This window comes from Mucilaginibacter aquatilis (assembly GCF_009755275.1).
Classification (GTDB): Bacteria; Bacteroidota; Bacteroidia; order Sphingobacteriales; family Sphingobacteriaceae; genus Mucilaginibacter; species Mucilaginibacter aquatilis.
Genome location: NZ_WQLA01000001.1, coordinates 1 through 115,343 on the forward strand (window position 1 = coordinate 1; position 115,343 = coordinate 115,343).

Consider the following 115,343-nt stretch of genomic DNA (forward strand, 5'->3'; position numbering starts at 1 on the left):
GGTCAGGGGGAAAGGGTGTGCGTTGTTGTGTGTGTAAATTTGTTGTTGTTTGATAAGTATTAGGCAACTGCTGTACCAGCAGCCGCTGAAAACAGCAAACGAAGCAAAAACAGCCCTCAAATACACAAAAACACACTTTTTGCATCGTGCCAAAAACACAAAGTAAGCCAAACAGCGGTTAACTTGTGGTTAAGTTTTCCCAACTTTACTCAGCTGGTGGGGAATTGCGTTTCCCAACTAATGTGACGCTGACTTGAGCCCTATAACTGAGCCAATGAGCGTGACTAGAAAGAATATGCGCCAAAAATTGACAGGCTCTTTAAAAACCATTATGCCAACCAAAACGGTACCTACAGCACCAATACCCGTCCAAACGGCATATGCGGTACCTATAGGGAGGGTTTGTATAGCCTTCATAAGTAACGACATGCTAAGCAGCAATGTAATGCCAAAAGCAGCATACCATACATACACATCATTACCCGATGCATCCTTGGCTTTCCCGAGGCAAAAGGCAAAAACTGCTTCCATTATACCTGCAATAACTAGTAGTATCCAATTCATGCAGGCAAAAATCTGCATAAATACATCAAGCAAATTTTACATATGTTAAAAAATGCATCAACGGCCAGCACGGATGCGGCTGAGGCTAACCTGACTTATACCTAAATAGGATGCTATGTAACCCAGCGGCACCCGTTGAACTAATTGCCTGTTGTGTTTCAACAATTCGTCATAACGTTGCGCAGCACTTAAAAACTGCATGCTAATAAGGCGTTGTTCAGTTCGTAAATACTCTAACTCAACAAATTTACGCCCCCAGTTGGCAATGTGAATATCTTCATCATACAACATCTTAAGCTTACGGCTATCTATTTTATACAAAGTACAATCTTCCAGTAAGTCAATATTCTCGTAACTAGGCTCATGATTTATATATGTTTTTATAGATATAGCGGTATCACCTTCAGTGCCAAACCAAAAGGTTACTTCACTATCGCCCCTGTAAGTGTAAGCCCGCACAATGCCTTGCTTAATAAAAAACAGGTTATGGTTTGGTCGCTCTTTGTTGATGAGTAAAAACCCTTTAGGCAGCGTAACTTCTTCGGCAATCAGGTTTAGTTTTGAAAGCGATTGTTGCGGTAAAGGATAGATGCTGTTTATAATTTGACTTAGCTCCAAAATATGTTTATGCTAATTACAGAGGCAAAATTACTTTACAAAATATAATAAATAAAAAAAGCCTCCCAGTTTTAATGGAAGGCTTTAAAAGAATACGCTATTGATATCAATTGTATACTTTAACCATAAACACATAGCTTTCCAGCTTTTTAATTTGCTGGGTACGGCTTAAACCAGCCAAAGCACTTTTAGCAGCTTTATTAGGTTTTAATGCAATTACATTTTGTGTAGAATCAGTTGACACGTTTTGCGCTGCCTTAAATATATATGATGATTTTACAGCAAATGCAGCACTCTCGGTACGGGTTTGCTTACCACTTATAATACCTATAACGTTGCCTTTGGTATCTAACAGCGGACCGCCACTAATACCGGCATATACAGGCAATGAAACCTGGTAAGCTGCCGTATCACCTTCTAAGCCCGTAGCCGAACTTATATAGCCTTTAGCATAATATGGATCGTCGCGCGGGAAACCTAAGGTAATTACCTCCTCACCTACATCAAGCTTGGTACGCTTGAAATTGTATGGTAGCTTATCTAAACCAGTAAATTCTTTATCATCAATTTTGATAATTGCGATATCACGGGTTGGCTCGGTGTATATCAATTTGGCATGGTATGATTCACCCAAAGCATTCTGAACATATAATGAATCGGCATTGTTAACCACGTGAAATGCAGTGACAATATATCCGCTTTGTGTAAGCGCAAATCCTGATCCGCCTGTTGTGCCCGGATTGGTTACACGATGGCCGGGTTTTAGGCTGTTTAATAATGCCTGGTTAGTGCGTTGCGCATTCTCAGCGGTACGGCGTACGCTCTCAATTTTACGGCTAAGTGCAGTGTAATTAGATGCAGTTGTTTTATTAAACCTGCCGGTGAAATACAACGTACTCAAAATAGCAAACACCGCAATTGAAGCAGCTACAGATATTTTGGAGTGATGATTACGCCACAACCTTACAATAAGGGTTGGATGCACGGTGAGCTCCTGCACAAGTGTATCAACATCTATTTCCTGATGAATTGCATTTAAACGCTTCTCCAACTCAACGCGCTCGCCATACTGCTTAATTAAACCGGTGAAATGGGCATGCTCAGTAATGCGGCTGTCAACAGCTGCATTTTCTTTCCTAAGCGCTTCAAAACGCTCCTTTTCCTCGTTGCTCAAGTCACCTGCAAGGTAGCGTTCAATTAGTTCGGTTAATTGTAAATCACTCATGGCTCTGTACTTATTGATCACGTTGCTCCTGCTGAAAAAACAATTTTTTCAAGCGTTGCAAACACTTATATTTTTGAGTTTTGGCATTATCGGCATTGGTATAACCAAAGCGCTCACAAATCTCCTGCATGGAAAGGTCATGAATATAAAAGTCTTCAATAATGGTTTTACAAGGCTCACCCAATTGCTTAAGCGCTCCTTCCATCTTAGTAAACTGTATATCACGTTCTGAATGCAAATCAGCTTCATCTTCTACCGGCAAGTGGTCCTGAAAATCTTTTACATCTCCGCCGTACCTGCTCATCTGACTTAATCTTTTAAGCCACAGCTTACGGCAAACTGAGTATAAAAATGTTTTCAGTTTACTGCTCAACTCAAAGTTTCCGCTTTTAACCTTATTATAAAGAACTATAATGGCCTCCTGGTAAACGTCTTTAGCGTCATCAGCAGTTCCGTTGTTATTTATGATAAGTTGCAACACCATCGGAAAATATGCTACGTAAACACGTTTAAGTATATTTTCGGAGTTATTCAGTATCCCGAATACTACCTCGCTGTCTGTTGGTGCCGAACTATTCAATGCTTTACTCACTATTAATACAATTTATGCGAAAATGTAACCCATTATTCAGATAAAAAAATTTAAAACAAATAAGTTACCCCGCCACTTTCATGTAAGCAATCATTTGTAATCGCAAACAAAATCAAATATGAAAAACGTAATCAAAGCAGTAATGCTCATGTGCCTTTTAGGCAGCCTTGCCTCATGTTACGGTGGTTCGCCTGATGGCAAAACCGATTCTGTAGCCAACCATGATAACCACGAAGCTGGTGGCGCCACTACAGTTGATACTTTACCTAAAACGATTGATACTGCAAAAGCTGATTCAGCCAGATAAAATTCCTATTTTAATTGGTATAGCTCATTGATGCACTTATAGCATCAACAAATCAAATCAATAACTAACACAAACATTATATTAATCACAATGAAAAAACAAATTATGTTAGCGCTTTGCACACTGGCTACCGCCGGATTGTTAACGGCTTGCAACAGTAACGCTAAAAATGACAACCAGGATTCGCTAATGGTTGATTCATCATCTCAAACCAGTGTTGATACTACCTACAAAGTTGACACTGCGCAAACTGATACCGCAATGACCAACAGCACCGGCATGACACCTGCAACCGCCGATACGGTTTCAAAAACAGTTACAAAAAAGACTGTTGTAAAAAAATCAGTTACACAAAAGCAATAATTTTTAGCTGATTTTCAATCAGTTGTAATCTTTTTTAATTTTTTTTCAAAGTAGCGGGTTACCTTTTGCCTATTACAGGTATTAAAGAGAAACTATTAATCACTTATTAAAAGAAATTAAAATGAAAAACGCATTCAAATTTGGCTTTTTAGCTCTTGCTATCTCTGTTTCTATGGTTGCTTGTAAAGGTAACGGTTCTGGTTCAGCTTCTGATTCAGCTGCTACCGATTCAGCTGCTATGGTTGATTCAGCTGCTACTAAAGTTGATACTGCTGCTGTTGTTGATTCAGCTGCTTCTGATTCACTTAAAGCTGATACTACTCACAAAATGTAATATCTGCTTAAAAGCAAATAAAAAAACCTCACGGCTGTCCGTGAGGTTTTTTTATTTCATAACATTTCTAGCACATAAAAAAGCCGCTATGTTTTACGCGTAATGCGTTACATAGCGGCTTGATATTTTTTTGAGATGCTTACTTTTTGGTAGAATCGGCTTTTGCGGCAGTATCTGCGGCTGCAACCGGTGCAGCAGTTGTGGTTGGTGCTGCCATTGATTTGCGCGCACTCGGCGTACCTTTAGGCATAGTTATACCGCCAGACCCTGTATAATCAAGCAAGCTTGCACCGCCAATTGAAGTTTCGGTTTTAGACGTATCGCGGTTTGATGGTACATCGTGGTTATTGATTACCGAATCGGCACCACCTGTACTTCCTGCACCGCTGCTGCATGATTGTAAAGCCGAAACGCTTCCGGCAAGCATCAAAAGTAAAATAGCTTTTTTCATTAATATGCTTATTGATGATATGTAAACAGCTAAAAAGCTGCTGGTTGTTTTCCGAGGGCCAATATACGAATAAGGCGTTGTTGATAAAGCCTTAAATTTAAACTTAAAACAAAAGGCCGTGCCTTAACAATGGCACGACCTCAATTGAGATTAAACAAGTATCTTATGACTCGGCACGTGCTGCATCACGCAGTGCCTTTACCTGGTCGTGAGCCGCTTTAAGCCTGATCTCCTGCTCGGTAAGCATATCAATGATGTAAGCCGGTAGGTTTTCATCATTAAGTGCGGTACGATAAGCCTTTTGAGCTGCATCTTCGCCATACTCGCACTCTTCCAAAACCGATTTTACGCTATGACCAGTGAAAAATGCTTTAACACTCATCCATCCCCGGTAAATATCACCTGCTGATGAGGTAGTATTTTCGATGTCTTTGGCATAGGTTTGCACCTCTGTTGCCAATGCCAGTTTATACTGATGGCTGTCTGCTATGTAGCTGGTAAAAAGCTGGCGCAGTTCGCTCTCCTCTTCAGGCGTGTCTTTAATAGCGCGCTCATAGCCCGCAATTCTATCATTATGAATTTTGACCAAATCGTTCAAAATTTCTACCGTTTGCTCTGTATATTCCATTACGTTTATAGATTAGTTTATAACATTTAGTGTAAAATCATTTAAAAGATTACAGAATTAACCTCTGCCTCTGAAAGATGAAACTATCCACCAAATAATACCAATTACTAAAAGAACGCCAATAATACCAACGTAAGCGCCCGCTTTAAATATACCTGCTATTGCATCGCAACTGCTTAAAGTAAGCACCAAAGCTGTTAGCGTTAATAAACTTAATTTTTTCATAGTGAATGTTTTTAAATGTAGATGCTTATAAAATAATAAACCCGCAACTTTTGTTTGCGGGTTTATTATTTTATAGATATTTAACCTGATTGAATTACTTTTTAAATGCCGATTTTAACTGACCGGCGGCATAGCCCATCGCATCCTTAGCTTCGGGCACTAACGCACCCATTCCAAAAAATTCGTGCGTTACGCCATTATAAACTTTTCTATCAACGGTAACCCCCGCATCTTTTAGCTTCTTTTCAAGCATTTCACCGTCACTGGCTAATGGGTCAAGCTCGGCATTGATGATGGTAAAAGCGGGCAAACCTTTTAGGTTGGCAGCTACCAGGTTTAAACGCGGATCCTTAGCTTCGCTCATGGTGTTAGTATACTGTTTGGTAAACCACATCATCATTGGCTTATCCAACGGCTTTGCATCGGCATACTTTGTATAAGACTGGCTATTCATGTCTGCACTAGCAATTGGATACACACTCAATACGTGTACCGGAGCCTGAACGCCTTTATCACGCGCCATAATAGCCATGTTTGCTGCCAGGTTACCACCTGCGCTTTCACCTGCAACCGCAATCATTTTAGGGTCGCCTTTTATTGAAGCAGCATTTTTAACTACCCATTGATAAGCGTCAAACGAGTCAGTATGCGCTGTAGGAAATTTGTGCTCGGGTGCTAAACGGTAAGCAACCGAAACAACAACAGCTCCAACCTGATCGGCCAGTGCTTTTGCTGATGCATCGTAAACATCAAGGTTCGCAATTACATAGCCTCCACCATGGTAATACACAATAACGGGGAACGGACCGTTACCTCCTTGAGGTGTATAAATACGTGCATGCACGCTACCGCCTTTAACAGGAATTTCCTTGCCCATGGTATCAACCTTCATTACGGGCATGGCAATTTTATTTTCCTGCATTAAGGCCATGACTGCATCAGTTGGAGTATGGTTTTTACGCGCTTCAACCGCAGTTAATTGCGGAATAGGTTTGTCGCCGTAGCTTTGCAGTTTTTCCAGCACAGCTTGCATCTGCGGCTGAATATCAGGCGCCCAAGATGGTTTTGCACCGGTTGGCTTTACATTGTCAACCGAACCGGTGGCCATGCTGTCGGTCTTGGTCTCAGTGGTTACCACCGTACTGTCTGTTTGCGTGCTGTTACCCGTGGGGTTGCTGCACGAGGCAAAGCTTGTTGCAGCAAGAATGGCTAAAGCCGCCAAACTATTGCACTTTTGTTTTTTAATGTTGTTCACTAAAGATTTCATAAGTAAATAATAGATATTTACTTATTTAACTAATCTTTGAACTATTTGTTGATGATCTTAGCTTAAAATCAACTTATAATGCAAACACAATAGTTTTAAAACGCTTGTTTAATTTTCTCGGCAACGCTTTTCAAGCTTACAGCATCTTTTTGCTGTTTACCATCCAGCAATTTAATCACCGCTGATGAAATAACGCCACCTGTGAAATAATATAGCACTGATAGTAATTGAGTTTGCTTAGTTCGGTTACTATGCTTTTCATTAAGGCCTAACGGTTTAGGTAAAAATACAGCCCCTAACCCGGCAGCAAGACCCAAGGCCGATCCTTTCAGCCATGTTTTTTTATCACCTAAGCCTGCAACACTATAGTAAATTGTATTGCTAACAATATCTCCGCTAAGGGTAAGATAATATAGCTGATCACCCTCTGGTGGTTTAACACCGGCTTTATCAAATAACTTAGTTAACGATTCCATCCCCAGCAAATCCATGCGAGGAGCTTCTTCATCTTTTTTCTTAATTACCTGATGTAAAACGGTAACGGCGCAAGCACCTGCCAAACCACCAATTAATGCGTGTAATACTTTCATGAGGAGTATTTTATTTAACTGTAGAATAAACAAAACGCAGTTTTTGTTCGGTTCACACACTATAATTTTTAATATTGCGCAAACATCAATCCGTTTGCATGCACATTATTTCGGTTCAAAATATTACAGTTAAATATTTGCAGCATGTTTTGTTGCAAAATTTGAGCATTACTATTGAAGAAGGACAGCACTGGCTCATAACCGGCCAAAGCGGCTCGGGCAAAACGGTTATTTTGAATGTGCTGGCTGGTTTAATGAAGCCGTTTGCCGGAGTTATTGCTTTAAAGGAAGGACTTGGCAGTAAGAATATAACACTGGTTACCTCTCGCCATCATTTCAAAGACAAAACCAACACCAGTACCAATATGTACTATCAGCAACGTTATAACTCGTCAGACGCTGACCAGGCTTTAACCGTAGCACAACACCTGGAAAGCAAACAACCCGACAATATTGAAAATGGTTATTGGACCATTGACAAAGTTACTGACCTGCTATCATTGCAACCGCTGCTTAGTAAAGAACTTATTAAGCTTTCAAATGGAGAAACAAAACGGCTGCGACTGGCTGCGGCACTCCTTTCGCAACCACAGGTGCTTTTGTTAGATGATCCACTGTCGGGCCTTGATCAGCAAACACAATCGCGTTTCAACACAATTTTAGGAGCTTTAACAGATTCAGGCATAACAGTAATTATGTCGGGGAGTGGGCATGAAATTCCGGATGTTATTACGCACGTTGCCGTTTTAAAAGCGGGAACTATAGTTAACAGCCTACCCGCTCATGAATATAGCCCTTCAAAGGAGTATCAGGATAATAATCCCGACATAACTGCTTTATCATCACTTGTAAAAGAGTTTCCCCTGTCTCAACATAACTGGATTGTCAACATGAACTATGTTCATGTAAAGTACGATGAGCATGTTATTTTAAATAACATTAACTGGCAAGTTAAGCCTGGCGATCATTGGGCGTTGTTTGGACATAATGGTGCCGGAAAGTCAACGCTATTAAGTTTGATAAACGGCGATAACCCACAGGCTTATGCTAACAACATTATTTTATTTGACAAAAAACGCGGCACAGGTGAAAGCATATGGGATATAAAAAAGAAAACCGGCTTTGTATCGCCAGAGCTTTACCAGTACTTCCCTACAGATCAAACCGCCTTACAGGTTATCGAATCGGGATATTATGACACACAAGGGCTATTCAGGCCATCAAGTGCAAGTAAACGAAATAAGGCTATGGAATGGTTGGAGGCATTACATATTGAGCAATACGCCACTCAGCTGCTAAAACATATACCTGCCAGCGCGCAACGCCTGTGCCTGCTGGCCCGTGCGCTTATAAAAATGCCCGACTTGTTAATTTTAGATGAGCCATGCCAAGGGCTTGATAAGCAACAGCGTATTCATTTCAATCAGCTAATTGATGTAATAATGGCTAACACCGGCACTACCCTTATTTACGTTACGCATTATGCTAATGAGCTGCCCACCTGTATTAACAAAATACTGGCCTTAAAAAATGGTGAGATTGTGGATGCAGCTATGGTATAAAGGGTTACATTAAGGCATGAAACAACTAATTCATCTTTTTCTGCTATTAAATATTTACGGACCGGTATCAGCCCAGTCATTTGCTATTATTAATGATACCGATGATTTTGTAATTGTACGTGAAAATCCCAATGTTAAATCAAAAGTAAGAGGTAAGCTACACATTAATGAAATATTCAGTTATGATGCCAGTTCAAAAGCAGAATGGGTTGAAATTTACCGGGAAGATAGTAGAAACACAGGACTTGAAGGTTATATACAGAAAAGCGAGTTATTGCCTCTGAGCTTGTTCAAAAGTACAACGAGTCATTCGATCACAAATAATAGTGTAACTGTTATGAGCGGGAGCATGACACTTAAGCTTACATCAAAACCTTTCAATGCTAAAAATCACAAATTAAAGTTTGAAAATCCTTATCCCCAATGCAAAAATTGTATACTTATCTTAAGTAAAATTGACAATAGGTTTTTGTGGGGCACAGATGGTGGAGCTCCCAAAAAAGCTGTTAAATCGTTAAATATGACTTTCAAAGGCTTACTGGTAAGTATTCCAACAAGCGCATTTAGTGACCTTTATGAACCAGTTTTGAATAGTATACAAGTTTTTCAAAACAAGAAGACAATATATATTCAAATGGATAACGGCGACGGAGCAGGTGGATATACAGTAATTTGGGTTATTAAAAATGGCCACTATATAAAAAGGTACCTTGATGATAGCCATGCTTAATAAGTATCACTCATCAAAGTGTCAAATCTTACCCTAACAATAGCTTAACCAAGCAATCAACTACGTATCTTTGTACATGAATACTGCCGATTTGTTGCAACGCGCGCTCCGGTTCGATTTTTTGAGCAAGGACGAAGGCGTTTATCTGTATCATAATGCAACCACTCCAGAATTGATGTACGTGGCTAATGAGCTGCGGAAAATTCAGGTTCCACATGGCAAAGTTACCTGGCAAATTGATCGTAATGTTAATACTACTAACGTTTGTATAGCAAACTGTAAGTTTTGCAATTTCTTTCGTCGTCCGGGTCATGAGGATAGCTACATTACGGATATTGACACTTATAAAATCAAAATTGAGGAAACGTTCCGATACGGTGGCGATCAGCTCTTATTACAGGGCGGACATCACCCCGACTTAGGTTTGAAATTCTATACTGATCTTTTTAAAGAGCTTAAGGAGCTATACCCTGCTTTAAAACTGCATTCATTAGGTCCGCCCGAGATTGCACACGTATCGAAGTTAGAAGGACTAAGCCATATTGAGGTGCTTACTGCCATGAAAGCAGCAGGGCTCGACTCCCTTCCGGGTGCAGGAGCCGAAATTTTGAACGACCGCGTACGCAGGCTGATATCTAAAGGTAAATGTGGTGGAAAGGAATGGCTGGGTGTTATGCGTGCGGCGCACAAAATCAACTTGCCAACATCGGCAACTATGATGTTTGGGCATGTTGAAACCATTGATGAGCGTTTCGAACATTTAGTTTGGATAAGAGAAGTACAATCTGAAAAGCCTGAAGGTAATTATGGTTTTACGGCATTTATTCCGTGGCCATTTCAGGATGACGGAACGCTTTTACGTAAGGTTCGTGGCATAACCAACACGGTAACCGGCGATGAATATTTACGTATGATTGCTTTGAGCCGCATAATGCTACCAAATGTAAAAAACATACAGGCATCGTGGCTTACCGTTGGTAAACAGGTTGCACAATTATGCCTACATGCAGGTGCCAATGACTTTGGCTCAATTATGATTGAAGAGAATGTGGTATCGGCAGCAGGCGCACCGCACCGTTTCACCGCGCAGGGTATACAAAACTCGATACGCGAAGCAGGTTTTGAACCTCAGTTACGTAATCAGAAATATGAATGGCGAGAAATGCCTGAACAGTTGGAAGAGCAGGTAATTAACTACTAATATTTCCGCTCTGATACATAAAACAAAAAGCAGCTCAATGAGCTGCTTTTTGTTTTTACACTATTTGAGCTTACTTAACAAAGTTAGTTAAAATGGCTAGTGTATCATTAGTTGACAATATTTCGTCAAATGCCTCTGTGGCTGCTTTAGCACCAGCAATACCTGATAATTCGGCACCTGCTTGAGCTGTGGTAGCTTCGTTAGCATAAATTGGGTTAGTTGCAGCAGTTGCGGCAGCTGTAACGGTAATACCACTTGCTGTAGTACCATCACCTGTTACCCATGAACGGAAGTTTGCAGGCGCACCGGCACGTGTTGCACGTAAACGACGGATATAAGCAGCGTGACGTGCTTCAACCGAGTGAATATTTAATGCTGCGGTAAGTACTACCTGGTTACCTTTTAAGAAACCAGCCTGGCCTTTGTAAGCACGTACACCGGTATCTTCAAATGCTTGAGATACTGCTAAGAAAATATCGTAGTTAGTAAATACTGCACTAAACGGACCAGCACCCGGTACGCCTTTAGCAGCACCTGAATAGTCATAGCTGGTTGAGAAAGTACCTGCAGGGATAGCTGCAGTGCTGCGTGCCTTGTTAGCGGCCGATTCATTAGCTGAGGTTAATACGCTTCTTAAGAAAGTAACGTGGTTGTTTTCATCAGCCTGAATTAATTTGATAGCGTTTAAATCATTGGTTGGAATAGCCAATGTGCCTGCAGTTGCACGAGCAACGGCTGTATTGTAAAACGTAGCCTCAACTAATTCAGCAGTAAGTGCAAAGTTAAGCACATCATTTACCGATGAAGTAGCAGTTTGACCGTAAGCTTTTTTGAATAAGGTACCGAAAGCAAATGGCAATGCAGCCACTGCTACCTTTGAGCCAAAGCTGGTAATGTTTTTTATAGCAGCGCGGCGCGGACTGATTCTGTCGGCAAACTCCGGATCAGCTGCTTGAATATCGTTGAATAAATTAAGAATATCCATGTTGTGTTTTTCTAAAATAAGGTAAACAATTATGCGCCTAATCCCGGAGCTGATATTTTAAATCCTTGCAAGAAGGCGTTAGCCTGAGGAATTACCTGTGCAGGAGTTTGTGATTTTTCTAAACCGGTATTCATGTCCAAAATGGTTGAATCGGCAAAGTTCAAGCCCAGTAAATTGCGGATTAAAGCTGCGTGGCGAGCCTCTACCGATACAATTTTACCTGCTAATACCAAGTAATCAACAGTTTGTATCATGTAACCTACGCCATTGTAGGCTGCTACACCTAAATCTTCGAATGTTTTAGCAGCGCCTAACACGTTTGCACGGTCAGAGAAATTGATCGCAGAAAAATTCGGGGTTAGTTCAGGGATAGCGTTGCTACCTAATGCTTTTTTGAAAAACTCACGGTGAATAACCTCATGATCACGAATTTCGGTAAGTAGGGCGCGCTCATCAGCACTGATACCGTTGTACGGATTTGAAATAACCTGAGTGTAGAATGCTGCTTCGAGCTGCTCTAAGGCATAGGCATAGTTTAAAACTGCCAAATCGCCCGAACCAATATCTACCGGTTGAAAATCAGTACCATCATTTTTTTTACAAGATGAAATGCTGGTCATCAATCCCGCCGCTACCGCACTGGCACCGGCAAACCTTAAAAAGGACCGCCGGGCCATACCTTGCCCAGCAAGAAAACTTTCTTGTGTTGTTGTTTTCATAAGGAAATACGTTAATTATTAGATTAGTTATAGTACAAGATACGCGGTACAAAGTTTTACAGTTTTCTAACAATTCAAATATTTCTCACAACCACAGTGTTTTACCTATATTTGATGCGATGTTAATTGAACAAAACGTTGAGGCACTGATATTTGCCTCCGAGCAAGGAATACGTGTTGAGGAAATAATTTTTTGTCTTCAGGCCGCTTTAAATACCGAGGTTGATGAAGCCGTAATAGCCAAAGCAATTGAGGCTATTAAAAGAAAGTATGATGATGAACTGCTTGCCATTGAGTTAGTGAAAATTAATAGTGGCTATCAGTTTTTAACCAAAAAGAGTTACCACCAAGTAATAAGCCAGCTCCAGTTACAACGTTCAAAAAAGAAGCTGAGCCAGGCAGCGCTCGAAACGCTGGCTATTATTGCATACAAACAACCCGTAACCAAATTAGAGGTTGAACAAATACGAGGTGTTAACTGCGACTACTCTATACAAAAGCTGCTGGAGAAAGAACTGATCAGCATTACCGGAAAAGCCGATACCGTTGGCAAACCGTTGCTATATGGAACCAGTAACTTGTTTGCCGATTATATGGGAATTAACAGCATTAGCGACCTGCCTTTGCTCACCGAAACAACTAATGCTACAAATAGCATTGGAAATGAGCAGGAATAAATTTTTGTTGCCTTTTTGCCGAATTTGAATTTTAATTATTTTTGAATCATAAACTATTGCAAAACGCTATCTTCAAATATCGTTTAGGAACAAAAAATTAACATAACAACATTCACTATGCAAACGCCAACACTAACTGCAGGCAAACGCGTTTCCCCTAAAAACGACTTTGCCAAAAAAGCGGCCAACGAGCCGGCTGAGCAAAAGAAATTTGATGACGACGAAGATTTTGATGACGACTTTGATGATGAATCATTAAACGACCTGGACTATGATGGTGCAGGCAGTTATGATGACGAAGACGACGATTTTTAATCAATAACAAGCAATCAAAATATTGTCAGCATCCGGCTCAAAAAAAGAGCCGGATGCTTTTGTTTTAAGCCCTATCTTTGTTAAATGACCGTTACCCAAGTTACCGATAAACGCACCCGCCAGGCGTTTTTAGATACCGCCCGTAAAATTTATGAAAACGACACCAATTTCATTTGCCCACTGGACGATGACATTGAGGCTGTTTTCGCTGCTCAAAAGAATCCGTTTTTTGGGTTTGGTGAGGCCATTAGATGGGTATTAACCGATAGTAATAACAATTTAATTGGCCGGGTTGCAGCATTCATTAATGAAAAGAAGGCATACAATTATGAGCAGCCTACCGGTGGCATGGGCTTTTTTGAGTGTATTGATGATGAAAAGGCTGCCTTTTTACTATTTGACACCGCTAAGGCATGGTTACAGCAACATGGCATGCAGGCTATGGACGGCCCTATTAACTTTGGTGAAAACGATATGTTTTGGGGTTTGCTTATTGAAGGCTTTGTACCGCAATCATACGGCATGAACTATAACCCTCCTTATTACAAAAATTTTTTTGATGCTTACGGTTTTAAAACGCAGTACGAGCAAATAACTAATCACATTGATGCACATAAACCTTTCCCGGAGCGTTTTACCAAAATAGCCAACTGGGTTGCCCAAAAGCCCGGATACAGATTTGAACACTTAAGATCATCAGAGATTGAAAGCTTTGCCAGTCATTTTATGGAAGTTTACAACGATGCCTGGAAAGACTTCGAAAACTTTGTTCCTATTAAACGAGACACTATTTTGGAAACCTTCCGTAAGATGAAGATGATCATGGATGAAAATCTTATTTGGTTTGCTTACGTAGACGATGAACCCGCAGCTTTTGTGGTAGTGCTACCCGATGCCAACCAAATGATTAAAGGCTTTAATGGTAAGCTTACGTTATTAAATAAAGTACGCTTTTTGTACAATAAATGGAAAGGTGTTAACCGCATGCGGGCCATTGTAATGGGTACCAAAACCAAGTATCAAAAACACGGACTGGAATCGGCCATGTTTGTTAAGCTGAAAGAATATGTGTTACCACTGAAACAATACGACGAGATGGAGCTATCATGGGTTGGAGATTTTAACGACAAAATGCTGGCACTGCATGAGGCAATGGGCGGTGTATTTGGTAAAAAACACGCCACCATGCGTTGTATATTTTAAACTTGAACTCCGCTGGAACGACTTCAAATTAATATCACTTAAAATTACGGTAACAAAGCCTAAACCTGTTTTCAAACAACTCTACGCTACCGTAACAAAGGGAAAGCGCATCTGCTGAGTTTTTACCGTTATTAAGCTGGTTTAAAAGATATTTAATGTATTGCGGGTTAGTTTTTATGATGTAATATACTATAGCGTAAGCTATACTGTATTGCACGGATGCCTTCTCTTTTTGAAGCCAGCTTTCGTCATTTGCCTCACTTAAGTACCGGGGAATGCTCAGTTTGCCTTCGTTAAGCAAGTTTCGTGCTTCAATTAAACGTGAGCGCTGCGGATCAATGTATACCCGTTTTCTATCGTCAAGATATAAGCCTTCAAAAAAAGTCGACATTCCCTCGTTAATCCACCTGGGTACGCCGTAAAAGTTATAATAATGCATAAAAAAGTGGCTGGCTTCATGTACAATTACGTTTTGATAATCTTCGCCTTTGTATATATAGCACTCACGTGTAACCGGCGAATAAAAACCGGTTTTTGTGAATTTTGCCTGCTGCCTGTCGCGCTCTTTTAAAAAGTCGTTACGCGAACCGTACAAGTTAATAACAACAGGCAATGAATCCGGAATAACCTGATCAAACAGCCCGTTATAAACAAATGCTTCGTAACGTATTAAATTACTTAACATGGCTGTATCATCAGCCGAAGTTTTTCTTCCTACCTGATTAATCACAACCCGCTGTCCGCTTACGCTGGCAGTTAAAAAAAGGCATAAAAAAACAGCCGGAAAAAATCTTGACATATTTTACCGGCTGTTACGTATAAATTTGAGTTTTTTAGGCTGTTGCCTTGCTTTGTCTGAGCTCCTCAAACAATTCAATAACCTTTTTCTGTAAATCAATTACCTCCGTCTCCCTGTCCATCAATTTCTTGTTTACATTTTCAAGTTCGTTCAAGTACTTTTGCTCATATTCGGCATCATTGAATGTAAGTAGCTGTACTACAGACATTTCAAACAAATTAGCTATTTGCTCTAATCTTGATAAGTTGATGTCTGTTATACCCGTTTCAATTTTTGAAAATGCAGGTATCGAAATATCGAGCCTTTTGGCTACATCTTCCTGACTCCAACCTTTTTGATGTCTCAACAGTCTAATTTTTTTGCCCAGTGTTTTCATTTTTTAAATTTAGGGATGAGGGATTTCGCAATAGTTAATAAAGTTAAAATAAAATTTTAGATATTAAAAATCAATTATTTAATTAAAATATCTGATGATAATTGGTTTAAATTTAGTCCGCCAAAGTTACCCGAACTCATGAGTAAAAGATTTTTTTCGGCAAGTTCTGTCTGCTCTAAATAACGCTGTAATTCCTGCGGCTGGTCAAAAAACAGCAGGTCAGTGTTATCAAAAGCATCTTTCACTACCTTTGCATCATAAGGCTCCATTTTCTTTTGTACAAAGGTTTGAGCGTCTATAAATACTATAGCCTCGTCGGCCTCGTCCATGCAACCGGCATATTCTTTCAAAAAGTCTTTATTAAGACTGCTAAATGTATGAAGTTCCATACATGCTACCAGTTTTCTGAAGGGAAACTGTTGCTTTACAGCTCTTATAGTTGCCTTTAATTTTGATGGGGAGTGAGCGAAATCTTTGTAGATGTTGGTTACTTCGTTTTTTCCAAGCAATTCCAATCTTCGTGCGGCGCCTTTGAAAGTAACCATGCTGCTGTAAAAATCAGCGGCATCAATTCCTAAAACTTCACAAACGGAGCGGGCCGCTTCCATATTGAGCAAATTGTGTTCTCCGAAAACCAGTAACGGATAAGTTTGCCCATTATACACTACCGAAGTTATACCGTTTTGAACCTCAAATTCAGGCAGCTTATACGCTGTTTTTGTTACTGTTGATTGATTAGCGCTCACTACATCGTTAAGCACTTCATCATTACTAGCATAAAACACAACGCCACCATTTTCAATGGTATTTATAAAAACATCAAACTGCCGGGTGTAATCTTCAAACGTTGGGAAAACGTTGATATGATCCCAGGCAATGCCACTTATAACACCAATATTTGCTTTATATAAATGAAATTTAGGCCTGCGGTCAATGGGCGATGATAGGTATTCATCACCCTCAATTACAATTAGCGGTGCATCGCTTAATTGAACCATGGTATCAAAGCCCTCAAGCTGAGCCCCTACCAGATAATCAAAGTTTTTACCTGCTGCCTGCAATGCGTGCAGTATCATAGATGTGATAGTGGTTTTACCGTGGCTACCACCAATTACCACCCTTAACTTGTTAACCGATTGCTCGTAAACATATTCGGGGTACGAAAAAATCCTGATTCCTTTTTGCTGTGCTTCAATCAATTCGGGATTATCTGCACGGGCATGCATACCTAAAATTACAGCATCTAAATCAGCTGTAATTTTTTCAGGGTACCAGCCATTTTTTTCGGGCAGCAAACCATATTTCGCAAGGCGCGAAATTGATGGCTCGAACAAAACATCGTCCGACCCGGTAACCTTAAAACCTTTTTTATGTAATGCAATAGCCAGGTTGTGCATTGCGCTGCCACCTATGGCTATAAAATGTACCTTCATGTAAATGTTTGGCTATTAAGCAAAGCACTGCAAATTAACGTAAAAACAGCGTAGGCCGCAAACATTTTATAATATCGTTAATAAGTTTAACTTAAATTCATAGTAATGTTTCAACAAAAAGCCCTTTGTAACACTATTGTCACAGTTTTTTGGTTTTATGTATGCCGAAAATAATTTTTATACATTTGTACTGTAATAATAAAAATTACAGTTATGAACGGACGCTTTCAGATAGCCGTACACATATTAACACTATTACATGCCGCAAAAAATGAGCTGCTGTCATCAGATTATATTGCAGGCAGTGTAAATGCAAACGCTGTGCTGATACGTAAGGAGCTAAGTAACTTGCGTGGCGCTGGGCTGGTTTCCAGCAAGGAGGGTAAAGCTGGTGGTTACTACCTTAATAAAGATGCCCATCAAATAACTATGGCCGATATTTATAATGTAGCCATGCAAAACCCAATTTTGGGCAAAGCGCGTAATCAACCAAATCCTAAATGTCCTATTGGACAGAAAATTGGCGGACATTTAAACAAATTAGATGCAGATATTACACTCACTATTAATAACAAATTAGCAAAGCAAACACTTGCAGACTTTTATAAACAATTTGATCAGTAAATTTTTTCAACACAAACTGTAACATTTTTAATTACAATATCATGAAAATCGCAATCATTGGAGCAACGGGCTTTGTAGGCCCTAAAGTAGTGACTGAAGCCCTTAACCGCGGACACGAAGTTATAGCCATAGCCCGCCAACCTGAAAAGCTTGAAGTAGAGAATGAAAAACTCATTAAGCAATCGGCAGATATATTTGACACTGACATACTTGCTAACTTATTAGTGGGATACGATGCTGTGATTAGTACATTTAATGCCGGCTGGAGCAATCCAAACCTTTATGATGATTTTCTGAAAGGATCAAGATCAATACAACAAGCTACTAAAAAGGCTGGAATTAAGAGATATCTTTTTGTAGGTGGTGCCGGAAGCCTTGAAATTGAGTCTGGCGTACAATTGGTTGATACGCCACAGTTTCCGGCTGAATACAAAGCCGGAGCAACTGCAGCCCGCGACTATTTGGCTGAACTACGTACCGAAAATGAATTAGACTGGACTTTTTTAAGCCCTGCAATTAACTTGCACCCAGGCACCCGTACCGGCGTGTTCCGTTTAGGTACCGAGCAACCCGTGTTTAACGCCGAAGGTAAAAGCGAAATTTCGGCCGAAGACTTAGCCGTGGCATTAGTTAACGAAGTAGAGAAAAATGAATTTGTAAAAGCTAGATTCACCCTGGGCTATTAAGCTTGATCACGCTATTGCACAAAATCTCCTTACATAAGTAAAAACAAAGGCTGGCAAATTTTACATCTGCCAGCCTTTGTTTTAAGTTTTGTGGTGTTTTAAGATAATAAGAATGCTTATTTAAAGCTAAGCCTTTACAAACTTTGCTGCAACCCAATGATTAGCACTTACTTTATGGCTTTCGTAGCTTAAACCAACCTTAGCAGCTTCTTCTTTGATAATTGCCAGATCGGGAGTTTCGTAAAATCCACTGAAGTAAACGTGTCCACCCGCTTTTAAGACCTCAGCGTAACGATCCATTTGATCTATCAAAATGTTACGGTTAATGTTTGCCAGTATGAGGTCAAACTCCTCATCAGGTATTTCTTCTTTGGAGCCGCAAAGCACATGTACGCCTTTTATATTGTTAAGGGCAGCATTTTCGATAGTGCTTTTGTAACAAAGCATATCATAATCAATTGCCGTTAAACTGCCTGAGCCCAGCATGCCCGCCAGTATAGCTAATATACCGGTACCACAACCCATATCAAGCACCTTTTTGCCTTCAACCCGGTTATCCAACATGGTTTCCATCATGAGGCAGGTAGTATCATGGTGGCCTGTGCCGAACGCCATTTTAGGATCGATAACTATTTCATACGGAAACTCAGGCTTAGCTTCATGAAATGTTGCCCTCACGCGTATTTTATCGCCAAGCTCAATGGGCTTAAAATTGCTTTCCCAAACCTCATTCCAGTTGCGCTGCGGTATAAGGTTTACCTCGTATGAAAAACTAACCATATCGCTGTAATATCCCAGGCGCTCATCAACCTCGGCCTTGTCAAAATCATCAGACGGTATATAGGCTTTAAACCCCAGGTCAGTTTCTTCGAAGGTATCAAAGCCTAATGATGCAAGCTCATCAATCAATAAATCCTGATGATGGCTTTCTGCCTCAAGGATGGTAAATATCAGCTCGTAGTAGTTCATATAATGAGTATCTGATATCAAGTAGTTAGTATCAAGAGTTCTGCATTACAAGTGACGCAAAAATCTGGATACTTGATACTAACTACTCAATACTGGTTATTAATTAAACACTTTAACAATGTCTAAAAAGTCGCGCGATTTTAATGAAGCGCCGCCTATAAGGCCGCCGTCAATATCTGGCTGGGCAAAAAGTTCAGGAGCGTTTTTAGGGTTTGCGCTGCCACCGTATAAAATGGTGGTGTCATCTGCCACTTGCTGGCCATATTTGGCAGTAATTTCGGCACGAATAAACGCGTGAATTTCTTGCGCCTGGTCTGAAGTTGCAGTTTTACCGGTACCAATAGCCCAAACAGGTTCATAGGCAATTACTACCTGTCCAAACTGCTCTGCACTTAAATGGTAAAGGCCTTCCGCCAGTTGAGTTTTAATAACATCAAAATGCTTTTCAGCCTCGCGCTCTTCTAAAGTTTCGCCAATACAAAAAATTGGCTTCAGGCCGTTTGCTAATACTGTATCGGTTTTCTTAGCTAACAACTCGTTGTTTTCGCCAAAATATTGACGACGCTCTGAGTGCCCTAAAATAACATAAGCCGCACCTGTTGATTTGATCATTTTAGCCGATGTTTCGCCCGTAAAAGCTCCCGACTCGTTTTGATGTGCGTTTTGTGCGCCAATAGCAACTTTATCATACCCTTTGGCTAACTGTGCCAGGCTATGTAAGTGAATAAACGGAGAGCAAACTACCGCTTGCTGCTGGCCGGTTACTTCATCTTTTACCATGTTTACAATTTCAGAGAAAAGGGCTAAGCCTTCGTTGTAATCCATGTTCATTTTCCAGTTACCTGCAACTATTTTTTTTCTCATAGTATTAAAATCTTCTGTATGGTTGGGTTAAATTAAAAACATCTTGTAGTAATTGCTTGTCGGTATCATCAAGCTTTTTATCGCGGCGGGCATAAACACGTTCTATGGTTTCAAACATCTTATCTGGTTGATAAACCTCAAATCCCAGTGAACCACCCCATGAAAAATCGGGGACAAAATTATCCGGGTATCCACCTCCAAAAACATTGGCGCTCACACCAACTACTGTACCGGTATTGAACATGGTGTTTATGCCACATTTGGCATGATCAGCCATAATTAATCCGCAAAACTGAAGTCCGGTTTTACGATAATGTCCAGTATTATAGTCCCACAGCTTTACCTCGCCATAGTTGTTTTTGAGGTTAGAGTTATTGGAGTCGGCACCAAAATTGCACCACTGCCCCACTACCGAGTTGCCTAAAAAGCCATCATGTCCTTTTGATGAGTAGCCCCATAACACGGAGTTATTTATTTCGCCTCCAACGCGGCATTTAGGCCCAACGGTGGTGGCACCGTAAATTTTCGCACCCATTTTAATTTGCGAATCATGGCATAGGGCAAATGCACCACGTATGTTCACACCTTCCCATACCTCGCTGTTGGCACCTAAATAAATAGGTCCGCGGTGTGTATTAAAGGTCGAACACTCGGCATTGACGCCATCCTCGGCAAAAAAATCTTCTCCAATGATGGTGTTGGTTGAACTAAGTGTAGCACTGCTCCTGCCTTTGGTTAGCAGTGCAAAGTCTCGCCGAAGTTCAATGTCATTCTTTTGAAAAATATCTTCGGGGTGACGTACAGCTATCAAGGCTCGCTCATGCTGATGCTGCCGGTCAAACTTTTGATTGATATTGAACCTCAGCGCATCGGCCTCATTTAAGCGTACGGCTATAAGCGTTTCCCGATAATATAAGGCCTCCCCTGTCTGCAATTTTTCTATTGCCTCGAGCAAATACTCATCCGGACAAACCGAACCATTGATGAATAAATTATCGCCGGCTATTTCAATGGGGTATTTACCATGCAAGTAGGGTTGCGTATGGTATGAAAAAGTAGTATGCAAATGCTTAGCCCATTTTTGAGCTATGGTGAGTATGCCTATGCGCAAATCGGCTACCGGCCGGGTGAAGGTTAATGGCCTTAGCGTTAGATGGGCATTATCGTCAAACAATATAATAGGCATGGGCCAAAAATAAAAAAGTCTCCCAATGTATTAGGAGACTTTTGAATATTTTATCGTGCTGCTGATTACTTTTTAGCGTAACGGCTGCGGAATTTATCGATACGGCCCGCGGTATCAACCAGTTTCATTTTACCGGTATAGAACGGGTGTGAAGTGTGCGAAATCTCTAATTTCACTAACGGATATTCGTTACCGTCTTCCCATTTAATGGTCTCACGGGTATCAATACATGATTTAGTGATAAAAGAATATTCGTTAGACATATCTTTGAAAACCACTAATCTATAGTTTGATGGATGCAGGTCTTTTTTCATCTTGTTTTACTTTCCTTTCAAAAGAGGTGCAAATATAGCAAAATATTATATTGGTGTAAATAGAGAACTTAATTTATTTTCAACATTTTGCATATAAGCAAACTGCTTCTCTTTCACCCTTATACTCATCATTACTTGCAACTTTAACGCTAAACGCAAACTAGTTGTAAATACAATTTAATATGGGTTTAACGTTAACGAATATAATTTCCAGTGAATGCAAATATATAAAATTGATGCATCGGTCGTTATTGAAACTATAATGGCTTATATATAATTATGTGAGTATCTTATTGCAAAAACATGACGTACTCTACCCGCTTAGTGTATTATTAAAATAAAAGTTTGTATATCTTTGTAAAGATAATTTCAACGGAATATGAATCTTCCCATATATTTAGATAACAACGCAACCACACCTACTGACCCAAGAGTAGTGGAGGCTATGATACCTTACTTTACTCAGAAATTTGGTAACGCGGCCAGCCGTAATCACCATTTTGGCTGGGTTGCTGAAGAGGGTGTGGATTATGCGCGCGAGCAGGTGGCCAAATTAATTGGAGCCAGCGAAAAAGAGATCATTTTTACATCAGGCGCAACCGAGTCAGACAACCTGGCTATTAAAGGTGTGTTTGAAATGTATAAAGATAAAGGTAACCACATTATAACTGCGGTTACTGAGCATAAGGCTGTTTTAGATGCCTGCAAGCACGTTGAAAAACTTGGTGGCAAGGTTACTTATCTTCCCGTTAAAGAAGACGGTTTGGTTGACTTAGCTGAACTAGAAGCTGCCATGACTCCTGAAACCATACTGGTATCAATTATGTATGGTAACAACGAGATTGGCGTTATTCAGCCGGTTAGGCAAATTGCCGACATTGCTCACAAGCACGGTGCTTTGTTCATGACTGATGCTACTCAGGCTGTAGGTAAAATTCCGGTTGATGTAAACCGTGATGGCATTGACCTTTTGGCTTTATCGGCTCATAAAATGTACGGCCCTAAAGGTGTTGGTGCATTATACGTTCGCCGTAAAGGACCACGTGTTAAAGTTACTGCCCAAATGGACGGTGGCGGCCATGAGCGCGGTATGCGTTCAGGTACACTTAACGTTCCGGGCATTGTTGGTTTAGGCAAGGCATGTGAAATTGCTTACAACGAAATGGAAAGCGAAGCTATCCGTTTATCAGCATTGCGCGATAAATTGCAATCGGCTTTAACCGTTTTAGAAGAAAGCTACGTTAACGGAAACGTTGAACACCGCTTACCACACGTTGCTAATATCTCTTTCAAATATGTTGAGGGCGAAGGTTTGATGATGGCTATGAAAGATTTGGCGGTATCATCAGGTTCAGCTTGTACTTCGGCATCTTTGGAGCCATCTTATGTGCTTAAAAGCTTAGGACTGTCTGACGATCTGGCACACTCTTCTATTCGTTTTGGCTTAGGCCGTTTTACTACCGAAGAAGAAGTTGACTACGCTATTGAGGTAACTAAAAAGGCTGTTACTCACCTGCGCGACCTTTCTCCGCTATGGGAAATGTTCAAAGAGGGTATCGACCTTAACTCAATTGAGTGGGCAGAACATTAATAGTTAATTTCAGGATTCGGATGTTAGATTTCGGATTTTGAGGTTGGCACAAGTTTAGATGTAAAATAAAAACCGGCGTAAGGGAAATTTAAACCGGCTACTGATAACAGATAATAAAAAATAAAGCTATGGCTTATTCAGATAAAGTAATTGACCATTACACCAACCCACGTAACGTGGGTACTTTAGATAAAAGCAGCCACAAAGTTGGTACCGGCTTAGTTGGTGCCCCTGAGTGTGGTGACGTAATGCGCCTGCAAATTGAGGTTGATGATAACAACGTTATCACTGATGCTAAATTCAAAACATTTGGTTGTGGTTCGGCTATCGCTTCATCATCTTTAGCCACCGAGTGGTTAAAAGGTAAATCAATTGATGATGCAATGGCTATCGACAATATGGATATTGTTGAAGAGCTTGCTTTACCACCAGTGAAAATTCACTGTTCGGTTTTAGCAGAGGATGCGATTAAAGCTGCCATTAACGATTACCGCGTCAAAAACGGCCTGGCTCCTATTGAGCTTGAAAAATCGCACCATTAATATTACAGAGGCAAGAACCAAGAAACAAGAGCCAAGAATATGTTGTGTTGGCTTTAGAAAAGTGACTTGGCTCCTGGCTCTAACATCTTGACTCTATAATTATGGTTACCGTAACAGATAAAGCAAAAGATAAGATTGATCACCTGATGCAGGATGCTAATCTCGATTCGTCGTATTTTTTACGCGTGTCGGTTCAGGGTGGCGGTTGCTCGGGCTTATCTTATAACATGGATTTTGATAACGAGGAGAAAAAAGGCGACCAGTTTTTTGAAGATAAAGGATTACGCATTGCGCTGGATATGAAATCATTTTTATACCTGGCCGGTACCGAACTTGACTTTTCAGACGGGTTAAATGGTAAAGGTTTTAATTTTATAAACCCTAATGCCAGCCGCACCTGCGGTTGCGGCGAAAGCTTCTCGGTATAGTTTCATTTTATTTCTTTCAAATATTAAAAAGGCGCTTTCAAGCGCCTTTTTTGTTACTTGTTAAACACACTTGTCACTAAAACACTAAGCTGCTTTTTTGTATTTATTACTAAATACTTAAGTTTGTTTAACCACTATACCAATAAAACTTAATGAATCAGGTTCAAAAGCCACAAACCGTACCTCAGCTTCTTCGCCACATTGTTGAACATATTCATCCCGATACCCATCCGTTTTTAACAGATAAAGTAAATAAGCAATGGGTAAACATATCATACCGTGAGGCCATTGAAAAGATTGACGCAATAACAGCCTGGTTATTACATGTTGGCGTATGCAAAGGTGACCGTATAGGCTTGGTTATAGAAAACGGGCCCGACTATATTTATTACGATCAGGCTTTGCAGCAACTTGGTGCTATTAACACCTCAATATATCCTACCCTTACCGAAGCCGAAACAGAATACATCATAAATGATTCCGGCTTAAAAACATTGCTGGTGGGCAATCCCTTTTTGCTGCGTAAAGTGCTTAAGGTAGCTAACAACTGCGCATCACTTGAGCGTATTATACCTGCTTTTGAAGATTATGAAAAACACACCGGTAACATTGTTTTAAATGCCGGAGTAATAAGCTTGCAGGATGTAGTAAACGAAGGATTAACCCTTGTAGAACAATACCGTGGTACCATAAACAGTTGCCGTGAAGCCATACTCCCTTCTGATTTATCATGCTTGATATATACATCGGGTACAACTGGGACGCCTAAAGGTGTGATGCTGATGCATAGCAACTTTGTACAAACGGTTTGGGCAGGTTTAGAGCAAATATCAAACGTTAATAAAGATGATTGCTTCCTCTCGTTTTTGCCGTTATCGCACGTTTTTGAACGTGCGGCTACCTATTATATATGTATGGGTGCCGGAGCGCGCATTGCATTTGCCGAGAGTTTGGATTTATTGGCCCGCAATATGGCCGAGGTAAAACCAACCATTATGAACTGCGTACCTCGCCTGCTTGAACGTATACATGATAAGGCCATGAAGAATGGCGCCGATGCCGGCGGCATGAAAACTAAAATATTTAATTGGGCATTTGCCATCGGTCAAAAACATCGTGAAGTGCGTGAAAGCGGTAAAAAACCAGGCATCATTCTTCGCAATCAACATAAACTGGCCGAAAAGCTGGTATTCAGAAAAATTAAGGAGAAAACCGGCGGTCGTTTAAAATTCCTTATTTCGGGCGGTGGTGCATTGCCTAAAAATGTGGGTGAATTTTTTGGCAACATTGGCTTACCCGTGTTAGAGGGATACGGCCTCACGGAAACTACCGGCCCGGTATGTGTTACTGAATTTCAGCGCCAGGTTTATGGCACCGCCGGGCGTATACTGCCAGGCTCAGAAGTTGGCATACAGGATATTGAAACCAAGAAAATACATACTGTACAAACACACAACTCGTGTGATGCAAACTTTACCTCTCCCGAGGGCGAGATAATTATCAGAGGTGTGGCGGTGATGAAAGGATACTGGAATAAAGCCGAAGAAACAAGCCTTGCAATTGATAAAGACGGCTGGTTTCATAGCGGAGATATTGGCCGCTTCTATAAAGGCTATCTGCAAATCACCGACCGGCTTAAAAATATGCTGGTAAACGCTTATGGCAAAAACATATATCCAACACCTGTTGAAAACGCTTACCTGAAAAGCCTTAAAATTGAGCAGATATTTTTAGTTGGCGATCGTAGGGAATATGTAACCGCCATTATTATACCCCCTAAAGAATTGCTACAGGAAACTTTTAATTTGAGCGAAGATTGGTTTAAAAACCCTGAAATATTTGTAGATAACAAAGAGATTATTGACTGGCTTAAGCAAGACATACGCAAGCTAAGCAATGGCCTTGCTAAGTTTGAACGCATAAAAAACTTTAAGGTTAAACGCAATCCATTCAGTATGGAGGATGGTGAAATTACCGTAACCATGAAAGCTAAACGTAAGGTAATTGAAAAAAAATACGCCGAAGCTATTGAGGAAATGTACGCGCAGGAAATAGATGCTGATTAAACAGTTCACGTTATGCATTAACCTTGCAATACTTCACAAAATAATTTTAGATGAACGGACAAAACCGAAAAGACATATACCCCGGGTTACTGGTTGATATTATATTGAAAAAAGATCAGCGTAGCGGCGAGCTTACACGTGGAGTGGTAAAGAATTTACTCACCAGTGCCGCCTACCATTCGCGCGGTATTAAAGTAAGGCTTGAAGACGGGCAAATTGGCAGGGTTGCTTACATTGTTGACGAAGAAGATTAAAGATTCATCTTATCAAGCTTATTATTGACTAACAAAGGCCTCTTAAATGAAAGATCTAATATTGAAAGTTTAAATATAAATCCTTATAAATCTGACACTTTAAATTTAAAAGAAAAAAATATTTTAACCATTGGTAGCGTTTATACTAAATCTTACGTAAGGTTTAGTATAGTTCATTTTTAAATTTAAAACGATGAAAAACATTACACAAATGGTTAGTGGAAAGATGAAGATTGCAGGGGTATTGTTTGTACTGGCCACAGCATTCAGCTCATGCTTAAAAGACAATAACGATGATGTAGTAACACAGCCATCAGCTCTTATTTCAGTTGTAAACGCTTCGCCCGATTCACAACCTTTAGATTTTTACCTTGATCAAAACCGTGTTAATAATTCGACAGGTATTGTATATGGCAGTGGATTGGATTACCGAAATGCAGTTACTGGTAAACGTACCGCAAGCTTTAATATATCGGGCACAAGCAATAAAATTAAGTCAGATACCATGACTTTGGTTGCCAACAGGGCCTATACCTTGTATTTAACCAACCTTGTTGCCAATCCTGAGTATTTATTACTTAAAGACACTATTAATCGTCCTACAGCAGGCTCGGCGCTGGTTAGGTTTGTGCATGTTAGCGCTAATACACCAAACGTTGATTTGGTTACCAGCACAGGTACTAACATAGCAGTTAACAAGGCATATAAAACGGCATCGGGCTTTACCAGCATTAATGCCGGTAAATATACTATGCAGGTACGCCAGGCAGGAACAGCAACGGTGTTAGCTACCATTACCGACAAAGATTTGGTTGCCGGAGCGGTTTATACAATTTGGCTGCAAGGTGTTAACAGTGCAACTGATGATGTTAAAAAGCTTACTGCAAAAACTCAGGTAAATGCTTATTTTCAATAAATAAATTACAGATTTTAAAGACGGCCTCAAAGCAACTTTGCTTTGGGGCTTTTTTGTATGATAGAATTCGGAATGAACCAAGTGCGTGCTGTGAACGCTTATCATTCAACTACTCGCTAAAAAAGCTTATCTTTGCCGCTCTAAAAAATACCGTTTTTTATTATGAGTATTGCAGCTTTATCTGAGCAGGAAGTATTACGCCGCGAATCGTTACAACAATTGCGCGCGTTAGGAATTGACCCTTACCCTGCCGAAGCCTACCCTGTTAACGCCTGGGCAAATGACATTAGCGAAAACTTTAATGCCAATCCCGATAAATATAAGGAGGTAACCATAGCAGGCCGTATTATGACGCGCCGCATAATGGGTAGTGCCAGCTTTGCCGAGTTGCAGGATTCAACCGGCCGTATACAGGTTTACATTAAGCGTGATGATATATGCGCCGGCGAAGACAAAACACTGTACAATACCGTATTTAAAAAACTGTTGGATATTGGCGATTACATTGGCGTTAAAGGCTACGTGTTTTTAACACAAACAGGTGAAATTTCGGTGCATGTACAGGAAATGACCGTTTTGGCTAAATCATTAAAACCGTTACCTGTTGTTAAGCGCGATGATGAAGGGAATATATACGATGGCTTTACCGATCCGGAATTAAGATACCGCCAGCGTTATGTTGACTTAACGGTTAACCCCGAGTATAAGCAAATATTCATCAACCGCTCAAAAGTAATCAGCACTATGCGTAATTACTTTAGCGAGCAAGGCTGGATGGAGGTTGAAACGCCTATACTGCAGTCTATACACGGTGGTGCAGCAGCCCGTCCGTTCAATACACACCACAATACGCTTGATATGCCGCTTTACCTGCGCATTGCCAACGAGTTGTATTTAAAACGCTTAATTGTTGCAGGATTTGATGGTGTGTTTGAGTTTGGCAAAATGTTTCGTAACGAGGGCATGGACCGCACTCACAACCCTGAGTATACCGCTATGGAAATATATGTAGCCTACAAAGACTATATATGGATGATGGCCATGGTTGAAGAGTGCTTAGAACGCGTAGCTGTTGCTGTGCATGGTTCGCCGGTGGTAAAAGTTGGTGAACACGAAATCAATTTTGCCGGTCCGTACGAGAAGCTGTCGATGTATGATTCAATTTTGAAATATACCGACATCGATGTATCACAAATGGACGAAGCGCAACTGCGCCAAACCTGTCGCGATTTAGCCATTGAAGTTGATGGCACCATGGGTAAGGGCAAATTAATTGATGAAATATTCAGCGCCAAGGTAGAGGCCAACTTGATACAGCCAACCTATATAACCGACTACCCTATTGAAATGACTCCGCTTGCTAAAAAGCACCGCACCAAGGAAGGGTTGGTTGAGCGTTTTGAGCTGTTTGTTTTAGGCAAAGAAATAGGTAATGCTTACAGCGAGTTGAATGATCCGCTTGATCAGCGTGAGCGTTTTGAGGAACAGCTATTACTGGCTGGCCGTGGCGATGAAGAGGCTATGGCTATGGACGAGGACTTCCTGCGCTCATTAGAGTATGGCATGCCACCAACATCGGGCTTGGGTATAGGTGTTGACCGTTTGGTAATGCTCATGACCAACCAAACCACCATACAGGAAGTATTATTCTTCCCACAAATGCGTCCCGAAAAGAAGGCCAAGGTAGTTACCATCGACGATTTTGTAAACATTGGCATACCTGCCGAATGGGTTCCGGTAATAAACAAGATGGGTTTCAATACAGTTGAAGATTTAAAAGCAGCCAACCCTAATAAAGTATTTAATGATTTGGGCGGCATGCGTAAAAAGCTAAAGCTGGATTTGCCTATCCCAACAAAAGAAAGTGTAATGGCTTGGTTTGAATAGTATTTAGGTCATTATTTACATAAACAGTAAAACAAATGCCATTGTGTGTCGTTTTAATAAGACCACAATGGCATTTTGCGTTAAATCTCTTAACCAAAATTTAAAACACAAATAATTTCTGGTTTACAATTGAACTTTACTTTTATGAAAATTGATAATATAAATATGAACTCAACGCTCGAAATTACAGATCGCGAATTTTTGATCAAGCTTGATCGTACGAAGTTCAATGTATCTTTCGTAAGGTCGTTACTTAAAATGGTAGAATTCTCTAATCCATCTGAGGATGATTTTATGGTGACCGATCGCCATATTCAGCCAAGCGCTAATCGCAATTCAGAGCCCGGATACTTTGGAACTTTAGACGAGAAATAAAAAAAGGCTTGAATTTTCATTCAAGCCTTTTTCAGTATTCAAACTCTTTTCTTAAAAGTTTCTGTAACCGCCGCGCTGAACTTGTTGTTTATCCATCTGCGCCATTTGTCCTTTCATCATCTTTATCTGATCGGCCAGTAATTTATTCTTATCGTCTTTTGAAGCTTCAGACAGGTACTGCTGTGCCTCACGTTTATTACGTTTCATCATGGCTATACCAGCTAGCTGTAATTTCGCTAACGCAGTATTGTGTGACATAGTCATACCAAGAGATAAAGCCTTCTTAAAATATTTTTCAGACTTCAAAGGAGCCTTGCGCGACTCAATCAACCCAATAAGCATATTATAATACCCGTGCTGGGCTTTAAATAACTCCTTCTCGTAGTTTTTAATTTTAAGCAGCCATTTTTCTGCCTCGTCTGCATTCTCTTTTCTTAAATAAAATTGGGCAACCAGCATGTTTTCATTAAAGAAGTAGGTTACTAATACCAAACCTCCTAAAATAAATAACAATATACCCCAGCCCCAAAAACCAAATGCACATAAGGTAACGCCCGCACCCATAATAACACAGGCTATAATTAACCTAACAATATTCGACATCGTTTGTATTTTGTAATAATGTGCAAATATCCGTTTATTTATACGTTTAAGCAATTAACAGCACAAATATTTATATGGCAATAGATTTGGAACCTTCGTGGCTTAAAGTACTGCATAATGAGTTTGAAAAAGACTATATGCGCAAGCTTAAAGATTTTTTGAAACACGAAAAGGAAGCTGGCCACAAGGTTTATCCTAAGGGTAGTGACATTTTCAACGCGTTTAACCACACCACATTTGATAACTTAAAAGTTGTTATACTTGGGCAGGATCCTTATCATGGCCCTAACCAGGCTATGGGTTTATCATTTGCCGTTCATCGTGGCATACCTGTACCGCGCTCTTTAAACAATATTTACAAAGAATTACAAACCGATGTACCCGGCTTTACCATACCTCAACATGGTGATTTAACTAAATGGGCCGACCAAGGCGTGCTGCTACTTAATGCTACGCTTACGGTGCAGGCGGGCATTGCAGGTTCCCATCAAAAAAAGGGATGGGAGATATTTACAGATACAGTAATCCGCAAAATATCTGACGAAAAAGAAGGAATTGTTTTTTTGCTATGGGGACGCTTTGCACAAGCAAAAGCTGAACTTATTGACGAAAGCAAACACCACATTTTAAAAGCAGCGCACCCTTCACCCTTTTCAGCTGATAACGGCTTCTTCGGTTGTCATCATTTCAGTAAAACCAACGAAATCTTAAAAAAAGAAGGAAAGAAAGAAATTGACTGGCAAGTTTAAGTAAGAAGTAAGAGCTAAGAGCCAGGAAACAAGACGCAATCTGCCTAACAATAAAGCCAGGCCTCTTGGTTCCTGGCTCTTATTTCTTGTATCTATAATTTAATATTCCAACGGCACTGTTGGCTCTTTTTTACTGGTTGACATAATCATCATGGTTTGAAAGGTTTTTACAACAGGTATACGGCTTATCTTATCCATAATGAGCTGCTCATAAAGCTTAATGTCACGAACGTAAACTTTCAATAAAAAATCACATTGCCCGGTTACATGGTGACACTCTGTTATTTCCTTTATCTTTTGTATCTCCTGTAAAAACACATCAATGGTATTGCTTTTATGAAAATCAAGCGATACCTGTATGAAAGTTTTTATTCCCAGTCCTAACTTTTCCTCGTCTACCAGGGCATGGTAACTTTTAATGTATTCGGCGTTTTCCAGTTTACGAACACGCTCTAATGTTGGTGCAGGCGACAGGCCAATCTCGTTTGACAACTGCAGGTTGGTAATCCTTCCATTCTCCTGAAGGATTTTAAGTATTTGAAGATCAATCTTATCTAATTCGGCACCCATGGGTTACAATTATATGCTCACAAAGGCACAAAATAAAATTTTTTATTGACAAAGAAAAACAAAAGTTAATTCTACAAGTTATTTTTTTTAGACTTGTCTAAATTAATTATTAGGTTTGTGTAAATGCACTCATTCACAGAGGAAAACTACTTAAAAGCAATTTTTCATTTGTTGCTCAAGACGCAAAGTGCCACAACAAATGAAATTGCGGCGGCCACCGGCACAAAAGCAGCATCAGTAACTGATATGCTTAAAAAACTAGCCGAAAAAAAGCTGATTAATTATGCCCGCTACCAAGGCGTAACACTTACTGATAGTGGCGAGCGTATAGCCGTTGGCATTGTACGCAAACACCGCCTTTGGGAACATTTTTTGGTTGATAAACTTAAATTTAAATGGGATGAGGTGCATGAGATGGCCGAAGAACTTGAACATATCTCCTCAACCGAATTGATTAATCGCCTTGATGAGTTTATGGGGCGTCCACAATTTGATCCGCATGGCGACCCAATACCTGATTGCAATGGACGTATGAACAACCAGCATTTACAATCAGCACTGCATCTTAAAAAAGATCAAACCGGAAAAATAGCCGCGGTAGCAGATCACTCTCCTGCCTTTCTGCAATATCTTGAAAAAACACAACTAACTATCGGTCAAACCATAACCGTTACCGAATTGACCGATTATGATATGGCTTTAGTATTAAACAATTCACAAAACGAATTTAACATTAGCCGCGAAGTGGCTAAAAATTTACTGATACTGGTATGAGCACACAGCGCGAATCATTAAGTAACGTACACGGTACTGTAGATACTCAGGGTAAAACGGGCTGGCGTAAAATAGCTGCATTTATTGGTCCGGCGTATTTAATCAGCGTGGGCTACATGGACCCCGGTAACTGGGCTACAGATTTACAAGCAGGCAGCCAGTTTGGCTATAAGCTGGTATGGGTGCTGCTGATGTCAAACATGATTGCGTTACTGCTCCAATCGTTAAGTGCCCGCTTAGGCATTGTACGCGGCCTTGATATTGCACAGGCATCAAAAAACACCTACCCTCCTTTTGTAAACTTTTGTCTTTATGTACTTGCGCAAATTTCAATCATAGCATGCGACCTTGCCGAAATTATTGGCATGGCCATAGGTTTGCAGCTGCTCTTTGGCTTGCCTTTAATATGGGGCGTATCAATAACCATGTTAGATACGTTGCTGCTTTTATTCCTTTTAAATAAGGGAATGCGCCGGCTTGAAGGCTTTATTGTATCACTGATATTCATTGTCGGGGTATCATTCTTTATAGAAATGATTATTGTTGAACCCGATTTGCCTGAACTGGCTAAAGGGTTTGTTCCATCGACGTTAAATCATGATGCCTTATATATAGCAATTGGCATTATAGGCGCAACGGTAATGCCGCATAATTTATACCTGCACTCCTCACTTGTGCAAACCCGAAAAATAGACCGCAGCGATGCGGGCATACGCAGTGCCCTTAAATTTAATCTTTGGGACACTACCATTGCACTAAACCTTGCCTTTTTGGTAAATGCAGCAATTTTAATTTTGGCCGCCAGCGCTTTCTTCCGCAATGGCTATCATGAAGTTGCCGAAATTGAAGATGCATACAAGCTGCTCACTAACATATTTGGCAACATGGCTCCTAAACTTTTTGCCATTGCCTTGATAGCCGCAGGCCAAAGTTCTACTATTACCGGTACCCTTGCCGGACAAATAATAATGGAGGGACACCTTAACCTCCGCATTGCGCCATGGCTTCGACGTTTGCTTACACGTATGCTCGCAATAGTACCGGCGTACCTCACACTGCTTTATGCCGGCGAAAACGGTTTAGGCCGCTTGCTGGTATTAAGCCAGGTTGTGCTTAGTCTTCAGTTAGGCTTTGCAGTTATACCGCTTATCCATTTTACGTCTGACAAACGGTCGATGGGTAATTTTGCTATAAAGCCATACGTAAAAGTTTTGGCCTGGCTTATTGCGGCTGTTATTGTGGGCTTAAATGCCCGCCTGGTTATTGAAGAAATCAGCAAATGGACTACAGCTAACCCAGATTCGGCCTATCTTATACATTACATTGTAACACCGCTGGCTATTGCCATAGGCTTATTGCTCGTTTATGTATTTGTAAAGCCCTTCATCAGCAAACCGCAGCGCGATGTTGTGGTTCCGCATGGTATTGCGTCGGCCATTCAAAATATTGACAGTATTCACTACAACCATATTGGAGTGGCAATAGATTTTTCAATGAACGATGAAGCATCTATTAAACATGCCATAATGCAGGGTGGCAAACAGGCAACTTATACGCTTATACATGTTGTAGAAACTGCCGGCGCCCGCTACCATGGCAAGCAGGTAATGGATTTTGAAACGCAGAGCGACCATGACAACATGGAGCAGTATGTTAAGGCGTTGCAGGCACTTGGATACAAATCAGTTGCCAGCATAGGTTACGGTAGCCGGGCTAACGCCATTGCCGGAGTAGTTAACAATGAAAAAATAGACTTTTTGGTGATGGGTTCGCACGGGCACAAAGCTGTTAAAGATTTAATTTATGGCACTACTGTTGATACGGTAAGGCACCTGGTGAACATACCCGTGCTGGTTGTTAAACAGGCCAAAAAATAATTTGCATATTTGCAGGCTACATTGCCATGAGTGAACAACTTTACATTAAAAATAAGAAAGCATATTTTGAGTATCATATACTTGATGAATACACAGCCGGTATAAAACTGCTGGGTACCGAAATTAAGTCGATAAGGGAAGGAAAAGCTAATTTAAATGACGCCTTTTGCACTTTCATTAATGAGCAGCTTTATGTGCGCAACTTGCACATTTCGGAGTACTCACATGGTTCATTTTATAACCACGAGGCCAAACGCGACCGTGTACTACTGCTAACAAAAAAAGAACTGAAAAAGCTTAAGACCCGTTCAGAAGAGAAGGGCCTTACCATTGTACCGCTGGCCATGTTTGTTAGCGAGCGAGGCTTTGCTAAACTAAAAATAGCGCTTGCACAAGGCAAGAAAACTTTTGATAAGCGGGAAACAATGAAAGAACGCGATACAAAAATTGAACTGAGCAGGGTAATGAAAAGGTAGTTGCTAACAGCCACTATTTTCAGTTGTCGAGCAGAAGTTCTACAACGTAACGCCCAAAATTATCTTACCATGCTTTATCGCCTACCAAAGGCACAAACCTAAAGGTATCTAACACCACCTTTTCGTAGTCATTATCGCCCACTTTAAGTATGGTAACCATTTTTTGTTCTTGCTCATTCCCTACGGGGATGACTAACAGCCCTCCTAAGTTCAACTGTCTAAGCAAAATTTCGGGCACAGTGGGTGCACCGGCGGTTACAATAATTTTATCGTATGGTGCATGTGCTTCAATCCCTTTTGAGCCATCGCCTAAAAAGAAATGCGGCCGATATCCCATGTAAGGCAGTACCTGTATAGTGCGTTCATAAAGTTTTTCCTGGCGTTCAATAGTAAACACCTCGGCGCCAAGCTCCATTAATATGCAGGTTTGGTAACCGCACCCAGTACCAATTTCAAGCACTTTTTGTCCTTTATGAATATGGAGGAGTTCTGATTGATAAGCTACTGTATATGGCTGTGATATAGTTTGACCCTCACCAATAGGGAAAGCTATATCCTTATAAGCCTGCAGCCAAAAAGTTTCATCAAAAAAGAAATGACGCGGAACTTTGCCTATAGCCTGAAGTACCTGCTCATCTTCAATACCTTTTTTCTTGAGTACTTCAACCAGCCTTTTGCGGGCACCTTTCTCGCGGTAATTATCAATAAACTTGTACGCCATTTGCACTACAAATTTAAGCTAATCGGCGGTTTATCGGTTGTAGTTTTTCAATCTTAAACGCCTGTTGCGCTTAATTAATTGGTAAATAGCCAAGTATTTTACCACATCCTTACCGGCGAGCTTGCCGTGTAACGGTTATTTAACAAAATACCCAGCACAATTTCATGTGTACCATTACTAACAGTGCGCAAATTTGAACTTGTAAAATCATAGGAGTAACCTAAATTGATAACCGAGCTTATATTCACCCCGGCCATTGCCGATTTTGAATCATTATGTCGATATGCCACACCAACCCAAAGCTTATTGCTGAAAGCCAATTTACAGTTAACATCGTAATTAAGCGGAGCAGCATCTATCAATTTAAATAATACCGACGGCATGAGCGTTACGTCATCAGCCACAAAAAGCTTTACACCGCCCGTAAAAAAGTAATGTGGTACGGTTTTACCCTGGTTATAGGCCGACTTGTTGCCAAATGTTATAGTTTGCTTAATAAGCTGCTGAACCGATGCACCGGCGTAAAAATTGCCTGAGTAAGCCCATATGCCCAGGCTTAAATCAGGGCGCCACTGACTGGTATTACCATTGTAAATTGCCGGATCATCGGGGTTTTGCAGTCGCACTTCGTTTACATCAAGCGCTATACGGTTTGCCCCAACCGAAACTCCGGCAGCCAGGTTAAGCCGCCCTGTAATGCCTATATGATAGGCATAAGTGCCGCTAACAATTGTTTGGGTTAAGGGCCCTGCCCTGTCACTTATAACCGTTGCACCTACGCCATGATGCGCCGGAGCAGAAATATAGTCGCGGTTTGCCTGTCGCCCTAAAGGGTTTGATGTTGCGGCGGACATGCTGGTAGCATCATTATAAATAAAGTTTTGGCCTAAAGAGGCATTTATTGATAAATAGCTGGTAACAGGAGCTCCATTTAGTCCGGTCCATTGGCTTCGGTAACCTGCCTTAAAATCAGTATAATTTTCAATGCCCGATAACGCCGGATTAAGCAAATACTGGTTAAATACATACTGCGTATATTGTGGTTTTTGTTGGGCAAGTAGTGTTGTGCAACAAAGCCAGAACGTGAATGAGGTAAGAATTTTTTTCATTTTACTTACCTGATAATGGTTAAAGGCCCTGATTGCGCCGGTTTGCCGTTTTTTAAATCAATCAAATAATAATAAGTACCGGCAGGCAGGTCGGCACCGCGGTAACGCCCATCCCAGGGAATGGGATAACCTATTGAATTAAACACCTTTTCGCCGTTACGGTTAAATACTTCTACAGTAGCTTTAGGATAATCACTCATAAATGGTATCATCCAGGTATCATTGCGCCCATCGCCGTTGGGTGTAAATGTGTTGTAAGCAATTGGTTGCTGCAGTACCTTCACAGTAAATATAGCGGAGGCTGTGCATCCGTCCTCAGATTCAACGGTGAGCATGTAATTCGTATCGGTACTGGGTGATGCGGTAGGACTATCGGCGTTGTAATTGCTTAAGCCCTGCTTGGGCGTCCAGGTGTATTTTATGCGCGCCCGATTGAGCGATAGCACCTGTGGCTGCAAGGTCACACCCTCTCCCTCACGAACTGTATAATTACGTTTACCGTTAATTACTGGTGTTGGATTTACCACTACCGTAATATCATCCTCATAAACGCAACCTGTGCTGTTTAAAGTAAATACATAGTGAATGGTATGTGTACCGGGGCTTGCTTTTTTAGGGTCAAATAAACCACTTGACGCGTTGGTTATACCGGCACCGGTAAAGGCAGGCGTACCCAAACCAGTAAAGGCACCCTCGTTGGTTTCAAGATTAAAAGCCGTTGCTTCCTGGCAAGTGATGTAGTTTTTTTTGGCAATGGTTACCACCGGGTTTGCCTTAATCTTAACATCATCTAAAAAGATATCCTGGCAGTCGGTTGAGCTCCCTGTGTATACTACAATCCTTATCTTATAATCTTTGGTTACGGTTGATAGTCCGTAATTGTGCTTGAACAGCTTATCGGCAGGAATGGTGTTGCTTGCAGCGTCGTAGGTTATAAAATCATTAGGATGATTGATGTAATCATAATGCACATCATAACGTATAATGCTACCGCCTGATACATATGATTGATTTTCGATGACAAGCGTTTCGCTGCTGCAAATTTCCTTATTAGCAATGTTAAATATTGCCTTAGGCCTTATACCATTCAGTGTAAATTGTTTGGGCTCGGTTACGTTTACACAGCCATCTTTTGAGGCTACCTTGAGTTTTACCATGTAAACGCCGGGTGCACTGTATTGATGCAGGCCATCTTTGGTAAAGGTTTTAGCTGATCCATCGCCAAAATCCCACTCATAGGTAAACAGGCTTTCGCTACCATCAGCAATAGTTGTTTTGTTTTCAAACTTAACCATATCAAGCTGGCAGGCATCAGGCAGTACAAAATCAACCACCGGTGAGGGGTTAATTTTTATCACCTTTGAGAAAACTTCACTAGCGCATCCGGTAACTGAGGTTACAATTAATTTTACGGTATATAGGCCCGCAGCAGTGTAGGTATGAGATGAGCTTTGTGCAGTTGAAAAATTGGGGTTGGACGTGGTACTGTTCACATCTCCGAAATCCCAGGCCCATTGAATAATTTTTCCGTCAGCCGATGTGGACTTGTCCTGAAAAGTAACTGCCTGCATTTGACAGTTTGGAAGCACTGCCTCAAACTTAGCCTGCGGCAAAGCATTAATGTGAACTTTGCCCTCCTTTACGTCAGAGTTGCATCCGTTTTCGTTTACAGTGATGAGTGTAACCTTATAATCGCCCGGCACGGTGTAGGTATGCGACGGATTTTGCTCGATTGATATATTGGGGTTTGTACTTGAACTGTGCGGATCGCCAAAATTCCATAACCAGGCTGTTATCAAACTACCTTTAGCGTCTGTTGAGTCAACAAATTGTGTAGTAGAACCAAGGCAGTTATTGGTTGATGTACCAAATTTAGCTTCGGGGTAATCAGCTATGTTATAATTGAATTCAATATCGCGTGTTGGCCCGCACCCGCTTGTTGAGCCTTGATTAGGTATAGTAGCAATTATGCCGTAGTAACCCGCGGTTTTCTTTAAGATGCCGTTATAGCGGTAAACGTATAATGTGGTACCGTCGGCAGCAAGGCGTGTTGCGGCATATTGGGGCGATTGATTGGTAACCGTTGCGCCATCGCTAAAGCGCCACGTGATGAAACTTAATGATTGAAACGGCACCACCAACTGAACGCTGTAATTTACGTTTGCGCAGCCATTAGCTAATGATGAAGCAGATACTCCCGGCACTCCAAGATCGATGTACTCATTTAAATTTTGCAGGTTGATACCCGCTGCATAGCCGTAAGATTCGGCCGAGCCAAAGCCATAGGCAATTGCATTGAACGTGCTACCGGCCGACAAGCTATGTTTTCCAAAGCCAACGTTTATTTGTGCATAACTATACGTGGCATCATTAGGCATGGCACTAAAACCGGCATAAGCCTGTCCATCAATTTTAAAAGTTGATACGGCGTTGGTTGGAATTACAACATTAATAAAGCTTTTATTTGGTCTTATGGCTGCCTCGCTCGGAGAATACACTGTGACCTGCCTTAAGCCCTGCTCAATAGGCGGGAGAAAGATCATTTCGGGATCACCTATATCGTTATTGTTTGATGAGCAGTTTATTGTTTCGTTTTGTGATGGGGTGTATTGTACTAATTGTATGGGTTTATCAGCCTTTATAACAACAGGAGTTTGTGTTTTAAATTCGTAATAGCCGTTGGCCGGTGTTGGAATGGGTGCTCCATCTTTGGTTGCTTTTGTACCAGGATCGCTGAATATAACCCTGAAAATATCGTAGTTACGTTCTTTAAGGGGAACAGCGTAGTAATTTTTGCCCCAGGTTTCTGTAGGATATACTTGCTGAAAAAGATTATCAGATGTAGCACTGATGTTACCTGTATTGAGGTTTCCGTTACAACCAATGCCAATCTTGCTGCTGCCCGAAAACACCACGATTTTTTTGCACAATGTTGTACCCGATGAAACTGAGCGTATAGAAGTCCCTGTTAAATCGCTGCTTGACAGGCCTTGATAAACCTCTCCTTTATTTAGCAGCACCTGAAATTTAACCCCTGCCGGCCGGCCGCTTATTAACGCTGCTTTAGGAGTAATTTCAACTGTTGTTGCATCTTCGGTAGCGATTACGTTAAATGCCGAATAAGATGGCTTAATCTCCTCAGAATTATTACCTCCTGAGATATTGGAGTTTGATACCTGGGTATAATTAATAGAAAAATACTCCTTACCCATGCTGTTCACCGGCAACAACAACGTTGCCCCCGATACACTTCCTCTGTATATATGTGCAAACGCTGATATAGGATAGCCTGAGACAATGTGAATACCTTTGCGTAACGTGCTATCATTGGTGCTCTCTACCAAAAAAGCGCTTGCAGGTATAGCAATAGTTTGCGGCTCATTGGCAGTAAGGGTAAAATTAATTGGTGCAAAAGAGTTATCGGCAATGCTGACGATACCTGATGTGTTTATGGTTGATACCAGATACAGGTTCATCCGGCTGGGCCTGTCTCCTGTGGCGCCATCAACATGATCCATCCATGCTGTATAAAATTCCGTTCCTTTATTGCTTTGAGCAAACGCAGTTAAGCAACTGCACAGGCACGCGCAAAAAAACAGCCATAAACAAACACGCTTTTTCAAAATCAATAGCTTATAATTGGTTGGCTTTACCTAAAAAGGGATGGTTAGGAAAAGCACTGCTTAAAAATACATAAAATATTAAGCTGCAAAAATTTAGTTTGTTTTGTAAGCCCGTATGTTATCATAATACCAAACATAAATTTTAACTTATTTTAGTTACTTTATCATTTCACACTGCTTAAAACAAGCCAATTATTTTTTATTATTTTGCAGGCATGAACCAACCCGACCAACCTAAACGTGAGGCTGCCCTGGGCTTTATTTTCATAACACTGCTTATTGACATAACCGGCTTTGGCATTGTTATACCTGTGTTTCCAAAGCTTATTGAAAAGCTAATACACGGCAACTTAAGTGATGCGGCAGTTTACGGCGGCTGGCTAACATTTGCCTATTCGGTTATGCAATTTTTATTTGCACCCGTACTTGGCAACTTGAGCGACAAATATGGCCGGCGCCCGGTGTTGTTGGGTTCCTTGCTCGGTTTTGGTATCGACTATACTTTCCTGGCCTTTGCACCAAATATTTGGTGGTTGTTTGTTGGCCGTGTTATTGCCGGCATAACAGGCGCCAGCTTTACAACAGCATCAGCCTATATTGCAGATGTAAGCACACCTGAAAAACGCGCACAAAACTTTGGTATGATAGGCGCAGCTTTTGGCTTAGGCTTTATTATAGGCCCGGTATTAGGCGGCATTTTAGGAAATTACAGCACTAAATTGCCTTTTTTGGCCGCTGCAGGCCTTGCTTTGCTAAACGCAGCTTACGGTTACTTTATACTACCTGAGTCTTTGGCAAAAGAACACCGCAGGCCTTTTGAGTGGAAACGTGCAAACCCTGTGGGTTCGTTGATGCAATTAAAAAAGTATCCTGCCATAAGCGGTCTTATAGGATCACTGATATTAATATATATTGCTGCGCATGCAGTACAAAGCACATGGTCATACTTTACTATGGAACGCTTTAAGTGGAGCGAGGCGTTGGTGGGTTATTCACTTGGTTTTGTTGGCTTATTATCAGGGCTTGTACAGGGCTTGCTGATACGTGTGACCATACCTAAACTTGGTCAAAAGAAAAGTATTGTAATTGGCTTAACCCTTTACAGCATCGGACTCTTCTTGTTCTCGTTTGCCAACCAAAGCTGGATGATGTATGCCATTTTGGTTCCATATTGCCTTGGTGGTATAGCAGGCCCTGCCCTGCAAGGACTTATCAGCGGACATGTACCTCCCAACGAGCAAGGCGAACTACAAGGCGGCTTGACCAGCTTAATGAGTGTTACCTCTATTATAGGCCCGCCGTTGATGACAACGCTGTTTGCGTACTTTACCAATAAGAATTCGCCTATAGTTTTCCCGGGGGCACCATTTTTAATGGGTGCAGTACTTATGCTGGCAAGTACCATTTTAGCGGTACGTAGCTTCAAAAAATCAAGGGTAGTTGCTGCTGCTGATATGGCAAAGACAGATTCAAACAATTTTCATTAAATCGCTTTTTAAAAGTGATACACTAATAACATGACCAACGATAGCCAAACCAAACGCCCCGCGGCACTTGGTTTTATATTTATAACCGTACTGATCGATACGCTTGGTCTTGGTGTTATAATTCCTGTTTTACCCGAGTTACTTGAAACCCTTGGCCATTATGATGTAAGCCAGGCATCGCAAATAAACGGTTACCTAACGTTTGTTTATGCGCTCATGCAATTTCTATTTTCATCGGTATTAGGCAACCTGAGCGACCGGTATGGCCGCAGGCCTGTATTGCTCATATCAATGGTTGGCTTTGGTATTGATTATGCCTTTATGGCTTTTGCTCCTACAGTTTTTTGGCTTTTTGTTGGGCGCATAATAGCTGGTATTGCGGGTGCAAGCAGCACTACCGCTACAGCTTACATTGCCGATGTTAGTACGGGCGATAACCGTGCTGCTAACTTTGGTATTATTGGTGCGGCAACCGGTCTTGGCTTTATTTTGGGTATTGCCTTGGGAGGATATCTTGGAGAAGTTGGCCTGAAAATACCTTTTATGGCAGCTGCCGGCATGGCTTTGCTTAATGCATTGTACGGCTACTTTGTACTACCCGAATCGCTATCGGCGGAAAACCGGCGTGCGTTTAACTGGAAACAGGCTAATCCAATAAGCACCTTAAAAAAATTAGGCACCTATCCGGGTGTGTCAGGATTAATCAGCGCCTTCTTTTTAGTGTACATTGCCTCCAAGGCTGTGGAAAGCGTACTGGCCTTTTTCCTTGTTGAGAAGTTTGACTGGAGTAAAAGCGCAATAAGCAGTTTGGGTATTTTTATTGGTGTTTTACTGATAGCTATACAAGGAGGCCTGATAAGAATTGTGATACCAAAGCTGGGCCAGCAAAAAAGCATCATCGCTGGCTTGTTATTTTATGCTTTAGGGTTAATACTTATTGCTTTATTTTCGAGCAAGGGTTGGTTAATGTACGTGTATATGATACCGTACTGCCTGGGTGGAATATCCGGACCGGCTTTGCAGGGCTTTATTACAAGCCAGCTACAGCCTAATGAACAGGGCGAATTGCAAGGCGGACTAAACGGACTGGTAAGCATTACAACCGTTATAGGGCCTTTACTTATGAGCACACTATTCGCTCACTTCACTAACCCTAAAACATCATCCATTTATTTTCCGGGTGCACCCTATTTACTAGGGGCTATCCTGATGTTGATAAGCGTAGTAATAGCCGTTAGAAGCTTCAAGAAAGCATAGCCAATTACCCTTAATAATCAAAGCCTACGTTTCTAAAATTGCAATATCATTCCGCCTGCTGCGGGTAAGTTCAATCTTACCCCTTCCCCTATTTCTACGGTGTGTAACTTTTGATCTGTTAGTAAATCGGTAAACGTTACAGGGCCCATGCAGCCAATTTCACCTAATAGGTCGAATGGCAAATTGACCCTTACGCTTTGCTCGTGCCGATTAAAGTTTACTGCTACTAAAATACGCTCGTTGCCAGTGTAACGTAGGTAGAAATAAACCTTGTCGCTGAAACCTTCGTTATGTTCGTTTGCCATCATCAGTTCGTAAAACTTGCCCTGGCTTATGGCTTCATAATTGGTGCATAGGTTTAATAACCTGCTATAAAAGTTTCGTAGCTGCTTTTGACTTTCGCTTAACAACGCCCCATCGTACTTACCATTATTAAGCCACTTTTGATGCTCAGGAACGCCCCAGTAATCAAATATGGTTGTACGGCCATCATCTCCGCTAAATCCGCTTGCTCCTGTAGCAGGTTCACCAACTTCCTGCCCAAAGTAAACCATTACAGGTCCGCAATTTAAGGTTGCAGTTATAATCATGCCCGGAATGGCTAACAGGGCATCGCCTGCAAAATAAGGCGATGCTATACGCTGCTCGTCATGATTTTCCATAAAACGTAGCATGCGTTCATCAAAGCCGCGGCAATCATTATTCCAAACGGCGTTAATTTGCCAACTACTACCGCCTTGTTCGTTACGTACCAAACGCTTAATTGCATCATACAGCCCCACCTTATCGTACAGGTAATCAAACTGACCATTAAACAGGTAGTTACCATACTGATGGGTTTGATATGCCTCGCCAATGAAAATCAAATCAGGATATTTTGCTTTAAGCTGCGGTATTAGCCATGCCCAGAACTCCATAGGGACATACTCAACCATATCACACCTGAAACCATCTATTCCTTTGCCTGCCCAATAGCTTAAAATGTGCAGCATTTTGTGCCATAGCGGCGGAACGGGCTCAAAATGCATGTGGTATCCGCCATTGAAATCAACCCCGTAATTGAGCTTTATTGTTTCAAACCAGTTATTAATAGACGGGCTGGCCGTGAACACATCGTCGCCGGTTCCTTTTGCCGGATACTCATCAAAACGCCCATCCTTTAACTGACTTTGAAGTTCCGGACCACCAGGCTCATAACCTTGAGGTACTGTAAAGGCTTGGCCCGGGATGTAATAGAAGTCATTGACAGGATTAAATGCTTGCGACGTATCATCGTCCGCACCAAAATCACGTACGTCATCGGGTTTTACATCTGATTGATATGTTCGCGCCACATGATTTGGAACAAAATCAATAAGCACCTTCAAGTTGGCGGCGTGAGTACGGTTTATCAACTCCTCAAACTCAACCATCCTTTTACTTACATCAACAGCAAGATCGGGTGCTACGTCATAGTAATCTTTAATAGCATATGGCGACCCAGCACGTCCCTTTACCACATCCGGGTCGTCAGGTTTAATTCCATAGGCTGAGTAGTCGGTCATGGTTGCATGTTCAATTGCCCCGGTATACCATACGTGCGTAAATCCCATGGCCTTTATTTGGGAAAGGGCATTATCATCAATGTCATTGAATTTGCCGCAGCCATTCTCTTTAATTGAGCCGTAAAACTTGTTGGTGGTATTGGCGTTGCCAAATAGCCGGGGCAGTAACTGGTATATGATATGCTTATGCATGGTAGTTGTAGTGTTTAACAAAAATATACATTGTTAATGTGCATTGCATCAGCAAATAATAATTCATTTTTTCAAACCCTAAGCTGCCTAACATAATTGATTGAAAATGGTTAAACTTGTATTATGCCTGCTCAACCTACAAAGCTTACCGCAAATGACGTCGGCATAATTGAAACGTCGCAATTATCAAACTTCATAAATGCATCTGTTAATCCTTACATGAAAATTCTCAGAGCCGTGTTTTCCATGGCACTTTTAGCAGTGCTTATATGGGCTTTACAAACCAAGTTTGGGCCTGTGCCGCCAATAGGTAAATTCATTAACCCGGCAACCGGATTTTGGCAAAATGCTGAAAGCAAAAACATTAGAAAAGAGGAAAGCCTTGAACTTACCGGACTTTACGACAAAGTAATTATCAGGTATGATGAAAATCGTGTACCTCATATTTTTGCCAAAAATGATCACGACTTATACATGGCCCAAGGCTACGTAACAGCTACCGACCGCTTGTGGCAAATGGATATTCAAACGCGTAACGCGGCTGGGCGACTAGCCGAGGTTATAGGTCCATCAGTTTTGGAGGTCGACCGTTATAACCGCCGTACAGGTATGGTATACGGTGCCGAAGAGGCCTTGAAAGGCATAAAGAAAGACTCACGAACCAAATTGGCGGTTGAAGCATATTCAGCTGGCATTAATCAATTTATAAATAACTTAACCATTCGTAATTATCCGGTTGAATTTAAGCTGCTTGACTATAAACCCGAAACCTGGACGACACTCAATACTGCGCTATTACTTAAGCTGATGTCACAAACGCTGGCCGGGGGATCGGATGATATGGAGATGACGGCGGTACTTAACAAATTTGGTGCAGCAGTAACCCGTGATCTTTTCCCCGATCAAAATTACCAGGAAGATCCGATAATTCCGTCAGGTACCAGATGGAATTTCACTCCTTTAAAAATTCCGCAACCATCATCAGGTTTTAAACGAATGATGCAAACCGGCGCAATGCGGCCGAAGGCAAAAACCGAAGGCATTGGCAGCAATAACTGGGCTGTAGCGGGCAGTAAAAGTGCTACGGGCTACCCGCTATTGGCAAACGACCCGCATTTAAACCTTACGTTTCCATCCATTTGGTATCAGGTGCAATTACATGCACCCGGGGTAAATGTACAGGGCGTTTCGTTACCCGGCTCACCGTTTGTCATTATTGGCTACAATTCCCAAACCAGCTGGGGCTTTACCAACGTTGATGCCGATGTGCTTGACTGGTATCAACTCAAATTCAAAGACAACGCTAAAACTGAGTACTGGTATAAAAATCAGTGGAATAAAACCACACGACGTAAAGAGGTGATTAAGGTACGCGGGCAAAGTGATATAACCGAGCAGGTGATTTATACTCACTTTGGGCCTGTGGTGTATGATGAAGGAACTAAAGCACCTACCATTATAAACAAGGTGCCGGCAGGCATGGCCATGAAGTGGATAGCACATAAACAGTCGAACGACTTACTTACCTTTTATCTACTTAACCGTGGTAAAAATTATGGTGACTATCGCAAAGCACTTAGCACGTACTCTGCACCGGCACAAAACTTTATTTTTGCCAGCAACACCGATATAGCTATCACGCCAAACGGCGAGTTTCCGCTTAAGTACCCGGGGCAGGGAAAATTTATACTCGATGGTACTGACCCTGATGATGACTGGCATGAACGTGTACCGGCCAATCAAAATCCAACAGTTAAAAATCCGGCGCGTGGTTTTGTAAGCTCTGCTAACCAATCCCCCACTGATAAAACGTATCCGTATTACCTTAACTGGCAATTCGGCGGTTATCAGCGTGGCAAGCGTATAAACGACCGGCTTACTGCCATGAGCAAAATTACTGTAGATAGTATGCGACTGCTACAAACGGATAATTACAGTGTTACAGCACATGATGTGTTACCAACTTTATTAAGCTATCTTGACTCTACAAAACTAGATGGGACGCAAAAATCGGCATTAAGAAGTGTTTCCCGGTGGAATTTGCAATATGATGCAAAATCAGTGGGTGCTACCATTTTTAACAACTGGTGGAACAGTCTTTATAACTTAATATGGCAAGATGAATTTGATACACCCGATAAGGCGTTACGCAGACCCTCGCGAGATAGAACAATCCAACTTTTGCTCACCCAGCCTAATGCAAAGTGGTTTGATGATGTAAGAACGCCTACGGTTGAAAGCTGTGCCGATTTAGTGAGCAGGGCCTTTAACGTAACGGTTGATGAACTTACTAAAAAGTACGGCACCCCGGGCGAACGCTGGGCATGGGGAACAGTGAGGCCTGTTGCTATTAATCATATAGCCAAATTGCCTGGCTTCGGATCGGATATGTTTGCTTCTGGTGGTAACAGCGGCATAATCAACGCCATGAGTGGTGAGGCTGGCCCGTCATGGCGTATGGTGGTGCAAATGGGACCTGAAGTTAAAGGTTATGGTATTTATCCGGGCGGACAATCGGGCAACCCGGGTAGCTTCTACTACACAAACCTGCTTCAAACCTGGAAAGACGGAAAACTTAATGAACTACTTCTCTTAAAATCTCCTACAGACAAGGAAGACAAAGTAAAGAGTACCCTTATCCTGAATAAAAAGTAGAGATTTAAACGCTATTCAATTAAGACAAAAAATAAAAATACTTTAAATAACCTATGCTATTCATACTCATTTTTATACTAAGCCTTGCTACAAGTTATGTGCTGCCATGGTGGGCCGCGGCTGCCATAGCGTTTGTGCTTAGTATTTACGCCGGTACAAAACCAGCGCAGGCATTTTGGTCGGGGTTTGGGTCGGTGTTTCTTGTTTGGGTAGTGCTGGCTTTATTTAAAAGCATACCTAACAATCATATTTTAGCTACACGTGTGGCGCAACTATTTGGCTTACCGCATTGGCTATTACTGCTGTTTATAACTGCGCTAATAGGTGGGCTGGTAGGCGGAATAGCATCACTTGCCGGCCTGTATGTTAAACGTATATTTGAAAAACCGGCAACTGAACATAAAGCAGTTTAAATAAAAATGCGAAGAGTAAAACAGCTTTTGCAGCCAACTGAATACTTGGCAATGCTCTATCTGATTTACTCTTCACAATAATTTAAGCGAGCTCTATAAACACCCCTTGTTACATACCTTTTAAAACTGATTTAAACTCAACTACGGCGGTTGATGCAGTTTTATTGGTTTCGAAAACTTTTTGTGAGGTAGTGCCAGAACCGTAAAAGTTAGCAAGTGAAGTTTTATCAATAGCCAGGTTTGATCCGTTTATACTTATTCCTGCAAACAAACCTTTGCTGCGTGAATATGAATAAACCTCGGCCTCAAAACTATGATCGGTGCTGGCTGTTGAGCTGCGCCCTACCGGCCCGGCAGACGCTGATATATCTCCGCCAATGGTAAAATCGCCGTTTTTCACCTTGGTAAGTACACCTTTATTTTTAAAAATAAGCACCAGGTCAACTGCCTGAACACCTATTTGAAAACCAATGCTGCCACCTGTAAGTGTAATAAACACAGGATTACTCCACGTTCCATCAGCGAGTTTAACCGTGGCAATACCCTTACCACGTTTGCCGCCAATGCCGAAACCTGCATTTATTAATTTAGGAATAACAACAATACCTTCTGTTTGCTTAAGTAGTTCCTGCGGTATGGTCTCATCCATTTCGGTAAACGTTTTAAGCACTTTGGTTGAATTTTGAATACGCTCCGTTTCCTTCCCGGCATCCGCGGCCGAGGCAAGCACCAACACTAAACTCAATAGTGCGGGTGTTAAAAAAAATCTAAAAAATCTCATTCTGGTAGAATTTAAATAGTGCAATTATAATTGCGGTTAACCTTTAAACACCACCAAAAGGTTAAAGTTTACCTCAGGGCGGTATTGTTTGTCGGGTAACTGTAATCAATAAGTGGTAACATAACGTTTACTGTGCAGCCTTGTTATCTTTGCACATGCAAAAACCGTTGCAGCAACAAATTTTCTCTATAAATAGTAATCAGCAGTTTGAACATGCTGCCCTTGAAATTTTCAGGTATCAAGCCCATCATAACGCCGTTTACAAAGAATTTATTAACGGCCTGCAGGTTAAAGCCGAGGAAGTTACGAACGTTAAGCAAATTCCTTTTTTACCTGTTGAGTTTTTTAAGAACCACAACGTGGTAAGCACCTCGGCACAACCTCAAATAACATTTAGTAGCTCGGGCACAACGGGTATGATAACCAGCAGGCATTATGTAAGCGACGTGAGCTGGTATGAAGAAAGTTTTAGGCGCGCATTTAAACTTTTTTATGGTGGTATAAGCAACTACTGCGTTTTGGCTTTGCTGCCTGCTTACCTTGAGCGCGAAGGCTCATCATTAGTTTATATGGCCGATGATTTTATTAAACTCTCAGATCACCCGCAAAGCGGCTTCTATCTTTACAATCATGCCGAGCTGCATAATCAGTTACTTGAACTGAAAAAGGCAGGAACCCCAACTTTACTTATTGGCGTAACATTTGCCCTCCTTGATTTTGCCGAGCAGCATGCTATAAACTTCCCCAACCTTGTTGTTATGGAAACAGGAGGAATGAAAGGCCGGCGTAAGGAGATGATAAGACAAGAGCTGCATGACATTTTATGTAAGGGATTTGGCGTGAACGCCATCCACTCAGAATACGGAATGACGGAATTGCTATCACAAGCATACTCTAAAGGCGACGGTATATTTAACTGTCCGCCCTGGATGCGCATTATTACCCGCGACACCAATGACCCGCTTAGCATTGTAGAGAACGGCAAAACCGGCGGCGTAAATATTATAGATTTAGCTAACATAAATTCCTGTTCTTTTATTGCCACCCAGGATTTAGGAAAGGTTTATAACGATGGCTCATTTGAAATTTTAGGCCGATTTGATTCATCTGACATCAGAGGGTGCAATTTGCTAGTGCAATAACATTTGCATGTATTAGGTGTTGATGCTTTAAGAGGCTATTTTTATTACATTTGATACTGAAAATTAATCTTTTTATGATTGAAAAATTTTTAAACGATCAGCAAGATCCTAAAGCCGTTGAAAAAGTTTATTCCCGATTGGTTGAGCTATTACCCGCAGGCGAGGAAACCTTATATATTGCTACCCAAAAAAAGCCTTTGGTAAACTTATTACCCGATACCATAGTGATTACCAATCGCAGGGTATTGTTTTTTACGCCTGCCAATTTAGGACTTTCATTAAAGTTTATTGACTTTACCTGGAAAGATATCGCAGATGTGAGCATGAAAGAGGAAATTATTGGCTCGGTGTTCATCATAAAAACTACTAAAGGCGCCGAAATGGGCGTTGATTATCTTCCAAAAGTTCAGGGCCGCAAGCTTTACCAGTATTCGCAGGAATGCCGCGAAAATGAACGTAAACGCGAAGAGCTGCAAAGAGTACAACATACCCCTGCAGCACGTTTAACCGATAAACCAATTGATGAGCCGGTAAAGCAACCAAATGAAGAAACACCACCTACGCCGCAACCTGCAACCATTGCACCTCCGGCGCCTGAACCCGCTCCGGCCGCAATACCTGCCCCTGCTCCAATAATTGAAACCAAGCCCGATGAGCTAACAGAAAAGCTTAAAAAGCTAAAAATGCTGTTTGATAACGGCCTTATTTCACAAGAAGAGTACAACCAAAAGAAGATGGAGTTGTTAAGCGAATTATAACTAATTTGCTTATGCCGTATAAAACTGGTGAACAAAAACCCATAGGATGGTACCTTAGAAAAGCCGATCAGCGCATTACCGATTTTTTTGAAGAGGTATTTGACAGGCATTGTATAACCCGTTACCATTGGATGCTTTTGAGCGCCATTGCTGATAAAGAAACTATAAACGTTAAAATTTTTCAACCCGACAATAAATACTTCTTCACTCCCGAAAGATTGAACGGAGTAGCTGAAAATCTGGTAACAAGAGGCTGGATAAAGGCTGTTGAGAAAGATGAATATGCGCTAACTGATAACGGCAAAAAATTATATAATGCTCTTGAAGCCGATTACATGATGAGCCTGAGGCAAATGATGTTAGGCGTTACTGATGATGAGTATAACCAGGTAGTTAAGGTGTTAGACAGAATAATTACCAACCTTGCCAAGAAGTAAAGGGAGTACCATCTCGTTAATTCTCATACAACAAGAAACTCCTGTTTGCTCGCCAAACAGGAGTTTTTTTTGAAGCAATATTAAACTATTAACTGATGATAACGCTGCATGCTTCTTGCGGCGGTATGCTTTATACCACTAAGGGTGTTTTTAAAAATTAAAAGAAACCTTCATTGTAGCCATGCGCCCCGGTAGTGTATACACGCTGTTTACATAGTTGTTTGCAGTAAGTAAGGGCGAGCTGTAGGTTTTGGTATCAAATATATTCAGAATATTCAATTCTATATCGCTTTTAAATTTATTGACCTTAAAACGTGCCGAAAAATCGGCAAATGAATAATTAAGGTTTGAACCTATTGCTTGTGATGTAAAATAATGATCGCCAGAGAGTTTTAAAAACAGGTTAGAAGTAGGATTGTAGTTAAAAGCACCCTGATGCTGCAGCTGTGTAACATTTGTGCTACCAGCCCCTGCTACCGATGAACGGCTTAATGTGCGTACCGCATTAATCTTGTAGCTAACGTTTATTCTATTACTTATTTTGGTCTCCACACTGCTGTTTATACTGTTTGCAATTGTATTGTACGGCAAAAGCAATCCGTTTAAAAACTGATTCAGCTTGTTATTTTGCCAAGTGTAACCTCCAGCAAAAGTGGTATGCAATGGATACACGTATTTACTAACGTTACCCGACAGGGTAAACATATCCATATCATTTGCATAGGGCAATACAATTTGCCGTTGAAAAGTGCTTGTTATCTGACTTGAAGTAATATTATTGAGATTTACATGACTGTACATCGCATTCACTCCCCAAAAAAACATTTTGATAGCTTTACGGTAAGTATAGCCTAAAATGGCGGTTTGCGTTTTACGCTCGCTTAAGTCGGCACTGTTTGCTTGCAGCGTGCGGTAATTAAGTAAAATATCACCACGATAGGCTTGGGTTATATCGCCTATATCATTACGATAATTATAAGCTGCACTAACATACTGCTCTGCTGATGTATTATACCTAACCGATACATGCGGATCAAAATATAGCCTGGTAAGCCTTTGGTCAACCGCATACTTAGCTTCAGAAAAATTTATGTTTTGCAAACTAACGGGCAACCGCATGTTAAGCTTAAACTTTTCGCCTGGCATGTCAATGGCCGCTTCACCATAAACCTTCGATTTAAACCAGTCAAGATTATTTGTTGCCGTGTTGCTGGCTTGTGCCACATCTCCATCTGTTTGTACAACTGATAATGCCGACTCCAATTGTTGCGACTGCAAACTAAACCCGGCCTTGTACGACTGTGTGAACGTATTGCCCGATCTTTTTAAAGAAACATAGTTATTAGTGAAAAAGGTTGGGATATTTACAGTTTGCACCAATTGTGTATACGGCTCATTGTTATTAAAAATATCCTGGTTGATGCCGGGTTCTAATATCCTACGCTCAGGGTTCGACAGTCTGTTGATGTATGAATATCCCTCGTAAACATTACCCCCGTTGCCCGTTTTCATGATGTTGAACTCATTTGACAAGTCGAACTTACGGTTGGCTAAATTTTGCAAAGAGCCTGGAGTGCCAGTTGCATTTAAGCCCGAGTATGAGGCATTATGTTCATAATCGGCAATTAAATTATTGTTTAAGTAGTACTGGCTTTTATTGATGTTAAGTGTGGTTTGTGCCCGTAACAGGTCTGGTCTGCGCCGGTTGTCCTGCAATTCAGTAAATCTTATAGTATCGTTTGGAAGATATGTTTCCCTCACCTTGGAGTACTGCTGTAACTGCCGGTCATGCAGATAAGATAGGTTTGCTTTGAGCTGCACATCTTTTTTTATGTTTACCAGATTATTTAAGTTCACCAAACCTGATCTGTTAAACAAATACCTATTGGTAGGCAAATTAGGATTACCCGCAGCACCAAGACTTAGCAGGTTATCAGGCTTGTTGTTATCAAGCCTGCTTAAATAAGCAGATAAATTGTGCGATATCAGATCATTCTGCACTTCAATGCCTACGTTATTACCTTTTACATAATTAATGGCCTTATATTTATCCTTAAACATCATGGCATTGATGTTTCCATCATATTTGCCGGGTAACCCACCTCCCATGTTGCCCTGCCCTACCATTTGCATTTTAGCATCGCTTTTTATGGTCAAATTCATGGCCACGTCATCACTCACTACCTTGTCTTTCAGTGCTTTTATGGGCTGGTGGTTTTCCATAATTTGCACCTTGTCAACCACTCCATTAGGTATAGTTTTTGTTGCAATATTATACTTGTCATCAAGCAGGTTATCGCCCCCAATGTAAAGACTTGATATGGCCTTGCCATTGTATTTGATTTTACCATTATCATCCATCTCTACACCAGGCAAGCGTTTGATTACGTCACCTATTACCCTGTCTTGCGGCGAGGTAAAGTCAGCGGCACTATAATTCAAAGTGTCGCCACGTGCGGTAATACGTGGCCGCTTATTTTTTACTGTGACGGCCTCAAGTGCATTATTGGTTGATGACAGTTTAAAGTTATACGAGGCCGTAACATTTGTAATAACCTTACTTTGCTTTTTATAACCTACAGAGCTTATTTCAACCTTTAAACTGCTTTTGTCTGCATCGGCAGGTACCGCAAGGCTGTAGTTTCCTTTGTTATCACTAGTAGAAAACGCAATAATAAGGTTGCTGCCGGTGGTTAGTTTAGCGTTGGCATAAGGCACCGCCTTACCCAGGCTGTCAGTAATTGTACCTTTAATGGTTTGAGCATAACCCATTTGAGTTAAAAACAAGATACAAATACAGCTTACTGCAATTGCAATAGCCCTTATCATTTTTTATTGCCATTTTCAGGTAGCTCAATAGGATTATTTGTAACGTTTATTTTTGCATCGTCGTTACGCTGTACGTTAACGCTTTTTATACCAGATGCAGAGTTAGTACCACCGCTGAATGTAAAACTACGGTTGCCAGGCATGGCTGCCAGCTGCGATTGAAAAAATGCTTCCGGATCTTTACGCATAACTTCCTTTAACTCGTTGAGTTCTTTAGGAGTGGTTTTTATTGCGTTAGCAGGTAAGGCAATTACATTGGGGGCCTGATTTCTATCATCAGCGCCGCCAAATATGATAGTGCGTGCTGATGTGGCAGATGATGCAATTGGGTTTGTCTCCTTTTTCGCTTTAGGATCAACCTTTTCAAGTCCGTCAAACTTAAATTCAACTTCTTTCTTCGCGTCGTAGGCTTCTACAATCAAACCGGGTAAACCATTCAACTTCCACGGACCAACTCGGTATGGTAAATCAGCACAAAACCAAGCGGTATAGTCGCGTCCTTTGAAGTGTGTAGCTGCCTTTTGACATTGCAAACCGTTTATGGTAGCAGTGTCGGCAGATATTTTCCAAACTGGTGCTGGCAGTGCTTCTTCAATTACATAGTTGTTCACCAGCCTCTCTCTGCTGTAAAATTTATTGGCATTAGGGTATTGGTAGTAATCGATGTTTGGACCAAGAGGACTTCCCCCACTGCGTACATTAATGTTTGCAGAACCTGTGTTTACTTGTTCCATTACCATTTTACGCATTTGTTCCTCGCGCAATTTGCGATCATAACTTTTGTAAACACTTGCATTACGTCCGGCAAGCAGCATCATATTTTCTACAAGCGGCTTATCGCGGTTAAGCGTATCACGCACGTGAGTAAATTTGTAATGTACAATAATTTGGGCGGTGTCAGCTTTTTGAGCTTTGGCTGTGAATGCTGTTACAGCCAAAATAATTGCTAAGTAAGGTTTGAGCTTCATGATGTTTAAATTTTGTAATTAGAGTGATGATTTACTTAGTCGCGGGTCAGTAGCGCAACATTACTTCACAAATATAACTAAGAGATTAGTTAAAAACTAAACATTTAGTTGTTTTAACAAAATTTAACAATATTCGACCCTTTCCGACGCTAGTTGTAAGAGGGAATCCAAACGGGCCCTTTCTTTTAGTAGTAACAAAAAGTAAATAGAACCAAAACTATCCTATCAACCTTTCATCAAAAGTAAAATTCTTTTGATCAACAATTTTTATATGCCTCGCTTTAGGATGTAATGGGTTGATAAGATAATTGAACTCTTCTTTAACAATGGCTGAAGGAACTTTTAAAAGAAGGTGTTTATTTGTTTTCAGGAATGCATCGCCCAATGATTTAAGTGACGATGGTTCAGGATAATCCTGCCAGTTTCTAGGCAGCGCATCCATATCTAAAACCTCTGTATCATCAGGCACGTCTAACGTTATCTGACAGAAATTATCGGGTATTAAAGTTGGTGGCAGATGCACTAAAACTTCCAAAACGGCAAGGGAGCGTGACGAGGCCGTATAAACCATTGCACGGCCTATGTTATTCCAACGTCCTCCGTACAGGCGGGCACCTGTACCGCTTAAATCATCAATGTAAGTACATTTTGATATTCGATAAAGCAACATGGCTATGCAAAAACACCATGCTCAATACGCCCTAACTCGCGCAAAACCAAATCAAAGCCTATAGAAGTGTCAAGAAGTGATACCGGTGCTTCGCCTTTAAATACGTGGCTGGGAGTTTTCATCCAACGTTTAAATTTATCCATAGAGCCAAAAACTTCCTGCCCTCGTGTGTACAGGCGTGCAAGCTCAACAGCCTTTTCGGCATACTCGGTTTTTACAACAGTATCATCATCATAACGCTGTAATGTGCGCTCGTTAATGTGCATAATACCGGCAAGCTCCTGTAGCGTTAAGGAAATTTTTTGTGCCAGCGTAGTTAAAACCTTTTTTGGCAACCCTTGGCGGGCTAAACGCAAAACATCAAAATCAGAAGATGCTTTACCCGGATTAACGCCGGTAAGCAAACTATAAAATGAGGTTACACTATCAGTGGTTATATAAGCAGCCATTGGTTCATGAACCTCATTTTTATCAATATGTTTTTTACTATACGACATTTATCCAAATATAAAACACATTTGTCGTATTAGCAAATTATTCTGCAACTATTAAAAAGTAGTTTTTCTTACCCTTTTGCACTACCAAAAACTTATCGTTTATCAAGTTCTCAATGGTATACAATGCATCGGGTGCTGCAATTTTTGCCTTATTTATAGCGGCTCCCCCACCCTGTATCATCTTTTTAGCTTCACCTTTTGATGGGAACACACTGGTTTGCACGGCCAGTAAATCCTGAACATTAATACCTTCCTGTAAGTAGGTTTTGTTGATAGTGTAATTAGGCACACCTTCAAAAATACCCTTAATTTCGGCGTCGGTAAGTTCATTTAAAAACTCTATTCCGGTATTGCCAAACAAAAACTCTGATGACTGGATGGCTTTATTGTAAGCCGCTTCGCCATGCACACGAGTGGTAATATCTTTGGCTAAAGCTTTTTGCAAAGCCCGCTGATGAGGCGCAGCTTCATGCTCAGCTTCTAAAGCTTCAATGGTTTGCCTATCTAAAAGCGTAAATATGCGGATGAATTTTTTCACGTCATCGTCGCTGGCATTTAGCCAAAACTGGTAAAACTGATAAGGCGATGTACGCTCCGGATCAAGCCACACAGCTCCGCTTTCAGTTTTGCCAAACTTAGTTCCGTCAGCCTTTTTAATTAGCTGGGTGGTAAGCGCAAAGCCTTCACCGCCTTCCATACGGCGTATAAGTTCGGTGCCGGTTACAATGTTACCCCACTGATCGCTGCCGCCCATTTGTATAGCACAGTTTTCATGTTTCCACAAGTAGTAAAAATCGTAGCCTTGGAGTAACTGGTAGCTGAATTCGGTAAATGACATGCCGGTATCGCCGGTTAAACGGTTTTTAACCGAATCTTTGGCCATCATGTAGTTAACGGTAATATGCTTACCCACATCACGTATAAAGCCTAAAAATGAAAACTCCTTAAACCAATCATAATTATTAACCATGCGGGCTCCGTTGGCAGCATCGGCACCAAAGTCTAAAAACTTTTCCAACTGCTTTTTAATGCCATCAAGATTACGCTGCAGCGCATCCTCAGACAATAAATTACGTTCCTGCGATTTATGCGAAGGATCGCCCACCATACCGGTGGCACCACCCACAAGGGCGTAAGGCTTGTGACCAGCCTGTTGAAAATGAATGAGGGTCATGATTTGCGTTAAATGACCTACATGTAATGAATCGGCCGTTGGATCGAAGCCGATATAGCCAGATGCCATACCTTTATTCAGTAAATCTTCGGTTCCGGGCATAATATCATGTAACATGCCCCGCCAGCGTAATTCTTCAACAAAACTCATTTCAGTACAATTATTTTAAGTGAGCAAATATAAAATAATACCTGTAAAAGAAACCATTTACAACAGTTGCAGTCATACCGTGGCCTCCAATTTGAAACACACTTAACTTTACCGTGTTCATTTACCAAATAACTATCTACCATGTTATACACCGTAATTAATGATCAGTTTATCCCGGCGCATGAGGCTCAATTACATGTAAGCGACCTGGCCGTAAACCGCGGCTATGCCATATTTGATTTTTTCAAAACGCAAAATGGTAAGCCGGTTTTTATTGAGGATCACCTTGATCGCTTTTACCAGTCGGCCCGGTTCATGCACCTGGATATAAACCACACGCGTGATGAGCTTAAGGCTTTGTTACGGGAGTTAATGGATAAAAATAACCTACCTTACTCGGGTATACGTATTACTTTAACCGGCGGATATGCAGATGACGGCTATACCCTTGCAAAGAGCAATATGATTATTACGCAGCAAGCTATTAAGGTTAAACCTTTAAATATTGAAGGCATAAAGCTTGCTACCTATTCACACCAGCGTCAGTTTGCTCAGGCTAAAACTATTGACTACCAAATGGCCATATGGCTGCAGCCCTATATGCGCGAACAAGGTGCAGACGATTTATTATATCATCACAACAACATAGTGCGCGAGTGCCCGCGCGCTAATTTTTTTATTGTAACTCAAAACAACGAAATACTTACAACAGCAACAGACGTTTTGAAAGGAATTATCCGCAAACAAGTTCTTAGTCTTGCTAACACAGGTTTCACTATTAAGGAGCAGGATATTTCTTTAGATGACGTACTCAATTGCAAAGAAGCCTTTATAACCAGTACAACCAAAAACATTTTATCGGTAACTCAAATAAACGGACGTTTGATAGGCAACGGCAATGCAGGTAAAATAACTACCGCACTATCAAAACAACTTGCGGTAGTAATAGCACACAACACAGGCTGGTAGCTTTATTTCACGTATTATAGCGCTTTAAGGTCAAACCAAATGTGCTTATAAGAGTTATATGTGCAAAATCACTATCATATGAACAGTTTCTTCAAAGCATTAATAGCCGGTTGGGGCGCAAAAAAATTAGGTGGCGGATGTTTATCAACCGTTGTAATATTTATTGTAATATACACCTTACTTGGTAAATGTGATAACCGTGCCGATGCCGCCATCAAATATAAAAAGCCGGCTCACGTTGTTACGCAATATCAACACAGACGTTAAAAGGCATTTAATCTAAGCGACAAAAATTTCGGTGTATGCAAAATTTGGTGTATTTTGCAATACGCTCTGCATATGAACTTTTTGTCGCATTTTTATTTTGACCGCAACAACGCCAACTGTTACCATGTACTGGGCACAGTGCTGCCAGACTTGCTCAAAAATGCTGATAAATCAGCAATGCTACATCCCCAGAAGCACTCCTATCCAAATGCGCCAACACGTTACCTGTACGATGGCTGGATGAAACATTTAGAGGTTGACAGGCATTTTCATAATTCGGATTTTTTCAAACATCATTCGCACCAGTTAAAACTACACCTCCGACCGGCCATCACGGGATCGCCCGTTAAACCGTTTTTTTTAGGGCACATTGCCCTTGAGCTCATCCTCGACAATCTCCTCCTCACCACTCAGCAAATTTCGGCCAGTAACTTTTATGATCATTTGCAAAACTGCGATGATAATGTAATCAGAGAGTTTTTGGTGATAAGCGGTTTTAAAAACCCTGAAGTATTTATTCAATTCTTTCAGAGGTTTAAAACTGATAGATATCTTCACACTTACGCTCAAACCGAAAAAGTTGCGTATGCACTTAAACGCATTTGCATGCGCATTTGGAACAATCCGTTTTTACCAGAGCAGGAAGAAGCCATAAACCAGGTTATTATCAATTATCGCGAGTTACTATTACCTGAATTTTTATCGGTATTTGATGAAATAGATACCTTGATTAAAGATTCTGGTTCACAGTAAACACAACTTTTAAACTATCAGGCCTGTCTTAATAAGGCTTCTCCTCATCATCATACTACCAACGCCTTGTTTGTGATATAATAAAACCACTATTAATGTGGAAATAAAAAACACATTTAGTTCAATATCAGCATATTTTATTTTTTTATAAAAGAAAAATATATCTACCTTTGCAATCCCAATTGATTTGGGAAAAGGAGACAATTTATTTAATGGCAAAAAAACAAGAAGCAGAAAAAGAATTGAAATCTAAACAGGCTGAGCTGGAGACAGTTGGTTCTGTAAAAGAGAAAGAAAACATTGAGTCAGAAGCTGATTCAATTTCTATTGATGAAATCAAATCAAAAATCGCAGCAGCACAGGCAGACTTTGACTGGGATGCAGACGACAAAAAATTTGGTAACTACAGCGATGCTGAGCGTGAAAAATTTGAGCAAATGTACGATGGTACTTTCAACTCAATTAACCAAGGCGAAATCATCACAGGTACTGTAGTAAACATCAATAACAAAGACGTGGTATTAAACATCGGTTTCAAATCTGATGGTATGGTCTCATTGTCTGAATTCCGTGATATGCCTGATTTGAAAATCGGCGATGCTGTTGACGTATTCGTTGAGTCGCAGGAAGATGCTAACGGTCAGTTGGTACTTTCACGCAAACGTGCTAAAACACAAAAATCATGGGAGCGCATTAATGATGCATTAACTAACGACGAAATCATCACAGGCTTTGTTAAGAGCCGTACTAAAGGTGGTTTAATTGTTGATATAATGGGCGTTGAAGCCTTCTTACCAGGTTCACAAATCGATATCAAGCCTATTCGCGATTACGATGTGTACGTTGGTAAAACTATGGAGTTCAAAGTTGTTAAAATCAACCACGAGTTTAAAAACGTAGTGGTATCACACAAAGTGTTGATTGAAGACGATTTAGAAAACCAAAAAATTGAAATTGTTGCCCGCCTTGAAAAAGGTCAGGTATTGGAAGGTACCGTTAAAAACATTACCGATTTCGGTGTATTCATCGACCTTGGTGGCGTAGACGGCTTACTTCACATTACTGATATCTCTTGGGGCCGTATTGAGCATCCGAAAGAAGTATTGGCATTGGATCAGAAGATCAACGTTGTTGTTCTTGACTTTGATGACGAGAAAAAACGTATTGCTCTGGGCTTAAAACAATTAACTCCTCACCCTTGGCAAAACCTTGACGAAGCTATCCAGGTAGGTTCTAAAGTAAAAGGTAAAATTGTTACCGTTGCTGATTACGGCGCATTCCTTGAAATCACCCCTGGTGTTGAAGGTTTGATCCACGTATCAGAAATGTCATGGTCACAAAACCTGCGTAACCCTCAGGAATTCCTTAAAGTTGGTGACGAAGTTGAAGCTCAGGTTTTAACTTTAGACCGCGAGGAGCGCAAAATGAGCTTAGGTATTAAACAATTAACTCCTGATCCATGGCAAAATGCTGCTGAGCGTTACTCTGTAGGTACTCAGCACGTTGCTACAGTTAAAAACATGACCAACTTTGGTGTGTTTGTTGAACTGGAAGACGGAATTGACGGCTTAATCCATATCTCTGACCTTTCATGGTCTAAAAAAGTAAATCACCCTAACGAGTTTACTAAAGTAGGCGAAAAATTAGACGTGGTTGTTTTAGAACTTGATGTTGAGAACCGCAAATTAAGCTTAGGCCACAAACAACTGGAAGAAAACCCTTGGGATACTTTTGAAACTATCTTCACTGTAGATTCAGTTCATGAAGGTACTGTATTAAAAGTAACTGATAAAGGTGCCGTTGTAGCTCTTCCTTACGGTGTTGAAGGCTTTGCTCCTACCAAACACTTAGTTAAAGAAGACGGCAAATCTTTAAAAGCTGAAGAAACTGCTGAATTCAAAATTATTGAGTTTGGAAAAGACAACAAGCGTATCGTTATCTCTCACTCTCGTATTTGGGAAGATGTACGTGCAGAAGCCAGAGTTCAAGACTTTGAAAACCGCAAAAAAGAAGCGAAAGCTGCTAACAGTGCTGTTAAAAAAGTAAAAGAATCTGTTGAGAAATCAACCCTTGGCGACCTGAGCGTATTAGCTCAATTAAAAGAGCAGATGGAAGGTGCTGAAAACAAAGCACGCAAATCTAACGAGGATTCTAAATAGTCATTAAATTCTCCCTTTTATAAAAGCCTGTGCCTCAAAGCACAGGCTTTTTTTTGGTATTTTTTTTGCTGTATGTTGTATCAGTAAGCCCTTTTTAATCGTATTATAATAAACTTTAACTCAGTAAATGCGTAATTTTACCACGCCTTAACACATTTACTATTATAAGAATATATTATGCCTACAGGGACAAAACTCTACAACCCCCTAACCCAAAAAACGTTTCATGTGTTACACAGCGCTCAAGATACCGGCGGCGAATACGTACGTTTTAAATGTGTGGCTAATGCCGAAAGCAAAAAGAAAAGCGGCTTTGTACACATACACCCTTCGCAAACAGAAATTATAACCGTTGAATCGGGAAGCATGATTGCTGTTGTGAACGGTAAAAAGGTTCGGTATGATGCCGGCGAAATGCTAGTTATAAAACCGGGCGATGCCCACCAATGGTGGAACGCAAGTGCAACTCAGGAACTGACATTGATTACTGAAGTAAGACCTGCTCTAAAAACAGAGCAACTGTACAGAACTACATGTGCTTTTGCGCAAGCCAAACACAACGATTCGGCAAATGGCCCGAATTTATTACACCTTGCCGTTATGCTTGATCATTACTCAGATATGTACGTAGTAGCCGGCAAATGGACACTGCTCAAAAAAGCAGCATTCAAAATAATGGCTGCCATAGGCCGCTTAAAAGGCTACACTGCCGAATTGCCTTACAAACAGTTAGCAACCGATACCGGCCGATAATCTTAATATGATAACATATAACAAGCCCGGTTAAGGCACGGCTTATTGTATGTTATCATATATTCTCAATCTTGCAGCTAATGCATACTTTTGCAACCAATGCCTAATTTGGTTAAAAAGCCTTTGAACACACATTCCATAGCCGTTACGTTTGATGATAATTACATGCAGCACGCCTGCGTTATGTTGCAATCATTAAACACTCACCTAACCAGCGATGTTAGGGTATTTTGTATATACAACAATCTTAAAGAAAAAAGCAGGCAGCTCCTTAATAAACATTTTGCTGGTAGTAAAATCAAACTTGAGTTTATTGAGTTTGATAAAGCAGTTTTGCCATTATTACCTATCAAGGAAAATGATCATGTGTCTGAAGCTGCATTTTTCAGAATATGGTTACCATACCTGCTGCCCGGAGAAAAACAGGTACTGTTTCTGGATACCGATTTGATAGTTAACGGAGATATAAGTCCTCCCTTACAATTGGATATTTCCGCCTATCCTGTGGCTGCCATTCCAGACAGCATGAGTGAGGAGAAAAAGGCAACGCTTGGCATACTTCCAACATCGCATTATTTCAATTCAGGTGTAATGTTAATGAACCTGGTTTATTTCAGGCAACATGACCTAACGCAAAAACTATCAGAATTTATAACCAATTTTCCGCAATTATGTGAGTTTTGGGATCAGGATGCGTTCAACGGCGTTATTAAAGGCAATTTTTATGTGCTGGAACCAAAGTACAACGCGCAATCCTGGCACTTTGATAAAAATTGTAATGAAAGATTTATAGAAGTTGCCACTAACCCGGCAATTGTTCATTTTACCGGGGCAGGCCCTAATAAGCCATGGTTATTTCATAACCAACATCCGCTTAAAAAACTGTATTACCATTACCTGGTAAAAACGCCTTTTGCAGGTTATATACCTCCTGATATTCCACGTAGCTGGCGCATTTTCAGGGTAATTCGTTTTATGATATACAAGTATCTGTCATAAGCGTACAATCAATTACCTAATTGCTTACCATTTTTTTTACCTTTGCCCAAATCTACTTCAACGATGCAGAATTTGACGTTGCTTGATGGCCCTAAGTTTCAAATTACTATTCAGCGCCTTTGCAGGCAACTGATAGAAAATCATAACGACTTTTCAAACGCTATTTTAATTGGGATCCAGCCAAGGGGTATTTACCTGGCCCGCAGGGTTGCTGATGAATTGCGTAAAATTTTGAACAAGCCAATTCTTCAGGGCGATTTGGATATTACCTTTTACCGCGATGATTTTCGCAGGCGCGAAGGTCCGCTGGTGCCCAATCAAACTAAAATAGATTTTATTATTGAAGGCAAGAACGTAGTATTGATGGACGACGTGCTTTGGACAGGCCGTACTATTAGGGCTGCCATGGATGCCATGCTGGCGTTTGGCCGTCCGGGTAAGGTTGAATTGCTCACACTGGTTGACCGTAGATATTCAAGACACATACCTGTAACTGCTGACTATACTGGCATTGAGGTGGATTCCATTGCATCACAAAAGGTTGTTGTAAGCTGGAAAGAAACCGATGGCGAAGACAAGATAGTGTTACTATCTGAAGAGTTATAAATGATGTGGGGTTTCGAAGTTCAATTCGGAATCTGAACGTTATCTTCTCTCAAAACAACAAGACTGAATCAAATCTGAAATCGAAAACTCGATATCCGAAAATAAAAAATGGGACTAAGCACAAGACACTTATTAGGCATTAAAGATTTAAACCGCAACGATATTGAGCTCATTTTTAACACGGCCGATACGTTTAAAGATGTAATAAACCGCCCTATAAAAAAAGTGCCGTCACTACGTGATGTTACCATAGCCAATATCTTCTTCGAAAATTCAACCCGTACACGCTTATCGTTTGAATTGGCAGAGCGTCGTCTTTCGGCCGATACGTTGAACTTTGCGGCGTCATCCTCATCGGTAAGCAAGGGTGAAACCTTGATTGATACGGTAAACAACATACTGGCCATGAAGGTGGATATGGTTGTTATGCGCCACCCTTACGCCGGTGCCGGTGTATTTCTGTCAAAACATGTAAAGGCACAGATTGTGAATGCGGGTGACGGTGCTCACGAGCATCCCACACAGGCATTGTTAGATGCTTTCTCGATACGTGAAAAACTGGGTGATGTTGAAGGCAAAAAGATAGTTATTGTAGGCGATATTTTGCACTCACGCGTTGCCCTTTCAAACATTTTATGCCTAAAGCAATTAGGTGCCGAGGTAATGGTGTGTGGGCCTACAACGCTTATACCAAAATACATAGGCTCATTAGGTGTTAAGGTTGAGCATGATTTAAGGAAAGCGCTTAATTGGTGCGATGTAGCCAACATGCTGCGTATACAACTGGAACGTCAGGATATTAAATACTTTCCATCACTACGTGAGTACACTATGCTATATGGTCTTGATAAGCAGATATTAGATAGCCTTGATAAAGAGATACTGGTAATGCACCCGGGCCCTATTAACCGCGGCGTTGAGATTACCAGCGATGTAGCAGATAGCAAGCAATCACTCATTTTAGACCAGGTTGAAAATGGCGTTGCGGTGCGCATGGCTGTACTATACCTTTTAGCGGGCCAATCAGGAGCATAATTATAAGGTATGATAACATTCCAACTGCTTAACAATTACGTTTTAAAAATTGAGCCGGAAAAAGAGAAGGCTAGCCGGCTTAAGCTTATTGTGAAGCAAATGGGCAAAGAACTCGTTTGCCGTAAGGAAGGGTTGAACCCGCTGCTTGATTTTTTATACAACAACGAGGAACACCTATTTAAGGGCCGCTTACGGCTAAGCAAAAAGAAAGGCACCATTACCGTTTACTTAAACGACGAAGTAATTGGTACCATAGGCTCAAGAGATTTGCTTGAAAAGCTGGAAAAGCTATAATTGCTGAATACAATCACTAGAACTTCCCCGCCGACAACGCCTTAGTTACCCGGCAATCTTTCTGCAACAATTTAAGACTAATTAGTTTAAAGTTTCAGCTAACTAATTAGTCGTTTCTTCCTTATTTGCAGCAGCTTTGTCATCAACTGTACCACCGTCGCGTATTTCATCTGTGGCTGCAAGAATGATTTTATCGCCCGCTTTAAGATCTTTGCTGTACACCTGTACGCCGTCTTTGCTTTGTAGTCCTTTTTGCACATCAACCCACTCAGCTTTATGATTACCAGCCACACGTATTACAAACATCTTTTCGGTTGATTGCACCAACGCTGTTTTGGGCACCACAAATGAACTGTCTTTTGACTTTAATGGAATACTCACCTCGGCATACATGCCAGGTAGAAGAATCTTTTTTGGATTTTCCACATCCATCTCTAATCGCTCTGATCTCAACCGGGCATCTAGCGCACCGGCAGCACGTTTTACCTTAGCTGTAAATTCCTTTTCGGGCAGAGCACGCACTGTAAAGCTAACTTCTTCTTTTCCTGTTAAAGCACCAGTACTCATTTCGGGCACGGATATCACTAAGCGTAATTTCTTTTGTTGCTGAACTACAAATAAAGGCAAATCCGACCCTTTTCCATTTGGTCCTACATAAGCACCCATGCTGGCGTTACGCTCGCTTACAACGCCGTCAAACGGCGCGCGAATTTGCAAGTATTGCAGGTTTTGGCTAACCTCCTGTAAGCCTGCCTTGGCAGCCTCAACATTTGCATAGTCAGACTTTTGACGGGCATTAGCCAAATCAATATCATTTTGTGCAATGGTGCCCGGAGTTTTAGCCGTATTTACCAAACGGTCGTAGTTTGCTTTACTAGCCAGGTATACTGCTTCCTGCTGCTTAACACGCGCACGTGCCGATGCCAGTTGCGAATTTATCTCGGGTGCTTCTAAAATGATCATCAACTGTCCTCTGCGCACTTCCGAACCCACATCAACCAGGTATTTTTTTACGTAGCTGTTTAATTTGGCATAAATACTTACCTGCTGATAAGGGTTAAGTTCGCCCGGTACTTGTAAAGAAGACATCATTTTGCTTTTCTCCAAAACAACAGTTTCTACCGGAGGTACGCCGGTTTCACTTTGCTCTTCAGCTGCATTTTCTTTCTTTTCGTTGTGACAGGCGCTTAAGCTCAAAACACCGGCTAAACTAAGCAGTAATACTGGTGCAATAATTTGGCTTCGTAGGTTTTTCATTTTGTATTTATACAGGTAGCAATTTATCTATTATTAATTCAGCAGCTCGGTTATTCGGCATCACGCGCCGGAACATATTCTGGTACATAATACTTGCTTTCCGAATCTTCAGGGTCAAGCGATACAGACTGTGTAGTGGTTTTTCCTTGAACCCACGCAAATACCAGCGGAAGTATGATTAGCGAGGCAAAGGTTGAAAAAATAAGTCCGCCTATAACCGCACGTCCCAAGGGTGATGTTTGATCGCCGCCCTCGCCAAGCCCCGATGCCATAGGTATCATACCTACAATCATGGCTAAACTGGTCATTAAAATTGGGCGTAACCTTAAAGCCACTGATTCGCGAGCTGATTTTAAGGCATTGCCATTAACCATACGCAACTCCTCGGCATTGGTAATTAACAACACCGAGTTGGATATAGCCACACCAACCGCCATAATCATACCCATGTATGATTGCAGGTTGAGCGTAGCCCCTGTACCCCAAACCAGCAATAATGAGCCCAATATAACTGCCGGAACGGTTGATAACACCACCAGTGAAACTTTAAAGGACTGGAAGTTGGCGGTAAGCATTAAGAAAATAACCACAATAGCAACCAACAAGCCGCTTTGCAAACTACCCAAAGTATCATCAAGAGTTTGACCTAAACCGCGTGGCTCAATGGTTAAACCGCGTGGCAGTTCGCCCAGGTTTTTAATTACTTCTTTTACCTCACCCAAGGCACTGCCCAAGTCTTTATTATCAAGATTTGCCGTTACCGACAGCGTAGGAATTGCACCGATGTTATCGTTTTCGCCATAAGTGGTATCTACTTTAACGGTTGCAACGTCGCTCAATACCGGGCGGCGCTGGTTAGCCATAACCGGAATTTCCTTGATATCATTAACACTGGCCATTTGATATTCAGGCACCTGAACCTGCACGTTATAACTTAAACCTACTTTTTCGTCGAGCCAAACATTTTTTTCGGTAAAGCGTGATGACGATGTAGAGGCAGTTAACGAGCGTGATATTTCGCCAATCCCAACGCCCAACTGTGCAGCACGGGCTCTATCAATATTAATATTTATTGCCGGATACTTGAACGATTGCGCAATTTGCACATCACGCAGGTACTTTATTTTTTTTAACTCGCGTAGCACTTTGTAAGCGTACGCCACATTTTGCTTTTTGTTCTTGCTAGTAATAGCCACCTCAACAGGTGTTGGCGATCCCTGGCTTAAAATTTTGTCGGTAAGGTCAATTGGCTCAAAAGATATTTTAGCATTTGGAATACTCCTTTTAACCTCACGCCGCAACTTTTCTTTTAGGCCGTCAAGCGAGCCTTCATACTCTTCTGTCAATGCGGCTTGAATTACAGCTTCCTGTGGCCCGGCCATAAACAGGTAAATGGGGCTGGTTGAGAACTGTGAAGGGTGCTGACCTACAAAAGCCGACGTTACCGATATCTTATCTTTGCCAACAACCTTACTTAATATTTTAAGCGCTTCTACGGTTGCCATTTCTGTACGTTCTAAACGGGTGCCATCGGGCAAGCGTAAACGCATTTGAAACGTGCCCGACTCAACCTTTGGCAATACATCACGGCCAATCACGTTGAACATTAGTACAGCTAAACCACCCGCCACTAAAATATAAAGGCTTACAATCCACTTGCTTTTTGGTAGCATGGCATCCATACAACGCATAAACCAGTGCCTGAATTTGTCAAATTTGCTTTCTTTAACACCATGTTCCTGCAAGGCATGCCTTGCCGAGGCTTCCTTCATTTCATGTTCGTCTTCTTCGCCACGACTATATGCTGGATTTTCATGATCGTTTTTCATTAGCCAGTTGGCCATGATGGGCACAAATGTTTGCGCTAAAAAGTACGATGTAATCATGGAAAAGCCAATGGCCAGCGCAAGGGGCAGGAACAACGCGCCCGGAATACCCGTCATGGTAAAAGCCGGCGCAAATACCGCCAATATACAGAAGAGGATAAGCAGCTTGGGGAAAGCGATTTCCTTACAGGCATCCCATATAGCCAAAGCCTTAGGTTTGCCCATGGCAAAGTGCTGGTGAATGTTTTCGATGGTAACAGTTGATTCATCTACCAGAATACCTATGGCGAGCGACAAGCCGCTTAGCGTCATGATGTTAATGGTTTGACCAAATAGCTTTAAAAACAGTATACCCGACACAATTGATGCTGGTATAGTAAGGATAACAATAAGCGCTCCTCTCCTGTCGCCCAAAAACAATAAAACCATTAAGCCCGTAAGTATAGCGCCTATGGCACCTTCCTCGGCTAAACTTTTAACAGCGTTAATTACGTAGGTTGATTGATCAAACACGTATGAAAGCTGCACATCCTCGGGTAGCAATGCCTGAAAACGCGGAATAGCTTTTTTCAGGTTCTGCACCACTTCCCAGGTAGAGGCATCGGCCGATTTGGTTATGGGCAAGTAAACCGAACGTTTGCCGTTAACCAAGGCATAACTACTGGTGATGTCGGCACCATCTTCTACGGTGGCTACATCTTTTAAAAATACGGTTTGGATGTTATTACGATAAAGCGGAATGTCACCAAAATCTTTTACGGCTTTCATTGAAGTATTAGCCGGTGTGAGATAATTGTAATCACCTATGCGTACGTTACCTGCGGGTGAATTAAGGTTGTTCTCCCGTATTGAGGTAACAATTTGGTCGGGCGTTAAGTTGTGCGAACGCAGCAAAGTAGGATCTACCTTTACCACCACCGTACGAGTGTTACCACCAAACGGTGCGGGAGACACCAAGCCCGGAACGGATGTAAATGACGAACGTACGTAAACGTTAGCCAAATCAAGCAATTCATTATTGGTACGCTTAGGACTGGTTAAAACCAACTGACCAACCGGTAAGGTAGAGGCATCAAAACGTAAAATAAACGGCGGCTGCGAACCAGGCGGAAATATGGCCTGGGCACGGTTGGTATAAGCTGATACCTCGGCGGCGGCCTGCGCCATGTTAGTACCTTCGTAAAACGATAATTTAATAAGCGTTAAGCCTTGAATATTACGCGTCTCGATACTTTTTACGCCTGATACATATAGCAAGAGGTTAACATACTGCTTGCCGAAATATGATTCCATTTGCGTAGGTGTGTAACCACCATACGGATGCGACACATAAATTACCGGCAAATTTAAGTCGGGGAAAATATCAATTTTAATACTGCGTATAGCATTTAGCCCAAAAAAGAACAGGCCGGCAACTAATACAAGTATGGTGATGGGTTTACGAAGTGCAAATCTTATGAGTCCCATTTATGTGTGGCAGATGTTAGCTTAAAAATTATTTATAAAAACGTCAAAATCGCCGGTTGAGGCAGCCTTAAATAGCAGTGCCTGCCAAACATTGTTATAGGCAATGTAATTGCTGGTTTCGGCCCGGTAAAGTGTGTACAATGCCTGCTGAAAATCTGTTATGGTGGCTAAGCCGTTTTTATACAGCGTTGTTTTTTGCAAATATGCTTCATTTGCCGAGCGTATTTGTCCTGGTGCTTCGGCCGCGTTTTTCAGTGCGTTGCTTATACGAGTATTGGCAAGTACCTGTTGGTTACGTAGCTGCTGGTCAACTAAATCATACTCATCCTGGTATTGCCTTGATATTAACCTTTGTGATTGCACCTGATATTTGGTACGAAACAGGCTGCTGAAATTCCACGAAGTTGCTATGCCCACCAAATAGTTATAGCGTGTTGGATTAATAGCATCAATATAACTTCCTGTATGTGCAACCGGGGTGTTAATAGCGGGAGCAAGCGTAAAGCCCGACCCCCTGCCCTGTAATGTACCTACGAATGAAAATGTAGGCAGAGCAAAGGTTTTCTGATACCTTGCCTGTTCGTCACTTACTTGTATACGATCTTTATAGTACTGTAAAACCGGGTGGGCTCCCTGTGCAACTGATGCCTGCTTATCAGGCATCATGGGGTTACGCACTAAAAAGGTACTATCGAGCGAAAAATCTCGAGGGGGATTTGCATAGCCCAGGTATTGCGAAAGTTGGTTGACCTGCTCCTGCTCATTTTGCTGTGCGTTGGTAAGCTGGATTTTAGCGTTGGAAACCTCTGTGTTAGCTAACGAAGAATCAACACCCGGGTTAAGCCCATTTTTAACACGCGCTACTATTACTTTTCGTATTTCCTGCGTACGGTTAAGATTATCCTGTTGTACCTTAACCAGGCGTTGCCCGGCCAGCACATTGAGGTAAGCTGCAGCTATGCGAACCTTATGCTGAAACTCCTGCTGACCTAAGTCGGCTTCATCACGGTTAACAATTTGCTTTTGCACTTTTATGCGCTCCATAGCACGACCAAAAGCAAAAAAATCCCAGTTTACGTTGGTGAGATACAGCGCACCGAATGCAGCATTCCAGCTTTGATTTGGCAATGCCGGCCCCGATGATGAAACAGCCAGGCCACGGTAGCCAATCAGCGGACCATTCTGTCCGTTAATAGTTCCGTAAGCATTTTGAGCCGAAAAATTAAGGTCGGGTAAATATTCGGCTTTTGTTTCCTTCAAATAAGCTTTTGATGAGCCAAGCTGATTTTTTTTTGCCTTTATAGCCGGATGATTATCTACGCCAAGTTGCACAGCTTCTTTCATGCTTAAGGCCACAATGTCTTGTGCATTCACATTTAAGGCAGCAACTAAGCCTAAAGTACAAAAGCTTAAATAGATTGATATTTTGCTAAACATCAGGTAGGGAAATTACAATAGAGACAGGCAAATGTAGTCCGTTTTAAAAGGAATTTAAAACATATACATGCGTTCATGCTATTGTAAAGCCATTGTTGCCGGGCAAAGACATTGAGATGACAATACACCATTTTTAAATGCTTGGATAAGATTTAACTGATGACTAAGCTATATCTAATCAATAGTTCTATGCTTTCGCCTCATTGCATGTCGAATGCTCACTTCTCCAGTAACCTCAAGGTTATAAAAGCATATGCTCTGCAACATCACGCCCGCTTGTTAATGCAGCTTCTACGGTTCCCATTGATGGGCCTTGATACATAAATTCACCAGCAAAATAAAGTGTGCTATCAATCGGTTTGTTCAGCAGCTTTAGGCTTTCGGTTGTATGTACAGTATCGTAGGCGTAAGACCCGTATACATAGGGTTCAGCTGTCCAATTCGCTACATGCCATGTCAGGAGCTTATCCTTAAGCACTTCCACGTCATAGTTAAATATATGCGCAAGCGAAGCAACGGCCTCATGCATTATTTGCTGATTTGTATAACCGCTAAGTTTTACAGCGGCGGGCCCGCCTAACCAACCCGTAAGTAACGATGAATGCTGAGGTAACTGTGTCCACCATGTAGGTACCTTTTCATCAGAGAATAAAAACATTGCATTATCAAGCTTTCCTCCGAGTGGAGCACTCACATCAACATTTTCCCAAAAGGCTTCATCAAACTGTAAGAGTATTTTAACTATGGACCCAAAGCCAAGCTTTTGTAAAGCGGCGTAATGGTTAGGTATTTCGGGCTGTATTGTAATTTTACCCTTTGCCTTTGGTGAAGCTTGCCATACACCAAGTGGAATAGCAAGAATTACTTTTTCGGCTTCGTAAGTATCGCCATCAGTAGTTATTATGTTAACCGTTCCGGTATTCCAGGTAACCTGGTTTACTGCTGCGTTTAAAAATATCTGACCACCTGAATGCTTTATTTCTCCGGTCAAATAATTGATAAGTGAACAATAGCCGTTATCAATACGGTATTGTGCGCTATCATCTTCACTCTCCCATTCATTGCGCATGGCAAAAGCGCTGAGCTTTTCAGGGTCGGCAGTGTCATACCCTGCTGCATACCGCCTAACCGATTCACATAGCTTTTGATGTGATTCATCAGGAAAGTATTGTTGTAAGAATTCATTGAGCGGTAAGTCATGCTCAAGGTTATGCAGTTGTTCAATAAGCTCATCCCAGCCCTCAGTGATATCATTTTCTTGCTTAAACTGCCCATTGCTGTAATGCCACATTTGCCCGCTAGCAGCGTGATAAGTAAGCTGAGCCTTTTTCAATAAGTCAGAAGTAACAGGCAGGTCGCCATGTACAAATTCGGCGCCTAGCTCGGCATGATTAAAAAATGATGCGTTGTGGAGCGTATGTATACGCCCGCCGGTGCGGTTGCAGGCTTCAAGTACAACAACCTTTTTGCCGGCCTTACTTAAAGTATAAGCCGCCATTAAACCCGCAGCACCTGCTCCAATGATAAGCACGTCTGTGTTTTCCATAAAAATGTAGATGGCGCAATGTAGGGATTTTTTTTAAGTGCAAAAATGCCAAGAGCACCGGTGGCACGGAGAGGGAAAACGAAATGGCATGCCCCTACTGATACTTCAACAATACGAAGTAACTAAGGTACTTACACATTGTACTGATTAGCAGGTTATCTTAAGTCCATCATAGGCAAGCTTAACCCCTTCAGGCAATTCTTGTGATACATCGGCATATTTGCCCAACCTATGACTTATGTGCGTAAAATAAGTCTCTTCGGCACCAATCATTTTAGCGAAAGCAATAGCTTCATCAAAAGTAAAGTGCGATATATGCGGCTGTTTTTGCAATGCGTTTATAACTAAAACTTTTGTGCCTTTAATTTTTTCAACCTCAGCCGGTGCTATCGTTTTAGCATCAGTTATATATGTAAAATCACCTATACGGAAGCCAAGCACCTGTAAGCGGTAATGCATTACCTCAATAGGTATAAAATTTACCAGGCCAACATTAAATGGTTGGTCACTTATGGTATGCAGGTTAAGCTGCGGTATACCCGGGTATTTAAATGAAGCAAAAATATAAGCAAACTCCTGCTTAAGTGATTGCTGCACCCTATCGGTTGCATAAATGTCCATCGGAGCCTGCTGAACAAAGTTAAATGCCCTTACATCATCCAAGCCAGCGGTATGATCTTTATGCTCATGAGTATATATAATTGCATCCAGGTGCTTTACGCCTTCGCGCAGCATTTGGTAACGAAAATCAGGTCCGCTATCAATAACAATAACCTTTCCCTCCGCTTCAATCATAATAGAGCTGCGTAAGCGTTTATCATGCTTATCAGTGGAGGTACACACCTCGCAATCGCAGGCGATGATGGGTACGCCCTGTGATGTTCCTGTTCCTAAAAAAGTAATAATCACAGCTCCAGTTCGGTTTGTTTAATTTGATTTAATAATCCTAATTGCTTATCGTCAAGCTGCTTTACATCAATCTCCAACTGCCTTATCAGCTCGGTTACGGCTTGTATCTTACTTTCGAGGTTTGAAAACTTATTTACCACAATCATGCGGCTGTTTTGCAACAGGCAGGCATTAGTTTTAAAGTTACCCTTTTCGTACCTTACTTTGTACTCGGCAGCCTTCAACAAGTTTTCAAGCTTTTCAAGGGTATGATTTGTATTGGTAAGCATTAAAACCAAAAGTAATAAAAGTATTGCTATTTGGTAAGAATTTGCCCTTGCTAGTGCATCACCATACATTTTTTTACCTTAAATGTATATTTTACGCCTATACAGCAACCATGGTGTATAATATATAAACCAACTCAAATGAAACACTTAAACCTTATCAGTAAGCTCTTTTGCCTTACTACCGCATTATTGCTTTCGGCCAGTGCTCATGCACAACAAAAGGGATTGCTTTGGCAAATAACCGGTAAAAACATCGCCCAACCAACTTACCTTTTCGGTACCATTCATCTGTTCGATACTACCCTTTATCGCCTACCCGATGCGGTGATGAATAAGCTTACCCAAACCAAAAAAGTTTATTTTGAGCTTGACTTCAGTAAAATTAACCCTGCCGAAATGCTGCCCTACATTATGATTAAAGACAGCACACAGCAACTTGATAACTTATTTGACGCAACCACTTTGGCCAAACTAAAAGAGATTACAAAAACCTCACCCATGATGCAGGGTATGGGGCCAATGCTGTATAAATTTAAACCGTTATTTTTAACAACCCTCCTGCTTAACAATGGCAAAGCCGTTACCATTGATATGGAAATGCAAAAACGTGCAGTTGCTTTAAATGATAGTGTAGGCGGCCTGGAAACCGTTGCCGAACAAATGCAGGCCTTAGATGCGGTATCAATTGCCAAGCAAGTACAAATGATGCAAGAGTTTATTAAAAGCTATACTACAGCCGACGAGCTTGTCAAAAAACTTACTGAAATTTACGTTAAGCAAGACATTGAAAACCTTTTAACAGAATTAAATAACAATGCACCTATTGACGCCAGTTTTAACGAAGCGTTATTGGTAAAACGTAATATAACTATGGCCAACCGCATAGATAAGGTTTTAGGCAAGCAAAGTACGATGATAGCAGTTGGCAGCGGCCATTTAGGCGGAAAAGATGGCTTAATTACGTTATTAAAAGCAAAAGGCTATAAATTAAAAAACGTACCATTTGTCTTTGAGAAGGTAAAATAGCGTGCCGGGAGCGAACAACAGGTGTACGCTATCGAACGCTAACAGTATCAAACGAAACTTATATATCTGACAATCAAACAAATACATACTTGGCATAATGTTATCATATATTTTGTATAACGTTAACCCTACACCATGTTTAAAAACTACTTAAAAACTGCAATACGGAGCTTACTGAAGCAAAAGGTATTTAGTGTTATAAATGTTATTGGTTTAGCCATAGGCATAAGTGCTGCTATGGTTATTTATCTGATAGTAAGTTACGATTTTAGTTTTAACAAACTGCAGGCAGATGATGAACGTATTTACAGGGTAGTATCAAACTTTTCATACCAGGGCGAAGACAATTATAATTCGGGCGTACCGGTTCCCTTAGGTCCTGCTGTAAAGGCCGGGGTAACCGGCGTTGATGTGGTTGCTCCTTTTTACGGTTATGGCTATGAAGGAAAAATAACTGTTGACAGTGCTAACGGTACTCCTAAAACCATAAAAAAGCAGCAGCATATTGTCGTTACCGATGGCTCATACTTTGACCTGCTAAATTACAAATGGTTGGCCGGCTCGCAGGCTCAGGCGTTTAAGGCTCCAAACCAGGTAGTCCTTACTGCCAAACAGGCTAAACTATATTTTCCGCATTTGAGCTACGCAGCCATGATGGGCAAGCAGGTAACTTATGAAGATACCTTGCGCACCACAGTTGCGGGCATTGTAGAAGACCTGCAGGTAAAAACCGACTTTGTTTTTCACGACTTTATAAGTTTGAAAACGGCGGACACGCATAAACGCATGATTGAAGAATACACCAACTCAAATTGGGGAAACACATCTTCATCAAATCAGCTCCTTATAAAGGTAAGAAAAGATGCATCAATAGCGCTCATCAAAAAACAAATTAATGCGCTATATGAAAAAAACCGTGACAAGAAGTACAGTAGCTCAGGCCAAACTCATGAGTTTGATTTACAGCCTTTAAACGATATACATTTTAATAGCAGGTATGATGCTTTTGACGGACGCCAGGCTAATAAAACCGTGTTGTACAGTTTGCTTGGTGTAGCAGCATTTTTGCTTGCGCTGGGTTGTATAAACTTTATTAATCTTACTACGGCTCAATCTGTACAGCGCTCTAAAGAAATTGGTGTACGTAAAACAATTGGTGGTACAAGGCAGCAGCTTATAGGGCAATTTTTGACCGAAACATTTGTTCTTACCGTTATTGCAACGTTAATATCGGCATTAATAGCTTACTACCTGCTGCAACTCTTTGGTGATTTTATTCCCAAAGAAATTTCTTACAGCATGCTTTTTACACGCGAGGTATTTTTATTTGTATTTGCATTGATCATTGTCATAACACTTGCCTCAGGCTTGTACCCAGCTATTATGCTGTCATCCTTTAAACCAGTACACGTGTTGAAAGGGCATGAGGCAAATGGCAAAACCCGCGGTACTTACTTACGCAAAACGCTTACAGTTACTCAATTTGTAATAGCCCAGTTTTTCATTATGGCTACGCTGATGGTTGGCAGCCAAATTAGTTATGTATTAAGTAAAGATCTTGGCTTTTCAAAAGATGCCATATTATACATAAGCACCCCCTGGAAACAATCAGCATCAAATAAAAAGGAACTATTAGCCAAAAAAATCCAGGCGCTGCCACAGGTGAAACTGGTTGCGGTGGGCGGCCCTGCCCCATCGGCAAGCGGTACCTGGAGCAGCTATATGCAATATAAAGATGGTAAGAAGGAAACAGAGACTGAGGTGTTTCTTAAAAACGGCGATGAAAATTATATTGATGTATATCAGCTCCGCTTATTGGCAGGCAGAAAACTAGAACCGCGTGACAGTGCTTCAAAAACATTTGTTATCAATGAAACTTATGCGCATACATTAGGCTTTAAAGATGCCCGCAAAGCTACCGGAGTTATGATTGATTATAATGATAAAAAAGTACCCGTGGTTGGCGTGGTAAGAGATTTTTATCAAAAATCATTACACACAGCCATAAAACCCGTAGCCGTCATTCTAAACAATCGTATGAACTATAACAATGTACACGTTGCATTACAGCCACAACAAGGCAAGTCGTGGTCAAAGTCAATTGAGCAAATGCAAGATATATTTAAACAATTGTATCCGGATGAAGAATTTAGCTACACCTTTATTGATGAGAGCGTAGCAAGGTTTTATAAAGCCGAACAAGACACCGCTAAATTACTTAACTGGGCAACCGCGCTATCAGTACTAATAAGCTGCATGGGCTTGTTAGGTTTGGCTATACATAGTACCAACCAACGCATAAAAGAAATTGGCGTTCGCAAAGTTTTAGGTGCTTCGGTAACCCAAATTGTAACGCTTTTAAGCGCCGATTTTGTGAAACTGATTGTGATAGCGTTTATTATTTCGTTGCCTCTTGGCTGGTACGCTATGCATCAGTGGTTGCAGCGCTTTGCCTATCACACACCAATTAGCTGGTGGATATTTGGCGGGGCTATACTACTCACTGTTTCAATAGCACTAATCACAATGAGTATGCAAACTGTTAAGGCTGCACTTGCCAACCCGGTTAAAAGCTTAAGAAGCGAATAAGAACAAAATACTGGAACTTAAGTGGATGCATAATTTGGCTATGCATTCACTTAAGTTTTAAGTCATTGATACTAAAGACCGCCGTTAAGCAAATCCTGATACACCTGTATGTACTGTCCAACATGCAGGCCGTCCATTAGTGCATGATGCACGTGGATAGACACCGCCATAATTTTTTGACCCTCAATATCGGTTATGCGACCAAAACTCACCTTAGGTACACTATCGTTCCGGCTAAACGAGCGTGCATGTGAGAGGGACGTAAAGTTGATCCATGGCAAGGCCGAAAAATGCAATACATCGTTTCCTCCGCTTGGGGGAAACAATTCAGTTGTGCTTTGTACCCGCGCAATTTCCAATTCGGCGCCCTCTAAAAACCTTTCAAACGACGGATGATAATTAATATGTGAAAAGCCAAATGTACTATCAGGCCTGTTAATGGTTGCCGAAGCATGCACCTCATCATATACTACCACTTCATCATCTTCTATACGGTAGCGAAACGGCGTAACCATGTTTGCAGCTCCTAATGCCTGGTACAAATAGTAAATGAATAATGAAATTCCTGCAGACTTTGCATGCTCATATGCCAGAGTTAAATCAACGTTCACCGTTACACCGTAAAAAGGCTCTTCAAATTGCTGAAAAAATTCAAAGTGTTGCTTACGCGGCCATTTATCAAGGTCAAGTATGTGTTTCATGAATTGAGATATTGTAAAATTTCGGTAATCGAATTAACGCTTTTGAAGTTAGGATGCTCAACCTGGCTCTCCACCATCTCGTGCACCCAGGTAATGTGAAAAGGCACATGTACCGCATGCGCACCTATGTTAAGTACCGGTATAATGTCAGACTTAAGTGAGTTACCAATCATAAGCAATTCATGGGGTTGAATATCCAGATGCTTAACCAGTTTAAGATAACTGGCATCGTCTTTTTCAGACATTACTTCAATGTGATGGAAATAACCGCTTAAACCGGATTTCTTCAATTTGCGTTCCTGATCTAACAAATCGCCTTTTGTGGCAACCACCAGCCGGTACCTGTTTTGTAAAGATTGAAGCACTTCCTCAACACCATCAATTAACTCAATGGGCTGGTTAAGCATCTCCTTTCCAAGATTCAATATACGGCCGATAGCTTCTACGCTTATTTGCCCGGCAGTTACGCTGAGCGCAGTTTCAACCATTGAAAGTACAAAGCCTTTGATGCCATAACCGTAAAGACTGAGATTGTTTATTTCTGTCTTTAAAAGTTCACGTTCCAAACTGTGGTGAGGCATAAATTCACTAAACAGGCTGCAAAACTTCTCCTCGGTTTGCCTGAAGTAAGGCTCATTAACCCAAAGCGTATCATCGGCGTCAAATGCGATAACTTTAATGTTCATTTTAGCGGTATAAAGCACAAATATGCCTAAAAATACCTTTCGTTAACAAGAAAGTTACGATGTGATACGAGTAACTAAATGTTAAAAAACTTGACTTATAAAACTTTAAAGAATATTTTTGTAACTGAAGCAACAATCTTGGGTTGTTGTTTTCATAAGTAAATTATTAGATTTAGAAAACCGGATGCGATATCCGGTTTTCTTATTTATACCATCCTATAATGGCATTTTAAGCGTTTAACTTTTTAATTTACTTTGCTCCGACACAATGCAACGCTTAAAACGTTGACATATACATAAATAAATGCGTACATTTGCGCCCTAAAATTCTATTTGTATAAAATATGAAATTATCTCAATTTAAGTTCAATCTTCCCGAATCATTGATTGCTCACAACCCGTCTGACGTTCGTGATGAATCTCGCCTGATGGTGTTGCACCGCGACTCTGGTAAAATTGAGCACAAGATATTTAAGGATGTTTTGGATTACTTTGACGATCAGGATGTTATGATCCTTAATAACACCAAAGTATTCCCTGCCCGTATGTACGGCAACAAGGAAAAAACCGGTGCTACTATTGAGGTTTTTCTACTGCGCGAGCTTAATAAAGAGCTACGCCTTTGGGACGTTTTGGTTGATCCGGCTCGTAAAATTCGTGTTGGTAACAAGTTATACTTTGGCGACGATGACCTGTTGGTTGCCGAGGTAGTTGACAATACTACCTCACGTGGCCGTACCATTCGCTTTTTATTTGATGGAACCGACGAAGAGTTTCGCCGTAACGTTGAAATTTTAGGTGAAACTCCGCTTCCTAAATACATTAAACGTAAAGCTACCGCCGACGATAAAGAGCGTTACCAAACTATTTTTGCTAAAAACGAAGGTGCAGTTGCTGCTCCTACTGCAGGTTTGCACTTTAGCCGTGAGTTAATGAAACGCCTGGAGCTAAAAGGTGTTGAGTTTGCCGAGGTAACATTACACGTTGGTTTAGGCACCTTCCGCCAGGTGGAGGTTGAAGACCTTACCAAGCACAAAATGGATTCGGAGCAATTTATTATAGAGCAAAAACAAGCTGATATTGTAAACCGTGGTATTGAGCGCAAAAAACGCATCTGTGCTGTTGGTACCACTTCAATGCGCACCATCGAGTCGGCGGTTTCGGCTAACAAAACGTTAAAATCTGCTAACGACTGGACCAGCAAGTTTATCTTCCCTCCGTATGAATTTAGCATTGCCAACTCAATGATTACAAATTTTCACACACCTGAATCAACCCTGTTGATGATGATTTGTGCCTTTGGTGGTTATGAGCATGTAATGAATGCATATGAAATTGCCGTAAAAGAAAAATACCGCTTTTACAGCTATGGTGATGCCATGTTAATTATATAGTAAGCTCATAGTTAAAAACTATGTTACTGTCTTAATATGAAAACGCTGTGCTTATGCACGGCGTTTTTTATTCATTATCTTTTTTGGCATATTTGATGCCATGCTACACGCTGCTCCTCATACCACGCACAACTTACATCATACAGTTCAAAAGAGCTATGCTATCATTGTTGCCGGAGGTTCGGGAACGCGCATGCAATCGGCAGTGCCTAAGCAATTTCTACCTGTAAACGGCTTACCCGTATTAATGCATACCTTGCTAGCATTTAGAAAAAGCCAGTATACCCCTAATTTGATAGTGGTACTGCCCGATAGCCATCATGATTACTGGGCACAGTTATGCAGCCAACATGCCTTTACAATACCCCACGAGTTAGTAAGCGGCGGCCCTACCCGTTTTCACTCTGTTAAAAATGGATTGAAGTTAGTACCCGATGATGCACTAGTAGCAGTGCACGATGCCGTACGACCGCTCACTGCCCCAAGCATTATTGATGCAGCATACAAGCAGGCCGGCATACAAGGGGCCGTAGTTGTAGCAGTGAAAAGCAGAGATTCGGTAAGGCAGGTTAAAGGACCTTTTACGCAAAGCCTTGTGCGTGATGAAATATACCTGGTGCAAACCCCTCAAACCTTCAAAGCATCGCTTCTTAAAGCTTCATACGAGCATCCGTACCACGAGAACTTTACCGACGATGCCAGCGTAGCCGAACACGCCGGCCATACCGTTCACATTGTTGAAGGCAGCTATCAAAACTTCAAAATTACTTTCCCGGAAGATATAGCCATTGCAGAATTATTGTTAAAGCAATAAGTTAATAATAAAAAAAGCCGTTTGCACAAAGTACAAACGGCTCAGACTTACTTGTTAAAGTAAAATAAGTTATGCCCTGCGGATGATGCCTAATAGTAAAGCTATTACAGCAATAACAATTAAGATGTGAATTAAACCGCCTACGTTATAAACGAATGCGCCTAATAACCAACCGATAATCAGGATAACGGCAATGATATACAATAAGCCTCTCATAGTGATGTGTTTTTTAGTTAGATAATGTATTTGTTTGATTAAATAACCAACGCAATTCCGAATTGTTGTAATAAAATAAAAAAACCTACGTTATTGCAGGTTTTAAATCATTTTAATATTCGTCTTCGTTAAAGAAGAAGTCATCCTTGGTAGGATAATCGGGCCAGATTTCTTCGATGTTTTCATAAGGCTCACCATCATCTTCCAAAGCTTGCAAATTTTCAATTACCTCCACAGGTGCACCCGAACGGATAGCGTAATCAATCAACTCGTCTTTAGTAGCAGGCCATGGTGCATCTTCCAGATGTGAAGCCAGTTCAAGGGTCCAGTACATATGTTTATTATTTATGATTTGGGTTAAATTCCAATTTTTGCAAAAATATAGTATTTACGATTGGTTTATCAAATTATTTTTTCAAAAGTTCTACGTTTTTGGAAGCCATTTGTTTTCAGCAATTTCATGTTCACTGCCAATTTTTCGGGCCAGCACAAAAAGGTAATCACTCAAACGGTTCAGGTACACTATTACCAATTCATCAACCAAACTTTCTTCACTTAGCTTAACCACTATGCGTTCGGCGCGGCGGCAAATGCAGCGCGCCACATGGCAAAATGATATAGCGTTATTACCACCCGGAAGTATGAAATGTTTTAGCGGAGGCAATTGTTTTTCCATTTCGTCCATTTTTTCTTCCAGCATTAATACATCACTGTCGGTAAGGTCGGGCAACATACGGTGCGGTTTATCAGGGTCGGCAGCAAGCGAGGCACCTACTGTAAACAAGGTATCCTGAATTGTCTTTATAAATTGTTTATGTTCGCTGGCAATATCCTGATCGGTAATCAACCCCAGGTAAGCATTAAGCTCATCAACCGTACCATAGCTTTCTATACGTATATGTGCTTTGGTAACACGCGTACCTCCTATAAGTCCGGTAAAACCTTTATCGCCGGTTTTAGTATATATCTTCATTAATTAGTTGTTATAAATTATTTAATAATGATTTGATGCAATATGAATAATTTTTGATGTTTACATAAAATACAATCTTCATATATGAGGTTTCAACAAAAAAACACCAAATATTTTCAGTACACAAAAAACTTATCTGTAGCTGCTGCGTCGATAGCTTTGTTATGTTTAAGCTGTAGTAATACTGATAAATCGGCACAGAATAAAAAGGAATATGTACCACAGCAACCGGTTTATGAAGCACCAGTTGCCAGTAAGCTTATTACCGAAAAACAGTTTAACGAACTATTTCCTCAACGTAATAAGTTTTACACTTACAGCGCCTTCAAAAAGGCCTTCGAAGAGTTGGGGCAAATTAAAATAAAAGTTACCCGCCGGGCAACCTCTGTTTACCAGATTGTAAGAACTGACCGTTCTACCGGAAAAAGCGCAGTTGTGCGCCAGGATGTTGACTGGAATGAAGACTGGGCTAAAAAAATGAAGCCCGACAGCACTTATGAAGTTGATTACAGCAAATTTTGCAACGAGAAGGATGCCACTTTAAATAAAAAAGAATTGGCTGCATTTTTTGCGCACATAGCACATGAAACCCGTGGTGGCGAAGATGATACATTTACCGATGGATTGATGTACATACATGAAAAAAACACATCATCAGCTTACATTGCCGAAAATGATGAGTACCCTCCTGTTGCCGGCAAAAAATACTATGGCCGTGGCCCGGTTCAATTGAGTTACAATGGAAATTATGGTTATGCCGGCGACTGTATTTTGGGCGACCATAACATTTTGCTTAAAAACCCCGACTTGATTGAAACCGATGCTGTACTTGCTTTTAAAACCGCCATTTATTTTTGGATGACGCCACAAACGCACAAACCATCGGCACATGATGTAATGATTGGCGTTTGGCAGCCTAAAGCCGCCGACAAAGCCAAAGGCCGGGCACCAGGCTTTGGTATGACCATTAACATTGTTAATGGCGAAGTGGAGTGCAACAAGGGGGAAGATAATTACAGCATGAAAGACCGAATAAAGTTTTATCAGTTCTTCCTGAAAAAATTAGGTGTGACTGATACTGCAAATTGCTCGTGTGCTAAAATGCAGCCCTACCTGTACGGTGTAAATGAGTAAGGGAAATCGGATCTTTTAACCTAAAACAAAAAATGCTGTAGTTATCAACCACAGCATTTTTTGTTATGCTTTTAGAAATTATTCGGTAACCAAAACCCCATCGGCCATTATGGTTACATCTTTTTTAGGCTTATTAATTTTAGCAATTTCCTGGCTGCTTTTACCGGCATCTTTAGCATAGTGGCGCAGGCGTTCAACAGGAGTTTCGCTTACTGATGCCTTACCTTCAACAATTACATTTTTACCTACTATGTTTTGAGGCATGAAGTAAGCATAGTCGGTAAACCTAACCATAATATCTTCACCGTTATCCTGCTTCAGTTTCATAAAGCAGCCTTTCTTTTTACACACCTCAGTCACCTTACCACTAATTTTTCCGTTGTAAACGGTATCATGACTTAACTTTTTATTTAAAGCCGAAAGGCTGATTGCCTTGTCCTTATTTATTGTTTTACCGTAAGTTACGCCGGGCGCGGCGGGTTTAATGTCAGCTTGTTGAGCATATGAGGCTGCACTTATTAAAAGGGCGGCAGTAAGTAATTTTAATCCTTTCATATTTGAGTATGTTGTTGACTGTAAATATAATAACAATTTTCTTTTCAGTAATCTTGTTAAGTAGTTGTATATGGCAACGCCTGCAAACATGATAAGTACAAATGCAAACACTTTGTTACAAACCAATATAACTGCATATGAGTACTATAACACATGAAATGGCACATAGGCTGCTCGGGGTTTTACTATAAACACTGGAAGGGCGAGTTTTACCCGGCTGATTTACCACAGAAAAGTTGGTTTGAACACTATTGCAAGCATTTTAACACGCTTGAGCTTAATGGCACGTTTTATAGCTTTCCAAAACCGTTATCATTAAAAAGATGGTATGATGAAAGTCCCGCTGATTTTTCTTTTGCTGTAAAGGCACACAGAGGAATTACGCATTACAAGAGGTTTAACGACATACATGAGCGTGTAAGCGATTTTTATGAATTAATAAAAAATGGATTAAGCGATAAATTAGGAGCTGTACTATTTCAATTACCGCCAAGCTTCGCTTATTCAGATGAACGCCTTAAAAGCATTGTTACGTCACTAAATCCATCATTTAATAACGTGGTTGAACTGCGGCATAACAGCTGGTGGATACCTGAAGTTTATGATGAATTTACTAAAGGCAACATTAGCTTTTGCGGCATGAGCCACCCTGATTTGCCTGATGATGTAATTGCAACCACATCTGATTTATATTACCGTTTACATGGCAACCGGCAGCTATATACATCGCAATACACACATGATGAATTGATGCAGCTGGTTAAACATGTTGAGGCCACCGGTGCCAATCAGTGTTATATATATTTCAACAATGATATTGGTGCAGCTGCAGTTAAAAACGCACTCGAACTAATAAAGCTCACAGGTGCACGTTAACCTAATGTTGGTTGTGAGTGATGATAATTAGCCATTTTCAGGCTTATATTCATTATAGTCTTTCTCCATCCAATTACTCCCTTCAGTAAACCTTGCAATAAGCATGGCTGCAACATTATCGCCGGTTGCGTTTAAAAGCGTTGCCATAGGGTCTACCAGGGTTCCAATAATCATTGCAGGTGGTAAGGCTTCGGGCGGAAAACCGTAGGCTGCAATAAAAAGCAACTCTCCCACATAACCGCCATTGGGAATTCCGCCTTCAACAAGACTTACTAAAACAGTCATACCCAAAGCAAGTATGATTACATCGGCGCTGTTAAAACCTTTACCAAAAAGAGCGAATACTACCGCCATTTTTATTATTGAAGATATGCTTGATCCATCTTTATGTAACGTTGAACCTAGCGGAATGGTAACATTTGCAATAACAGCAGGAATACCTATTTTTTTGGCTGCATCAACGTTTGCAGGTATGGTGGCAATACTACTGCACGTACCAACTGCCGTTGCAGACGGTATAATGTTATTGGGCCAAAACTTTTTAAAGCCCTTCACTCCTCCTGCTATAAACGCATAAGCACTAAACCCAAAAACATAATAAAACGCACCTACGCCATAATAAAGTCCTAATGAACGTGCATACGCTCCAAACAACTGCGGACCAAATACACCTACCTGATAAGCAAAATAAGCACCCAGCCCCACCGGACCAAGCTTCATTATAATAATGAATACGTGCTTGAATACTTCATTACCAGCTAGCAGACAACGCGTAAATGGCATCCCCTTTTCTCCGCTGCGCAATGCTGCAAAACCAATAATAACTGAGAAGATGATCATGGCAAGCATATTCTGTCTTGATAAGAGTTGGTAAAACTCGCCGGTAGTAAACAGCTGTGTAATTTGATCACCGACAGGTTGCTTGCTTACCTGCTCAGTGAGTGGTGCGCTGGTTAGCTGCTCATGAATGGGAAAAATCCATACTGCCAGTATAGTTAAACATGCCGATATGAGCACGGTGCCTAAAAATACCGCACACATTACGCCCAATACTTTACCCAACTTTTTACCTGGCTGCAAACCTGCAATGGCCGATGATATGGCGAAAAACACGAGTGGTATAACCGCTGTAAAAAGAAGATTAAGAAAGATATCCCCAATTGGCTTCAGCACGTTTACCTTTTCACCTAAAACAAGACCTGCAATGCTCCCTGCAATGATGCCCGTTAGAAGCCATATAATGCCTTTATAATTTTTGTAGAAATTGTTCATGACTGGTTGTTGGTTAAAAGTACTAATTACATGTAATACAATTTAAACACCCTTTCAATATCATGAGGTTGTTACTTAGCGGCGTCAATTACATTAAAATCTGAATATTCATGTACAATAAATCTGTTCATTCTTGCGTAAAGTTTATTTAAAAAAACGAAACAAAACATGAATTATAGTGCAACAAAGCAATTGCCTGTAAAATATCTAATTGATTTTTAAGTTGTTGAATAATCATGAACACTTTTACAACTTTTGCGATTGAAGAACTATTAAACCCTCCGGCTCGCTGATTGTCTATCAATCATAACAACAATGTAAAGAGCATAATTACTAACAAAGAATTACACTTATGAAACGAATAACCTTTTTTGCAGCTTTTATTGTAGCACTTATAGCATTTAACGATTCGGCAAAGGCCCAGGTTAGCGCCCATATTGGTATCAACATCGGTCGCCCGGCTTATTACGCCCCGGCACCAAGAGTGGTGGTGGTTGATCGCCCGGTGGTATATCACCGTCCTGTGAGGCATGTATATTACGAGCGCCCGGTAGTTGTGCGTCGCAGTTATTACCGTCCTGCCCCGCGCAGAGTAGTGGTAATTAACCCTGGCCGCGGCAGAGGCCACTGGCATGGACATGGTCATGGTCATGGCCACGGAAGATGGTAATTTTTTATAGAAGATTAATAATAGTTCGGCCCTTCAGTTGCATTACTGAAGGGTTTTTTGTTTTTGTAAGCACCTCTTTGGGTTACACGTTAACTTGGCGTTTAAACACAAATTACTACCTTAGCCTGTATTTAATGCAATACAATCTATCATGAAAAAATATTTTTTTATTGGTGCGTTGGCTGTTACGGCCCTATTGGGCGCCTGTAATCAATCAAACAAGCAGGAAAGCAGCACCGAAGTTACCTCTGTAGAAACAGTAACCGAAGTAGCCGGTAATGACACAGCTAAAGTTTACCAGGCGTATTTGGCAGTAAAAGATGCCCTGGTACAAACAGATGGTAAAGCCGCGCAACAAGCTGCTACAAAATTAACCACCGCCCTAAGCCCTATCAAAGGATGTGACGAAGCTGAGGGTTTATCAAAAAAAATTGCTGAAACGGACGATGTTAAATCGCAGCGTACAAACTTTTTGCAACTAAGTCAGGATGTAATTCCATTAGTTAAAGGTTTGAAAACCCAATCAGCACCTATATACATTGCTTACTGCCCTATGGCAAATGAGGGCAATGGAGGTTACTGGCTATCGGCACAAAAAGAAATCAAAAATCCATACTATGGTAAAGATATGATGGATTGCGGCGAGGTTAAAGAGGAAATTAAATAAAGCCATTTTATAATTTTTTGCCTTTGAGCTAAAAACTATCAAGCCTCTAAATTGGTATTAATAACACGTATTGATTTAAGGTAAATTTTAAGTGATAAAACGCATCCGTAAATATGATTAATGGCTTAATTAATTACATTTGCCACGGATACAACTAATTATTTCTATGTCGGAAAACGCACAATTAAAAATTGGAGATAAAACCTATGATTTGCCTGTATTAGAAGGCACAGAGAACGAAAAAGCTCTTGATATTTCGAAACTTCGCGATCAAACAGGCTATATCACCCTTGATATTGGTTATAAAAATACCGGTGCAACCAAAAGCGCTATAACATTTTTGGATGGTGAACAAGGCATTTTAAAATACCGCGGTTATCCGATTGAGCAACTTGCCGAAAAATCGAGCTTTATTGAAGTTGCTTACCTGCTTATTTATGGCGAATTGCCAACCAACGAACAATTGGCAAGCTTTCAGGCCGAAATAAACCGCCACACATTGGTGCATGAGGATATGAAGAAATTCTTCGACGGTTTCCCATCCAAATCACACCCAATGGGTCAGTTGTCATCCCTTATAGGAGCTTTGGCTGCTTTCAATCCTGAAAGTTTAGAGCCAGGTTTGAGCCCAGAAATAGTGGATTTGGAGATACATAAGCTTATTGCTAAAATGAGCACTATAGTATCATGGATCTACAAAAAATCTTTGGGTCATCCGGTTAATTATCCTAAAAACAAGTTCGATTATGTAACAAACTTCATGTACATGACCTTTAGCCAACCAACCGAAGATTACGAGGTTAACCCGGTGGTTATAAGTGCCATGAATAAGTTGCTTATTTTGCATGCCGACCACGAGCAAAACTGCTCTGCTTCTACTGTTCGTATTGTAGGTTCATCTGATGCTAATTTATATGCATCAATATCTGCCGGTATTTCTGCTTTGTGGGGTCCGCTACATGGGGGTGCCAATCAGGCCGTTATTGAAATGCTGGAAAAAATTAAGGCAGACGGTGGCGATACCGATAAATGGATTGCCAAAGCCAAAGATAAAAATGACTCATTCAGGTTAATGGGCTTTGGTCACCGTGTGTATAAAAACTTCGACCCTCGTGCTAAAATCATCAAAAAAGCATGTGATGATATTTTAGAGAACCTGGGTGTAAATGATGAGGTATTGGATATTGCCAAACGCCTGGAAGAAGTTGCTTTGAAAGATCCATACTTTGTTGAGCGCAAGCTTTATCCAAACGTTGATTTTTATTCAGGCATTATTTACCGTGCGTTAGGCTTCCCAACTGATATGTTTACCGTATTATTTGCTCTTGGCCGCCTGCCGGGATGGATTGCCCAATGGAAAGAAATGAAAGAAAATAAAGAGCCGATTGGTCGCCCACGTCAAATTTATACCGGTGCTACCGACCGTGATTATACCGATATTTCAGGCCGCTAAGCTTGATCATATTTTGCAAGGGGTTGATAGAAATATCAGCCCTTTTTTATTTAAAAAAGTATTAATTTACCAACCAATGTTATTGAAAATAAATAGCAGATGTCGTTAATTTAAACACGATTTTGATCTAAAAAATGAGGTTGTCTTCACAACAAGCGTAATACTTATTCAAACATGCATCCAACCATTAAAAACACCATTGGCGCACTATCAGCATTACTAATAGCCAGCAGCCTGTACGCTCAAAAAAACCCTATTATAAATGGTTACTACGCCGACCCTGAAGGTATTAAGTATGGTGACACTTACTGGGTGTTTCCTACATTCTCGGCAAAGTATGAAGACCAGGTATTGTTGGATGCTTTCTCATCGAAAGACTTAAAAACATGGACCAAGCACCCACGGATTGTAGATACAAGCGCTGTAAAGTGGGCTAAGCGTGCAATGTGGGCTCCTGCAGTTTTAAAAAAAGATAAAAGGTATTACCTGTTTTTCGGCGCTAATGATGTGCATAAGGGTGAAGTTGGCGGTATAGGGGTTGCGGTAGCCAATAAACCGGAGGGCCCGTATAAGGACTTATTAGGTAAACCACTCATTCAGGAAATTGTAAATGGCGCTCAACCTATTGACCAGTTTGTTTTTAAAGATAAAGATGGAACTTATTATATGTATTATGGTGGCTGGGGCCACTGTAACGTGGTAAAACTTAAGAAAGACTTTACCGGTATTGAACCCTTACCTGATGGTTCGTTGTATAAAGAAATCACGCCTGATAAGTATGTGGAAGGTCCTTACATGTTTATTCGTGATGGAAAGTATTACTTCATGTGGTCAGAAGGTGGTTGGACGGGTCCTGACTATAAAGTTGCTTACGCCATTGCCGATTCACCTTTTGGTCCGTTTAAGCGCCTTAATACCGTGTTAGAACAAGACCCAGCCGTGGCCACTGGCGCAGGACATCACTCTGTTATCCATTCTGCTAAAGACAATAAATACTATATCGTATACCATCGTCGTCCGCTTAACAAAAAAAGTGCTCACGAACGCGTGGTATGTATTGATGAAATGAAATTTGACAGCGAGGGACACATTTTACCAGTAAAAATGACCGGGAAGGCTATGGTGGATTTTTAGTAATAACCATATTATTGCTACCAGATGATGTTTATGAGTTTAGCTGCGATTTTTTTAAATGAGTTTTACTTACTTAAATAGAGGTAAGCTGTAAGGTCTTTCTCACTTTGATATAATAGTAGTGCGAGTAAGCAATTAGAACTAATTAATAAATAATTAAAAAACATGCTGTAAATGAGTTAATTAATATTACCTTTATAAACCACCACAATTAATACCTTTCTACTTAGACGTTGCTGCCTCTTTGATCCGGTGATATTTAAGCTTCACGCTTTACAAAATCCCGCAAACAGGTTATGCTAAGAAATAGCTTTTTCAAATATTACCGCGTTTTTAAAAACGCCACCATCGTTACAGAGGTATCGGCAAATAATTTCGTGCGCGTACCACCTGTACAGTTTAAACGCGGCTTACCTATAGGCGAACCTATAGATGTACTTATCAGCATCCCTTATTTTAAATACTCCCTACCGCCCGACGAGAACATGTTTTATGGTTATCTCACTAAAGCCAAAGCAATGGAAAAGGCAAAGTCAGGCGCACTTATTTATATCAATACAATGATTGCTGATATAGAGCATGGTATAGCTAAACTCAAGGCATATCGCGTGAGCCATTATGAAGATTTAAATATTAATCTTTTAGATGCCAACATCAGGCGGGTCGAAAAACTAATGAATATCAAATAACATCATACCATGAGTAAAGGAAAAAACGTAGTGAAGAGCGACAAAAAGGCGCCAAGTACAGAGGGAAAGAAAGCACCGTCAGATTACCAGTCGGGTAAATCAAGCGTATCAGAACCTATAGTAACTAAAAAGAAGAAACAATGATTATAAAAGACCAGCCAATTGCCATGCAGGCTAAAATCTACATGTACGAATTAAATAATTCGGCACGCGAAAACGGCTTTAAAGCTAACGAAGGGTGGGAAGTAAGCCGCGCCACACATGAAGAAAAAACGGAGCTGGAGAAAAAGTATCAGTTAACCATATGGGCCAAAGTGCTGCCCGAAATGCTGGCCGAGTTATTTATAACCGTTAAATCGCAATTAATATTGGCTAAGACTCTGGTGGCTGATGGTAAAAAAAGTGAAATGAATTCTGTAGCCAGCAACGATCAGCAGTATTTGGTTGCATTTAATCCAAACAGGCTAAAAACCTGACATTAAATATCTGTTCGGGTGTAGTTACCCGGACGGACAATGAGTACCAAGTTACATAGCTTATTTAGAAAGAGTCGCCTGCACTACCAGGCGAACCTGCGCCATTTAGGAAAGGCTTGCTGCGCTATGTTGAAGGTCACGCCTATATCCGTTTCTGTTTTAGCAGGCAAAGATCTGTTCAAAATTGGGCCTTGTACCCTGCCATAATTTCGGTTAATAGCATGTCGAGTTGTATTGAATTTGCAAAAAATATCTTTATACGGTATCTGATAACGTTGGTATAACCAGTTGATCAAGTTGGTTGCTATGGTTTTTAATTTAAAGTGCCAAAAAAAAATTTTGGCAAGGCAAAGTAAGCAAACTGTCATCATACCAATTTCTGGGCTTGAAGGTAAGCCATACTCGCGCATTGATACTACAGGAAACTCTAAAAGGTATTTCCTGATTGAAATTCGACCGAGTTTCCCTACAAGGTGTTGCCTCTACACCTCCAAGCGGTAGGTCTAAAAGTACATTCCTGTTCACTCACTTACATTCATCTACTGCTCTCCATCACTGCTTCCAAACAAATACGTTTCGGTATTGCCCACGGGAAGATTCATCAAATTGCCGGTTCCTAATTGCCACCAAAAACGCAGGCGGGGTTTGTCGGAATTTCCTATCTCGTTCATCGAGTCGGAGTCGAACAGGCGACCGTTAACCATAACATATTTGATGTTATCGCTATCACGTATATCATCTAACGGGTTTTGGTTAAGTATAATCAAATCGGCGAGTTTGCCAGTTTCCAATGAGCCTATTTCTTTATCCATACCAAGATAAGCGGCGCCATTGATAGTTGCACAACGCAGGGCCTGCATAGGCGTAAAGCCACCTTGTGCAAGCATCCAAAGTTCCCAGTGGGCACCCAAACCTTGCAACTGCCCATGAGCACCCAGGTTGATGCGTGTACCACCATCAGCAATTTGCTTTACCGCCCGGGCTATGTTTATATGACCGTAATCACCATACTCAGCTGTTGTACGCCTGCGCGATCGGCCATCTACAATTGATGGCGGTGTAAAACTCAACAAGTGTTCATTTTTCCACACCTCGCTGCGGTCATACCAATAGTTTTCTCCAAACTGGGTTCCGTAGCTTACTATTAAAGTTGGCGTATAAGCAGTTTTGCTGGCATTCCAAAAAGATTTTACATCCTTATAAACAGGCCACACCGGTATGTTGTGTTCAATGCCCGTATGCCCATCGGCAATCATAGTCATGTTGGTAAAATACGTTGATCCGCCTTCAGGTACTACCTCCATTTGTAACTGGCGCGCTGCTTCAATTATTTGCTGGCGTTGTTCCCTACGCGGCTGGTTGTAACTTTTTACCGAAAATGCGCCTACCGCCTTTAACCGGCGCAAGTGTGATAGCGCATCATCCAAACTATTTACTACAGCTTTTGAATCGCCATCGGCCCCGTAAAGTATAGTACCTGTAGAGTAAACCCTTGGCCCTACCATACGCCCTGTTTTTAACATCTCTGCCTGGCTAAATACCATTTCAGTATTGCTCGATGGATCGTGAGATGTAGTAACGCCGTATGAGAGGTTTGCAAAATAATGCCAGTCCTGCTGCGGAGATATACCATCGGGACTTATACCCAAGTGGCCGTGTACATCAACAATACCCGGCATAATAGTTTTGCCTGCAACGTTGTATATTTTAGCATCAGCGGGCGGCTGCACATCCTTCCCTACAGCCATAATTACATTGCGGTCAATTACTATGGTGCCTTTATCAATCACTTCCTCACCTTTCATGGTAATAATACGCGCATTGGTAAAAGCAATTTTGCCACCCGGAATGTCAGCTTTCAGTTTTAAATTAATATCAAGGCCGGTAGTGTCAGCATTTTGCTGTCTTTCACTTCCAACATCAATAAATGAAAAAGCAGAGCGGATATCGCGCACATAGTACCTAGGCCCTAAGGTCCACATCAATTTCTGGCTGTCTTTACTCCAGTGTAAGTAAGTTCCGGCATCGCGTGTAAGCTTACTAAGTGGTAAAGCCTTATTTGCCGATGATAACTCCTGTGCGCTTCCGCTTAACGTCATAGGCGTTATATAACAATTGAATAACTCGGTAAAAGCCATCCACTTGCCATCAGGACTTGGACAAAACTGTGTAGCATAAGTTGAAGTATAGAGTGTTTTAGGAGCAACCCCGGGGCTGTTTAAATCAAGCATCTTATAAGCTTTTTTATCGCCCTCGGTACTTTGATAAAACAACTTGGTATCATCAGCGCTAAATTGCGGTTTAACACCCTGACTTGAAATACATTGCGACACACCTCCTAAAGATGAAACAATGTAAATTCCCGGATTTTTACCAAAAGCAAAACCTAGAACATCATTACCTTCGCCTTTACGATATACCACCTTATCGCCTTTGTTACTAAAAAGCGGTGAATAGTAAAATCCTCGTTCGGTAGTTAAGCGGGTAATATGCTTTGTATAAAGGTCAATCAAATTTACCGAGCCCTTTAACTCATCGCTCCATGTAGTGTAAACAAGCTGGCGGCCGTCGGCACTAAAGCTCGGCTCATACTCAAACTCGGGTGTGGCGCTTATACGTTCGGGCTTACCCGAAGGGAGATCTTTAATATAAATATACCCGGCTGCGTTGAATGCCACCTTCTTACCATCGGGCGACGTGGTAAGCTGACGAATCATTTTAACGTTAACTTCATCTTGAAACACGCGTTGCGGAAAATGAAGCGCCTCGGTGATAGTTTGTTGCGATGTAACTTCGAATGGAACATTTACAACATTGAGTGTCAAAATATCAAGGTTCCATATTTTGCCTTTTGCATAGAAGATGATATGCTGATTATCAGGCGTCCAATTAAAGTTTGGATATGTTCCAAAGATAGCCCAAGTCTCCTGCTGGTCGTGGCTTAGATTATCGTAAACCGGGAACTCCTCGCCCGAGGCAAGGTTGTGTATATATAAAACTGATTTTAAACGGTTACGCTTTACAAAGGCCATCAGCTTACCATCAGGTGAAATTTGTGGTCGGCATGCTCCACCACTACCACCCGTAACAGTTTCAATTTGCCCGGTGGTACGGTTGAGCCGCTTAATGGCGTATATACCTTGATTAGGGTCTTTGTTATATTGAAAGGCAGGACCGGGAGTAACATCTTCGCTCCAGTAAACATACGTACCTTTAGGCGATACCACTGGCTCACCAGCATCTTGCTGATCGTTTTTACGTTTGGTTAGTTGTATACCCTCACCTCCTGTTTTGTGATACATCCATAATTCACCTGCGCCTAAAGAGCGGGTGTTAGTAAAATGCTTTCGCGCTACAAAATACTGGCCATCGGGCGTCCAGTAAGCGTTGTTAAGCAACCTGAAGCTCTCTTTGGTTACCGGATGCTTGCTTGCGCCATCGGCTCCCATAACCCAAATATTGTCACCGCCGTCGCGGTCACTTGTAAAGGCTATGTTTTTACCATCTGGACTAAACCGCGGTTGCACCTCCCATGATTTACCACCTGTTAATAAGGTTGCCTTTCCGCCGGTTATTGGTATGCTATATATGTCGCCTAGTAAATCAAAGGCAATTGTTTTCCCATCCGGACTAACGTCCAAATTAATCCATGTGCCTTCATCTGTATTAATGCTTATTTTTTTGCTTTGGCCGGGAGTATTCTCAACGTTCCACTTTTGTGAAAATGCATTGATAGAAGCAATAAATAAGAATAGAAAAAATGCCAGCGGTTTCATAGTGTAAGATTAACACCGCTAAAATAGGAAATGATTACAAGGAGTACTAATAACAGCAAAGTTGGTTAAGCTGAAGTTACCGAAATTTGACAACAGCGAAACGGCTAAGAGAAAATTATTGCGCAGGATACAAATCACCTTACTTGCATCGAATGCAGCGAGAGAATGGTAATACGCTTATGGCAAAGAGATACCGGTCCGAATAAAATTCAGATTTATCATAGCTCGATAAACAGCCAATGACCATCTACAAGCTTAAAGACAGAGGTAAAATTCAGGCTATAACAAAAACGCCGGAAGATATAATATCAACCGGCGCTTTATATATTTTATTAGTTCCAACGACCACCGCCGCGGTTGCTATCTTTTTGATAGCCGCCACCGCCACCACGGTTGCCACCACCGCCGTAACCACCACCACGGTTGCCACCGCCGCCAAAGCCGCCACGGCTACCGCCGCCGCCATTGCTTGGTTTGCGTTGCTCAGCCTGGCTAACTGCAATGCTGCGGCCACCAACTTCAGTTCCGTTTAAACCATCAATTGCTTGCTGACCGGCTTCATCATCTGCCATTTCAACAAAGCCAAAGCCTTTACTGCGACCGGTTTCCCTGTCGATAATAAGTTTTACTGAGTTTACCTCTCCGTATGCTTCAAAGAGTTGTTTTAAATCTGCTTCCTCTAAGCGATAAGGAAGGCTTCCTACAAAAATGTTCATCAATTTTAAATTATCATTTTATCAAGCATGCTTGCTTAACACCGCAATTAACATAAAAATTTCTGCATTTGTTCAATATTCATCGTGATAAAAAATTTATTTTTTGACGAATTACGATTTTTGTCATTAAACCACTACAAATGAGCTATTTTGAAGTAATTTTTATACTATAAATTAACAAAAAGTTAACGTCCACGATTCTTTGAGAGTATAATCATGGTATGGCTTAGCATAGCAGTACCACCTTCCCAGCCTTCATGCCCGGGAATAACGAAAGCGGCATCGCCATATTTGGTAAATAATTTACGTGCAGCCTGTGCCCACTGCTCTATGTTACTGCCAGGGGTATCAGGGACTGACTTTGAGTCGAAACTTCGAACTAAACAGCCTCCAAACAACACTTTACTATCCGGAAACCAAACCACCAGATTATCTAAACTATGCCCAGCCCCCGGGTAAAATGTCTCAAGCTTCACATTCCCTAGAGTGATCGTCGTATCGCCCTTAAAAGTATAAGCAGCTTGCTTTTCATCGCTTCCGGAGGTTAAACTTTGAGTTAATAAGCTGCTGTAAGTTTTTGCCCCATGCTTTTTCAACCAATCAAGCCCTGCAGTGCGATCACTATGATGATGGGTTACCACACAAAGAGCAATTTTTTGGTGGTGTTTTTTTTCAAGAGTATCGGCCAGCTGTATAGTTTGAGCCTCATCCCATGGAGTATCAATTAATATAATGCCGTTATTAGTTACAACATACAACCCATTTGCCGGAAACAAGTCTTCACCTTCATTAGGCTTACCATATGAGGTGTACACATAAAAATTTTCGTAAAGGTGTGATGTTGAAATAACGGGAGGGTTACCATCTGCAAAAGTTAATGCAGATTTTAAAAGCAAAACAAACAGTAAAATAACCTTATAAATCTTTGTAAAATCCATTCGGCAGTTCAGTTAATAGTTTCAGTAAAAATCAAATCTAATATTTAAATGTACAAATACAATGCCTTTGACGGCATAGCAACAATTGGACGTTGATTCACTGCTTTTGTTTAAACTAAGTAAGCTATCAACTATTTGATGACATTTAGGAAATTGATATGACATCAAATGCATTAATTTGGAAATTATAAATAAGATTAAAGGCTGCTTAACTTTTCAAATAATATATGGTACTGGCTTGAAAGTCACGCCTCTTGTTTAGAATGATTACGATTTTTGCAATTGTGCTTAGCTCAGATGACAATTACAGCAATAAAGTATATATTTGTCTTTTATAAAAATTAATTAATTAATAGTAAAACGCGTGAAGATTGTAGTGATAGAGGATAATCCGGATATCAGTGAGATTATGGATTATATACTGAAGGATGATGGTTATGAAGTAATCTCATCTGAAGATGGTACAATCGCTGATCAATTTCACGAGATTAAACCTGATTTAGTTTTAATGGACGAATTATTACCCGGTAAACGCGGTAGTGAGTGGTGCAGCATTATTAAATCAGATCCAAGCAGGCAACACATCCCCGTTGTACTGGTATCAACCATTCCAAACATTGAGCAGTTGGCTCAAAAAAGCGGCGCTGATGGTTACTTGGAAAAGCCATTCAACATAGCTAGCCTGAGCGATTTAATAAAGGAATTTGCTGCTAAGAAAAATCAATAATCAGAAATATTTCATCAGAACTTTTCTTAACAACCCTCAGCTGTTGCGCGTTTTGTTGCGAAGTACTCCAACAAAACGCGCACAATGAGGTTAAGTGTATGCAATAGTTTATAATACACATTTATGAAAAAAATAAAGGCCTTATGCGCCTCATTTGCAGCTACAGCCGCTTTAAGTTTGGTTATTTCTTGCCAAAGCTCCCCTCAGCAGCAAGACACTAATGATACCACCAACTCTAAAAAGAAAATTAAACGCGGCAAGATCACTAAACGTACGCAGGATGGATGCTATGCTAAGGTTAGCGGCCAGCAAATGAAAGATACTTTGTTTGTGAAGTTACATGTAGAAAATGACAAAGTAAGTGGCGATATGATGGAAACGATTTTTGAGAAAGACCGCCGTAAGGGAACTATAAGCGGTACTATCGAAAAAGATAACATTATTAAAGCTACCTGGACCTTTATGCAGGAGGGCATGACCGATTCCATGAAAGTGGCATTCAGGCTTACCCACGCAGGCTTAATGCAACAGCCTTTAAAGGTTGATGCAGCTACCGGCCGCCAGGTTCCGGACACAAGCTCACCTTACTCTATATTACTTAAACCTGCCGATTGCAATAAATAGGCACTTATAGTTATAAAAAGTAAAAAGCACAATCATTAATGATTGTGCTTTTTATGTATATCCTTAACCAGGCAAAGCCGCTTTATCTCATCCTTCCTTATGGGAAATGGTGGATACTTAAGTTGATCGCCCACCTTCTCGGCTGTGTTGTCAGAGTACGCTATAACTTCCTCTTCATTTTCAGATGCCAACAGGCGCTTATACATACGGTAATCGCCCCATTCAATGTAATACACCTCCCCTGGCAATATCTTCATATCATGTATAATTTTGAGCGCTACCCAACAGCCATTTTCCAGGTATGGATACATAGAGTGCCCCCAAACGGGTAAGGCAAAGTCACACTCTTCAATTCCAGGGAAGTACATGTGCCCTACAGGCTGGCTGTCATTAATATCATTATATACCTCAACACCCGATGCAGTGGCAATTACCTCATACATTGGGATTCCCTGAAACTGTCGTGCCGGCGGCGCCTGCGGAGCCTTTAGTGGTGCCTGAGCTGTAGCTTGTTTTGGCTGCAGATATGAGCTATAAGTTTCTTTAAAAATTTTCAGCTTTTCTGTATCTATGTTTTGTCTGCTCTTGATTATTTCTGTAATTGAACTTGCAGAGTTAAAGCCTAAAACTTCAGCCAGCTCTGCGTTACCATTGAATGCCCGCCCCTTCAACTGATTATATAAAATAATGAACTCTAGTGTCTCAGGCCGAATTGTTTTTATTTTAACTGATTTATTGTCCATACTTATCGCAAATATGTGGATAACTTTTTCTTTATTAATACAGATATTTCTGTATATTTGTTCTGTACAAAACAAAGAAATACAAATTTACTGATTTTTACAAGTTATCTTCTTTATTTCTTACAAAAACAAATAAAATCAATTGTGATGCACATAGCCTATTCGTCATTAACGAACTTTCATACCCATTCCAAACGTAACCGTACAAGAAATGAAATTGATAAGGTTTTAAAACTAAGGCACAAGGCTTATGAGGCGGCTTGCATCAAACACCGCGAAGAAATAGCGGCGATACAAAAATATTTACCGGGCTGGCAGCCTGCTTTTGAAATGTAATAAACTGCTCACATTAAATACACCAACACAATGATACCAATGAACCAAAAAACCCGGAATGAACTCTGGTGGCTTATTATTTCGGTAGATTACAATTACAGCCGTATTGCCATAGCAGATCATGAGCTGATAGGGCAAACGCTTACCTTATGGCTTGAGGATAAGCAGGACTATAAAAATACGCTTGACGAGTGCCTTCAACTGCATATACCGGTTAAACACTTTACTAAGCTTATAAAAGCAGAGAACTTGAACAGTTATGAAGGCACCAAAAGTCACCCTGTTAAAAACTACGTTTATAAAACGCGTGTAGCTATAAACAATCCTTTAAATTGGTATAATTACGATGCCACAGCAACGGAGCAATCCTTCGCCCGTGAAAGCATGCTTAAATTAATACTTACACAGCTCGTTGAAACTGAAGTGTTTTGCCACGAATACAGCTTGGCCTAATTTAGCAAAAGCAACACCTAATCTAATACTATAAGCTCAATCGCTTTTCGAACGCTATAAATTGAAGACCGGGCTTTTTATTTAAGGTAATTTCATCTCCGGGATGGTATCCGATTTTAAGAAATAAATTTTGCATAGGACGATTAACTAAATTAGTATCAAGCCTTAACAGCGGTATTTGCTTTTGTATAGCAACAACTTCACATTGTTGCAACAGCAGAGCAGCTACGCCCTTACCTTGCATAGCAGGACTAACCGCTAACCTATGCGCTACAATTGCTGGTTCCGTAATATCCCAACCAGGCACTTGCGCATATTCCGGCTCCTGGCCTTCAGTAATGGCAATGACACCGGCTATTTGGTTTTCAAACTCTGCAACCCATAAAAACCCATTTCGAATATCAGATTCAAAAACTTCAGCATTTGGATAGTTATTGTCCCACTGCCTGTTACCGGCAGCTTGCATAACCGGAACTACCTGCTGCACAAGTAGCATTATAGAACTTATATCATTTATTGTTGCTAAGCGTACTTTCATTTAATAGTATTTTATAAAGAAGCCAATCGAAAAGGAAAAATCTATGAAAGGCGTTTTAACAGAAGATTTAAGATTAAGGCTATTGCTTGTTTTGCTCTTCTGTATTCTTTTCAATTTCTTGTGTACCTACGCCAACAAGCTCTTCGCTGTGTTCTTCGGCCTGTTCAGAGGTTGCATAGTTAAGTTTACGAAATCGCCATATAGCAAAGGCCGGCTCCTGATAGCGGTTGATAAGCTTAAAAAACTTTGGAAAATTATGCACTTCTTCAAGCAAAATACCGGTTACAATTCCATTGTTGTCCAGTATTTCGCGTATGGTGTATTCTTTATCTTTGGTTATCCATATCTCAAAATCCTGACGAATCTCTTCCGCTTTGTCAGCATCTATTTTATCATTTATACAAACAACTTTATCACCAGGTCTCATGAGTGCAAATATCAAAAATTAAAAATTTGTTTAGGTAATTAAATCAAACTTCCCGATTGATAGCCTCACCCTAATGCTAAAAATATTTGCATTTTTCAATAATTATTCATACATTTACAATTATAATATGCCAATTGGCAACCCTATCATAATGCGATCTAATAAGTATATTTTGTTCCAAAAGGCGCATCATTTACGTGCCAGGGTAGCCGAATATTTTAACTACATCAAGGGGATTCATCACATTGAATTACTTCCGTTTAAAGCAACAGCCAAAAGCACACCTGAAATGCGCGAACAACGTGTTTGGGATAGAGAGCCTCAACCTCCTACGCTTAGTGGTTTAGCTTTATTTTTGGGTTTTGAAAGCCTGCAAGCATTCCTGTTATATGAACAGAATGGGGCTTATGCATCAACTTTAAAACGCGCACGTTTGCAAATTGAAGCTGAATATGAAAAGCAGCTCAGTGGTCAACCCGCCACAGGAGCAATTTTTGCTTTAAAGAGCTTGGGGTGGATGGAAAAACAAGCCGAAAAAGACGGCTCTACATCTGCCCTTAACACCCTTCGTATTGAAATTGTAGCAACCGGCCCTACCCCTGCTCAGCACGAGCAGGAAGTTACTTTGTAATCTAAGGATAGCACTGTAGTTGAGTGGCGTAATTCTAGGTATCCTTCTCTATTTCTTATTAAAATTTACGCGAGTCACACGCTATGCAAACATCAGTATTGTTTAAATTTAATTATGACAGCAAAGCTCAGATAATTGTAAATCAAGGCGGCACAAGCTCGGGTAAAACATATGCTTTGATACAGGTTTTGCTGGCATTGGCCTGTGAACAACCAAAACAAGTAATTACTATTGTTGGGCAGGACATCCCGAATTTGAAATCTGGCGCTATGCGCGATGCGCAAACTATAATAAGCCAGTGGCCAACCTTGCAAAGTGCTGTCAAATCATTCAATAAGTCTGACCGCGTATATGAACTACAAAACGGCTCATTAATTGAGTTTAAAAGTTACGACAACGGGCAAGATGCAAAAAGTGGTAAACGTGATTATCTCTTTATAAACGAGGCCAATGGTATTACCTGGGATATATACACAGAACTTGCCCTGCGAACGCGTAAACGTGTCTATCTTGATTACAACCCTAACGCTGCATTTTGGGTACATGATGAGTTGCTGGGGAAACCAGGCGTTGAACTATTGATATCAGACCATAGGCACAATCCGTTTTGTGACGAGCATACAAGGCAAAAAATTGAAAACTTACAGCAGTCTGACCCAGAACGATGGAAAGTTTATGCGCGGGGACTCACCGGTAAGATAACCGGTTTAGTTATAACCAATTGGGTGGTTTGCGAAGCTATACCTACTGATGCCAAAAAACTTGCCTGTGGTCTTGATTTCGGATTTACCAATGACGAAACCGGCTTATTGGAAGTATATAAGCAAAACGGCGAGTTGTGGGTAAATGAACTTTTGTACGAAACCGGGCTTACCAACCAAGACATAAGTGAGCGTATGGCCGCTGCCAATGTCAACAAAAATGTGGAGATCATAGCAGATAGTGCCGAACCTAAATCAATTGAAGAATTAAGGCGGTTAGGTTGGCGCATTACCGGAGCAAAAAAAGGTAACGACAGCATCAAAAACTCTATTGATATTTTGCGCAGGTATCGAATTAATGTTACCCGAAGCAGTGTGAATTTGCGGCGCGAGCTTGGCCGTTACCAGTGGAAGACAGATAGTGCAGGCAAAACATTAAATGTACCAACCGATAGCTGGAACCACTTGATTGACCCGTTGCGTTACGTTGCTCTAAACAAATTAAACATAAACGGCAGCAGCACAGCCCGTACCCGCCTGCCCTACTTACCTCAAAACCCTGCATTTAATGATGTTGGCGGGTTCATGTAAGCTCCTAAAACAAATCCTTAAAAAGGAAGCCCATGTATTAAAACAACTTATAATGATTCAAAAATATTTTAAAACCATTACTGGCGAACTTAGCATATCCATTCCTGAAAAGCTGGATGAAATTAGCCTGGGTCAGCTGATGGCCTTACAGTCTGCAAGCAAGCTGTCTGATCTTGATGCTATCCAAATACTTTCAGGTGTTCCGCTGGAAAACTTAAAGCAGGTTCAAGACTTTAACGACTTTGAAGAGTTCAATGAAACTGTAGCAACGTTGGCTTTACAAATCAGTAGCTTGTATAACAGCAACCAAATACCTGATGACGTAACGTTCAATATTGACAACAAATTAAAAAAAGTTAAGGTATTTAAAAACCTAAGCATCGAACCTGCGGGAGCATTCATGGCAGCGCGTGATATTATAGTTGAGGAAATGACAAGGCACGCCGCGTCGAACAATGACGAAGACTGGCAGCAATCATTCACCCCGTCACTTAAAGCATGCAGTCTTATTTTAGCCAATTACTTTTATTGCCGGGCCACACAGCTACCATATGATGAAGAACTTGCCGAGCAATTTGCCACGGAAATTGAAAAGCAACCAATTACAACCATTTTACCCATTGCCAAGTATTTTTTTTTGAGCTATCCAAACTTATCGAAACCGAAAACCGGCTTTTGGCATCGCCTTCGTCGGCTTTGGAACAGAGGGCTGGCATTAAAAATTTTGAAAAGTTCAGGTACATCAACACAGTTAATGCATTGGCCGGAGGCGATATAACCAAGTGGCAGCTTATTTTAAACCTGCCTTATAATAAGGTACTTACCAAATTACTTTTAAACAAAACGGAAGCCGCCTTTCAAAAAAAATATACTGAGTTGCTAAGCAATCAGGGCTAAACAAGCAACCAACTTTTCTTCTAATAATAAGTAATCATGCCAATTCGCTATCATATTTCAAAAATAACGCAAACATTAAGTAATACGCCTGGCTTTGCCTACGGCACTGCCAATGAACTCAATCAACTTGCCGACGATAAATCCTACCCTTGTGTATTTATGTACCCTCTGCAGGGTATTGATATGCATCCATCAATAAATGGCTCGGTAAGCAATACTTTCTCAGTATACCTCGAATTTTTATACAAGACCGACTTTGGGCAGTACACCGCCGATAATGAAACTTACGTTACACAAGCCTTAGCGCTGGCAAATGAGTTTTTAGTGAAAGCCGCAAAATATACCGACGGTAACAGCCGGTACTTTAAAATAACATCTGCTACAAAAGCCAAGTGCACTCCGGTTTATAACAAGTATGATGTAAACACAACGGGCGTGGGTTTAACACTCACACTTCAATCGCAAACCTTCGGAACATTTAACTAGCCCTGCCCAACTTCCATTTACGCCAACACCAACACTATGCCTAAATACGCAAAAGAAACCTTTTTAAATAAACGCACCGTTCACCCGTCTATACGGCCGGAGAAGCCGTTTCAGCTTGGAGACACAAGAATTGGTATAATTGACACTGAAGACCGCCCCTTAACCAGCACCGGATTACAAACTTACGCCGACGTTTATATAGAGCTATTTGATGAAAACGGCAGGGCAGTTGAAGGCAATTATTGTATCGTCCAATACGAAGAAATAATTAATGGTAGTTCGAATGATATACAAGAAATTGCTATACCGGGCACTAAAATTATTATTGGCAAACAAACACTTATTGAAGATACTAGTGAAGATAATTACTACTACTATCGGCTGAAAGTTTATCCCAATGTAATTGAAAACAACGGTAGCTATACACCGCCTGGTGTTTGTGATACACGGATAAATACTGTAGTAATCGACAAAAAGGAAAGTGCTCCGGGTCGTAAAGACGGGCAGGTAACTATTGTTGCCTCATCTGGAGCGGGCGATTTACAGTATAGTCTTGACGGCATAAATTGGCAAACCAGCGAAACATTTAATAACCTTGCGGGTGGCGGATACACTGTTTATTGTAAAGATGCAGCAGGCTGCCCAGCTTCATATTATCTTACAGTTGATACGGTATTAAGCCTGCTTGTATCTGATCCATCTGTAATGTTAAACATCGGTAATGTAAGCAGATGGAGCGCAGCTTTTAACCCAATTGTGTTTACTTATCAACGTCGTGATTTAAATGTGACAGCAGTTTTGCCTGCAAATTATGGCAGTCAAACATCATTTAAAGTAAATGGAGCACTCAGCACAGGCAACATTATGTTGACTGCCAAGGATAAGATATATGTTAATGCAGGCTACTACAAAGGCGTTTATGATGTTTACTATGTAAATCAAGCAACCAGCGAAGTTTGGATTGACCTGCCCTACACCGATTCACTTAATAACACCGGCTTTATTAACATCAATAAATTCCGGCCTTATTATGAAGTCCTAACGCAAATAACCTATCAAGATACCCTAACCGGTCTAATGAGCACAATAAACTGTGTACACCGGCCAAACACCCAAGGCTTAATACGGGCAGACATTTCTAATTTTTTACAGAGCCTTTTGCAAGCCAAAGATGATATGGGCGCAGATAGGCCTAACAGTCGCGATTATAATTTAGGTGCTTGTTATCATGTAAAGTATACAGAAGGCTGGCAAGATCCATCAACGGGCGCAAATGTTAAATCGGCAAGTATAGCCATTGATACGCCTTACTACGTTACGTACTCGGCCAGGCAGCTTGGCGATAGTTATGGCGGAAACATGGCTGCTTATGTGCCATTTAAGCAAGTTGATGCACCAAGTAAGCGCGCCAGATGGTTAACAGATTTTGCAGAGCCTGTTTACTCGGCCGGTTACCCTTTTGATATTGGCTTCATATACGGTGACGACTTAGCGGGATTAAACCTGTATGCAGAAATTACAGCTCTTGATGTTAACAGGAATCCGTTGGGCACGCCTGCTACCACATACCTGCTTAACGAAGATGGATCATTCCTTTTACAGCAAGACAGTAGCAAACTTGTAATTGTACGGCCACCCGTTACAAACAAACCATTTGTAACCGGGCTTGCACAGCGCATTGGCGTAAACAGGTTGCACATAAGCCAAAACTTTGACGTGTATGCCCGGTACTTCAAATTAGATTTAAAATATCGTGATGCTGATGATAATGAACATCAGGTTATGCAAACGCAAATTGTTCGTATTGATGATGCCATTGATTTGCAATCGGTATATCTCCGCTGGATAGGTCTTAACGGGGCTTGGAATTACTACCGCTTTGTATACAACCAGGAAATAACTTTAGATGTGCAAAATGCAGTTATACTTAAAAAGCACGTTACCGATTGGGCAAATCACGATGCTATTGAAGATGTAATAAGTAAGAGCGCCGGGCTAAAGATGAAAGTTATAGCCGAAGATCTTGCCATTGCAGACATCAAAGGCTTGCAATCGTTAAAGTATTCGCCCAAAGTACAAATGCTCATCAATAAAAACCCGGTAAAATGGCAAACGGTAGTACTTAACACGGCTACCTTTGCCGAGTATGAAACGCGTAACGGCCAGGCACCTTTCAGCGTCACTTTCAATTTACCTGCACTAAATATTCAAACGCAATAAGCAACGCCCGTTCGGTAATCTTCCAGTTTACCCTTCCGCTTTGTATAAGCTTAAACACAACCGCCAAGCTAACATTTTATGATCCAACTTTTTCTGAATGACGTATTGGTTGATTTGACCGACGATAGTCCAATTGCCCTCACGTTTCAAATAAACAACCTTGCCGAAGTAAAAAATCAGCAGGGTAACACCAGCAATCAATTCAAAATACCACTTACTCAACATAACCGAAAGATACTGGGTTTTGCTGATGATATTGCCTTTAGTACCGACGCACCTTACAGGCAGTTTACTGCCAAAATAGTGCAGGACGGCATGGAAATTATACCCTACGGCCTCGCAGAACTGAACAATGTTGAAAATAATACTGCGGCAATAACGGTACTATCAGGAAACGTTGACTTTTTTGATGCTATTGATGGAAAAATATATGAAACCGGCGATCCAAAAAGTATATGGTATAACTCAGGTTGGGAAAAATACTTGCACAACTGGACGCTGCAGAACGTAGTAAGGTCACAAAACCACACCTATGGTTGGATATGGCCCATAGTTGATTACGGTATGTTACCTAAACAATTTGCCGGCACTCCCGAAATAGATGTAAGGTATCTTAGGCCAGGATTTTTTTTAAAATCTTTTATTGAATTGATGGTACAAAGAACAGGGTACACCATAAATCCAGATAGCTTTTTACTTAAACAGCCTTTGTATGATAAGCTTATTGTACAGTTTGCTAACGACAACTTTGAGCATGGTACGGGGTATGATTCCTCAAAAAGCAGTAACTTATCTTTAGAAGCTGTTAGCACCAGAGACCAATCGTACGTACACGGACAGATAGGCGCTAATGAAGATTTCTTTTTTAGTAATGTTATTAAAGGCCAGAATGTATTTGCCGGCGGGAAGGCTTATGTAGCCTTAACAGATGTTGAAGTAGATGTATCCTTACAATATAATATACGCTACCAGTCAAAAAAAACAAAGGGACTTGTCACCATATCGGTAAAAAAGTATAGCACAAAAGGCGGCGCCCCTGAGGTGATAGTGAGTAAGCCATATGACTCCAACGGCGCGGTATTGCAAATGAACGGCAACAGCTTCAGTTACGTTAAAAACTACGATAACGAAGTGCTTAACGTGAGCACCAAACTTACAACCGGCGAAAGTTTGCGTGTATGGTGGGACATTGAGCAGGATGTTAAAAAAGAAACAAGTTTTGTGATGTTAAGCGGGGCGCGCTTTCTGGTAACTGAAAAGCCCGGCAATATGCGGTATGGGCACCAGGTGCAATGCGAACGTATATTTCCTGATATAGGGCAGAAAGATTTACTGAAAGATACGCTGCAGCGCTTTGGCATTATATGTCAAACAGATGCTAACCGGCGTATGATCACACTGGCCTCATTTCGCGATATTGTGAATAACATCTCATGCGCGGTTGATTGGACCAACAAGTGCCTCGATCAAGGCAAAAATATCACCTTTCAGTTAGGCAATTATGCTCAAAATAATTATCTCAAAAATAAGGAAGACGACAACATACCACCCGGTACAGCCGATTCGGTAATTGTTGTAAACGACAAAACACTGCCTGCCACCGGAACCTTATTTGAAAGCCAGTTTGCGCCTACACTTAACAGGCCGTACATAGGCGGAAACACCGCTCAGATTTTAAAAATAGATAAAAGTAACGATGCCGATTCGGTAGACTTTAGTATAAGTACCCAGCCCCGGTTACTTATACACAACATGGCTGCTTTAACAAGCAATCAACGGGTGAAGTTTGTTGATGGTACAGGTGCAGAGCAATTTGAAAATACTGCTATTTGTACACCCTATTTTGATAAGGCGGGCGGAGAGTATAGCCTTCATTTTGAAAATTTAAGGAAGCAGTTTTACCCTGAACTTGAAAAGATACTGTACGAAACGAAAAAAGTTGTTCGCTACTTTTTACTTACCCCAAGAGATATACTAGAATTAAACCTGTTGATTCCAATATATCTTAAGCAGGACGGTGCTTACTACTACATTAACAAAATTGACAGTTGGCGTAAAGGGCAAAGTACCAAAGTGGAGCTGATAAAATTGGGCTAAATATTTATACACACTATTGCTTTTAAATAATGGCCCTATTATATTTACCAATAATATTAGCAACCTAAATTTATGAGTTTATACGACTTTGATGATCCAGCATTTGAAAAATTAGATAAAGTGTCTTATTACCACGAAAAGTGGGGAAATCGTTGGGAAAGATCAAAAACTACGTTTCTATTTGCGGTTGTTTTCATAGTTGGCTTGATGACATTCACCATTATGTTGAACAGACATGCTGAAAGTATTTGGAAAAAGGTTAATGTTAACACGCCGATATATACTGATTCCTCTTGGCTAAGTTATAAACACGTCTCAGAAGATATAACCTATCGGTTAGTTAGACCCATTAATGCTAAAGAGATAAACACGATGGATATACCCGAGTGGAAAAAACAAAGGTTAATTGCAGAATTAGAGACCAGTGCCGAATTCAACAAGCCCGTTATGATTTATTCTGCGCTTAGTTTTCAAAAAGACTCGATTTTTAAATACAAAACGGCATTCATCGGCTCGTGTATTAAGAAAGATAGTGTTACTGCAATGATGCAAACAGATAGCCTAGTACCTCGATCAGAAAAATGGTTTGGTTTTAAACCAAACATGAAGTTGGCCTTAATTAACCAGAACTTTAAACTTCCGGAAAACTACGTTTATGCTGATGACTTGTATTATGTGAAACCCGCAGATATTAAATTAGGTGGCGAACCTTCAATACTTAAAAAAGCAGTAAAAACTAAGCTTTAATTAGTAATACAATTTGGTACAAAGTAGACAGCGCCAGAACCTTATGGAGGTGAAACATACATTGTCTTTGCCAACAAAGTAATACTATACGATTCTTTATTAAAACGTAAAGATCATTGCATCGGAGTTTATAACCATAGGGTGATGAATATATCTTATCCTAGTAAAAAGTACATCAATTATTACGCTGTGGAGGTAGATAAAAAGTTGATTTCGATGATAACTCCGAATACAAATTACCTGACAATTTTAAAAAAGTAAATGATGAATATCTCATCGTTTGGAACTATACATCAAATAAAATAGAGAAACGAATTTCAAGGAACTAAGGTAGCAATACCTTTTGCATAAACTATGCCAATTAACATATAATACATAATGGACAGTAATACATTTTTTGATGACGCAAAAAAGGCTACCAAAGACCTAAATGAAAGCGTTAAGGAATTGGATCAAGTGATTAAACAGTTGAAAAGTTCTCAAAGCGAACTGTCTGAAACACTACAAAAAACAACAAAAGATTTTGAAGCGAATGTCACCAGCATCAATAAAAATAAGCAAGCAATTGATGACCTAAACAAAAAAATTGCTCATACAGCAAAAGTTATTGACACATCATCAAACACTTTAAATAATAATAAGGAGTTGATGGATGGCTTGTTGAAAAAGTATGATAAATTGAAAGAAACTCATGCTAATAACTCAAAAGCGGTACGAGACTTGAAGCTTGAAATTGTAAATTTATCTGGGGTTATAAATGATCAAGAAAATGAATTAAAAAAAAGCTCAAAGACTTTCGATTATCATAAAGAATCGATAGACGCAGTTAAAAAATCGATAGACGTAGTTAAAAAATCGACGGACGCAGTTAAAAATCATATTTCTGACTTAAAAGAGCACGGAAAATCCTTTGGGCCTGAATTTGCATCAACAATTGAAGACGCATCAAAGGGATTCAATGCTATGAAAGATGGATTGGCCCACGTTAAAACCGGCTTCCAAAGTGTAGGTGGTGCAATAAAAACAACCGGCTTTGGTCTTTTGCTACTTGTTTTGGAGTCAATAACGGAGTATTTCACAAAAAGCCCAAAAGGAATAGAGCAATTTCGTCAATTTCTGGCTGGTTTAGGCGTGGTTGTCAACACTGTCAAAGAAAATATTTCAAAATTTAAATTAGCTATTGTAGAGGCGTTCACCAACCCTGTTGAAGGGCTAAAAAAGCTAGGTAAATTAATTGAAGATAACATATTGAATAGGCTTAAAGCCTTCGGTGTTATGTACGAGGGTTTAATTAACAAAGATTTTAAAAAATTTGCCAGCGGGATGGTACAACTTGCTACCGGAACAACTGACGCTTTCAAAAAGGTTGAAAAAGCAATTACTGATAATTCAGATAAAGCTTTAGAACAGAAGGCCATACACGATAAAGCGGAAGCTGAAAAAAAGAAAAAACAAGAAGAGGAAGCAAAGAAAAGAGCTGACGCAAATGAAAAGCGGAGGCAGGAACGCGAGGCACAGAGAAAGGCAGATTTAGATAAGAGACGAAAACATAACGAAGAGGTAAAAAAACTAAGTGATGAGGCTAAAAATGAGCTGATTGAATCGAAAGCTCGCATGGCTCAAAATCTTCTCCAGGGTTTTGCTAAGGAAATATCAGATACCGACGCTCATTTTCAGCAACTTAAAAATAAATACAAAGGCCATAAACAAACAATTGAGCAGATTGAAAAAGAACATGTAGCCTCCATAGAGGCGATCAATAAAAAATTTAGAGAGGAAGATAGTAAAACGCTTGACGGATTTCATAAGGAACTCAGAAACATTGGGATGAGTGCAAGGCAGCAGGCACAAGTTCAACTGGATGAAGAGTACAATGAAAAAAAGAAAAAAATTGAAGACATTAAGCAAAAAAATGACGAAATAATTTTAAACGCAGGCATCAAATTAACAGAACTTGAGGCAGCGCCATTAACAGCAACATCTAAGCTGCAAATAGAGAGTTTAAAAAAGCAACAATCTGAAGCGCAAAAAATATACAATGATGCATCCGGACTGTTGACTGATTTCAAAGCCAAACATGAAACTGATTCGAAGGGACTTAATGACAATTTTGATAAACAAGACTTAGGTATAAAAGAAACAAAACTTCAAGAAAGTATTGCAAATGAACGTGAGGGCGGTCATGAATCAGCTGCCATAAAGAAAGAGCAGGAACTATTAAAATTACAGCATGACGTAGCAAAAAACGCAGCAGAGGCTAAAGGTAAAGAGACTACGTTAATTGAAGCTAAATACGCTAAGCAAAAAGCAGACTTGGAAGATAAGCTTACTTCATCAAGAATACATGCTGGTGATAAGCTAATTGACGCCGTATTGAAAAATACTAAAAAAGACTCAGCAATTTATAAAGCGGCATTTTTAGCCAAAAAAGCAACTTCAATTGCTGATACTATTATAAGTACCAAACAGTCTATAATGGAATCGCTTAAAGCGTATTCAGGTATTCCATTTATTGGTCAGGCGCTGGGTATAGCCCAGGCTGCGTTTATGGCAGTGCAGGGTGCAACATCTATTGCCGAAATTGCTAAACAAAAGCCTGGCATGGCTCAGGGCGGACAATTTATATCTGATGGTCGGGGTGCTGTATTACCCGGTTATAGCCGCACAGATAATACAAACGCTTATTTGCGCTCGGGTGAGGCAGTTGTGGTAAGTGAGGCCATGCGTAACCCTTGGGCACGCAACATGGTAAGCGCTATAAATGTGGCGTACGGTGGTCGCGATTTTTCGGTGCCTAACGCAGGCAGTGGTTATGCCATAGGTGGTGTATTTACTGATGGCGGTAACGCCAGCCGGTATTACAGCCAACCCGTAAACGATCAGAAAGATTTAGCCAACACCCTGGCTTATCAAATGCTCAACAACTTCCCTCCTATTTACGTTGATGTTAAAGATGTAAATAACCAGCAAAACATATTAGTCCAAACAGTTAACCGGGTTAATCTTTAAGCACAAACCTTTACATAAATTGCTTGAGCGTTCTGCAAGCTCAAATAATAATTATATTCTTACACTTATGGATATCAAAATTGCTAACCAACTTTTTGAAAACGGCGCGTTAAACCAAATGTTTAAAGCAGGATTCATCAGTTCAAAAATTTTTACCTATCGCGAAATTTATTTGTGGGTAATAGTACAAATGCAAACCCGTGGCATAAGCAAAAACAAAGCGGTATTTGAAGCGCAAGGTCAATTTAATAAAGATGAGCGTACCATATGGAGGGCTATAAATAGTTTTTCGAGTACTGATAGGGTTGTGTCACCATTATGATAAAATAATTTTTGCACCTTTGAATTATGCCAACCGGCACCAACATCATAAGTCGGGAATTTAGCTTATGATGTTTACTAATCAAACTAATAGCGCCTTAAATATCTGCAAGGCTCCGCTCAGTAAATCAAAATTGATATCCGCGTAGCGGCAAATAACCAATTATTCAATTGCACAAGGACTTAGGAGTTCAACTGCATCTAACACAAGCCATTTCAACATGTACAAAATTTATTTATATGATACCGAGCAAGACGGTATCGGTTCGGGCAGCCTGTCATCTGCTTACTTGCAGCAACAATTGGTACAGGCTGCCGGTCAGGACGTTGAGCTCCATATCAGTTCGGCCGGAGGGTCAGCTTTCGATGCCATTGCCATTTACGATTTACTTAAGAAATATGATGGCCGGGTTATAACTTATATTGATGCATTGGCAGCCTCAGCAGCATCGGTGGTTGCCATGGCCGGGCAGGAGATTGTAATGAGCAAGTACGCACTGCTCATGATTCATAAGCCAATGGCAGGCAGCGGCGGTAATGCCGATGAATTATTAAAAGACGTACAAATGCTGAATACAGTGCAGCAACGCCTGGCACAAATTTATACCGATAAAACCGGGTTAGACGATGTTACCATTAACAGCCTCATTAACGCCGTTACCTGGATGACTGCCGACCAGGCCCTGGCATTAGGATTTATTGATCGTATTGAAGACTATAAAACCAGTATTACTAACAGCGCAATACTGTTGAAATGTACCGGCTCTGCTCCTGCAGTATACCAGCGCTGCATAAATAAAATTTTAGTTAATCATAATAATTCACCAAAACAGCAAATGAACATGCACAACAATGACCTCATCGAAAAAACTACATCGGTTTTAGATAAGATGATGAATTTTTTTAAAAAGGTAATGAACAAACAAACCATGACTGACAAAGGAGCACTACATCATACCGGCGAGCTTGACCACGAAACAGAGGTATATCAGGATGAAGAGCTAAGCACTCCGGCTGTAGATGACGTTTATATCACTGCCGATGGAAAGCAACTTAGCATTGAAAAAGGCAAGGTAAAAAAACTGGACTCTGCCCCCGAAATTCAAAACGAAGATGAGGAGGAGGAAGAATTGCCGGCAAACAAAAACAACTTTAAACCTCACCAGGTAAAAAACCAAATTGCTGCTTTAAAGGCTAAACTTCACGCTCAAAACGCTTTATTAATTGAAGCCCGCACAACCTTGCAAAACGCTCAGGCCCGTTTAAAACAAAGCCATTACGAGATCAAAAACGAAATCAAGTCAACTTTCATCCCTAATGGTTCTAAACGTAGCAGTAAAGCCAAAGCAGAGAGTCAGGCGTTTTTCGCACCTCAGTCTGAAATTGCCAAAAACGCGGTTAAACAAGCCGTGAGTGAGGTAAAATAATCTATCCTTCCAACCGGCTTCACTTATCGAAAAAATCAAGGCATAAATAAATATGCATCCTTTCGAAGCCTATACTTTTTCCTAAACTTTTCGGCTCAATAAGGCCAACTTTTATCCCTAGTAAAAGCTACTAACATTCTCAAAAATCCTCCCTTTAGGGGGCCGGAGGATTATACATATGGCTAAATTCACCTTCACAAACAACACCTACGCCGGCGAAGCACTGGCAGGTTTTATGGCCAGCACACTGCTCGAGGCCGATTCTGTAAAACGCGGTTTACTCACTGTTGTAAACGATGTTAAATCAAGGAAAATTATTTTAGATGTAGATGACGATGTAAAGCTGCAAAACCCGTCGGGCATATTCACTGATCAGGGCACAACAACTCAACAAACCGAAACTTACCTTGACCCTGTTGTTTACGAGTTTATGAAACAGGAACAATGGGATAAACTTGCCGAATCATGGGAATCTCAACGTCTTGCACCTGGTGCCTTTAGTGATTATGAAGGCGTGGTTGATCTATCAGACTTTATGGTTCAGCGTTATTTAACCAAAATACAAATAGCAAATGAACGTTTGTATTGGCTGGGTAAAGACGCCACTCCCGAAGCAATATTCTCTGACCCGTTTAAAGGATTAATTCCGCGTATTGCAGAAACTGCAGGAACATACCGCGTTGGCTTAAACAAAGCTGCCACATCTATGTCCGTATCAGGCATCAGCACTACCGGTATAGTAACCGTATCTAGTACCACCTCACTTAATGATGGAGATGTTGTAACATTTACGGCAACAAACTCCAGCTCACTTAAAGACACTACAAACGGCGAAACCGGGGTAGATCTTTTAAACCAATCGTACTTTATAAAAATTGAAAGTGCTACAACCTTCAAGTTAATTCGCAACTACCATGCAATGAACAGCCGCAAAGCTGCAACTTTCACAGGCACTGCAATTGCATCAGGCTCAATTAGCTTTATTAATGCCGGCAACGTATTGGGTGTATTAAACAGCGTTTATTCGCAGCTTGACCCGGCCGACCGCAGCCAGGAAGATTTCAATCTTCAAATTCCGTTACATGTTGGTTATGCCTACGCTCAGGCCCAGGCTAACAATGCCACCAATGTTCTTAATGCATTTACCGACAAAAAGAAGATGGACTACCTTGGTTTGCCTTTGCAACTCATGAACCACTGGCAGGCAAATACCATTTTAGGGGCACGCTCATCAAACCTGTTTTTAGGCGTTGATTTATTAGGAGATCAAAGCGAACTATCTACCGTTTACATGAAGCCTTATACCAACGATAATGTTGTGCGTATGAAAGCACGCATGAAGGCCGCTGTCAACTTTAAGTTTGCAAACGAACTCTTCTACCTGGCGCCTTATCTGCCAGCAACCGTATAATATTTAAATGAGCAGATATGCCGTTACCGGTTTGCTCTACCCTTTTACTCCTTTGAGGGCGCACACACACGTCACTAGCATATCTGCACATTACAACTACAATTAACCACATTTTATATATGCCAACAATTTTCAGCAAAATTACCGAAGGCTTCAGCCTTAGCTCAGCCTCGCCCGTAACATCAGGTATTGAGGATGTTATATACATATTTAACGAGGATGATATAACAATCCAATACAGTACAACTAATCCGTTAACCATTGATAAGCTTACGCCTGTAAACGGCGGTAAACTATACAAGTTTCAGGGTACCAATAACAGTTTCAATGCCAT

Annotated in this window: 116 protein-coding genes (1 of these 116 running past the window's edge); 67 read left to right on the top strand and 49 right to left on the bottom strand. The window is 40.9% G+C overall.

Features of this window, described 5'->3' with window-relative positions:
* Window positions 1-237: 237 nt before the first annotated feature.
* From GO816_RS00005 to GO816_RS00020, 4 genes are all read right to left on the bottom strand, one after another.
* Entirely contained in the window at window positions 238-564 is a 327-nt protein-coding gene (locus GO816_RS00005) for a DMT family transporter (RefSeq protein ID WP_157539305.1), read from the bottom strand.
* 57 nt (window positions 565-621) lie between these two features.
* Complete coding sequence (locus GO816_RS00010; RefSeq protein ID WP_157539306.1) at window positions 622-1,182, bottom strand: Crp/Fnr family transcriptional regulator; 561 nt, start codon at window positions 1,180-1,182, stop codon at window positions 622-624.
* Between the two features lie 106 nt (window positions 1,183-1,288).
* On the bottom strand, window positions 1,289-2,407 hold the full coding sequence (locus tag GO816_RS00015; RefSeq protein ID WP_157539307.1) for a S1C family serine protease: 1,119 nt from the start codon (window positions 2,405-2,407) through the stop codon (window positions 1,289-1,291).
* A gap of 10 nt (window positions 2,408-2,417) precedes the next feature.
* On the bottom strand, window positions 2,418-2,999 hold the full coding sequence (locus GO816_RS00020; RefSeq protein WP_295772679.1) for an RNA polymerase sigma factor: 582 nt from the start codon (window positions 2,997-2,999) through the stop codon (window positions 2,418-2,420).
* A gap of 118 nt (window positions 3,000-3,117) precedes the next feature.
* Here GO816_RS00020 and GO816_RS00025 point away from each other — a divergent pair, with 118 nt between their 5' ends.
* The 3 genes from GO816_RS00025 to GO816_RS00035 all read left to right on the top strand — a co-directional run bounded on the left by GO816_RS00025 (window position 3,118) and on the right by GO816_RS00035 (window position 4,003).
* Window positions 3,118-3,306: a hypothetical protein gene (locus GO816_RS00025; protein ID WP_157539308.1), complete on the top strand. Its 189-nt coding sequence runs from the start codon at window positions 3,118-3,120 to the stop codon at window positions 3,304-3,306.
* Between the two features lie 90 nt (window positions 3,307-3,396).
* Window positions 3,397-3,669: a hypothetical protein gene (locus GO816_RS00030; protein ID WP_157539309.1), complete on the top strand. Its 273-nt coding sequence runs from the start codon at window positions 3,397-3,399 to the stop codon at window positions 3,667-3,669.
* A 121-nt stretch (window positions 3,670-3,790) separates the two neighbouring features.
* A complete protein-coding gene (locus GO816_RS00035) occupies window positions 3,791-4,003 on the top strand; it encodes a PG1828 family lipoprotein (RefSeq protein WP_157539310.1) in 213 nt (70 codons plus the stop codon).
* 139 nt (window positions 4,004-4,142) lie between these two features.
* Here GO816_RS00035 and GO816_RS00040 read toward each other — a convergent pair whose 3' ends face one another.
* From GO816_RS00040 to GO816_RS00060, 5 genes are all read right to left on the bottom strand, one after another.
* The gene (locus GO816_RS00040; RefSeq protein ID WP_157539311.1) at window positions 4,143-4,454 is read right to left on the bottom strand and encodes a hypothetical protein; all 312 of its coding nucleotides are present in this window, start codon (window positions 4,452-4,454) and stop codon (window positions 4,143-4,145) included.
* Window positions 4,455-4,617: 163 nt separating this feature from the next.
* Window positions 4,618-5,082: a PA2169 family four-helix-bundle protein gene (locus GO816_RS00045; protein WP_157539312.1), complete on the bottom strand. Its 465-nt coding sequence runs from the start codon at window positions 5,080-5,082 to the stop codon at window positions 4,618-4,620.
* A gap of 57 nt (window positions 5,083-5,139) precedes the next feature.
* Window positions 5,140-5,307 (bottom strand): phosphatidate cytidylyltransferase, encoded by a 168-nt coding sequence (locus GO816_RS00050; RefSeq protein WP_157539313.1) that lies wholly within the window; start codon window positions 5,305-5,307, stop codon window positions 5,140-5,142.
* Between the two features lie 94 nt (window positions 5,308-5,401).
* Window positions 5,402-6,574, bottom strand: coding sequence for an alpha/beta hydrolase (locus GO816_RS00055; protein ID WP_157539314.1), 1,173 nt, complete (start codon window positions 6,572-6,574; stop codon window positions 5,402-5,404).
* A gap of 95 nt (window positions 6,575-6,669) precedes the next feature.
* The gene (locus GO816_RS00060; protein WP_198171378.1) at window positions 6,670-7,164 is read right to left on the bottom strand and encodes a hypothetical protein; all 495 of its coding nucleotides are present in this window, start codon (window positions 7,162-7,164) and stop codon (window positions 6,670-6,672) included.
* A 98-nt stretch (window positions 7,165-7,262) separates the two neighbouring features.
* Here GO816_RS00060 and GO816_RS00065 point away from each other — a divergent pair, with 98 nt between their 5' ends.
* The 3 genes from GO816_RS00065 (at window position 7,263) to GO816_RS00075 (ending at window position 10,657) form a co-directional block, all read left to right on the top strand.
* Window positions 7,263-8,726 (top strand): ATP-binding cassette domain-containing protein, encoded by a 1,464-nt coding sequence (locus GO816_RS00065; RefSeq protein WP_157539315.1) that lies wholly within the window; start codon window positions 7,263-7,265, stop codon window positions 8,724-8,726.
* A 16-nt stretch (window positions 8,727-8,742) separates the two neighbouring features.
* Entirely contained in the window at window positions 8,743-9,456 is a 714-nt protein-coding gene (locus tag GO816_RS00070; protein ID WP_157539316.1) for an SH3 domain-containing protein, read from the top strand.
* Window positions 9,457-9,532: 76 nt separating this feature from the next.
* On the top strand, window positions 9,533-10,657 hold the full coding sequence (locus GO816_RS00075; RefSeq protein WP_157539317.1) for a CofH family radical SAM protein: 1,125 nt from the start codon (window positions 9,533-9,535) through the stop codon (window positions 10,655-10,657).
* A gap of 70 nt (window positions 10,658-10,727) precedes the next feature.
* Here the strand turns inward: GO816_RS00075 and GO816_RS00080 are convergent, their stop codons facing one another.
* Entirely contained in the window at window positions 10,728-11,642 is a 915-nt protein-coding gene (locus GO816_RS00080) for a ferritin-like domain-containing protein (protein ID WP_157539318.1), read from the bottom strand.
* Window positions 11,643-11,671: 29 nt separating this feature from the next.
* Window positions 11,672-12,361, bottom strand: a complete 690-nt coding sequence (locus GO816_RS00085) for a ferritin-like domain-containing protein (RefSeq protein ID WP_157539319.1) — start codon at window positions 12,359-12,361, stop codon at window positions 11,672-11,674.
* Window positions 12,362-12,480: 119 nt separating this feature from the next.
* Between GO816_RS00085 and scpB the strand changes: the two genes are divergently transcribed.
* The 3 genes from scpB (at window position 12,481) to GO816_RS00100 (ending at window position 14,556) form a co-directional block, all read left to right on the top strand.
* Window positions 12,481-13,038 (top strand): SMC-Scp complex subunit ScpB, encoded by a 558-nt coding sequence (scpB, locus tag GO816_RS00090; RefSeq protein WP_157539320.1) that lies wholly within the window; start codon window positions 12,481-12,483, stop codon window positions 13,036-13,038.
* Between the two features lie 117 nt (window positions 13,039-13,155).
* Window positions 13,156-13,353, top strand: coding sequence for a hypothetical protein (locus tag GO816_RS00095; protein ID WP_157539321.1), 198 nt, complete (start codon window positions 13,156-13,158; stop codon window positions 13,351-13,353).
* 84 nt (window positions 13,354-13,437) lie between these two features.
* Window positions 13,438-14,556 carry a GNAT family N-acetyltransferase gene (locus GO816_RS00100; protein ID WP_157539322.1) on the top strand — a complete coding sequence of 373 codons (1,119 nt, stop codon included), beginning with the start codon at window positions 13,438-13,440 and terminating at the stop codon, window positions 14,554-14,556.
* A 34-nt stretch (window positions 14,557-14,590) separates the two neighbouring features.
* On the opposite strand, the gene GO816_RS00105 is transcribed toward GO816_RS00100, so the two are convergent.
* The 3 genes from GO816_RS00105 to GO816_RS00115 all read right to left on the bottom strand — a co-directional run bounded on the left by GO816_RS00105 (window position 14,591) and on the right by GO816_RS00115 (window position 17,164).
* Entirely contained in the window at window positions 14,591-15,355 is a 765-nt protein-coding gene (locus tag GO816_RS00105; RefSeq protein WP_157539323.1) for a peptidase MA family metallohydrolase, read from the bottom strand.
* A gap of 34 nt (window positions 15,356-15,389) precedes the next feature.
* Entirely contained in the window at window positions 15,390-15,731 is a 342-nt protein-coding gene (locus GO816_RS00110) for a helix-turn-helix domain-containing protein (RefSeq protein WP_157539324.1), read from the bottom strand.
* A gap of 74 nt (window positions 15,732-15,805) precedes the next feature.
* Window positions 15,806-17,164 carry a UDP-N-acetylmuramate--L-alanine ligase gene (locus tag GO816_RS00115; RefSeq protein ID WP_157539325.1) on the bottom strand — a complete coding sequence of 453 codons (1,359 nt, stop codon included), beginning with the start codon at window positions 17,162-17,164 and terminating at the stop codon, window positions 15,806-15,808.
* A gap of 213 nt (window positions 17,165-17,377) precedes the next feature.
* Between GO816_RS00115 and GO816_RS00120 the strand changes: the two genes are divergently transcribed.
* Window positions 17,378-17,788, top strand: coding sequence for an RrF2 family transcriptional regulator (locus GO816_RS00120; RefSeq protein ID WP_157539326.1), 411 nt, complete (start codon window positions 17,378-17,380; stop codon window positions 17,786-17,788).
* A 41-nt stretch (window positions 17,789-17,829) separates the two neighbouring features.
* Window positions 17,830-18,474 carry an NAD(P)-dependent oxidoreductase gene (locus tag GO816_RS00125; protein ID WP_157539327.1) on the top strand — a complete coding sequence of 215 codons (645 nt, stop codon included), beginning with the start codon at window positions 17,830-17,832 and terminating at the stop codon, window positions 18,472-18,474.
* Between the two features lie 126 nt (window positions 18,475-18,600).
* Here the strand turns inward: GO816_RS00125 and prmA are convergent, their stop codons facing one another.
* The 4 genes from prmA to GO816_RS00145 form a co-directional block, all read right to left on the bottom strand.
* Entirely contained in the window at window positions 18,601-19,443 is an 843-nt protein-coding gene (gene prmA, locus GO816_RS00130) for a 50S ribosomal protein L11 methyltransferase (protein WP_157539328.1), read from the bottom strand.
* Window positions 19,444-19,542: 99 nt separating this feature from the next.
* A complete protein-coding gene (gene tpiA, locus GO816_RS00135) occupies window positions 19,543-20,307 on the bottom strand; it encodes a triose-phosphate isomerase (protein ID WP_157539329.1) in 765 nt (254 codons plus the stop codon).
* Window positions 20,308-20,311: 4 nt separating this feature from the next.
* Window positions 20,312-21,493 carry a putative sugar nucleotidyl transferase gene (locus tag GO816_RS00140; RefSeq protein WP_157539330.1) on the bottom strand — a complete coding sequence of 394 codons (1,182 nt, stop codon included), beginning with the start codon at window positions 21,491-21,493 and terminating at the stop codon, window positions 20,312-20,314.
* Window positions 21,494-21,558: 65 nt separating this feature from the next.
* Window positions 21,559-21,807, bottom strand: a complete 249-nt coding sequence (locus tag GO816_RS00145; protein WP_157539331.1) for a type B 50S ribosomal protein L31 — start codon at window positions 21,805-21,807, stop codon at window positions 21,559-21,561.
* A gap of 379 nt (window positions 21,808-22,186) precedes the next feature.
* Between GO816_RS00145 and GO816_RS00150 the strand changes: the two genes are divergently transcribed.
* From GO816_RS00150 to lysS, 7 genes are all read left to right on the top strand, one after another.
* Window positions 22,187-23,398 carry an IscS subfamily cysteine desulfurase gene (locus GO816_RS00150; RefSeq protein ID WP_157539332.1) on the top strand — a complete coding sequence of 404 codons (1,212 nt, stop codon included), beginning with the start codon at window positions 22,187-22,189 and terminating at the stop codon, window positions 23,396-23,398.
* Between the two features lie 128 nt (window positions 23,399-23,526).
* The gene (gene iscU / locus GO816_RS00155) at window positions 23,527-23,940 is read left to right on the top strand and encodes a Fe-S cluster assembly scaffold IscU (RefSeq protein WP_157539333.1); all 414 of its coding nucleotides are present in this window, start codon (window positions 23,527-23,529) and stop codon (window positions 23,938-23,940) included.
* Between the two features lie 101 nt (window positions 23,941-24,041).
* Window positions 24,042-24,368: a HesB/IscA family protein gene (locus GO816_RS00160; protein ID WP_157539334.1), complete on the top strand. Its 327-nt coding sequence runs from the start codon at window positions 24,042-24,044 to the stop codon at window positions 24,366-24,368.
* A 152-nt stretch (window positions 24,369-24,520) separates the two neighbouring features.
* Window positions 24,521-26,434: an AMP-dependent synthetase/ligase gene (locus tag GO816_RS00165; protein WP_157539335.1), complete on the top strand. Its 1,914-nt coding sequence runs from the start codon at window positions 24,521-24,523 to the stop codon at window positions 26,432-26,434.
* Window positions 26,435-26,484: 50 nt separating this feature from the next.
* The gene (locus tag GO816_RS00170) at window positions 26,485-26,688 is read left to right on the top strand and encodes a YwbE family protein (protein WP_157539336.1); all 204 of its coding nucleotides are present in this window, start codon (window positions 26,485-26,487) and stop codon (window positions 26,686-26,688) included.
* Between the two features lie 193 nt (window positions 26,689-26,881).
* On the top strand, window positions 26,882-27,604 hold the full coding sequence (locus GO816_RS00175; protein ID WP_157539337.1) for a DUF4397 domain-containing protein: 723 nt from the start codon (window positions 26,882-26,884) through the stop codon (window positions 27,602-27,604).
* A gap of 162 nt (window positions 27,605-27,766) precedes the next feature.
* A complete protein-coding gene (lysS, locus tag GO816_RS00180; RefSeq protein WP_157539338.1) occupies window positions 27,767-29,491 on the top strand; it encodes a lysine--tRNA ligase in 1,725 nt (574 codons plus the stop codon).
* Between the two features lie 426 nt (window positions 29,492-29,917).
* Here the strand turns inward: lysS and GO816_RS00185 are convergent, their stop codons facing one another.
* The gene (locus GO816_RS00185; RefSeq protein WP_157539339.1) at window positions 29,918-30,469 is read right to left on the bottom strand and encodes a tetratricopeptide repeat protein; all 552 of its coding nucleotides are present in this window, start codon (window positions 30,467-30,469) and stop codon (window positions 29,918-29,920) included.
* 74 nt (window positions 30,470-30,543) lie between these two features.
* On the opposite strand from GO816_RS00185, the gene ung reads away from it, so the two are divergent.
* A complete protein-coding gene (gene ung / locus GO816_RS00190) occupies window positions 30,544-31,218 on the top strand; it encodes a uracil-DNA glycosylase (protein ID WP_157539340.1) in 675 nt (224 codons plus the stop codon).
* 99 nt (window positions 31,219-31,317) lie between these two features.
* Here ung and GO816_RS00195 read toward each other — a convergent pair whose 3' ends face one another.
* Window positions 31,318-31,788, bottom strand: a complete 471-nt coding sequence (locus GO816_RS00195; RefSeq protein ID WP_157539341.1) for an Lrp/AsnC family transcriptional regulator — start codon at window positions 31,786-31,788, stop codon at window positions 31,318-31,320.
* A gap of 123 nt (window positions 31,789-31,911) precedes the next feature.
* Between GO816_RS00195 and GO816_RS00200 the strand changes: the two genes are divergently transcribed.
* Genes GO816_RS00200 through smpB form a run of 3 tightly spaced genes read left to right on the top strand, consistent with a single transcriptional unit; the run spans window position 31,912 to window position 34,915 of the window.
* Window positions 31,912-32,562: a metal-dependent transcriptional regulator gene (locus GO816_RS00200; RefSeq protein ID WP_157539342.1), complete on the top strand. Its 651-nt coding sequence runs from the start codon at window positions 31,912-31,914 to the stop codon at window positions 32,560-32,562.
* Window positions 32,559-34,439 carry an Nramp family divalent metal transporter gene (locus GO816_RS00205; protein ID WP_157539343.1) on the top strand — a complete coding sequence of 627 codons (1,881 nt, stop codon included), beginning with the start codon at window positions 32,559-32,561 and terminating at the stop codon, window positions 34,437-34,439. The genes GO816_RS00200 and GO816_RS00205 overlap by 4 nt, the downstream gene beginning before the upstream one ends.
* Window positions 34,440-34,465: 26 nt before the next feature.
* Entirely contained in the window at window positions 34,466-34,915 is a 450-nt protein-coding gene (gene smpB / locus GO816_RS00210) for an SsrA-binding protein SmpB (RefSeq protein WP_157539344.1), read from the top strand.
* A gap of 64 nt (window positions 34,916-34,979) precedes the next feature.
* On the opposite strand, the gene GO816_RS00215 is transcribed toward smpB, so the two are convergent.
* The 3 genes from GO816_RS00215 to GO816_RS00225 all read right to left on the bottom strand — a co-directional run bounded on the left by GO816_RS00215 (window position 34,980) and on the right by GO816_RS00225 (window position 40,263).
* On the bottom strand, window positions 34,980-35,636 hold the full coding sequence (locus tag GO816_RS00215) for a protein-L-isoaspartate(D-aspartate) O-methyltransferase (protein WP_157539345.1): 657 nt from the start codon (window positions 35,634-35,636) through the stop codon (window positions 34,980-34,982).
* Between the two features lie 98 nt (window positions 35,637-35,734).
* Window positions 35,735-36,745 carry a PorP/SprF family type IX secretion system membrane protein gene (locus tag GO816_RS00220; protein ID WP_157539346.1) on the bottom strand — a complete coding sequence of 337 codons (1,011 nt, stop codon included), beginning with the start codon at window positions 36,743-36,745 and terminating at the stop codon, window positions 35,735-35,737.
* 5 nt (window positions 36,746-36,750) lie between these two features.
* Complete coding sequence (locus tag GO816_RS00225) at window positions 36,751-40,263, bottom strand: PKD domain-containing protein (protein ID WP_157539347.1); 3,513 nt, start codon at window positions 40,261-40,263, stop codon at window positions 36,751-36,753.
* Between the two features lie 320 nt (window positions 40,264-40,583).
* On the opposite strand from GO816_RS00225, the gene GO816_RS00230 reads away from it, so the two are divergent.
* A complete protein-coding gene (locus GO816_RS00230) occupies window positions 40,584-41,855 on the top strand; it encodes a TCR/Tet family MFS transporter (RefSeq protein WP_157539348.1) in 1,272 nt (423 codons plus the stop codon).
* 30 nt (window positions 41,856-41,885) lie between these two features.
* Window positions 41,886-43,112 carry a TCR/Tet family MFS transporter gene (locus GO816_RS00235; RefSeq protein WP_157539349.1) on the top strand — a complete coding sequence of 409 codons (1,227 nt, stop codon included), beginning with the start codon at window positions 41,886-41,888 and terminating at the stop codon, window positions 43,110-43,112.
* 32 nt (window positions 43,113-43,144) lie between these two features.
* On the opposite strand, the gene GO816_RS00240 is transcribed toward GO816_RS00235, so the two are convergent.
* Window positions 43,145-44,848, bottom strand: a complete 1,704-nt coding sequence (locus GO816_RS00240; protein ID WP_157539350.1) for an alpha-amylase family glycosyl hydrolase — start codon at window positions 44,846-44,848, stop codon at window positions 43,145-43,147.
* A gap of 219 nt (window positions 44,849-45,067) precedes the next feature.
* Here GO816_RS00240 and GO816_RS00245 point away from each other — a divergent pair, with 219 nt between their 5' ends.
* Together GO816_RS00245 and GO816_RS00250 are read left to right on the top strand one after the other, a co-directional pair.
* A complete protein-coding gene (locus GO816_RS00245; RefSeq protein ID WP_157539351.1) occupies window positions 45,068-47,503 on the top strand; it encodes a penicillin acylase family protein in 2,436 nt (811 codons plus the stop codon).
* A 53-nt stretch (window positions 47,504-47,556) separates the two neighbouring features.
* Window positions 47,557-47,916, top strand: coding sequence for a hypothetical protein (locus tag GO816_RS00250; protein ID WP_157539352.1), 360 nt, complete (start codon window positions 47,557-47,559; stop codon window positions 47,914-47,916).
* Between the two features lie 109 nt (window positions 47,917-48,025).
* On the opposite strand, the gene GO816_RS00255 is transcribed toward GO816_RS00250, so the two are convergent.
* Window positions 48,026-48,697: a lipid-binding SYLF domain-containing protein gene (locus GO816_RS00255; protein ID WP_157539353.1), complete on the bottom strand. Its 672-nt coding sequence runs from the start codon at window positions 48,695-48,697 to the stop codon at window positions 48,026-48,028.
* Window positions 48,698-48,852: 155 nt separating this feature from the next.
* Here GO816_RS00255 and GO816_RS00260 point away from each other — a divergent pair, with 155 nt between their 5' ends.
* The 3 genes from GO816_RS00260 to GO816_RS00270 all read left to right on the top strand — a co-directional run bounded on the left by GO816_RS00260 (window position 48,853) and on the right by GO816_RS00270 (window position 51,034).
* Complete coding sequence (locus tag GO816_RS00260) at window positions 48,853-49,839, top strand: long-chain-fatty-acid--protein ligase (protein ID WP_157539354.1); 987 nt, start codon at window positions 48,853-48,855, stop codon at window positions 49,837-49,839.
* 74 nt (window positions 49,840-49,913) lie between these two features.
* A complete protein-coding gene (locus tag GO816_RS00265; protein ID WP_157539355.1) occupies window positions 49,914-50,597 on the top strand; it encodes a PH domain-containing protein in 684 nt (227 codons plus the stop codon).
* An 11-nt stretch (window positions 50,598-50,608) separates the two neighbouring features.
* Complete coding sequence (locus GO816_RS00270) at window positions 50,609-51,034, top strand: MarR family winged helix-turn-helix transcriptional regulator (RefSeq protein ID WP_157539356.1); 426 nt, start codon at window positions 50,609-50,611, stop codon at window positions 51,032-51,034.
* A 150-nt stretch (window positions 51,035-51,184) separates the two neighbouring features.
* On the opposite strand, the gene GO816_RS00275 is transcribed toward GO816_RS00270, so the two are convergent.
* From GO816_RS00275 to tyrS, 5 genes are all read right to left on the bottom strand, one after another.
* A complete protein-coding gene (locus GO816_RS00275; protein WP_198171379.1) occupies window positions 51,185-53,806 on the bottom strand; it encodes a carboxypeptidase-like regulatory domain-containing protein in 2,622 nt (873 codons plus the stop codon).
* A 53-nt stretch (window positions 53,807-53,859) separates the two neighbouring features.
* Entirely contained in the window at window positions 53,860-54,831 is a 972-nt protein-coding gene (locus tag GO816_RS00280) for a GLPGLI family protein (protein ID WP_157539358.1), read from the bottom strand.
* 217 nt (window positions 54,832-55,048) lie between these two features.
* Window positions 55,049-55,501, bottom strand: coding sequence for an RES family NAD+ phosphorylase (locus GO816_RS00285; protein WP_157539359.1), 453 nt, complete (start codon window positions 55,499-55,501; stop codon window positions 55,049-55,051).
* Window positions 55,502-55,503: 2 nt separating this feature from the next.
* On the bottom strand, window positions 55,504-55,998 hold the full coding sequence (gene parS / locus GO816_RS00290; RefSeq protein WP_198171380.1) for a type II RES/Xre toxin-antitoxin system antitoxin: 495 nt from the start codon (window positions 55,996-55,998) through the stop codon (window positions 55,504-55,506).
* Between the two features lie 37 nt (window positions 55,999-56,035).
* Window positions 56,036-57,322, bottom strand: a complete 1,287-nt coding sequence (tyrS, locus tag GO816_RS00295) for a tyrosine--tRNA ligase (RefSeq protein ID WP_157539360.1) — start codon at window positions 57,320-57,322, stop codon at window positions 56,036-56,038.
* A 141-nt stretch (window positions 57,323-57,463) separates the two neighbouring features.
* On the opposite strand from tyrS, the gene GO816_RS00300 reads away from it, so the two are divergent.
* From GO816_RS00300 to GO816_RS00340, 9 genes are all read left to right on the top strand, one after another.
* Window positions 57,464-58,291 carry an aminotransferase class IV gene (locus GO816_RS00300; protein WP_157539361.1) on the top strand — a complete coding sequence of 276 codons (828 nt, stop codon included), beginning with the start codon at window positions 57,464-57,466 and terminating at the stop codon, window positions 58,289-58,291.
* A gap of 78 nt (window positions 58,292-58,369) precedes the next feature.
* Window positions 58,370-58,558 (top strand): hypothetical protein, encoded by a 189-nt coding sequence (locus GO816_RS00305; RefSeq protein WP_157539362.1) that lies wholly within the window; start codon window positions 58,370-58,372, stop codon window positions 58,556-58,558.
* A 72-nt stretch (window positions 58,559-58,630) separates the two neighbouring features.
* Window positions 58,631-59,311, top strand: a complete 681-nt coding sequence (locus GO816_RS00310) for a hypothetical protein (protein ID WP_157539363.1) — start codon at window positions 58,631-58,633, stop codon at window positions 59,309-59,311.
* A gap of 212 nt (window positions 59,312-59,523) precedes the next feature.
* On the top strand, window positions 59,524-61,470 hold the full coding sequence (gene rpsA / locus GO816_RS00315) for a 30S ribosomal protein S1 (RefSeq protein ID WP_157539364.1): 1,947 nt from the start codon (window positions 59,524-59,526) through the stop codon (window positions 61,468-61,470).
* A gap of 177 nt (window positions 61,471-61,647) precedes the next feature.
* Entirely contained in the window at window positions 61,648-62,223 is a 576-nt protein-coding gene (locus tag GO816_RS00320) for a cupin domain-containing protein (RefSeq protein WP_157539365.1), read from the top strand.
* Window positions 62,224-62,322: 99 nt separating this feature from the next.
* Window positions 62,323-63,222 (top strand): glycosyltransferase family 8 protein, encoded by a 900-nt coding sequence (locus GO816_RS00325; RefSeq protein ID WP_157539366.1) that lies wholly within the window; start codon window positions 62,323-62,325, stop codon window positions 63,220-63,222.
* 63 nt (window positions 63,223-63,285) lie between these two features.
* Window positions 63,286-63,828 carry a bifunctional pyr operon transcriptional regulator/uracil phosphoribosyltransferase PyrR gene (gene pyrR, locus GO816_RS00330; protein WP_157539367.1) on the top strand — a complete coding sequence of 181 codons (543 nt, stop codon included), beginning with the start codon at window positions 63,286-63,288 and terminating at the stop codon, window positions 63,826-63,828.
* A gap of 108 nt (window positions 63,829-63,936) precedes the next feature.
* A complete protein-coding gene (locus GO816_RS00335; protein WP_157539368.1) occupies window positions 63,937-64,863 on the top strand; it encodes an aspartate carbamoyltransferase catalytic subunit in 927 nt (308 codons plus the stop codon).
* 9 nt (window positions 64,864-64,872) lie between these two features.
* Window positions 64,873-65,157: a hypothetical protein gene (locus GO816_RS00340; RefSeq protein ID WP_157539369.1), complete on the top strand. Its 285-nt coding sequence runs from the start codon at window positions 64,873-64,875 to the stop codon at window positions 65,155-65,157.
* Between the two features lie 102 nt (window positions 65,158-65,259).
* Here the strand turns inward: GO816_RS00340 and GO816_RS00345 are convergent, their stop codons facing one another.
* The 6 genes from GO816_RS00345 to GO816_RS00370 form a co-directional block, all read right to left on the bottom strand.
* On the bottom strand, window positions 65,260-66,414 hold the full coding sequence (locus GO816_RS00345) for an efflux RND transporter periplasmic adaptor subunit (RefSeq protein WP_157539370.1): 1,155 nt from the start codon (window positions 66,412-66,414) through the stop codon (window positions 65,260-65,262).
* Between the two features lie 50 nt (window positions 66,415-66,464).
* Window positions 66,465-69,707, bottom strand: a complete 3,243-nt coding sequence (locus tag GO816_RS00350; RefSeq protein WP_157539371.1) for an efflux RND transporter permease subunit — start codon at window positions 69,705-69,707, stop codon at window positions 66,465-66,467.
* Window positions 69,708-69,728: 21 nt separating this feature from the next.
* Window positions 69,729-71,144: a TolC family protein gene (locus GO816_RS00355; protein WP_157539372.1), complete on the bottom strand. Its 1,416-nt coding sequence runs from the start codon at window positions 71,142-71,144 to the stop codon at window positions 69,729-69,731.
* A gap of 241 nt (window positions 71,145-71,385) precedes the next feature.
* On the bottom strand, window positions 71,386-72,690 hold the full coding sequence (locus GO816_RS00360; RefSeq protein ID WP_157539373.1) for a flavin monoamine oxidase family protein: 1,305 nt from the start codon (window positions 72,688-72,690) through the stop codon (window positions 71,386-71,388).
* Between the two features lie 147 nt (window positions 72,691-72,837).
* On the bottom strand, window positions 72,838-73,599 hold the full coding sequence (locus GO816_RS00365) for an MBL fold metallo-hydrolase (protein WP_317163563.1): 762 nt from the start codon (window positions 73,597-73,599) through the stop codon (window positions 72,838-72,840).
* Window positions 73,596-73,868, bottom strand: a complete 273-nt coding sequence (locus GO816_RS00370) for a hypothetical protein (RefSeq protein ID WP_157539374.1) — start codon at window positions 73,866-73,868, stop codon at window positions 73,596-73,598. The genes GO816_RS00365 and GO816_RS00370 overlap by 4 nt, the downstream gene beginning before the upstream one ends.
* A gap of 138 nt (window positions 73,869-74,006) precedes the next feature.
* On the opposite strand from GO816_RS00370, the gene GO816_RS00375 reads away from it, so the two are divergent.
* Together GO816_RS00375 and GO816_RS00380 are read left to right on the top strand one after the other, a co-directional pair.
* Window positions 74,007-74,894, top strand: a complete 888-nt coding sequence (locus tag GO816_RS00375) for a TraB/GumN family protein (RefSeq protein ID WP_157539375.1) — start codon at window positions 74,007-74,009, stop codon at window positions 74,892-74,894.
* A 135-nt stretch (window positions 74,895-75,029) separates the two neighbouring features.
* Complete coding sequence (locus GO816_RS00380; RefSeq protein WP_157539376.1) at window positions 75,030-77,483, top strand: ABC transporter permease; 2,454 nt, start codon at window positions 75,030-75,032, stop codon at window positions 77,481-77,483.
* A gap of 71 nt (window positions 77,484-77,554) precedes the next feature.
* On the opposite strand, the gene GO816_RS00385 is transcribed toward GO816_RS00380, so the two are convergent.
* Together GO816_RS00385 and GO816_RS00390 are read right to left on the bottom strand one after the other, a co-directional pair.
* Window positions 77,555-78,184, bottom strand: coding sequence for a chloramphenicol acetyltransferase (locus GO816_RS00385; protein ID WP_157539377.1), 630 nt, complete (start codon window positions 78,182-78,184; stop codon window positions 77,555-77,557).
* Window positions 78,181-78,870 (bottom strand): HAD family hydrolase, encoded by a 690-nt coding sequence (locus GO816_RS00390; protein WP_157539378.1) that lies wholly within the window; start codon window positions 78,868-78,870, stop codon window positions 78,181-78,183. The genes GO816_RS00385 and GO816_RS00390 overlap by 4 nt, the downstream gene beginning before the upstream one ends.
* Window positions 78,871-79,214: 344 nt before the next feature.
* Between GO816_RS00390 and queA the strand changes: the two genes are divergently transcribed.
* Together queA and GO816_RS00400 are read left to right on the top strand one after the other, a co-directional pair.
* A complete protein-coding gene (gene queA / locus GO816_RS00395) occupies window positions 79,215-80,264 on the top strand; it encodes a tRNA preQ1(34) S-adenosylmethionine ribosyltransferase-isomerase QueA (protein WP_157539379.1) in 1,050 nt (349 codons plus the stop codon).
* A 100-nt stretch (window positions 80,265-80,364) separates the two neighbouring features.
* Window positions 80,365-81,078, top strand: coding sequence for a 2-C-methyl-D-erythritol 4-phosphate cytidylyltransferase (locus GO816_RS00400; protein WP_157539380.1), 714 nt, complete (start codon window positions 80,365-80,367; stop codon window positions 81,076-81,078).
* 69 nt (window positions 81,079-81,147) lie between these two features.
* Here the strand turns inward: GO816_RS00400 and GO816_RS00405 are convergent, their stop codons facing one another.
* From GO816_RS00405 to GO816_RS00415, 3 genes are all read right to left on the bottom strand, one after another.
* Window positions 81,148-81,294 carry a lmo0937 family membrane protein gene (locus GO816_RS00405; protein WP_157539381.1) on the bottom strand — a complete coding sequence of 49 codons (147 nt, stop codon included), beginning with the start codon at window positions 81,292-81,294 and terminating at the stop codon, window positions 81,148-81,150.
* 112 nt (window positions 81,295-81,406) lie between these two features.
* Complete coding sequence (locus tag GO816_RS00410; RefSeq protein WP_002996718.1) at window positions 81,407-81,628, bottom strand: DUF2795 domain-containing protein; 222 nt, start codon at window positions 81,626-81,628, stop codon at window positions 81,407-81,409.
* A 90-nt stretch (window positions 81,629-81,718) separates the two neighbouring features.
* Window positions 81,719-82,267, bottom strand: coding sequence for a cob(I)yrinic acid a,c-diamide adenosyltransferase (locus GO816_RS00415; protein ID WP_157539382.1), 549 nt, complete (start codon window positions 82,265-82,267; stop codon window positions 81,719-81,721).
* An 84-nt stretch (window positions 82,268-82,351) separates the two neighbouring features.
* Here GO816_RS00415 and GO816_RS00420 point away from each other — a divergent pair, with 84 nt between their 5' ends.
* Window positions 82,352-83,401 (top strand): chitinase, encoded by a 1,050-nt coding sequence (locus GO816_RS00420; RefSeq protein WP_157539383.1) that lies wholly within the window; start codon window positions 82,352-82,354, stop codon window positions 83,399-83,401.
* Between the two features lie 78 nt (window positions 83,402-83,479).
* Here GO816_RS00420 and GO816_RS00425 read toward each other — a convergent pair whose 3' ends face one another.
* Window positions 83,480-83,956 (bottom strand): DUF4920 domain-containing protein, encoded by a 477-nt coding sequence (locus GO816_RS00425; protein ID WP_157539384.1) that lies wholly within the window; start codon window positions 83,954-83,956, stop codon window positions 83,480-83,482.
* A 153-nt stretch (window positions 83,957-84,109) separates the two neighbouring features.
* Between GO816_RS00425 and GO816_RS00430 the strand changes: the two genes are divergently transcribed.
* Window positions 84,110-84,832, top strand: a complete 723-nt coding sequence (locus tag GO816_RS00430; RefSeq protein ID WP_157539385.1) for a DUF72 domain-containing protein — start codon at window positions 84,110-84,112, stop codon at window positions 84,830-84,832.
* Window positions 84,833-84,859: 27 nt separating this feature from the next.
* Here GO816_RS00430 and GO816_RS00435 read toward each other — a convergent pair whose 3' ends face one another.
* Window positions 84,860-86,104 (bottom strand): dicarboxylate/amino acid:cation symporter, encoded by a 1,245-nt coding sequence (locus GO816_RS00435; protein WP_157539386.1) that lies wholly within the window; start codon window positions 86,102-86,104, stop codon window positions 84,860-84,862.
* A 352-nt stretch (window positions 86,105-86,456) separates the two neighbouring features.
* Here GO816_RS00435 and GO816_RS00440 point away from each other — a divergent pair, with 352 nt between their 5' ends.
* The 7 genes from GO816_RS00440 (at window position 86,457) to GO816_RS00465 (ending at window position 91,193) form a co-directional block, all read left to right on the top strand.
* Entirely contained in the window at window positions 86,457-86,774 is a 318-nt protein-coding gene (locus GO816_RS00440) for a hypothetical protein (RefSeq protein ID WP_157539387.1), read from the top strand.
* A 151-nt stretch (window positions 86,775-86,925) separates the two neighbouring features.
* A complete protein-coding gene (locus tag GO816_RS00445; protein ID WP_157539388.1) occupies window positions 86,926-87,441 on the top strand; it encodes a DUF3347 domain-containing protein in 516 nt (171 codons plus the stop codon).
* A 166-nt stretch (window positions 87,442-87,607) separates the two neighbouring features.
* Window positions 87,608-88,894, top strand: a complete 1,287-nt coding sequence (locus GO816_RS00450; RefSeq protein WP_157539389.1) for a citrate synthase — start codon at window positions 87,608-87,610, stop codon at window positions 88,892-88,894.
* Window positions 88,895-89,068: 174 nt separating this feature from the next.
* Window positions 89,069-90,028: a glycoside hydrolase family 43 protein gene (locus tag GO816_RS00455; protein WP_157539390.1), complete on the top strand. Its 960-nt coding sequence runs from the start codon at window positions 89,069-89,071 to the stop codon at window positions 90,026-90,028.
* Window positions 90,029-90,324: 296 nt separating this feature from the next.
* Window positions 90,325-90,717 carry a hypothetical protein gene (locus tag GO816_RS00460; RefSeq protein WP_157539391.1) on the top strand — a complete coding sequence of 131 codons (393 nt, stop codon included), beginning with the start codon at window positions 90,325-90,327 and terminating at the stop codon, window positions 90,715-90,717.
* A gap of 9 nt (window positions 90,718-90,726) precedes the next feature.
* Entirely contained in the window at window positions 90,727-90,861 is a 135-nt protein-coding gene (locus GO816_RS18885; protein WP_262884856.1) for a hypothetical protein, read from the top strand.
* A complete protein-coding gene (locus tag GO816_RS00465) occupies window positions 90,858-91,193 on the top strand; it encodes a hypothetical protein (protein WP_157539392.1) in 336 nt (111 codons plus the stop codon). Before GO816_RS18885 ends, GO816_RS00465 begins: the two co-directional genes overlap by 4 nt.
* A 539-nt stretch (window positions 91,194-91,732) precedes the next feature.
* On the opposite strand, the gene GO816_RS00470 is transcribed toward GO816_RS00465, so the two are convergent.
* The 3 genes from GO816_RS00470 to bla all read right to left on the bottom strand — a co-directional run bounded on the left by GO816_RS00470 (window position 91,733) and on the right by bla (window position 96,623).
* On the bottom strand, window positions 91,733-94,969 hold the full coding sequence (locus GO816_RS00470; RefSeq protein ID WP_157539393.1) for an amidohydrolase family protein: 3,237 nt from the start codon (window positions 94,967-94,969) through the stop codon (window positions 91,733-91,735).
* A gap of 332 nt (window positions 94,970-95,301) precedes the next feature.
* Window positions 95,302-95,685 carry an RNA recognition motif domain-containing protein gene (locus tag GO816_RS00475; protein WP_157539394.1) on the bottom strand — a complete coding sequence of 128 codons (384 nt, stop codon included), beginning with the start codon at window positions 95,683-95,685 and terminating at the stop codon, window positions 95,302-95,304.
* A 185-nt stretch (window positions 95,686-95,870) separates the two neighbouring features.
* Window positions 95,871-96,623 carry a subclass B1 metallo-beta-lactamase gene (bla, locus tag GO816_RS00480; RefSeq protein WP_157539395.1) on the bottom strand — a complete coding sequence of 251 codons (753 nt, stop codon included), beginning with the start codon at window positions 96,621-96,623 and terminating at the stop codon, window positions 95,871-95,873.
* Window positions 96,624-96,987: 364 nt separating this feature from the next.
* Between bla and GO816_RS00485 the strand changes: the two genes are divergently transcribed.
* Together GO816_RS00485 and GO816_RS00490 are read left to right on the top strand one after the other, a co-directional pair.
* Window positions 96,988-97,350 carry a response regulator gene (locus tag GO816_RS00485; protein ID WP_157539396.1) on the top strand — a complete coding sequence of 121 codons (363 nt, stop codon included), beginning with the start codon at window positions 96,988-96,990 and terminating at the stop codon, window positions 97,348-97,350.
* Window positions 97,351-97,473: 123 nt separating this feature from the next.
* Window positions 97,474-97,974: a hypothetical protein gene (locus GO816_RS00490; RefSeq protein WP_157539397.1), complete on the top strand. Its 501-nt coding sequence runs from the start codon at window positions 97,474-97,476 to the stop codon at window positions 97,972-97,974.
* Between the two features lie 35 nt (window positions 97,975-98,009).
* Here GO816_RS00490 and GO816_RS00495 read toward each other — a convergent pair whose 3' ends face one another.
* Window positions 98,010-98,717: a S24 family peptidase gene (locus tag GO816_RS00495; RefSeq protein ID WP_157539398.1), complete on the bottom strand. Its 708-nt coding sequence runs from the start codon at window positions 98,715-98,717 to the stop codon at window positions 98,010-98,012.
* Window positions 98,718-98,732: 15 nt separating this feature from the next.
* Between GO816_RS00495 and GO816_RS00500 the strand changes: the two genes are divergently transcribed.
* Together GO816_RS00500 and GO816_RS00505 are read left to right on the top strand one after the other, a co-directional pair.
* Window positions 98,733-99,053, top strand: a complete 321-nt coding sequence (locus GO816_RS00500) for a hypothetical protein (RefSeq protein WP_157539399.1) — start codon at window positions 98,733-98,735, stop codon at window positions 99,051-99,053.
* A gap of 39 nt (window positions 99,054-99,092) precedes the next feature.
* The gene (locus GO816_RS00505) at window positions 99,093-99,506 is read left to right on the top strand and encodes a hypothetical protein (protein WP_157539400.1); all 414 of its coding nucleotides are present in this window, start codon (window positions 99,093-99,095) and stop codon (window positions 99,504-99,506) included.
* Window positions 99,507-99,534: 28 nt separating this feature from the next.
* On the opposite strand, the gene GO816_RS00510 is transcribed toward GO816_RS00505, so the two are convergent.
* Window positions 99,535-100,044, bottom strand: coding sequence for a GNAT family N-acetyltransferase (locus GO816_RS00510; protein ID WP_157539401.1), 510 nt, complete (start codon window positions 100,042-100,044; stop codon window positions 99,535-99,537).
* 79 nt (window positions 100,045-100,123) lie between these two features.
* Entirely contained in the window at window positions 100,124-100,471 is a 348-nt protein-coding gene (locus tag GO816_RS00515; protein WP_157539402.1) for a hypothetical protein, read from the bottom strand.
* Between the two features lie 151 nt (window positions 100,472-100,622).
* Between GO816_RS00515 and GO816_RS00520 the strand changes: the two genes are divergently transcribed.
* The 12 genes from GO816_RS00520 to GO816_RS00575 all read left to right on the top strand — a co-directional run.
* Complete coding sequence (locus tag GO816_RS00520; RefSeq protein WP_198171381.1) at window positions 100,623-101,102, top strand: terminase small subunit; 480 nt, start codon at window positions 100,623-100,625, stop codon at window positions 101,100-101,102.
* Window positions 101,103-101,185: 83 nt separating this feature from the next.
* Window positions 101,186-102,394, top strand: coding sequence for a PBSX family phage terminase large subunit (locus GO816_RS00525; RefSeq protein ID WP_157539404.1), 1,209 nt, complete (start codon window positions 101,186-101,188; stop codon window positions 102,392-102,394).
* A gap of 52 nt (window positions 102,395-102,446) precedes the next feature.
* Window positions 102,447-103,172, top strand: a complete 726-nt coding sequence (locus tag GO816_RS00530; RefSeq protein WP_157539405.1) for a hypothetical protein — start codon at window positions 102,447-102,449, stop codon at window positions 103,170-103,172.
* Between the two features lie 155 nt (window positions 103,173-103,327).
* Entirely contained in the window at window positions 103,328-103,777 is a 450-nt protein-coding gene (locus tag GO816_RS00535; RefSeq protein ID WP_157539406.1) for a hypothetical protein, read from the top strand.
* A gap of 36 nt (window positions 103,778-103,813) precedes the next feature.
* Window positions 103,814-105,997, top strand: coding sequence for a hypothetical protein (locus tag GO816_RS00540; protein ID WP_157539407.1), 2,184 nt, complete (start codon window positions 103,814-103,816; stop codon window positions 105,995-105,997).
* Window positions 105,998-106,075: 78 nt separating this feature from the next.
* Window positions 106,076-108,094 (top strand): hypothetical protein, encoded by a 2,019-nt coding sequence (locus GO816_RS00545; RefSeq protein WP_157539408.1) that lies wholly within the window; start codon window positions 106,076-106,078, stop codon window positions 108,092-108,094.
* 72 nt (window positions 108,095-108,166) lie between these two features.
* Window positions 108,167-108,841, top strand: coding sequence for a hypothetical protein (locus GO816_RS00550; RefSeq protein ID WP_157539409.1), 675 nt, complete (start codon window positions 108,167-108,169; stop codon window positions 108,839-108,841).
* 378 nt (window positions 108,842-109,219) lie between these two features.
* On the top strand, window positions 109,220-111,850 hold the full coding sequence (locus GO816_RS00555; RefSeq protein ID WP_157539410.1) for a hypothetical protein: 2,631 nt from the start codon (window positions 109,220-109,222) through the stop codon (window positions 111,848-111,850).
* A 67-nt stretch (window positions 111,851-111,917) separates the two neighbouring features.
* Window positions 111,918-112,172: a hypothetical protein gene (locus GO816_RS00560; RefSeq protein WP_157539411.1), complete on the top strand. Its 255-nt coding sequence runs from the start codon at window positions 111,918-111,920 to the stop codon at window positions 112,170-112,172.
* 220 nt (window positions 112,173-112,392) lie between these two features.
* Window positions 112,393-113,598 (top strand): head maturation protease, ClpP-related, encoded by a 1,206-nt coding sequence (locus tag GO816_RS00565; RefSeq protein ID WP_157539412.1) that lies wholly within the window; start codon window positions 112,393-112,395, stop codon window positions 113,596-113,598.
* A 178-nt stretch (window positions 113,599-113,776) separates the two neighbouring features.
* Entirely contained in the window at window positions 113,777-115,009 is a 1,233-nt protein-coding gene (locus tag GO816_RS00570) for a hypothetical protein (protein WP_157539413.1), read from the top strand.
* Between the two features lie 119 nt (window positions 115,010-115,128).
* On the top strand, window positions 115,129-115,343 hold the 5' end (the start) of the coding sequence (locus GO816_RS00575; protein ID WP_157539414.1) for a hypothetical protein. 382 nt of this gene lie beyond the right edge of the window; only the first 215 of its 597 coding nucleotides appear in the window; the start codon lies at window positions 115,129-115,131; its stop codon lies beyond the right edge, outside the window.

Excerpts from the sequence above, each read along its gene's own strand:
- GO816_RS00430 (WP_157539385.1), top strand. The coding sequence starts at position 84,110 with ATGAAATGGCACATAGGCTGCTCGGGGTTTTACTATAAACACTGGAAG.
- GO816_RS00030 (WP_157539309.1), top strand. The coding sequence starts at position 3,397 with ATGAAAAAACAAATTATGTTAGCGCTTTGCACACTGGCTACCGCCGGA.
- GO816_RS00070 (WP_157539316.1), top strand. The coding sequence starts at position 8,743 with ATGAAACAACTAATTCATCTTTTTCTGCTATTAAATATTTACGGACCG.
- GO816_RS00170 (WP_157539336.1), top strand. The coding sequence starts at position 26,485 with ATGAACGGACAAAACCGAAAAGACATATACCCCGGGTTACTGGTTGAT.
- ung (WP_157539340.1), top strand. The coding sequence starts at position 30,544 with ATGGCAATAGATTTGGAACCTTCGTGGCTTAAAGTACTGCATAATGAG.
- GO816_RS00515 (WP_157539402.1), bottom strand. The coding sequence starts at position 100,471 with ATGAGACCTGGTGATAAAGTTGTTTGTATAAATGATAAAATAGATGCT.
- GO816_RS00390 (WP_157539378.1), bottom strand. The coding sequence starts at position 78,870 with ATGAACATTAAAGTTATCGCATTTGACGCCGATGATACGCTTTGGGTT.
- GO816_RS00530 (WP_157539405.1), top strand. The coding sequence starts at position 102,447 with ATGATTCAAAAATATTTTAAAACCATTACTGGCGAACTTAGCATATCC.
- GO816_RS00095 (WP_157539321.1), top strand. The coding sequence starts at position 13,156 with ATGCAAACGCCAACACTAACTGCAGGCAAACGCGTTTCCCCTAAAAAC.
- GO816_RS00305 (WP_157539362.1), top strand. The coding sequence starts at position 58,370 with ATGAACAGTTTCTTCAAAGCATTAATAGCCGGTTGGGGCGCAAAAAAA.
- GO816_RS00045 (WP_157539312.1), bottom strand. The coding sequence starts at position 5,082 with ATGGAATATACAGAGCAAACGGTAGAAATTTTGAACGATTTGGTCAAA.
- GO816_RS00435 (WP_157539386.1), bottom strand. The coding sequence starts at position 86,104 with ATGAACAATTTCTACAAAAATTATAAAGGCATTATATGGCTTCTAACG.
- GO816_RS00380 (WP_157539376.1), top strand. The coding sequence starts at position 75,030 with ATGTTTAAAAACTACTTAAAAACTGCAATACGGAGCTTACTGAAGCAA.
- GO816_RS00195 (WP_157539341.1), bottom strand. The coding sequence starts at position 31,788 with ATGGGTGCCGAATTAGATAAGATTGATCTTCAAATACTTAAAATCCTT.
- GO816_RS00075 (WP_157539317.1), top strand. The coding sequence starts at position 9,533 with ATGAATACTGCCGATTTGTTGCAACGCGCGCTCCGGTTCGATTTTTTG.
- GO816_RS00060 (WP_198171378.1), bottom strand. The coding sequence starts at position 7,164 with ATGAAAGTATTACACGCATTAATTGGTGGTTTGGCAGGTGCTTGCGCC.
- GO816_RS00110 (WP_157539324.1), bottom strand. The coding sequence starts at position 15,731 with ATGAAAACACTGGGCAAAAAAATTAGACTGTTGAGACATCAAAAAGGT.
- GO816_RS00570 (WP_157539413.1), top strand. The coding sequence starts at position 113,777 with ATGGCTAAATTCACCTTCACAAACAACACCTACGCCGGCGAAGCACTG.
- GO816_RS00035 (WP_157539310.1), top strand. The coding sequence starts at position 3,791 with ATGAAAAACGCATTCAAATTTGGCTTTTTAGCTCTTGCTATCTCTGTT.
- GO816_RS00415 (WP_157539382.1), bottom strand. The coding sequence starts at position 82,267 with ATGAAGATATATACTAAAACCGGCGATAAAGGTTTTACCGGACTTATA.
- GO816_RS00375 (WP_157539375.1), top strand. The coding sequence starts at position 74,007 with ATGAAACACTTAAACCTTATCAGTAAGCTCTTTTGCCTTACTACCGCA.
- GO816_RS18885 (WP_262884856.1), top strand. The coding sequence starts at position 90,727 with ATGAGTAAAGGAAAAAACGTAGTGAAGAGCGACAAAAAGGCGCCAAGT.
- GO816_RS00065 (WP_157539315.1), top strand. The coding sequence starts at position 7,263 with ATGCACATTATTTCGGTTCAAAATATTACAGTTAAATATTTGCAGCAT.
- GO816_RS00445 (WP_157539388.1), top strand. The coding sequence starts at position 86,926 with ATGAAAAAATATTTTTTTATTGGTGCGTTGGCTGTTACGGCCCTATTG.
- iscU (WP_157539333.1), top strand. The coding sequence starts at position 23,527 with ATGGCTTATTCAGATAAAGTAATTGACCATTACACCAACCCACGTAAC.
- GO816_RS00550 (WP_157539409.1), top strand. The coding sequence starts at position 108,167 with ATGAGTTTATACGACTTTGATGATCCAGCATTTGAAAAATTAGATAAA.
- GO816_RS00085 (WP_157539319.1), bottom strand. The coding sequence starts at position 12,361 with ATGAAAACAACAACACAAGAAAGTTTTCTTGCTGGGCAAGGTATGGCC.
- GO816_RS00275 (WP_198171379.1), bottom strand. The coding sequence starts at position 53,806 with ATGGGTTATGCTCAAACCATTAAAGGTACAATTACTGACAGCCTGGGT.
- GO816_RS00115 (WP_157539325.1), bottom strand. The coding sequence starts at position 17,164 with ATGAAGGTACATTTTATAGCCATAGGTGGCAGCGCAATGCACAACCTG.
- GO816_RS00150 (WP_157539332.1), top strand. The coding sequence starts at position 22,187 with ATGAATCTTCCCATATATTTAGATAACAACGCAACCACACCTACTGAC.
- GO816_RS00370 (WP_157539374.1), bottom strand. The coding sequence starts at position 73,868 with ATGCTTACCAATACAAATCATACCCTTGAAAAGCTTGAAAACTTGTTG.
- GO816_RS00205 (WP_157539343.1), top strand. The coding sequence starts at position 32,559 with ATGAGCACACAGCGCGAATCATTAAGTAACGTACACGGTACTGTAGAT.
- GO816_RS00350 (WP_157539371.1), bottom strand. The coding sequence starts at position 69,707 with ATGGGACTCATAAGATTTGCACTTCGTAAACCCATCACCATACTTGTA.
- GO816_RS00250 (WP_157539352.1), top strand. The coding sequence starts at position 47,557 with ATGCTATTCATACTCATTTTTATACTAAGCCTTGCTACAAGTTATGTG.
- bla (WP_157539395.1), bottom strand. The coding sequence starts at position 96,623 with ATGGATTTTACAAAGATTTATAAGGTTATTTTACTGTTTGTTTTGCTT.
- GO816_RS00385 (WP_157539377.1), bottom strand. The coding sequence starts at position 78,184 with ATGAAACACATACTTGACCTTGATAAATGGCCGCGTAAGCAACACTTT.
- GO816_RS00565 (WP_157539412.1), top strand. The coding sequence starts at position 112,393 with ATGTACAAAATTTATTTATATGATACCGAGCAAGACGGTATCGGTTCG.
- GO816_RS00270 (WP_157539356.1), top strand. The coding sequence starts at position 50,609 with ATGCCGTATAAAACTGGTGAACAAAAACCCATAGGATGGTACCTTAGA.
- GO816_RS00080 (WP_157539318.1), bottom strand. The coding sequence starts at position 11,642 with ATGGATATTCTTAATTTATTCAACGATATTCAAGCAGCTGATCCGGAG.
- GO816_RS00525 (WP_157539404.1), top strand. The coding sequence starts at position 101,186 with ATGCAAACATCAGTATTGTTTAAATTTAATTATGACAGCAAAGCTCAG.
- GO816_RS00280 (WP_157539358.1), bottom strand. The coding sequence starts at position 54,831 with ATGAAGCTCAAACCTTACTTAGCAATTATTTTGGCTGTAACAGCATTC.
- GO816_RS00300 (WP_157539361.1), top strand. The coding sequence starts at position 57,464 with ATGTTATACACCGTAATTAATGATCAGTTTATCCCGGCGCATGAGGCT.
- GO816_RS00320 (WP_157539365.1), top strand. The coding sequence starts at position 61,648 with ATGCCTACAGGGACAAAACTCTACAACCCCCTAACCCAAAAAACGTTT.
- GO816_RS00230 (WP_157539348.1), top strand. The coding sequence starts at position 40,584 with ATGAACCAACCCGACCAACCTAAACGTGAGGCTGCCCTGGGCTTTATT.
- GO816_RS00460 (WP_157539391.1), top strand. The coding sequence starts at position 90,325 with ATGCTAAGAAATAGCTTTTTCAAATATTACCGCGTTTTTAAAAACGCC.
- GO816_RS00470 (WP_157539393.1), bottom strand. The coding sequence starts at position 94,969 with ATGAAACCGCTGGCATTTTTTCTATTCTTATTTATTGCTTCTATCAAT.
- GO816_RS00220 (WP_157539346.1), bottom strand. The coding sequence starts at position 36,745 with ATGAAAAAAATTCTTACCTCATTCACGTTCTGGCTTTGTTGCACAACA.
- GO816_RS00455 (WP_157539390.1), top strand. The coding sequence starts at position 89,069 with ATGCATCCAACCATTAAAAACACCATTGGCGCACTATCAGCATTACTA.
- GO816_RS00310 (WP_157539363.1), top strand. The coding sequence starts at position 58,631 with ATGAACTTTTTGTCGCATTTTTATTTTGACCGCAACAACGCCAACTGT.
- scpB (WP_157539320.1), top strand. The coding sequence starts at position 12,481 with ATGTTAATTGAACAAAACGTTGAGGCACTGATATTTGCCTCCGAGCAA.
- GO816_RS00425 (WP_157539384.1), bottom strand. The coding sequence starts at position 83,956 with ATGAAAGGATTAAAATTACTTACTGCCGCCCTTTTAATAAGTGCAGCC.
- GO816_RS00560 (WP_157539411.1), top strand. The coding sequence starts at position 111,918 with ATGGATATCAAAATTGCTAACCAACTTTTTGAAAACGGCGCGTTAAAC.
- prmA (WP_157539328.1), bottom strand. The coding sequence starts at position 19,443 with ATGAACTACTACGAGCTGATATTTACCATCCTTGAGGCAGAAAGCCAT.
- GO816_RS00050 (WP_157539313.1), bottom strand. The coding sequence starts at position 5,307 with ATGAAAAAATTAAGTTTATTAACGCTAACAGCTTTGGTGCTTACTTTA.
- GO816_RS00545 (WP_157539408.1), top strand. The coding sequence starts at position 106,076 with ATGATCCAACTTTTTCTGAATGACGTATTGGTTGATTTGACCGACGAT.
- GO816_RS00140 (WP_157539330.1), bottom strand. The coding sequence starts at position 21,493 with ATGCCTATTATATTGTTTGACGATAATGCCCATCTAACGCTAAGGCCA.
- GO816_RS00125 (WP_157539327.1), top strand. The coding sequence starts at position 17,830 with ATGAAAATCGCAATCATTGGAGCAACGGGCTTTGTAGGCCCTAAAGTA.
- GO816_RS00005 (WP_157539305.1), bottom strand. The coding sequence starts at position 564 with ATGAATTGGATACTACTAGTTATTGCAGGTATAATGGAAGCAGTTTTT.
- GO816_RS00450 (WP_157539389.1), top strand. The coding sequence starts at position 87,608 with ATGTCGGAAAACGCACAATTAAAAATTGGAGATAAAACCTATGATTTG.
- GO816_RS00165 (WP_157539335.1), top strand. The coding sequence starts at position 24,521 with ATGAATCAGGTTCAAAAGCCACAAACCGTACCTCAGCTTCTTCGCCAC.
- GO816_RS00475 (WP_157539394.1), bottom strand. The coding sequence starts at position 95,685 with ATGAACATTTTTGTAGGAAGCCTTCCTTATCGCTTAGAGGAAGCAGAT.
- rpsA (WP_157539364.1), top strand. The coding sequence starts at position 59,524 with ATGGCAAAAAAACAAGAAGCAGAAAAAGAATTGAAATCTAAACAGGCT.
- GO816_RS00245 (WP_157539351.1), top strand. The coding sequence starts at position 45,068 with ATGAAAATTCTCAGAGCCGTGTTTTCCATGGCACTTTTAGCAGTGCTT.
- GO816_RS00185 (WP_157539339.1), bottom strand. The coding sequence starts at position 30,469 with ATGTCGAATATTGTTAGGTTAATTATAGCCTGTGTTATTATGGGTGCG.
- GO816_RS00015 (WP_157539307.1), bottom strand. The coding sequence starts at position 2,407 with ATGAGTGATTTACAATTAACCGAACTAATTGAACGCTACCTTGCAGGT.
- GO816_RS00235 (WP_157539349.1), top strand. The coding sequence starts at position 41,886 with ATGACCAACGATAGCCAAACCAAACGCCCCGCGGCACTTGGTTTTATA.
- GO816_RS00265 (WP_157539355.1), top strand. The coding sequence starts at position 49,914 with ATGATTGAAAAATTTTTAAACGATCAGCAAGATCCTAAAGCCGTTGAA.
- smpB (WP_157539344.1), top strand. The coding sequence starts at position 34,466 with ATGAGTGAACAACTTTACATTAAAAATAAGAAAGCATATTTTGAGTAT.
- GO816_RS00175 (WP_157539337.1), top strand. The coding sequence starts at position 26,882 with ATGAAAAACATTACACAAATGGTTAGTGGAAAGATGAAGATTGCAGGG.
- queA (WP_157539379.1), top strand. The coding sequence starts at position 79,215 with ATGAAATTATCTCAATTTAAGTTCAATCTTCCCGAATCATTGATTGCT.
- GO816_RS00105 (WP_157539323.1), bottom strand. The coding sequence starts at position 15,355 with ATGTCAAGATTTTTTCCGGCTGTTTTTTTATGCCTTTTTTTAACTGCC.
- GO816_RS00255 (WP_157539353.1), bottom strand. The coding sequence starts at position 48,697 with ATGAGATTTTTTAGATTTTTTTTAACACCCGCACTATTGAGTTTAGTG.
- GO816_RS00145 (WP_157539331.1), bottom strand. The coding sequence starts at position 21,807 with ATGAAAAAAGACCTGCATCCATCAAACTATAGATTAGTGGTTTTCAAA.
- GO816_RS00360 (WP_157539373.1), bottom strand. The coding sequence starts at position 72,690 with ATGGAAAACACAGACGTGCTTATCATTGGAGCAGGTGCTGCGGGTTTA.
- lysS (WP_157539338.1), top strand. The coding sequence starts at position 27,767 with ATGAGTATTGCAGCTTTATCTGAGCAGGAAGTATTACGCCGCGAATCG.
- GO816_RS00555 (WP_157539410.1), top strand. The coding sequence starts at position 109,220 with ATGGACAGTAATACATTTTTTGATGACGCAAAAAAGGCTACCAAAGAC.
- GO816_RS00355 (WP_157539372.1), bottom strand. The coding sequence starts at position 71,144 with ATGTTTAGCAAAATATCAATCTATTTAAGCTTTTGTACTTTAGGCTTA.
- GO816_RS00225 (WP_157539347.1), bottom strand. The coding sequence starts at position 40,263 with ATGGATCATGTTGATGGCGCCACAGGAGACAGGCCCAGCCGGATGAAC.
- GO816_RS00505 (WP_157539400.1), top strand. The coding sequence starts at position 99,093 with ATGAACCAAAAAACCCGGAATGAACTCTGGTGGCTTATTATTTCGGTA.
- GO816_RS00260 (WP_157539354.1), top strand. The coding sequence starts at position 48,853 with ATGCAAAAACCGTTGCAGCAACAAATTTTCTCTATAAATAGTAATCAG.
- GO816_RS00325 (WP_157539366.1), top strand. The coding sequence starts at position 62,323 with ATGCCTAATTTGGTTAAAAAGCCTTTGAACACACATTCCATAGCCGTT.
- GO816_RS00120 (WP_157539326.1), top strand. The coding sequence starts at position 17,378 with ATGAACGGACGCTTTCAGATAGCCGTACACATATTAACACTATTACAT.
- GO816_RS00055 (WP_157539314.1), bottom strand. The coding sequence starts at position 6,574 with ATGAAATCTTTAGTGAACAACATTAAAAAACAAAAGTGCAATAGTTTG.
- GO816_RS00440 (WP_157539387.1), top strand. The coding sequence starts at position 86,457 with ATGAAACGAATAACCTTTTTTGCAGCTTTTATTGTAGCACTTATAGCA.
- tyrS (WP_157539360.1), bottom strand. The coding sequence starts at position 57,322 with ATGAGTTTTGTTGAAGAATTACGCTGGCGGGGCATGTTACATGATATT.
- GO816_RS00405 (WP_157539381.1), bottom strand. The coding sequence starts at position 81,294 with ATGAGAGGCTTATTGTATATCATTGCCGTTATCCTGATTATCGGTTGG.
- GO816_RS00410 (WP_002996718.1), bottom strand. The coding sequence starts at position 81,628 with ATGTACTGGACCCTTGAACTGGCTTCACATCTGGAAGATGCACCATGG.
- GO816_RS00340 (WP_157539369.1), top strand. The coding sequence starts at position 64,873 with ATGATAACATTCCAACTGCTTAACAATTACGTTTTAAAAATTGAGCCG.
- GO816_RS00520 (WP_198171381.1), top strand. The coding sequence starts at position 100,623 with ATGCGATCTAATAAGTATATTTTGTTCCAAAAGGCGCATCATTTACGT.
- GO816_RS00335 (WP_157539368.1), top strand. The coding sequence starts at position 63,937 with ATGGGACTAAGCACAAGACACTTATTAGGCATTAAAGATTTAAACCGC.
- GO816_RS00025 (WP_157539308.1), top strand. The coding sequence starts at position 3,118 with ATGAAAAACGTAATCAAAGCAGTAATGCTCATGTGCCTTTTAGGCAGC.
- GO816_RS00540 (WP_157539407.1), top strand. The coding sequence starts at position 103,814 with ATGCCTAAATACGCAAAAGAAACCTTTTTAAATAAACGCACCGTTCAC.
- parS (WP_198171380.1), bottom strand. The coding sequence starts at position 55,998 with ATGTCGTATAGTAAAAAACATATTGATAAAAATGAGGTTCATGAACCA.
- GO816_RS00285 (WP_157539359.1), bottom strand. The coding sequence starts at position 55,501 with ATGTTGCTTTATCGAATATCAAAATGTACTTACATTGATGATTTAAGC.
- GO816_RS00465 (WP_157539392.1), top strand. The coding sequence starts at position 90,858 with ATGATTATAAAAGACCAGCCAATTGCCATGCAGGCTAAAATCTACATG.
- GO816_RS00495 (WP_157539398.1), bottom strand. The coding sequence starts at position 98,717 with ATGGACAATAAATCAGTTAAAATAAAAACAATTCGGCCTGAGACACTA.
- GO816_RS00490 (WP_157539397.1), top strand. The coding sequence starts at position 97,474 with ATGAAAAAAATAAAGGCCTTATGCGCCTCATTTGCAGCTACAGCCGCT.
- GO816_RS00400 (WP_157539380.1), top strand. The coding sequence starts at position 80,365 with ATGCTACACGCTGCTCCTCATACCACGCACAACTTACATCATACAGTT.
- tpiA (WP_157539329.1), bottom strand. The coding sequence starts at position 20,307 with ATGAGAAAAAAAATAGTTGCAGGTAACTGGAAAATGAACATGGATTAC.
- GO816_RS00420 (WP_157539383.1), top strand. The coding sequence starts at position 82,352 with ATGAGGTTTCAACAAAAAAACACCAAATATTTTCAGTACACAAAAAAC.
- GO816_RS00040 (WP_157539311.1), bottom strand. The coding sequence starts at position 4,454 with ATGAAAAAAGCTATTTTACTTTTGATGCTTGCCGGAAGCGTTTCGGCT.
- GO816_RS00535 (WP_157539406.1), top strand. The coding sequence starts at position 103,328 with ATGCCAATTCGCTATCATATTTCAAAAATAACGCAAACATTAAGTAAT.
- GO816_RS00510 (WP_157539401.1), bottom strand. The coding sequence starts at position 100,044 with ATGAAAGTACGCTTAGCAACAATAAATGATATAAGTTCTATAATGCTA.
- GO816_RS00200 (WP_157539342.1), top strand. The coding sequence starts at position 31,912 with ATGCACTCATTCACAGAGGAAAACTACTTAAAAGCAATTTTTCATTTG.
- GO816_RS00100 (WP_157539322.1), top strand. The coding sequence starts at position 13,438 with ATGACCGTTACCCAAGTTACCGATAAACGCACCCGCCAGGCGTTTTTA.
- pyrR (WP_157539367.1), top strand. The coding sequence starts at position 63,286 with ATGCAGAATTTGACGTTGCTTGATGGCCCTAAGTTTCAAATTACTATT.
- GO816_RS00215 (WP_157539345.1), bottom strand. The coding sequence starts at position 35,636 with ATGGCGTACAAGTTTATTGATAATTACCGCGAGAAAGGTGCCCGCAAA.
- GO816_RS00345 (WP_157539370.1), bottom strand. The coding sequence starts at position 66,414 with ATGAAAAACCTACGAAGCCAAATTATTGCACCAGTATTACTGCTTAGT.
- GO816_RS00160 (WP_157539334.1), top strand. The coding sequence starts at position 24,042 with ATGGTTACCGTAACAGATAAAGCAAAAGATAAGATTGATCACCTGATG.
- GO816_RS00240 (WP_157539350.1), bottom strand. The coding sequence starts at position 44,848 with ATGCATAAGCATATCATATACCAGTTACTGCCCCGGCTATTTGGCAAC.